Below are 84,540 nucleotides of genomic sequence, written 5' to 3' on the forward strand. Positions count from 1 at the left end.
GGATGTGAATGCAGCGATCAATATCCGTGAAGAAGGAAAAAGAATTTTATGCGCATAACTGCGCCTGAAATATGCCCGTAACCGGGCAGAAAAGAACCGCGGGGCACGCGGGGATAGCTTATTGATACTTAGCCCTATCGGGTTATTGAGTAAGAAGCCCCTACTTCAAAGCTTTAGGGCTTAAGTAGTGGGAGCATGTCACATTGCTATGCACTCGGCAGAAAAAGAATACAAAAATCAGAAGCTGTTTTGTAAAAAATGGTCAAAAATACTGGTCAGTATGTATAAAGTTTGTTACAATAGTAACAGAATGTGAGGCAAGGTGATGTAAATGACCGTTAAGAAGAAAGATCCGCTGAAGAAAAGCTTTGGATATGCATTTGAGGGAATCATGACTTGCATAAAGAAAGAGCGGAATATGAAAATCCACTGTGTTTTTACGGCGCTGGTAGTTCTGGCCGGAATCATTCTGGGAATTTCGGCGACAGAGTGGTGTATCTGCCTGACGCTGTTTGGTCTTGTGATGGCACTGGAACTGGTCAATACTTCGGTGGAAGCAGTGGTTGATCTGGTTACGGAAGAAAGAAAGCCACTGGCAAAGATTGCGAAGGATACGGCGGCGGGCGCTGTTCTGATTGCGGCGATCATGGCTGCGATTGCAGGAGGGATTATTTTTGTGCCGAAGGGACTTGCGTTTCTTGGCATCATTTAACATAGCCGGTGAGGACGGCGGGAAAGGAGAAAAAAGATGGGAAAATTAGGAGAAGGATTAAAGAAGGTTATGCTTGCAGGAGTAGGCGGAGCAGCGATCACTGCTGAGAAATCTGTTGAGATTCTGGATGAGCTGGCTAAAAAGGGCGAGGAAACCGTAGAGCGCGGCAAAGTGATGAATCAGGAGCTTAAGTATAATCTTAAGAAGACGGTGAAGGAAAATATGAATGTTTCGGTGAAGGCTTCGACACCGGAGGAGCTGGATGAGCTTCTTGAAAAGATGACACCGGAGCAGTTGGCACAGCTGAAGGAACGGATCCAGATTATGGAAGGAGACGAGAAGGAAGAAGCGTGTCAGGAGGAAGCATGTGAGTGCGAAAAAGATTCTCCGGAAGAGCCGCAGGAGACGAAAGAAGAGTGCGGAGAACTGAATGAATAGCGAAAGCCGGAATTCGGAGTCAGGCGGATACGGCTCCAGATTAAAAGAGATGACGGCGGTTCTGAAAAAACATGGAATCACCAGAGGAGTTACACCGGAGAAACTGCGGCTGATTCTGGAAGACCTGGGACCGACTTACATCAAACTGGGACAGATTATGTCACTGCATTCGGACATTCTTCCGAAAAAGTATTGTGAGGAACTGATCCATTTACACTCGGAAGTGACACCGATGCTTTTTGAACAGGTGAAAGAGGTCATTGAAGAAGCTTATGGCTTCGGATGGGACGAAGTATTTGCGGACATAGAAGAGGAGCCGCTTGGTTCGGCTTCCATTGCGCAGGTACACAGGGCGGTTTTAAAAAGCGGAGAGCAGGTGGTCGTGAAGGTCCAGCGTAAGGGAATCTACGAGATCATGGCAAGAGATATCGGCCTTCTGCACAAAGCAGTGAAGCTGGTGCCGTCGGCAACGTTGAAAGATATGGTGGATCTGGATATGGTGCTGGACGAGCTGTGGATGGTCGCGCAGGAAGAGATGAATTTCCTTGCGGAGGCGGCCAATATGGAGGAGTTCGCGAAAAAGAATCAGGAAATTGTATTCGTGGAGACGCCACGGCTCTATCGTGAGTACACGACGTCGCATGTTCTGGTAATGGAATATATTGATGGATTTGCCGTTGATGATAAGAAAAACCTGCTTGAAAATGGGTATGATCTGAATGAAATTGGGACGAAACTGGTGGATCATTACATCAAACAGGTCATGGAAGACGGATATTTTCATGCCGACCCGCATCCGGGCAACGTTCGGATCCGAAAGGGCAAGATCGTCTGGATCGATATGGGCATGATGGGACGACTCACGGAAAGGGACCGGGAACTGATCGGAAACGCAATTCAGGGCGTTGCTTTCAACGATATCGGAATGATCCAGGAAGCCGTGCTGGCACTCGGTGATTTTCGGGGAAAACCGGATCAGAGCCGGCTTTATGACGATATTACGAATCTGATGGCGAAGTACGGAACGGCTGAGATGGGCGAAATCGATGTGGCAGAATTGATGCAGGAGTTGATGGAGGTCATGAAGGAGAATCGGATTTCCATGCCTCATGGACTTACAATGCTTGCGAGAGGACTTACCAATATGGAAGGAGTCCTGGCAGAGATCTGCCCGGAGCTCAATATGGTAGAAATTGCGGCGGCGCGTATCAAGGGCAGTTTCTTCGAGAGCGACAGGTGGAAAAAAGAGTTAAAATCAGATGGAAAGCGACTGTATCGCTCACTGAATAAAGCATTTGATATTCCATCTCTGTTGGCGGATATCCTGCAGGGGCATATGAAGGGGCAGACCAAAGTCAATCTGGAACTCCATGTGTCGAAAGATCTGGCATGGCTGCTTCGGAGACTGATCAGAAATATTGTTATGGGACTTTGGGTGATGGCACTTTTGATCAGTTCCAGTATTATCTGTACGACGAATATGCGGCCGAAATTGTGGGGGATCCCGGCAGTCGGAGTTCTGGGATATCTGCTGGCATTTGTAATTGTGATGTATATATTTATTAAGCATTTTATTTCGAAGTGACCGGGTGACAAGTTCATAGTCAAGTAGCAGAAGAGGACGGGGCCATAGTCGCAACCAAAAAGCGGAGCTCAGGATTGAGTTCCTTTTTTGGTTGAGTAACTATGGCCACGTCCTCTCGGTTACCCTCCTCAAAAATGACCATTTTTCAATTTTTTATAAAATATTAATTGACTATTGGTCATTTTGTGCTATATTATATGTTGCATTTGAAAAAAGAGGAGATGAATTCAATGATTAAGGTGGGCAAATGGATTGCAAAGCATCGGGTTTTGATGCTTTTGATCGGTTTTCTGCTGGTTATCCCGTCGGTGATCGGGATAGCGAACACAAGAGTAAATTATGATCTGTTAAGTTACCTTCCGGAGCATCTGGAGACGGTGAAAGGCCAGGACATTATGGTGGATGAATACGGCATGGGTGCATTCTCCATGGTCGTGGTTGAGAATATGGAGATGAAGGATATACAGGCACTGGAAGATAAGTTCAGTGAAGTGCCGCATGTCAAAGATGTGCTCTGGTACGATGATGTGGCGGATATCAGTCTTCCTGTGGAAATGATTCCGAAGGATCTGCGAGAAGCCTTTTTTAAAGGGAATGCAACGATGATGCTGGTGCTTTTTGACGATACGACATCATCGGACAATTCAATGGAAGCGGTAGAGGAAATGCGTAAGATCGCAGATGAGCAATGCTTCATCAGTGGGATGACAGGTGTCGTCGCGGATATTAAAAATCTTGCACTGAAAGAACTTCCAATCTATGTGGTGATTGCAGCGCTCTTAAGCCTTCTGGTTCTGGAGCTGACGTCCGGATCTTTCGTGGTTCCGGTTCTATTTCTGATCAGTATCGGGCTCGCGATTCTCTACAATCTGGGAAGTAATATTTTCCTGGGAGAGACTTCTTATATTACGAAGGCGCTGACGGCTGTGCTGCAGCTTGGAGTTACGATGGACTATTCAATCTTCCTTCTGAATAGTTATGAAGAGAATAAGAGACGTTTCCCGGGAGAGAAAGAACGGGCCATGGGTCATGCGATCGCCAATACGTTCAAATCCGTAGCAGGAAGTTCGGTAACAACGATTGCCGGATTTATCGCTCTTTGCGTCATGACATTTGCACTCGGAAGAGATCTTGGAATCGTTATGGCGAAGGGCGTTCTGATTGGAGTGATCTGTTGTGTTACGATCCTTCCGTCGCTGGTTTTGGTATTTGATAAAGCGATCGAGAAGACACAGCACCGGCATTTGCTGAACAATATGGATCGGCCTTCCACATTTATCACAAAACATTATAAGGCGTGGATCCTCATTTTCCTGGTTCTTTTGTTCCCGGCAATTTACGGAAACAATCATACGGAGATTTATTATAATATTGCAGAGTCCCTTCCGGACACGCTGGACAGTAATGTTGCAAATGCAACGCTGAAAGAGGATTTTGACATGAGCAACATTCACATGGTGCTGATGGATAAGAATATGGACAGTTTGGATAAACAGAAGATGTTTGACCAGATCGATCAGGTGGAAGGGGTGAAATGGACGATCAGTAAGAATTCATTGATCGGGCCGTCTGTGCCGGATTCTATGATACCGAGTGATATTAAGAGTATGCTGCAGAGCGACGACTATGAGATCGCTTTTATCTGTTCTGAGTATGAGTCGGCGACGGATCAGGTAAATGAACAGATCGCGCAGATCGATCAAATTGTGAAATTGTATGATACAACCGGAATGGTTATCGGAGAGGCACCGCTTATGAAGGACCTTCAGGATGTCACCGATACCGATCTGATTCGGGTAAATGCGCTCTCGATCATTGCGATATTTATCATCATCATGATCGTGTTCAAATCCATTTCCCTTCCAATCATTCTGGTGGCCGTTATCGAATTTGCTATTATGGTAAATATGGCGATTCCTTATTATCAGGGAACGAGCCTTCCGTTTGTGGCGAGTATCGTGATCGGTGCGATCCAATTGGGAGCGACTGTGGATTATGCGATCCTGATGACGACCCGTTATCAGAAGGAGCGGCAGCGTGGCAAGGATAAAATGGAGGCAATCAGCATTGCACACAAAATCAGTATGCCGTCTATTATCAGCAGCGGACTGAGTTTCTTTGCGGCAACGTTCGGAGTGGCATGCTACTCTCAGGTAGAAATGATCGGTTCCATCTGTACGCTGCTCGCGCGGGGGGCCATTATCAGTATGATCGTAGTCATTCTGGTACTTCCGGCCATGTTTATGATATTTGACAAAGTAATATGCAAGACTTCCATCGGATTTCTTGGTAAAAATAAAGCAGAAAGGGCGTAGAAATCATGAATAGAAACAGTAAAATCAAACGGAAACTTACAGCTTCTCTCGCAGTGGGAATGTCGGTGATGATGAGTGCAGTTCCGGTTCTTGCGGCAGATCAGGAAGTAGTATATAAAGATGAGACAGTGTATGTAAATACGGATGCATTGGGGAATACGGATGCGATTACGGTATCCAACTGGCTGAAAAATTCCGGAAGCATTTCCGGAAATCTGACCGATCAAAGTACCCTGCAGAATATCAAAAACATTAAAGGAGAAGAGACGTTTCAGGAGGGAAATGGTAAGCTGGTATGGAATACGGACGGAAAAGATATTTACTATCAGGGAACGACCGATCAGGAGCTTCCGGTTTCTGTAAAGCTTACGTATTATCTGGACGGAAAAGAAATAAAGCCCGATGAGCTGAAGGGAAAGAGCGGACATCTGACGATTCAGGTGGATTATGAGAATCGTGAGAAAAAAACGGTGGATGTGGATGGAACGAAAGAAGAGGTCTATACACCGTTTGTTATGATGACAGGAATGATCCTTTCAAATGATACGTTTAACAACGTCACGATCGATAACGGGAAAATTATTTCCGATGGAAACAGGAGCATTGTTCTGGGGTTTGGAATGCCTGGCTTAAGGGAGAGTCTGGATCTGGATGAGAAGAAGGATGCAGGGGCGCAGCTTACCATACCGGAAAGCCTGAAGATTGAAGCAGATGTTACTGATTTTTCGATGTCTGCTACATTTACCATAGCACTTTCTGATCTTCTGGATGATATGGATCTGAACGATATCGCAGACTTCGATGAGCTGCAGGATTCTCTGGATGAGCTGGAAGATGCGGCGTTGGAACTGGTCAGCGGGTCCGGAGCGCTTTCGGATGGAGCCACATCGCTTGCGGATGGTGTAAATAGTTACACGGAAGGGGCTGATGAACTGAACGATGCGATTCAGATGTATCTTGGCAAAAACGGAACGTTAAGCGGAAGCGTGACTGAGTATGTGGATGGAGTCGATCAAGTGGTCAAAGGGGTACAGGATTACACAGCCGGAGCAACCGCGCTGGCGGACGGTGTGACTTCTTATGTGGCAGGAGAGCAGCAGCTTGCAGCCGGAGCAACCCAGCTTTCAGAGCTTGGAAACGGGCTGCAGATGGTACAGTCTGCGATTCAAAAATTGAGTCTTGCGACGGATGGAGAAGGGGACTCGGCAGAGGATATCAAAGCCGCGGCCAAAGAACTGGCGGCTGGAACGGCTGCACTGAAAGAAGCTCTTGGAACGAAAGAAGTTCAGATGCTTCTGGGAACGGTAGATTCTATGGTGAAGACCGGGAATGAAATGATTGATGCGACAGGACAAATGGAGTCGGAACTGAAGGAAGGTGTTGCGGCTCCGGTGCAGAACATCGCAGTCACGCTGCAGCAGATGCAGAGCCGGCTGGCAACGATCAATCAGCAGCTTGCCGGCCTTCAGAGAGAATGCCAGAAAGAGGCAGACAGCCTGAATCAAAAGATCAATGCCTATAATCAGACGGTCAATCAGGCAAAGAAGGCGGCAGCAGACAGTAAAAGTCAGATGAATGCTTCGATTCAGACACTACAAGAGCAGCTAAATCGTACAACAGATGAAACTGCGAGAGCAGAACTGGAAGCTTCGATTCAGGCGTTACAGAAAGCTCAGAATGTGGCAGATGGAATCAATCAGCTTTCCACAATGGAAAAAGCCAGCATAGAAATCCCGACCATTGATACAACTGCATTCCAGGGATGGCTTGTTTCCCTTTCAGAAAACATGAAGACGTTTTCTGATACGGCTGAAAATCTGAAGGTACAGCTTGCAGAAATGGGAGAGAGATTGAGCGAGATCCAGAAGGTAAAAGAAAGTCTTCCATCTGATTCTATCCAGGAACTGACGACAAAGATCGACATGCTGGATGGCGGAATGCAGAGACTGAATGCTGCGATCGGAGGAGAAGGCGGATTATCCGAAAGTCTTGCTTCGTTAAATGCGGCGACAGCAGAACAGTTCCCGAAAGCAATCAGCGGTATCCATGCATTGAATGATGGATTTGAAACACTTGGCGAGTACAATGCTTCTCTCCTCGAAGGGGCAGCGAAGCTGAAAGCCGGAAGTGAGTCACTGGTTACTGGCATCGGTACCTTACAGAGTGGAACCAATCAGCTTGCAAGCGGCCTGAATACACTTGGCACACAGATGTCAGCAGGATCAGCAAAACTCACATCAAACAGTGAGGCTCTTCGGAGCGGGGCATCTGAGCTTCAGTCAGGAGCAGCCGAGCTGGCAGAGGGAATGCGCAAGTTTGACAGAGAAGGTACCAGTAAGCTGAAGAATACCGTGGAAGAGGAACTTGGCGATATCCTTGACAGACTGGATGCGTTGATGTCGGATGACTGTGCATATCAGACATTCAGCGGAAAAGACAGCTCGATGGACGGAAATGTAAAATTCGTGATCGAGACGGAGGCAATAGAATAGGACAGTATATTCTGTTGTGAAGAAATACCGGGTACACAGCCCTGCTCTGGCGGTGGCTGTGTACCCGGTATTTTCGCTGTATTTTTAATCTGATGTGGATTACTTTTGTGATTTGGCCAATTCTGATTCTAAAAGTGCAATGGATTTTTTGAGGGAATCAATGGTATCAAAAGCTTCTTCCAGTTTTTGGGTTGCCGTATTGAACTCTTGTATTGTGGCATCGCGTTCCTGCTTTGCAACATCACGTTCCAGCTTCATTTTATTCAGCTCTCTTTTCGCACGTTCCCGCTCTTTCTTTTTCTTTTTTTGCTGTTTTCGTGTTACATTCGGGTTTTACATTGGAAGATTGCTCCATTTGTGAATACACCGATTATCCATAACAGATAAAGGAAATGGAAGTCTCAGAATGAAACTTCCGAAGTAGAAGGGTTATAGTATAGTGTTATGGAAAATGCGACAGTTGTGTTCCATGAAAAGAGTATATAGAAATATGTACACTGTTCTTTTTCCTGATTTTTTGGTACAATATTTTCAAATTCGAAAGGTAATAAGGTGTTATTATTATGAAAGCGACTGTGTTAGTTGATAATATTTCATGTAATGAACTGGCCGGTGAGTGGGGATTAAGTATCTACATTGAATACGGAGATAAGAAGATCTTGCTGGATACCGGCGCGTCAGAACTTTTTCTGGAAAATGCTGAGAAAATGGGAGTATCCATAAAAGAGGTTGACTATGCCGTACTTTCGCACGCGCACTATGATCACTCGAATGGGATGAAAGCATTTTTTGAAAATAATGATAAATCAAAATTTTATCTGCAAGAAGGGGTAGCCGAAAACTGTTATTTCAAAAAATGGATTTTCCACAAATATATTGGTCTGCCCAGGAATATCCTGACTGACTATAAAGACAGAATTGTATATGTGAAGGAAGATTATGAGCTTTGTAAAGGGGTATATCTGATTTCCCATAAGACAGAGGGACTGAGACAGCTTGGTAAAAGGGAAAAGATGTATCAGAAGAAGCCGGATGGATGGCAGCCGGATGATTTTTCACATGAACAGAGTCTTGTGTTTGACACGGATAAGGGGCTGGTGATCTTTAACAGCTGTTCTCATGGCGGGGCTGCAAATATCATCCGTGAGGTAGCGGATACATTTGCCGGAAAGAAGGTGTATGGCCTGATCGGAGGATTTCATTTGTACAATAAATCCGAAGAGGAAATACGGACCTTAGCTGGGAAAATAAAAGAAACCGGTATTGCCTATGTATGCACGGGTCACTGCACGAAAGATAAAGCTTACGGAATTCTCAAAGAGGAACTTGGCGGGATGCTGCATCAGCTGCATGTGAATCTAATCATGGAATTCTGAGTCCATTGATGAATGTACAGGAAGAACGAAAGGAAATAGATGGATAAGAATGAGTTGAGAAATAAAGTGGCAGGAGCTTTATATGGGATGGCTCTTGGTGATGCTATGGGAATGCCGGCAGAATTATGGGGACGAAAAAAGGCCCGGGATTTCTTTGGGAAAAAGATTGAAGGATTAATGGATGGTCCTGCAGAAAATGAAGTGGCGTGCAACTATAAAAGAGGTCAGTTCGGCGATTGTGAATGATGATTTTGAAAAGATAATCGGTGATATTCTGGCTATTGAAGAATTTGGATATAACAAAGGAAGCGAGACATTCAGCGCAAGGCTGAAAGAACGAACAAAAATTACGCTGGAAATTGCAAGACAGGAATACGAAGATGAGGAGCAGTTTGCAAAGCGGATCTATGATGTGATCGGAACCGGTGTGGGAATCATCGAATCCGTACCTGCGGCAATTGCAGCCGCATATTATGCGCAGGATCCGAACCGGTGCTCCCTGTTGTGTGCCAATATGGGTGGGGATACAGATACCATCGGCGCAATGGCGACTGCAATCTGCGGTGCATTTACCGGAGCAGATGCGATTAAGAAAGAATATATAAAAGTACTAAAGGAACAGAACGATGTAGATTTTGAATATTATATTGAAATTTTGTTGAAGGGAAGGGGATGTTTGTCTTGGGGACATTGATTTGTCCCCAGTAAAGGATAATGAATAGCAATGAAATAAAATGGGACAAACTTTTGCGGATTCATACTATGGGAAGAGATGATTCGAATGCGGATCAGTATCGCTACCCATATGAACCTACGCCTTATTCAGTATTGGAGCGGCTGGCAAATACCGGACTGATCCGAAAGGGAAATACGCTTTTGGATTAAGGATGTGGAAAGGGGCGTGTGGACTTTTTCCTTTCCTATCAGACACGATGCCGGTCTATAGGTATTGAATACGACGAACGAATTTATAGGAAGGCAATGGAGAACAAAGAAACGTCCCTATAGGAGGTATGATATGATAGAAATTGTATTCAGCGAAAGTGCGGAGGGTTCCCTCAAGGTGGCGCAAAGCTATGGGAGAGGGAAATATCCCGGTGGAGCTTTCAGCGGAAGAGTGGAATCGGTATCTTCCTCTGCAGCAGAAGGCCACGGACATCTTTGTAAAAATGTGTGCGGAAGAATGGAGAGAGCTGAAGGAAGAGAATGCTCCGCTGCGAGCTGTGATTAACGGAAGGTTAATGAGCGTTGCGGAAACGTTATATGACAGATATATTGAGCTGGAAATTACAAAAGCACCGCAGGAATTTTATGAGGCGAGAGTGATCGGGGATGTCATGGGTAAATACCGGCTTGCGATCAGTGATGTCTGGATACATGGGCGAATCGAGCAGATGATGGAAGCCGGAATACTGGAGGTGGCAGAAGAGGCCGGACCGGATATGCCGGTATACAGAAGGAAACTCAGGAAAAGAAAGCAAAATCAGGAGGAATAGAGATAGAGTAAAGAACAGAAATTTTGGAAGAGTATGGCGCTCGCCATCATTCCGATATGCATGTTTTTGTTAAGTGGGATTACGTTAAGACATGTGCTTCTGGTCGTGAGTGCCGTTGTATTTGGAATCGGGCATATCTACAATATTGACAGAAAAAGTATTGATGATATAACGATGGTAGATTGCTATTAAGGAGAAATAAAGTAATGGAAAAAAAGTATCAAATTGACACAGTGGAAAACAAAAAGTTTATGAACGAAATCCGAGATAATCTGTTTGATTTTGGATATCGTTTTCCGTCTCCTGAGGGGAGTGCATATTATTTAGGGGATGACGGAACTCCGTGGAAGGAGCGAAACAGGGAAACATGGATTACCTGCCGTATGGCACATGTTTACAGTTTGGGGACCTTACTTGGACATGCGGGGAGTGAAGCATTGGTCGATGAAGCACTTCGGGGAATTCGTGGTGAACTCCATGATGTGAAAAACGGGGGATGGTATGCAGGGGTTACTGCGGATGGAATAGCTCTGCCCAGTAAGCAGTGTTATGCACATGCATTTGTCATTCTCGCCGCGACATCTGGAATTCTTGCCGGGCGGGCCGGAGCAGAAGAATTGTTGGATGAGGCATTGAAACTCTACGATCTAAGGTTCTGGAATGAAGAGGAAGGGCTTTCCTGTGATACGTGGAATACAGAATTTACAGTTTTAGATAATTATCGGGGATTAAATGCCAATATGCATACGGTGGAAGCGTTCCTGGCGGTAGCGGATGCAGTGGGAAAAGAAGAATATCGAGCGAGAGCAGGACGTATTATTGATCATGTTATCAGCTGGGCGTCTGTAAATAACTGGAGGATACCGGAACATTTTACAAAAGAATGGGAAGCAGATCTGGAGTGCAATAAGGAACAGCCGGCAGATCAGTTTAAACCATATGGGGCGACACCGGGGCATGGAATTGAATGGGCAAGACTGATTACACAGTGGGCACTTTCTACATACAAAAATGACAGAGAGTCCGCATGGACATATATAGAGGCGGCAGAAAAGCTGTTTCACCGGGCTGTTCAGGATGCGTGGAATGCGGATGGGGCACTCGGAATCGTTTATACGACAGACTGGAATGGAGAACCGGTAGTACATGACAGAATGCACTGGACGCTGGCAGAAGCAATCAATACATCTGCAGTGCTTTATCATGTGACGAAAAAGCAGGAATATGCCAAGAAGTATGCAGAATTTATGCAGTATCTGGATGAGGACGTGTTGGATCATGTGAACGGATCGTGGTTCCATCAGATGGATCGGAACAATAAGGTGATTGGTACAGTATGGCCGGGAAAATCCGATCTTTATCATGCGGTACAGGCAACATTGATTCCATATTATGTACCGGATGTGTCTATTGCACAGGCGGTGAAAAAATCTTTAGAGTTAAGCGAACTATAGAAAAAATGGAAGTAATCAGGGAAAGCGAACTGATGATTACTTCCATTTTCCATTCTTAAGACGGCGTGAAAAGTTCAGGATTCATTTCCTGTACAAAAGCAATATATTTTTCCACACTGTCGTTCACATATTTCCCTTTTTTCCACACCAACCCAATCTCCTGGCGGATAGCCGGGGCAACAGGGATACCGATCAGTCCCGGCAGATTTTTCATCAAAGAAGAATAGAGGAATGCTCCGCCCAGATGGTTGCTGATAAAGTTCTGAATCGTATAGAGCTGGCTGGCGTGCATGATCACGTTCGGTTTAATTCCGGCACCTTCGAATCGGGAATATAAAGTCGTATTTAAAACGGAGTCCGTATTATACAGGATCAGGTTTTCGTCTTTCAGCATTTCCAGAGAGACTTCTTTCTCCTTTGCCAGAGAATGTTCCGAGGACACACAGAATACGATCCTGTCGGACAGGAGCTGGTAGGAATTCAGCTTATCGATCTCATAAAAATTCATATTTACAAGTGCAAGGTCCAGTGTCTCGTCAAATACCATGTTGGCAGCCCGGATTGAGCCATATTCGAACAGCTCAACAGGAATAGAAGGATATTCTTTTTGAAAAGAGATCAGCATGTCCGGATAGAAGACCGTACTGAGAAGAGGCGGGATTCCGATTCGGATCGGGCTCACCTGCCTGCCGAGGTCGTAGAGTTCCGAGGAGGTCTGATTGATGGTATCAAGCAGTTTGCTCGCTTTTTGATAGAAGATTTCGCCCTCTTTGGTTAGAGACATATGGTTCTTGGTTCGCGCAAACAGGCTGATAGAGAATTCCTTTTCCAATTCTTTGATTGCGTTTGAAATGGCGGGCTGGGTAACGTAAAGCTTCTGAGCAGCCTGCGTAATACTGTGATAGCGGCATACGGCGCAAAAGTATTCTAACTGGATGATCTTCATGTTTTTTCCCTTTTCTGAAATTTTTTCGGGAAGCATTTTTAAGCAGAATCGATAAAAACAGAGCTGCTTTTTCTTTGGATTATACCATATCACAAGTAAAAATGCACAAAAATCCGCTCCACATTAAGCTTTTTTTATGGAGTTATAAGTATTCGTAAATGTACAAGCCGAAAATAATTTCCTATAATGAAATCGTAACAAGAAGTAATAAGAACGGCCGTCATATTACTCGATAAATGAATAAGGATTGGGGGAAAGCAAATGAGTCCATCTACAATTACGTTACTTTTTCTCCTGTTTGCAGTCGTAATGTTCGTGCTGGAAAAGATTCCGCTGGGTGTTACTTCGATGATCGTCTGTATCGGACTGGTCGTGACAGGAGTGCTGGATGTCAAAACAGCTTTTGCGGGATTTATTGACAGCAATGTTATTTTATTTGTGGCAATGTTCATCGTCGGCGGTGCATTATTTGAGACCGGAATGGCAAATAAGATCGGTGGAATTGTAACAAAATTTGCAAAGACGGAGCGTATGCTGATCGTTGCGATCATGGTGATCGTGGGATTCCCGATTCTGATCGTAGGCATTCTTTTCTATGCGACGATTGGGTATAAGCTTCTGCCGAGTCATGAAGTGGCAGATGACGGCGCATTTGATACACAAAAGGATTTCGGCGATGTGCCGGTATGGAAACAGTGGTTGTCACTTATCATTCTGGTGCTCACGCTTCTGGCTATGATCTTTGAAGATAAGATCGGAATCAAGCTTTGTATATCCGGAGGAATCGGAGCGCTGCTTCTGATCCTTACCGGAGTAATTTCAGAAAAAGATGCGCTGAAATCGATCGACCTGAAGACGATCTTCCTGTTTGGAGGAACCCTTTCTCTGGCATCGGCTCTGAAAAGTACAGGCGCAGGAGAAATGATCGCAGGCAAAGTAATCGGAGCACTGGGCGAGAATCCGTCACCTTAAATTTTAACACTGGTCGTATTCCTGCTCTGCTGTATCATGACGAACTTTATGTCCAATACGGCGACGACGGCACTGATGGTTCCGATCTGCCTCTCCATTGCCCAGGGGATGGGAGCGGATCCGAGAGCCGTGCTGATGGCATGTGTGATCGGAGGATCCTGTGCATATGCGACACCGATCGGAATGCCGGCAAATACCATGGTGGTGGGAGCCGGAGGATATAAATTTATGGATTATGTGAAATCAGGTTTCCCGCTGATCATCATTGCAACGGTTGTAAGTATGATCATTCTTCCGATTGCATTTCCATTCTTCCCATAAGAGAAGAAAGACTGAATTCAAATTTATAAGGAGTGAAAAAACATGGATAAAAAACAACAGGTAGAGCAGCTTACTACTTATATGGCAAATTTTGTGTCCTACATCGGTAAAGTGCTGCCGGATGATATTATTGCAAAGCTGGATGAACTTGCCGAGAAGGAAGACAGTCCGCTTTCGAAGGTCATTTACCAGACTATGAAAAAGAATCAGGTATTGGCAAAAGAACTGAACAGGCCGAGCTGCCAGGATACAGGTGTCCTGCAGTTCTGGGTAAAATGCGGAACCGCATTTCCGCTGATTGGAGAACTGGAAGCATTATTAAAAGAAGCTGTTGTGAAAGCAACGTTTGAAGCACCGCTTCGTCATAACAGTGTAGAGACATTCGACGAATACAATACCGGCAAAAATGTGGGAAAAGGAACGCCGACAGTATTCTGGGATATTGTTCCGGACAGCGATCAGTGTGAAATCTATGCCTACATGGCAGGAGGCGGATGTACCCTTCCGGGAAAAGCCATGGTTCTGATGCCGGGTGCAGGTTATGAGGGAGTCACCAAATTTGTTATGGATGTCATGACATCCTACGGACTCAATGCATGTCCGCCGCTTCTGGTGGGCGTAGGTGTTGCGACTTCTGTGGAAACCGCGGCGCTTCTTTCCAAGAAAGCATTGATGCGTCCACTTGGAAGCCACAATGAAAACGAACGTGCGGCATCCATGGAAAAACTGTTGGAAGACGGTATCAATGCGATTGGTCTCGGACCACAGGGCATGGGCGGAAAATATTCTGTTATGGGCGTTCACATTGAAAATACTGCAAGACATCCGTCCGCAATCGGAGTTGCTGTCAATGCAGAGACGTTGCACACAGAAGACTGGTGGAAGCCGGAAGAGAACTTCCGGTTGATGTGAGAAACGCAGCCATTTTCCATGCAGGACCGATCATCCGTCCTCTGGAAAACGACAAATTCGAGATGGTATCCGTCGGGCCAACTACCAGTATGCGTATGGAAAAATTCGAGAAAGAATTCGTGGAAAAGACCGGTGTGAAGGTCATCATCGGAAAAGGCGGCATGGGACCGAATACCGAATACGCCTGCAAGAATTACAAAGCGATCCACTGTGTATTTCCTGCCGGAAATGCGGTAGTCGCGGCGACGGAAGTAGAAGAAATTGTGGATGCACAGTGGCGTGATCTGGGAATGCCGGAGACCTTATGGCACTGCCGCGTCAAAGAATTTGGGCCGCTCATCGTGTCTATCGACACAGAAGGACGCAACCTGTTTGAAGAGAATAAAGTTATCTTCAACGAAAGAAAAGATAAAGCAATTGAAGAAATCTGCAAACATGTCAGCTTTATCAAATAATTTATGAAATCATATTAATACCAAATTTTTGCCTCTAAAGACCATACAACGAGCAAACTGCCATGCTTGTTGTATGGTCTTTTTATACTATTGTTTGCATTAACAAGAAGCATGAAAGAATTTATATATTTGACACTTTGGTGGTCATTTTGTATAATATCATATTAGGACAGCGGTATATTTTGTGAGTATTAACGGAAGTTGGGGTGACGAAAGCAAAATAAACGTTGTAAAAAAACAAAAGAGAGGTTTGACTTTTGTCGGATAAGAAGAAAATCACGTGGTAGGCCCTGGCATTCATGGCCTTTTCCACAGTATGGGGATTTGGAAATGTAACGAATGGATTCGTGTATTTTAACGGAATCCAGGTAACTTTGAGCTGGATCCTGATGTTTGCGCTGTATTTTGTTCCATATGCGCTGATGGTAGGAGAACTGGGTTCAGCATTTAAAAATGAAGGCGGCGGTGTAAGTTCATGGCTGAATAAGACAATGGGGGCTAAGGTTGCTTATTATGCCGGATTTACATATTGGGCATGCCACATAACTTATATTGCAAGTAAAGGAAGCGGAAGTCTGAAGGCTCTGTCCTGGGCGATTTTCCGTAATGCGGAGACCTATGATTCTCTGCCGACACTGGGTGTACAGCTTGCGACACTTGCTGTATTCCTTCTGGGATGCTTTATTGCGAGCCGTGGACTTAATCCGCTGAAGAAGCTGCTTACGCTGGCGGGGACGACCATGTTTGTGATGTCACTGCTTTACATCGTGATGATGTTCGCAGCACCGGCGATCAATCCGGGAGCCACATTTGTATCCATGGATCTGAGCATGAAGAGCCTGATTCCGAACTTTAATGTGGCTTATTTCACATCCCTTTCCATTCTGGTATTTGCAGTAGGCGGATGTGAAAAAATTTCACCGTACGTTAATAAAGTGGAGAATCCGAGCAAAGGATTTCCGAAGGGAATGATTTCACTGGCGATTATGGTTGTTGTATGTGCGATTCTTGGTACCTTCGCAATGGGAATGATGTTTGACCCGGCTGTGATCAATGAGAGTACAGAATCCTTCAATTCATATGCGGCAAACGGTTCTTACTGGGCATTCCAGAAGCTGGGAGAGTACTGGCATGTGGGGGATTTCTTCCTGATCATTTATGCAATCTGTAATCTGATCAGCCAGTTCGCTATTCTGGTACTGAGCATTGACGCACCACTGCGTATGCTGCTTGATAATGAAGATACACGCCAGTTTATACCTTCCAAACTTCAGAAGAAGAATAAATATGGCGTATATAGCAATGGTATTCTCCTTGTTGCGATCCTGTCCGGAGCGATCATACTGATTCAGTCCGTTGTACCGGGAGCTGCTGCGGTACTTCAGCAGCTGACAAAACTGAATTCCGTATGTATGCCGCTGCGTTATTTATGGGTATTTGTTGCTTACCTTGCTCTGCGTAAGGCGTATGACAAGATTCCGGCGGAATACCGTTTCGTAAAGAATCAGGGCGTTGCCAAATTCTTCGGGGGATGGTGTTTCCTGATTACTGCAGCAAGCTGTATTCTGGGAATGTACTCCGATGATCTGTTTACATTTGCCTTAAATGTAATAACACCGGTCATTCTGACGGCACTCGGACTGATCATGCCGCAGATTGCAAAAAGAGAACAGAAAAAAGCATAAACAATAAGATAGAATATTGGAGGAAGTCGAATATGTATAAGAAAACAGCAGAAGATATGGTATCTTTTATCAAGAACAGTCCTACCGCATTCCATGCAGTGGATTCTATGAAGAAAATTCTGAATGAGGAAGGATATCAGGAGCTTCCTGAAGGAAAGCGCTGGGAGATCAGTCTGGGAGGAAAATATTATGTCACCCGGAACGATTCCAGTCTGATCGCGCTGAAAATCGGAACGGATCTGGAGAACTACAGCTTCAACATAGCGGCTTCCCACAGTGATTCGCCTACATTTAAAATCAAGGAAAACGAAGAACTGGAAGTCCGCGGAAAATATACCCAGCTGAATACAGAGGGGTATGGCGGGATGCTCTGTGCACCCTGGTTTGACCGTCCGCTTTCCGTTGCCGGAAGAGCAGTGGTAAAAGAAGGAGACAGCTTTGTGACCAGGCTCGTTAAAGTGGACCGGGATCTGGTGATGATTCCGAATGTGGCTATCCACATGAATCGAAAAATCAATGAGGGATTTGAATATAATAAACAGGTTGACATGCTGCCGCTTTTTGGCGGCGGCGAATGTCAAAAGGGCGATTTCAAAAAGCTGATCGCAGAAGAACTGAATGTAGGAGAGAATGATATTTACGGGATGGATCTTTATCTTTATAACCGTATGGAGCCGTCCATCTGGGGAGCGAAGGAAGAGTTCGTTTCCTGCCCGCAGCTCGATGATCTGCAATGCGCCTATACTTCTCTGCAGGGGTTCTTAAAAGGTGCAAATGAGAAATCAATCAATGTATTCGCCTGCTTCGATAACGAAGAAGTGGGTTCCGGAACCAAGCAGGGCGCCGGCTCGACATTTTTATTTGATGTTCTCCACCGGCTCAACCGTGGACTTGGCAAAGATGAGGATGCATTTTACTGCGCATTGGCTTCCAGCTTTATGCTGAGCTGTGATAATGCGCATGCCGTTCATCCGAACCATCCGGAGAAAACGGATACAGGTAATTGCGTTTATATGAATGAAGGAATCGTGGTCAAATCCCACGCCGGACAGAAATATACGAGTGATGCAGTCAGTATTGCGGTGTTTAAAGGAATCTGTGAAAAGGCCGGAGTTCCGGTACAGTTTTTTGCAAACCGCTCGGATATGGCGGGAGGAAGCACACTTGGCAATATTGCGATGGCTCAGGTATCCATGAACAGTGTGGATATCGGATTGCCGCAGCTTTCCATGCATTCTCCGTATGAGACAGCGGGAATCAAGGACAGTTATTATATGATTCAGGCAACGGAGGAATTCTTTAACAGTCATATCGAAGCACAGGAAAATGGTGTTTTGGTTGAATAGGGGACGTTTCTTTTGCCACGATGCTGGGGTCAAAAGCCCTGGCATCGAACGTCCCTTTTTTACTTTTTGTTGCTATTTATAAGTTTCTACCGTAGTTTTCGGTATATTTGGTGTCGATTGTAACTATACCCTTCCCATATTCTTATGCCAATAGAGGATTTTCTGCATAGTTCGAAGACCCTTTCACATAGTGAAAGAGTTTTCTAAAATTCAACGCTGCGATTTTACTTCCGAAGAAGAACCTTCCTCTTTGTTTTCCACGTGGAAGCTTTTCCAGATGATAGTTTCTTCGAAGAATTGAGGGAATCGTTTCTACTCCGTTTCGTATCCTGCGATACAGATTATATGTTTCACTAGACATTCTCTCCTCTAGTGCGAGGCGAATCAGGCTCTTTTTCTAGGTGTGTTTCCTGCCGGACACTTTATCACTTTTGTTTTTTCTTCGTCCATTTCAAATCCGGAAACGTCTCGCCGATTCTTTTTGGCTGTCAATGCAGTAGGAAGTAGTTCGATGTTCTTTTATAAACTGTGAGTCTGAATGGATATTGGATTCATACTCATAGCTGGTTACAACAGAACCATTTTTCCCAACAGTTTCCTCTACATTAGTCACATAGCCGCGATATTCTTTCCCTGCTTTCCTTCGGTATGTAGCCTCAGGATCAGTTGGATTTAACAGCATGGTTGAATTAATCATCAAGGAGTCCATTCGACGAATCTTGCCATCAAGCTCCATCATTTTGGCGATTTCTTTATTATAGTTTTGGATGGCAGCTTTGTATAAATCAACTCCGTGAGTTTGTTCATAATCATAACATCTACGGCGAAAACGGCTCAGTGTTTTATCACTCAGAGGCTGTTTAGGAAAGCTTGTAGTATGGAGTGCATACTGTAAACGTAAATCAAGCATAAGGCCTTCAACCAACTCATCGTCAGAGTAATCAAACAATTCTTTGATGATGCATGCTCCGATGATTACGTTAACAGGAGTGTTTGGCCGTGAAGCTTTATCACTATATAAAACAGCAAAAGGTTTTTCATCAATAGTAGTTATTTAATTAGTTGGAAATACCTTTTGACCCCAGCATCGTGGCAAAAGAAACGTCCCTAAAAAACACTTGACATATTCAAAAAGTAGGGATATAATTTAAAACATATTAAACATAGTTGATTAATAGGTTATGAAAGTGAGGGACGAGTTATGGCAAAGATTTATAAAGGAACACTTGGACTTATCGGGAACACTCCATTGGTGGAAGTAGCGAATGTAGAAAAAGAACTGGGGCTCGAAGCAACGCTTCTGGTGAAACTGGAATATTTTAACCCGGCAGGAAGCGTAAAGGACAGAATCGCAAAGGCAATGATTGAAGATGCCGAAGCGAAAGGCGAGTTAAAGGAAGGTTCTGTGATCATCGAACCTACATCAGGAAATACCGGAATCGGTCTTGCCTCTATTGCAGCGGCCAAAGGCTATCGTATTATTCTGACCATGCCGGAAACCATGAGTGTGGAGCGGAGAAATATTTTAAAGGCTTATGGAGCAGAATTGGTATTGACAGACGGTACAAAGGGAATGAAGGGTGCGATTGCAAAAGCAGAAGAACTGGCTAAGGAAATTCCGGGAAGCTTTATTCCTGGACAGTTTGTGAATCCTGCGAACCCAGCAATCCATAAAGCGACGACCGGACCGGAGGTATGGAATGATACAGACGGAAAAGTGGATTTCTTTGTGGCAGGGGTAGGAACTGGTGGAACATTGACCGGAACAGGTGAGTATCTGAAAGAACAGAATCCGGACGTAAAGATCGTGGCAGTTGAACCGGCAGGTTCTCCGGTACTATCAGAGGGTAAAGGCGGCCCGCATAAGATTCAGGGAATTGGCGCAGGCTTTGTTCCGGAAGTGTTGAATACAAAGATTTACGATGAGATTATTAAGGTGGAAAATGAGGATGCGTTTGCAGAGGCAAAACTGCTTGCGAAGAAGGAAGGCGTACTGGTCGGAATCTCATCCGGTGCGGCACTGCATGCGGCGATCGAACTGGCAAGACGTCCGGAGAATAAGGGTAAGACGATTGTGGCACTTCTGCCGGATACCGGTGACAGATATTATTCTACACCGTTATTTACGGAATAGTTGTGGAAAGCGGCGGATTTTTCCGCCACTTCTTTTGGGATTGATATTGTAAATAGAATCGACGGAACAGGCGTATTATCGCCAGATCCATCGATTTTATTTTGCTTTAGAAAACATGAAACCTATTTACACAGTAGGCAATTGATGATATGATGTCACAAAAAGGAGGCTGGGGAGCAAATGACACTGACACAGTTAAACTATCTCATCACAATAGCAGAAACAAAGTCGTTAAATAAAGCAGCGGAGCAGCTGTATGTATCTCAGCCGTCCCTGACCAATGCTATCAAAGAATTGGAAAAGGAACTGGGCATTACGTTATTCTATCGAAGCGGGAGAGGCGTTACCCTGACGAATGACGGGACGGAATTCCTGCTTTACGCAAAGCAGATATACGGACAGTATGAAAGCGTTTTGGAAAAATACGGGAAGGGCGGATCCTATAAAAAGAAGTTTGGCGTATCGACACAGCATTATTCTTTTGCAGTTAAAGCGTTTGTGGATATGGCGAAGGAATTCGATATGTCAAAATATGAATTTGCGCTTCGCGAAACGAAAACGATGGAAGTGATCAGTGATGTAAATACGATGAAGAGCGAGATCGGGATACTTTATCTCAGTGATTTCAACCGCAAAGCGATTGAAAAGTTATTGAAATCCTATGACCTTGAGTTTCACCATCTTGTAGACTGTCAGGCGTATGTGTATATCTGGAAGGATCATCCTCTGGCACAAGAAGCATCCATTAGTTTTGCACAATTGAATGGTTACCCCTGCCTGTCTTTTGAACAGGGGGATAACAGTTCCTTCTATTTCGCAGAGGAAATCCTTTCCACAAATGAGTACTCGCAGGTTATTAAAGCGAATGACCGGGCGACGATGCTGAATCTTATGGTGGGGCTGAATGGATATACGCTTTGTTCCGGCATCATATGCGAGGAATTGAACGGAAATGATTTTGTGGCAGTTCCATTCCGGGATGATGCGCAGAACCCGAACAGTGTGATGGAGATAGGCTATATTGTTAAAAAAAATACGGTGCGGAGTAAGATGGGTGAACTGTATATAGAAAAATTGAAAGAATACCTGGTTATAGCTTAAAACTATAACTTGGTATTTTTTTTATATATTAGACAAAGGTAGCCTACTGTGTTAGTATGTATTCAACAAGAAAAACAAAGCAAAATCGAAATAAATGAATTGGAGGAAATAGAGATGGCAAATATTAAAGATTCTAAAAACTGGGGATTTGAGACAAGACAATTACATATCGGACAGGAACAGGCAGATCCGGTAACGGATGCAAGAGCAGTTCCGATCTACGCTACAACTTCTTATGTATTCCATAATTCACAGCATGCGGCTGATCGTTTTGGGCTTCGCGATGCGGGAAATATTTACGGAAGGCTTACCAACCCGACAGAGGATGTGTTTGAACAGCGTATCGCATCTCTGGAAGGCGGTGTTGCAGCACTTGCAGTTGCATCCGGTGCAGCAGCAATCGCCTATACATTCCAGGCACTTGCAAAATCAGGAGAACACATCGTAGCTTCCAAGACTATTTATGGTGGAACCTACAACCTGCTTGCACATACATTGCCGCTTGCCAATGGTGTTACCACAACATTTGTTGATCCGGAAGTAGAGGGTTCTTTCGAAGCAGCGATCCAGGAAAACACAAAAGCAATTTTCGTAGAGACTCTTGGAAATCCGAACTCTAATCTCGTCGATTTGGAAGAAGTGGCAAAGATTGCTCATAAGCATAACATTCCGCTTGTAGTAGACTCTACATTTGCAACCCCGTATCTGATTCGACCGATCGAGTATGGTGCTGATATCGTTGTTCATTCTGCAACCAAATTCATCGGTGGACATGGGACAGCCATCGGTGGTGTAATCATTGACAGCGGAAACTTCGACTGGAAAGCAGCAGGAAAATATCCGTGGATCTCTGATCCGAACCCGAGTTACCATGGCGTATCCTTTGCAGATGCAGTAGGTCCGGCAGCATTTGTAACATACATCCGTGCGGTCATCCTGCGTGATACCGGTGCAACCCTTTCTCCGTTCCACGCTTTCCTCTTCCTGCAGGGGCTGGAAACGCTGTCACTCCGTGTAGAGCGCCATGTGAGCAATGCGCTGAAGATTGTAGAATATCTTTCAAATCATCCGCAGGTAGAAGCAGTACATCATCCGTCACTGCCGACGGAACCAAGTCATGAATTATACAAGAAATATCTGCCAAACGGAGGAGGATCTATCTTTACATTTGAAATTAAAGGTGATGCGGCAACTGCGCAGAAATTTATTGATAACCTTGCCATTTTCTCATTGCTGGCAAATGTAGCAGATGTAAAATCACTTGTGATTCACCCGGCAACTACCACGCACAGTCAGTGCACGGAAGAAGAACTTCTGGATCAGGGAATCAAACCGAATACGATTCGTCTTTCTATCGGTATTGAGAAAGTAGAAGACTTGATCGCAGCACTTGATGCAGCTTTTGAGGCGGTAAAATAACGGAAATAGAAGCATACATTACAAGATGGAGTCGGCACTCCCTGGATATGGGAGGATGCCGGCTCCATTGTTCATGTCATAGAATTTGAAAAAGTTCTTCAAATTTATTTTTTGTGTGGTTGGGGACTATTATTTTGGAGAAGACTAATCGTTTGCAGTGCCTGCTCTAATTGCTTCTGGACCTCGATAAGCTCTTGCTCTTTTTCGCGTATCTCCTGATTTTTACCATGTATCTCTTACTTTATTTTCTTGTTACATTCGGGTTTTACATTGGAAGATTGCTCCATTTGTGAATATACCGACTATCCATGACGGATAAGAGAAGTGGAAGTCTCAGAAGGAAACTTCCAGAATGAAAACATCATAGCGTAGCGGGGAATAAAAGGCAAGGAAATATTGATTTCTATTATAGAAAAAATCAATAAAACTCCATGATGTATAGAAAATGTGCAAAACATACAAATAAAACAACAAGTTTAGAGAATCTATCCGATGAAATATTTTTTTAAGACTTTATAATCTAAAGTGGTATAGTTTATGAAAAGTTCTTAGGAGGTAATTATGGATATTCAATATGTAGACAGAAGAGGAACAGATTGTAATAAATGGGACGGTCAGCAAAACATGTTTGGTGAAGAAGGACTTCATGCAATGTGGGTTGCTGATATGGATTTTAAAGTGGCAGATTGTGTACAGGAGGCTCTTCATAAATATGTGGATCTCGGAGTTTTTGGATATATGCGAGTCCCTGACAGTTATTATCAGGCATGTATAGATTGGGAATATGAGAATCATGGATATAAGATGGAGAAAGAATGGATTCGGTTTTCACCGGGGGTTGTATCGGCATTCAATTGGATCATACAGTTTATGACAGAAAAAGGAGACGCGGTCATTGTTACGACACCGGTGTATTATCCTTTCCTTCATGCGGTTACAAATAATGAAAGAAAATTGGTGACTTCAGATTTAATCAATGATCATGGAAACTACAGTATTGATTTTCTGGATTTTGAGAAGAAGATTATTGAAAATAATGTAAAACTATTTATTTTATGTTCACCGCATAACCCGGTTGGCCGTGTCTGGAAAAAGGAAGAATTAAGACAGCTCCTTGATATTTGCAAAAAGCATCATGTATTTGTTATATCAGATGAGATTCATCAGGATCTTGTTTATGGAAAAAATGAACATGTGCCATCATTGCTTGCAGGGGATTATGAGGATATGATGATTATGATTATTGCGCCTTCTAAAACATTTAATCTTGCAGGAGCACAGAATTCTGAGGTGATTATTCCGAATCAAACACTGCGCGATAAGTGGGATAAATATGTGAAGGGAATTCGAGTACTGGGAGGTAATGCATTTGGCTATATTGCGGCAGAAGCCGCATATCGTGGTGGAAAAGAATGGCTGGAACAGGTTAAAAAACAGATTCAGGATAATTATCAGTATTTGAAAGATACTTTTGCAGAAAGATTGCCGGATGCGGTTGTTTCACCGTTGGAGGGAACTTATCTTACCTGGATTGATCTAAGTGCTTATGTAGCTGGCAGTGATATGAGAGAATTTATGCAGAAAAAATGCCGGATGGCGGTAGATTATGGTGCTTGGTTTGGAGGAGACAGATTCTCCGGATTCATTCGGATCAATCTGGCGACATCTTTGGATAATGTTAAAACGGGTGTTGAGGCTATATGCAGTAATCTTGTGTAAAAAGACTTTAGCATTCATTATCATGTACAGCGGAAATATTGGAAAATTGAGATTTTGTTGTTGAAGTTTCGAAAGCATGATAAACTATGCATAGTGGATTACTATGTTTAGAATGATGAGCGATTAATAATGAGTTCTGGGAGTGATATTGTGGGGAAGATTGATGTAAATGTATGTTATAAAATTGCTTTTGATGCCTTGGCAAAAAATTTAAATTTGGATCAGGTTGTAGAGAAAATCAGAGATGATATACATGCATCGATTATGGTCGTAGAATACACTGGTAAAATCGTGTGCTATGCCAGCGGGGGATATCAAAGAAAGGCTGTCGGAATCAAGAAAAGCTGGATTACAACAGCGATGTATGATCATGCCATGCGTGGAAGAATTCCTGATACGGATTATTATGAGCTCCCGGGGTGCATGGCTGTAATTAAAAAAATAGAAAATAAAGAATGCCATTTGGGGTATTGCATTATTATCTTCAATGATAAATATGCAAAAGAGGATTATTCGGAAATAGCAGATATGCTTCGAAATGTAGTGGCAAACTATTGGATGAACCGTGAAGTATATCCGGATGAAAGTGTTTCTTTTCGCAAAAGGCTGGTGAACCACGATATATTTTGCGGAGCAAAATCAGAACTTTGTTATCTCGCACGTGAAATAAAGGGAAACTATATTATGGCTTGTTTCTCTGGGAAACAAAACAAGTATTCTCTTCCAATGACACAGGAAATATGGGAACGCTCTTATGGGAGAATGGACAATAAGTTGTTTTGGGTTCTGTTTTATGATATTAGAGACAAAAAGGACGAAGAGATTCTTTTAAATAAAATTAAGGAAACGAAGGAAGCATGCTGTGTAAGCTCCATATTTCGGGAAATAGAGCAGTGTGAAAAGAAAGTAAAATGGCTTCATAGAATGAATGAAATCAAAGAATATAACAAAGTAGAAGAAATCATGCTTGAAGGGGAATGGTATGCGCATACAATCTATACCTATGCATGGACGCTCTTAAAAAATAAGGGATTAAGAGATTATTCTGTAGAGATTCTTAAGAAAGAAGATGAAGAGAAAAATACAGATTTGTATGAAACTTTGAAAATGTATTATTTGTGCGGAAATAATATTGCTGAAACAGCTTCTAGGATGTATGTTCACCGTAATACGCTGGTCTACCGATTAAGAAAGATACGTGAATTGATCGGTTCAGACATAGATGATATGGAACAATCAGGGGAACTGCTGGCTTTGATGATGATGAATGATTTAGAACGGATTATGGATGGAGGAACGAGGGAATGAAGCTGGTTCAGGATTTGCCGGAAATATTTGAAGAATTTGGAGAGCAGAGAAGGCGTTCGTTTCTCGAAGTGAAGGAATATAAAGAAAAGGGAATCCCGGTGGTGGGAATGTACTGCGCATATTTTCCTACGGAACTTGCTTTAGCGATCGGTGCAATACCAGTAGGGCTATGTTCGTTTGCGAACGAAACAGTTCCGGCTGCAGAGCGTAAGCTTCCGAAGAGCATGTGCCCGCTTGTTAAATCAAGTTATGGATTTGCCGTGGAGGATAAATGCCCGTTTTTTCATTTTGCTGATCTTGTAATCGGGGAAACAACCTGTGACGGTAAGAAGAAGATGTACGAGATGATGGCGGAATTCAAGCCTGTTTTTGTTATGGAACTGCCTAATTCTCAATCACAGAAATCTATGGAATTCTGGAAGCAAGAGATTATACGTACGAAAGAATATCTTGAAGAATTCTTTCAGGTGATCATAACAGATGAGAAAATGAAAGCGGCGATCCATTTAGGAAATCGCATCCGGAAATCCTTGCTTAGGCTTTGTGAAGTTATGAAACTGGAACCGGCACCGGTATTGGGAGGTGATATCCAGAAAATTGTTTCCGGGTCCAAATACAGATTTGATTTTGAAACAACACCGGAAGTTGTAGATCAGATTACAGATCAGATATTAGAAGAATATTATCAGGGAACGATGCTCGAACCAAGACCAAGAATATTGATTACAGGTTGTCCGATTGGCGGGGACTCTCTAAAAGTAATCCGGGCAATTGAGGATCATGGCGGAGTCGTTGTTGCGTTGGAGAATTGCAGCGGAGTAAAAACGCTGGATCGAATGATCGATGAAGAAGATCCTGACATTTATGGGGCAATTGCGAGAAGATATTTATCGACAGGATGTTCAATCATGACTCCAAATGATAACCGCATAGAATTAATTGGGCGGATTATTGATGAATATCATGTGGACGGTGTGGTAGAGATGATTTTGACGGGCTGCCATGCTACGGGAGCTGAGTCGGCATATATCAATCAATTTGTGACTGAGGAAAAGAATATTCCATATATGGCCATTGATACGGATTATTCAAAAAGTGATGAAGGGCAGATTATTACAAGAATGTCTGCGTTTATGGAATTGATTGCAGATCAGAAAGCAGGGGATGCTCGAATAGATATTAATTATTGCTACAAATTGATATTCCCCGGATTTTCAGAAGATGGAGAAAACTGGGAAAAGGATCTTAACAGATTGTTCGAATATACGAGAATGCCTGTTAAGATTTTGGATCATAAAGGTCAGACGGTAGCAAGTATTGGACTGGAGGAAGGTAAGAAAAATCCGGAATATTGGACCGAGTATGAATTGCCGGAGAAGTCAGGCTCCTGTGTTGTGTTTTACCAGGAAAAATGTTTAAAGGAAAAAGCAGGGCAGGTTGCGAAAATTATCAGTGATTATTGCGCAATGAAAAAGCTGTTTTTGATTCCATCGAATAGAGAAGCCAGTGATTATATGATGGAAAAACCGGATTTCATGTGGGTGATTTTTTATGGAGAAGATGATCTGGATGTTTTGGAAAAAGAATTACAGGATCATTATTCAATTATAGAGAGTCATAGACAGGATAATAAAGCTGTGTATTTGCTATCGGAGATAGAAGGGAAGGGAGACAGAGATCGATTTATACAGGATTACAGGAATATTTTTGCACGGTTAAATACAGACACAAAGCTTATGGTTGGAAATGGGTTTGTATCATTATCCCAAAAAGAGGAAAACATGGAAATGATTCAGACTACATTGAAAATTGGGGAAGAATTTAGTCCGGAAAAAAATATTTACCTGATTGAAGAATACTATCAGGAATTGTCAGTATATTATATGGCACAAGAAATAGATGAAATGGATGACCGCATTGAAGAATTGGAAGTGATTAAGGAAGAAGATCGTAAAAAAAATTCGAATCTTTATGAAACATTATATTACTACCTTTTCTTTAAACAAAACTCTATGTATGCAGCAGCAAGGCTGAGAATCCATCGGAATACACTTCTTCACAGAGTAGCACAAATCAATGAGCTTATACATCTGGATGATATGGAGTGTTTGAAAAGACAGCGGATTCTTATGGTGATGCAGCTGGAACGTATAAAAGCAAAAAAACGCAAAAAATTATAAAAGGAAAACGTGACTGGTAGATGGATGATCAGTCACGTTTTTTGCTTTTCATGTATCAAAAACTCATAGATAAAATCAATAAATAGTCCTATAAATAGAAAATGTGCAGCTTTGTAAAAAATGATAAAGAGATTCGTTCTTTTTGTACGATGAAAACAAAAGCAAGGACTAGTAATATAAAACTGTTAAAAAATAGTATATGAAAAAAAAGAGATTAAGTAAGTGTGTAAGATGCAAAAAAGTTCATTTTGCATGCTTCGGGTAGGAGATATATGAGGGAGAAAATAAAGAAAATTGCAAAAGAAATAGAGGAGGAATTGATACATATCCGTCGGACTCTTCATCAGCATCCGGAACTCGCATTGCAGGAAGTCGAAACGTCAAAATTGATTGCAGAAAATCTGAGAAAGCTTCCCGGGGTTGCTGTGTATGAAAATATGGCAGAAGGTACCGGGGTAGTAGGGATCCTGGAAGGGAGAAAAGGACCGGGAAAATGTGTCATGTTACGTGCCGATATTGATGCGCTTCCGATTGAGGAACAGGTAGATACGGAGTTTAAGTCCAAAAATCCGGGAAAAATGCATGCTTGCGGACACGATGCACATGCCGCTTGGATTATAGGAGCAGCAATGATTTTGAGCCGGCTTCAGGATGAATTCTGCGGAACGGTTAAATTTGTATTTCAACCGGGAGAGGAATGCGGAAAAGGGGCAAAAGCTCTGATCGAAAAAGATAAAATACTGGAGAATCCGAAAGTGGATGCGGTGTTTGCCGCTCATGCCTGGCCGACAGTGCGGGCAGGGAAAATCGGGATAGCCGCAAAATATGCATTTGGATGCCCGGGTGGATTTACCATCAAAATAATTGGAAAGGGCGGACATGGTTCATGGCCGTATGAATGTATCAATCCAATCACAGTGGCAAATCAAATCTGCATGGCATTGCAGGCTGTAGTGGCGGAGAAGGTTGATTCGACCGAGCCGAGGGTGATTTCAATCTGCTCCATTCATGCAGGGGATGCCGGAAATATTATTCCGGATGAGTGTGTGATACGCGGTACATTCCGTGCGACAGAAATGTGTATCATGAAGCAGGTATCTTCCGAAATAGAAAATGTTGTTTCGGGAATTACTGCGATGCATGGAGCCAAATATGAGATGAATGTTTTTGTCGCCGGAGAGGCAGTGAAAAATCATCCGGATATGATTGTACTTTCGAAAAAGAGCGCAGAAGAAATTCTTGGAGAAGATAACTGCTACATCATTGATAAAAAGCATTTAGGCGGAGAAAATTTCGCCGAGTACAGTAGCCGGGTCCCGGGATGTTATATGTTTGTGGGAATCGCTACTGATCGGACAGAAGGAAAATTTGGATTACATAGTCCTGTTTTCGAAATAGCAGAAGAGGTTCTTGCACCTGCATCCGCAGTGTTTGCAAATATTGTACTTAATTATTTTGAACAAGAGACAGAGGTGGAAAAATGTTTAAGGTAAGTTATTTTATGGAAGTACTCCCAACCATTGCAAGAAAAGTGAATGTTACGTTCGAGCTCACAATTGTGGCGACGATATTTGCTTTACTGATAGGTGTAATCGTAGCGATTATCAGCTATTACAAAGTAAAAGGTCTTTACCCGCTTACCAGAGTTTATGTTTCTATTATGAGAGGAACACCAATCGTAGCACAGTTATATTTCTTCTATTATGGACTGGCACTCTATAGCGCGGTAATACGAGATATGACACCACTTGTGGCAGTGGCCGTTGTAATGAGTTTTAATATGGGTGCATTCATGTCAGAAAGTATCCGAGGTGCACTTCTTTCCGTGGACGAAGGTCAGAAAGAAGCTGCATATTCACTGGGAATGACAAATTTTCAGCTGATTACGAGAATTATTATCCCGCAGGCAGTCAGAGTTGCGTTGCCGCCGCTCTTTAACGATGTGATCAATTTGATAAAGATGACGTCCCTTGCATTTATGCTCGGTGTACCGGATATTATGGGAGCTGCAAAAATTGAGGGAGCAAAGACTTTTCGGTATTTCGAAATTTATGCGGCAGTTATGCTGATTTACTGGGTAATCATTTTTGTTTTAGGATTAGCACATAAATTCCTGGAGAAGAAGTGTGCAAATATGTATTAAACAGTGTTCTTAAATGGAAAACCATTAAGATAGAATTATTTATTAACAGGAGGAACTATTTATGAAAAAAAGAATTCTCGCAGCAATGCTTGCGACAGTTATGGTAGCAGCTATGGCAGTCGGATGTGGAAGCAGTTCAGCTACTAATTCAGAATCTACAGGAGATGCAAAAGCTGAAACAGAGACCGAAACAAATGATGAGACAAGAAAAGTAGTACTTGTAACAGCAGGAATAGGTGAACCGTACAGCCTTCTCGCCGATGATGGTACATGGACCGGTATCGATGCAGAAATGTGGGCAGAGATTGAAAAGCGTACAGGCTGGGAAGTTGAAGTAAAACAGGCATCATTTGATTCTATCTGGGGTGAACTTGATACCCAAAGAGCAGATGTGTCTGCAAACTGTTGGGCTGTAAAACCGGAAAGAACAGAAAAATACTATGCAACTATTCCGTACTATGGAGATGCTCAGTGTGTAATCGTACCGGAATCAAACACAGACATTAACACATTTGATGACTTAAAAGGCAAAAAAGTAGGATGTACAAATGGACAGGCTGCACAGACAATTATTGAAGAGATGTCACAGGAAATCGGATTCGAAGTAGTGCTTTACGAAGACAGTACTGTTGGTATGAATGACCTGAATCTTGGACGAATTGATGCATTTGCTAATACAACGACAAACGTTAATAATTTCATGCACTACAATGATACCATCAAATTCCGTTTTCTTGATGAAAATCTTACAGCAAATAACGTAGCATACTTTATTCAGAAAACAGATGAAGGTAAAGAACTCTGTGATGAGTTAAATAAAGTCCTTCAGGAAATGCTTGATGACGGAACAGTAGCAAAGATCACAGAAAAATGGATGTTTGCTGATATGACACAGTTGATTCAGAAATAATATAAAACAGGAAGATTGAGAAAAGTATGGGAACAGAAAAGCCAATGGTTAAGATTGAACATCTGTATAAAGAATTTGATTCGGATACGAAGGTTCTGAAGGATATCAATCTTACAATCAATAAAAATGAAGTAATTGCAATTCTGGGACCTTCGGGAACCGGAAAATCCACATTGCTGAGATGTCTTAATTATCTTACGGTTCCTACCAAAGGAATCATTGAGATTGGGGACATTCGGATCGATGCTGAAAATCACACGAAAAAAGATGTGATCGAACTCCGTAAACATTCTTCAATGGTATTTCAGGGATACAACTTATTTAAAAATAAGACAGCTATTGAAAATGTAATGGAAGCACTTGTTGTAGTTCAGAAAAAACCGAAAGAAGAAGCAGAAAAAATAGCACTTGAGCTGCTTGCAAAAGTAGGAATGCTTGAAAGAAAAGATTTTTATCCTTCCAAACTTTCCGGAGGACAGCAGCAGAGAGTCGGGATTGCAAGAGCGCTTGCAGTAAACCCGAATGTATTATTATTTGATGAACCAACCTCAGCACTGGATCCTGAATTGGTGGGTGAAGTTCTGAATACAATCAAATCACTTGCGGAAGAAGGAACGACTATGATTCTGGTTACGCATGAGATTGGGTTTGCACGGGAAGTTGCAACCAGAGTTTTATTCATGGATGGCGGGCAGATTGCAGCAGACGGAACTCCGGAAGAAATCATCGATCATCCTGACAATGAAAGAATCCAACAATTCTTGAAATTTATTTCAAATTAGTGACAGAAATTAAAAAAAGCGCCACACGTGAAAAGTGTGGTGCTTTTTAAAATTGACATTTTTTCCCGCATACTATAAAGTGATTATTAGAACATTTTATTGAAGAAGGGATCAGATATGAACATTCTTGTTATTGATGCACAAGGCGGTGGAATCGGGAAGCAGGTAGTAGCCGCGATTAAACAGAATATGCCTGAGATGGAGATCACTGCTGTTGGCACGAACAGCGCTGCTACAACAGCGATGCTGAAGGCAGGGGCGGATCATGCGGCCACCGGAGAGAATGCCGTAATCGTCGGATGCCGCAGAGCGGATGTGATCGTCGGCCCGGTTGGAATCGTAATTGCAGATTCATTATATGGCGAGATTACTCCGGCGATGGCACTGGCTGTTGGACAGAGTAATGCCAGACGGCTGCTGATCCCTGTCAATCATTGTGATAATTTCATCGTGGGTGTTTCCGATCTTGCGTTGGGAAAATTGATTGAGGGCGTGATAAGTGAGATCAGGAAAATGTAGAGACGACCGGGAGAAAATCGTTGCTGTTGTCGGCTTGACTTTGGGGTAAATTCTATTTAAAATGATAATGTCTGGACAGGAAGTCCGGCATAAGCGCTGAAGCGTTTTAATTTAATTTATAAATACAGACGATGACGATATACATAAGAAGGTATATGACCGCTCAGAAGAGTGATTGTATATCTTTTTTTGCTGAGTTCGGATGTGGCTGTAGACAAAATCATTTTTCAGGAGGTAAATATTATGGCATGTTTTATTGTCCCTGTTACAGAAGCGGTTATTACAACAATAGCAGGAAAAGCATTGGAATCTAAGGAGAAAGAGGTACAGGAGGCGGATGTACAGCAAAGCACAATAGAAGTAAAAATTCCATTTACAAGAAAACTAAAATGGCTTACAAATCTTCTTTGGGGAGGTTCTGTATTACTGGCGTTTGAGCATTTTTGGCACGGAGAGATCGTTCCGTTTTTCCCATTTCTGACAGCGATGAATAATCCGGCAGATACGGCAGAGATGCTGCATGAAATGGCGCTTGTAGGTGGTACCATGGCAGTGTGGATCACTGTGATCTGGGTTGGAATCGTGGTGGCTGCTGACCATATCGTAAAGCGGCCAGCTATTGAGGCTGCTGAACTCAAGGAGGTATAGGATGACACTGCTTACTTGTATTTTCGCTGCCATCATCAGTACGATTCTCTGGTATAGGGGAGCGCCGAAGAACGAAATGAAATTACATATTCTGTGTTACTTATATTGGGGAGCCTCTCTGATGTGGATGGTGGATGCTGTGTTTGAGTACCTGGAAGCAGGTGCAGAGTTTTTTGCACCGGCACCACTGGATATGCTCAATGATTTTTTCCTCGGCCTGGCGGTGGTTGCGCTTGGTCTGATTATTTGGCTGGTAATATTATTGATCAAAGACCCGAAAGGTGTTGTGAAGGCATCCTTGAATAAGAAAAAATAATATTTTGTGAGGGATAAGTATGAACCTTTTTTTATTTTTTGAACAGCATCCCAAGGCCGCTGTTGCTTTTTCGGGCGGCGTTGATTCTGCCTACCTGTTATATGCTGCAAGTCAATGCAAAGCGGAGGTAAAAGCATATTATGTAAAAACTGCATTTCAGCCGCAGTTTGAACTGGATGATGCGATTCGGCTTGTCAAAGAGTTGAATATTCCCATGCAGGTTTTAACGCCTGATGTACTGTCATCCGAGGCTGTTGTGTCAAATCCGGACGACCGGTGCTATCACTGCAAACGTATTATTTTTGAAGAGATACAAAAGGCAGCGGAAAAAGATGGATTTACGACGATTCTTGACGGAACGAATGCGTCCGATGACGCGGGGGATCGCCCCGGTATGCGGGCACTTCGGGAGTTATCTGTATTGTCTCCATTACGGGAGTGCGGTCTCACAAAAGATGAGATACGGCAGCTTTCTCGTGAGGCTGGCCTGTTTACCTGGGATAAACCCGCTTATGCCTGCCTCGCAACACGGATTCCGACAGGAGAAAGAATCTCAAAAGAAAAATTAGAAGCAACTGAAGAAGCAGAAAAATTTCTTTTCTCTCTTGGGTTTACAGATTTTCGGGTTCGCCGGATGGGAGATGTGGCAAAGATTCAGGTTCCTTCTCGGCAAATCCCAAAAGTGATCGAAAACCGTGAAACGATTACAAAGGAATTGAAAAAACATTATTCTTCCGTATTGCTGGACTTGGAGGTGAGGGCATGAGAAATGATACCAAAGCAATTCTGGAAGCGGTTCAAAAAGGTGAAATGACAGTAGAAGAAGCGCTGCTCTTTCTGAAAAAGGCACCTTTTGAGGATATCGGGTATGCGAAGGTCGATTCTCACCGCGCGATCCGGCAGGGAGTGGCAGAAGTCATTTTCGGTGCAGGAAAGACGGTCGGGCAGATGCTCGGAATTGTGGAACAAATGAAAAAGAACGGACAGCAAACGATTCTGATCACCCGGCTTTCCGAGGAATCGGCGGAACAGATTTCCGCTGTGTATGAAATGGACTATCATAAAGATGCCAGAATCGGGTTGATCGGAAGTATGCCCGCGCCAAATGGAATCGGGAAAATTGTTGTCGCAACGGGTGGGACAAGTGATATCCCAGTTGCAGAGGAAGCGGCCCTGACAGCGGAAGTTTATGGGAATGAGGTCACGCGTCTGTATGATGTGGGGGTTGCCGGTCTGCACCGACTGCTGGCACATCTGGATGATATTATGAGCGCCAGTGTCGTTATTGCTGTTGCCGGTATGGAAGGCGCACTTGCCAGCGTAATCGGAGGGTTGGTTGATTGTCCGGTGATTGCGGTGCCTACCAGTGTAGGATATGGAGCGTCATTCGGTGGATTATCCGCATTATTATCAATGCTGAATTCCTGTGCCAGCGGAGTGTCGGTGGTTAACATTGACAATGGATTTGGAGCAGGATATCTGGCAAGCAGGATCAATCATATGGAGGTAAAATAATATGAAGACTTTATATTTAGATTGCGGTATGGGAGCTGCCGGGGACATGCTGACAGCGGCGCTTTTGGAACTGCTGCCCGATAAGGAAGAGTTTCTCCGTGAATTGAACGGACTGGAAATTCCGGGAGTGACTGTTTCCGGTGAGAAGATTGCAAAGTGCGGAATCCAGGGGATGCAGGTTACCGTCAAGGTGAACGGAACAGAAGAATCTGAAGATATGCATGATCATGTGCATGAACACGCACATGACCATAACTGCGAACATACACATGACCATGACCATAATCATATCCATGAGCACGGCCATATTCATGATACTTCCCACGAACAGGCTCACGTTCATCACCATGTTCATTCTCACCATCACCACAGCGGAATGCATGAGATCGGGCATATTGTACAGGACCTTCCGCTATCAGAAAAGGTAAAGGCGGATATTCTTGAGGTATATTCTCTGATTGCAGAAGCGGAGAGCCACGTACATGGCGTCCCCGTGAAAGAAATCCATTTCCATGAAGTCGGCACGATGGACGCCATTGCGGATATTACCGCGGTCTGTCTGCTCATGGATAAGCTCGCCCCGGAGAAGGTCATTGTCTCCCCGGTTCACGTAGGAAGCGGTCATGTCAGGTGTGCCCACGGAATTCTTCCGGTTCCTGCGCCGGCAACGGCATATATTCTGAGGGATGTACCCATTTACGGCGGCAGTATAAGAGGAGAGCTTTGTACACCTACCGGCGCGGCACTTCTTAAGCATTTTGCTACCGGGTTCGGAGAGATGCCGGTTATGAAAACAGCTGCGATTGGTTACGGAATGGGTAAAAAGGACTTCGATACGGTCAATTGTGTGCGTGCTTTATTGGGAGAAACCGAAGAAACAGGGGATACGATCGTAGAGCTGCAGTGTAATCTGGATGATATCACAGCAGAGGCGATCGGCTTCGCGCAGGAGCAGTTTTTCGAAGCGGGGGCTCTGGAAGTATATACGATACCGGTTCAAATGAAAAAATCCCGTCCGGGTGTGCTTCTTACCGTTATGTGCCGTGAGGAAGATAAAGAAACCATGCTTCGATTATTCTTCCGGAATACGACGACACTCGGGGTTCGTGAAAATGTCAGTCGGCGATATAAGCTTTCCCGGACAATCCGGAAAGTAGATACAGAATTTGGAGAAGTGCGAAAAAAGGTGGCTTCGGGATATGGCGTGACGCGGGAAAAGTACGAGTACGAGGACATAGCCCGAATCGCGAAAGAACAGGAGATGAATCTAGAAGAAGTAGCAAGAAGAATCGATATGCAGGCAGGACGAAAAGCAGAAGATTAATAATGTGCTTTATGTAATATCTGTTTCGTGCTAAACTATAGTTCATTATGATTCGATGCTGGTTCTGTCTCACTTTAAGGGGCATCCGATGGGAGGCTATGGCGGCGCATTAAAGCAATTATCGATCGGAGTGGCTTCTTCCTATGGTAAGGCATATATCCATGGAGCCGGTGTGCCGGAGTATATCTGGACCTCAGATCATGATTCGTTTCTGGAGTCCATGGCAGAGGCGGAAGATCCGTGTCTAAATGATATCGGTATTCTGGTATCGACAGATCCGATCGCGGTGGATCAGGCCTGCATTGATCTGGTGTATGCCTGTGATGATCCCGGCAAAGCACATTTCCTGGAGCGGATTGAAAGCCGTAATGGGATCCATACAATTGAGGCTGCTGCGGCATTGGGATATGGCACGAGGGAGTATGAGCTGATCGAGGTTGAATAAGAGAATCCGGAAGCGTTGTCGCCTCGGATCAAAGGATAAAATTACGGCAGAATATTTGAGAAAAACTATGTAATCACTCGTAACCGCACGAAAAAGAAACACAATGTGGAATTTCGCCTTGATAGAGCTTTGCCGGAAATGTATAATTAAAATCAGACAAAGTATACCAATTCCCGGGGGTGTATCATGAACGAGCTTTCACAAAATCTGTTAAATCAGGAGCAGGCAATCAAGCATTTTCTGCATGATTACGCAAATAAAGAAAAGGGCGGACAAACGATTCAGAATATTCTTGCTGACGCAGGAAGATATTATGATGCGGACCGTGCCTATATTCTGGAATGAAACGCACAGCGAACTATGGTCAATAATACATATGAATGGTGCCGTGAGGGGATTCCGACTAAAAGTAATGGACTTCAGGGTATTCCTGCAGATATGGTTGAAAGCTGGTTCAGGCTGGTTAAAGAAAGAGGAGAATTCTTTATCTCGTCTCGGGATGAGGATTATGTTCCCGAATCAGAGACCTATCAGATTCTGGAGCTGAGAGGGATCGACAGTGCAGGGGGTTCGCCGCTTGTGGTGGATGGCGAGATCATAGGCTTTTTCGGAGTAGATAATCCCAAACGGAATACCGGACATCTTCTGCTTCTATCTGTTATTTCATCGACTTGCTGTATTGAGATTGCGAACAAACGACTGGAAGATTCTAATAAAGCATTAGAAGAACGGATGAAGATCATCCAGTCATTGAGTGAAATTTATACATCGGTATATTATATTGATCTTACAAAGAATTATTTTACAGAGCTCTCATCGGTATCTGATGTACGTACGCACATCGGAGCATCCGGTGATGCACAGGAACGGCTGAATTATTTTTCCCATCATATGGTGACTCCTGACTGCACGGATGAGTTACAGGTATTTGCGGTCTTTATCCGGATCTATTCTGGGCACACATCGGAAAGTCGGATTATTCTGGGATTCCGAAATGTCGATTCGATCGTGGAAGAAGAAAGAAAACATATCAAAACTTTGGAGACACAAAGTGAGATTATAGAGGGAATTGGCTCAGAGTACTATTCTGTTCTTCTTGTTGATCCGGAAACGGATACCGTGACCACTTACCGCGCACAGGATGAAGACGGCCGTGCTATTGCGGAGCATTTTTGTAAGCATAATGGCTGTTGGTCAAAAGGATTGCGCAGTTACGCAGAGGAACTTGTTTCGGAAGAAAGCCGCGGTGAATTTATCGAAAAACTGTCGTTGGATCATATTCGTGCAGACGGCGAAGACTACTCTTTGACTTATGAAAAACATACAGATGACGGAACCATATATCTGCAGGCAAGGGTTGCGTTTGTAGAGAAAAAAGACGGTGGTTTCGTCGCTGTAGTCGGTACCAGAAATGTAGATGATCTGATCAAGAAGGAGCGCCAGCAGGAAATGGCACTGCAGGCAGCATTTGATGCGGCAGAAGCGGCAAATAAGGCTAAGACGGATTTTCTGTCCAATATGTCCCATGATATCCGCACACCTATGAACGGCATTATCGGAATGACGGCAATTGCCGCGTCGCATATTGATGATAAAGAGCGGGTTCAGGATAGCCTTCAGAAAATTACTCAGGCGAGCAAACATCTGCTCAGCCTGATCAACGAAGTTCTGGATATGAGTAAAATCGAGTCAGGAAAAGTGGATCTGATCGAGGAAGAGTTTAAACTTTCCGACCTGGTGGATAATCTGCTCTCTATGACCAGTTCACAAATCGCAGAGCACCATCATGAGCTTTCTGTCAACATTTCCGGTGTGATCCATGAAGAGGTAATCGGTGACAGCCTCCGCATCCAGAAGGTGTTCACCAATCTGATGGGAAATGCGGTAAAATTCACACCGGATGGCGGAAAGATCCGGCTCTCTATTTCTGAAAAACCTTCGAACCAGGCGGAAATCGGCTGCTATGAATTCGTTTTTGAAGATAACGGAATGGGGATGAGTGAAGAATTCATGGAGAAGATTTTTGAACCGTTCACCCGAGCAGAAGATGGACGCGTAAATAAAATACAGGGGACCGGTCTTGGTATGCCGATCAGCCGGAATATTGTCCGCATGATGGGAGGAGATATCAAGGTTGAAAGTAAGCCGGGAGTCGGTTCGCGCTTTACGGTGACGATGTACCTCAGGCTTCAGGAAGGCTCGGATGTACAGTATGACAAATTTGTTGATCTGGATGTACTTGTGGCGGATGATGATGAATTAAGTCTCGAGTCCTGCTGCGGCATGCTGAATGATATGGGGATGAAAGCCGAGGGTGTGTCTACAGGGGCCGAGGCTGTTGATCATATTGTGCTTCACCATAACCAGAAGCGGGATTATTTTGCTTGCATTATTGACTGGAAGATGCCGGATATGGACGGGATTGCAACGACAAGAGCAATACGGAAAGCCGTGGGAAATGACGTGCCGATCATAATCATCTCTGCCTATGACTGGTCGGATATTGAGCAGGAGGCCAGAGCGGCCGGTGCAAATGCATTTATCAGTAAGCCGCTGTTCCGCTCCAGACTGACAAAAACGTTCAATACTCTTGCAGGAGACGAGAAAGCACAAGAACCGAATATACCGTTTGTTGATCTGAAAAATATGGATCTGACAGGCCGCCGCGCGTTGCTGGTAGAAGATAATGAACTGAACGCAGAAATTGCAACAGTCATCCTGGGAACAACGGGGCTCGCAATCGAGCATGTGGCTGACGGTACGGAGGCCGTTGACAGAATGGCATCATGTAAGGACGGTTATTACGATATCATCTTTATGGATATCCAGATGCCGCGGATGAACGGGTATGATGCTACCAGAGCGATCCGCTCCATGGATCGGAATTACTGCAGACAGGTACCAATCGTTGCCATGACGGCAAATGCATTTGCGGAGGACGTACAGGCGGCCAAAACGGTTGGTATGAATGAGCATATTGCCAAACCGCTTGATCTCAAATCGCTTGCCAGAACACTGGACAGATGGTTGAACTAATGTAAGAAGGATGACAGAATATGTAACAATTTGAATCTATTTTGCTGAGAGTCTGGCTGTTTGCCAGGCTCTTGCGTTATGAGCAAAATTATTTTCTGTGAATGATTTCTTCCAGTACTTGTTTGTCAATCTTCCCGGAAGCAATGGTGTGATCCAGCCACAGATTCAGGGAATCGATGGCAAGAGCCATTTTCGACAATTCATCTTTGATTCTAAGAAAATCAGGCAGTTCATCTTCCGTAAGTTCGCCGTCTACTGTTATTTCAATAAGACGTTCCTTCGCGTGTGACAGCCGATTCAATGTGGCTAGCATCTCCAGGGTAATCTGGGAGAGTTCTTTTGCATGAATCTCAGGTACATACTCGATTCCAATCGGGCATTCATGAGAGCAGAAATAGTTGCATAAAGAAGGATTTTTGTAGCAGTCTGCCATCGCAAGTACCTCTTCCGGATGCGGCAGTGTCCGTTCATTTTCGATTTTTTCAATACGGTCAGAAGAAATGAAGCCAAGTTTCTCGGCTGCTGCTTCCCGGGAATATTCCATATTTTCCCGGCTGATCTGATAAATATTTTTAATTTCTTTTGTTGATTTTCTTCCCATAATAAAATCCCCCTAATTAATCTGATCCTGAAAATATTATATATGATATTGACAACGAAGCGAATTTATTTATTCTTAAGATTTACTTTATATCACCTCAAAAAAGGAGAAATAGATGATACTAATTCGCAAATGATTTTGTTTATTTGAAGGAAGGATTCAAGTATAATATTGGCATAATCTGGCGGAAAGGAGAATAGGAAGATGAGTATAGAACAGAGAGTCAGGATGTGCCTTATGATTGAGAGAATACACGAACAGAAAGATTACAGTAAGATACTTGGACTGGAAGAAAATTCAAAATTCCATGGGAAAAGAATCGCAGAAGAGGAGGATGAAGAACGATGTTAACATTCATATTTACAATTTTCATGTTTTTGATATTTGGAAAAATACTTGTTTTTGCGGTGAAAGCAGCATGGGGAATTTCAAAAATCATAGCCAGTGTTGTGCTGCTTCCGTTATTTTTAATCGGCCTTGTGGCAGTCGGCCTGATTAAAATTGCATTTCCGGTGTTGCTGATCGTGGGTGTGATTTCACTGTTTGCGCCGAAGCGTTTATAGGAAAAACGTACTGCTAAAAGTTATTTTTAAGTCTAAAAACTAATAAAAGGAGAATGAAAAATGTATCAGATTAAAAATTTTATGGAAAACGATGATGTGAAGGTAATTGATTCTTTGGGAGCATTTTCAGTGGTTGAGTACCAGCGCGACTTAAGTGTTATGCCGGAAACGGCAATGGAAGCATTTTATGCGAGCCAGATGAATGTTCGAAAAAGGCAGGTTGTCTGTGATGTCTCCAAATCGAATGTGACGGTTCAGGCAGGCACGATGCAGTGGATGGTCGGGAATGTAAAGGCCACAACGGGAATCAAAGGCGTCGGCGATCTGTTCGGAAAAGCAGTGCGCGGTTCCGTGACAGGAGAATCGGCAATCAAACCGGAATATACCGGAGACGGAACATTGGTGCTTGAACCGACGTATCAACATATTTTGCTGTTGGATTTAAGCGAATGGAATGGTTCGGTTGTGCTGGATGACGGACTCTTTCTTGCATGTGAATCCTCATTAAAACACAAAGCAGTGATGAGGTCGAATCTGTCTTCCGCAGTTGCCGGAAATGAAGGATTATTCAATCTGGGTATTCAGGGAAACGGAATCGTCTGTCTCGAATCACCCTGCCCGAAAGAAGAGTTGGTGGAAGTTACGCTGGATAAGGATGTTTTGAAAGTAGACGGGAACTTTGCTATTGCATGGAGTGGCAGTCTGGAATTTACCGTGGAGCGCTCCGGGAAAAGTTTACTCGGATCGGCAGCATCGGGAGAAGGGTTGGTAAATGTGTACCGCGGAACCGGAAAGGTGCTGCTTGCACCGGTCAGATAGTAACAAAGTTGCAGGTCTTGCATTGAACTTGTTTGTGGAGAATGATAATATGATATCAGACATTACAAATATCTGGTCTTGATGCGAGGAGAAAAGATTGATATGCCAAAGGGAACGAATCAGAAATTTAAATTATACCGGGTTGCACAGATCATGCTGGAGAGGACGGATGAAAATCACTATATCACAATGCCGGAACTTCTGGAGGCGTTAAGAGAGTATGATATCACCGCAGACAGAAAGAGCGTTTATTCGGATTTGAAAGATCTGGAAAAGTTCGGGGTTGAGGTTGCGGGAGAGCCGGTGGGTAACCGGTACCATTATCACGTGATCGACCGTCCTTTCGAACTTCCGGAACTGAAGCTTCTGGTGGATGCGATCCAGTCTTCCAGGTTCATCACAGAACGAAAATCGAATGCATTGATCAAGAAGCTGGAAAAACTGGTCAGCAGATATGATGCAATGAAGCTGCAGCGCCAAGTATATGTATCCGGGCGAATCAAGACCATGAACGAGAGCATTTATTATACGGTCGACGCGATCCACAATGCGATTTCGGAGAATAAGAAAATCCGTTTCCAATATTTTCAGTGGAATGTAAAGAAACAGATGGAACTGCGCCATGATGGAGCTTATTATCAGATTAGCCCATGGGGACTTTCATGGCATGATGATAATTATTATCTGGTTGGATATGATTCGGAGGCCGGGAAGATCAAGCATTACCGTGTAGATAAGATGCTGCATATCCAAATGTGTGATGAAGCCAGAGAAGGGAAAGAACATTTTAAGAAACTGGACATGGCTGAATATGCTAAGAAGAGTTTTGGAATGTTTGGAGGAAAAGAATGTCAGGTCAAACTTCTGGTAGATAATGCGCTGGCGGGAGTTATCATTGACAGGTTCGGGAAAGATGTGATGCTTGTCCCGGTGGATGAGGAGCGTTTTACAGTGAATGTGAAAGTCTATGTCAGCGGGCAATTCCTCGGGTGGATTATTTCGCTTGGAGAAGGAGTGAAAGTGGTTGGACCGGATGATGTTGTGGAAATGATGAAAGAAGAGATTAAAAGGTTGACGCGACAGTATGTATAGGGGGGAATGTGGGAAGGGGACATAGCCACCCCTTTAAAGCAGATCAAGGAGCTTCTTGAGTTGCTTTTTATTGTACCGGGAAAAGTTTCGTGATAGAATTAAGGTATAAATTTTGCCGGTTGATTGGAGATGCCTGGAGCAACCGGGTAACACGGACAGGGATTTGCCTAAGGAGGATGATAGAAAATGAAAGATGTCATCATTATCGGAGCCGGTGTATCGGGATGTGCAGTGGCAAGAGAGCTCTCCAGATATGAACTGGATATTTGTGTACTGGAGAAGGAAAGTGATGTATGTGAAGGCACCAGCAAAGCCAACAGTGGTATCGTGCATGGGGGATTTGATGCGAAACCGGGAACACTGAAGGCGAAGCTGAATGTGCTGGGAAATCAGATGATGGATGAGATGGCGGAGAAACTGGATTTTCCTTTCCGGCGCAACGGGGCTATGGTCGTGTGTCAGAGCAAGGAAGAGATGGCGGTACTCGAGGAGCTGATGGAGCGCGGTAAAAAGAATGGAGTTGAGGGAATGGAGATGCTGAGCCGCAGTCAGGCGCTTCTTCTGGAGCCGAATTTGGCCGATACCGTATATGCAGCGATTCATATCCCCTCCAGTGGAATCGTATGTCCATTTGAAATGAATCTCGCCTATGCAGAAAATGCAGTGCAAAATGGAGTTCAGTTTCATCTGGAGACAGAGGTGAAGCAAATCGAGAAAATGGAGAATGGATTTCGTGTTCTGACCGATAAAGGAATGTTCGAAACACGATTCCTGATCAATGCGGCTGGAGTGTATGCGGACATATTTCACAACATGGTCAGCAGGGAAAAAATCCATATTACTCCACGCAGAGGGGAGTATTGTCTGCTGGATAAAAACGCGGGCAATTTGGTTGAACGTACGATTTTCCAGATCCCGACTCCAAAAGGAAAAGGAGTGCTCGTGACGCCGACTGTGCATGGGAATCTGTTGATCGGGCCTACAGCCGCCGATATTACGGATAAAGAAGGAACCGAAACAACATCCGATGGACTTGAAGAAGTTATGAAAAAGTGTACAAAATCCGTTAAAAATATCCCGAAACGGCAAATTATCACTTCGTTTGCAGGACTTAGGGCACATGAAGACGACGGTGATTTTATCATTCAGGAAGTGAAAGACGCAAAAGGATTTATCGATGTGGCAGGCATAGAATCGCCGGGACTTTCCAGTGTACCTGCGATAGGTGTTTATGTTCGCGATATTATGACAGGGCTCACAGAATTGTGCGAAAAGAAAAAATATTGTGAACATAGAAAGAGAATTACTCGCATTTCGGAGCTTTCAAGAGAAGAACAGAATGGTCTGATTCAAGAAAATCCGGCATATGGCCAGATCGTTTGCAGATGTGAGGGTGTTACAATGGGAGAAATCCTTGACGCGATCCACCGCCCTCTGGGAGCGACGACGTTGGATGGCATCAAGCGGAGAACGCGTGCAGGTATGGGACGGTGTCAGGCTGGATTCTGCACGCCTAAGAATATGGAGCTTCTTGCGGAAGAACTTCATCTGGAACTGAAGGATATACGGAAAACCGGAAGGAGGGATGCAAGATGAGAAGCTGTGATCTGGTTATTATCGGAGGCGGACCGGCAGGACTGGCGGCGGCTGTGGCGGCAAAGAAAAAAGGAATCAATGATATCCTTGTGATTGAACGGGACGAACGTCTGGGTGGTATTTTGAATCAGTGCATTCATAATGGGTTTGGCCTGCATACCTTTAAGGAAGAGCTTACAGGCCCGGAATATGCAGATCGTTTTATCCGTCAGGTGCAGGAGTTGGGGATTGTGTGTCAGACGAATTCCATGGTGCTGAACATCACGTCGGAGAAAAAAGTGACGGTTTTAAGTCGCACGGAAGGGATGCAGGATATCCAGGCTAAATCGATTATTCTTGCCATGGGATGCCGGGAGCGGCCGCGAGGGGCTCTGAACATTCCTGGGTACCGACCGCAGGGAATCTATACAGCCGGAACAGCGCAGAGGCTGGTTAATATGGAAGGATATCTTCCCGGAAAAGAAGTTGTGATTTTAGGTTCCGGGGATATAGGGCTTATTATGGCGCGCAGAATGACACTGGAGGGAGCCCATGTTCAGGTAGTGGCAGAGCTGATGCCATATTCCGGCGGCCTAAAGCGGAATATCGTTCAGTGCCTGGAGGATTATGGAATTCCTCTGAAGCTTTGCCATACGGTGATCGACATCAAGGGGAAACAAAGACTGGAAGGTGTTACGCTTGCGGAAGTGGACGAAAACGGAAGACCGATACCGGGAACGGAGGAAGAATACTGCTGTGATACACTGCTTTTGTCCTGTGGTCTGATTCCGGAAAATGAACTGTCGCAGGGAATGGGTGTCCGGATGAATCCGGTTACGAACGGTCCCGTTGTTGACGAAAGTCTTGAGACCAGCATTCCAGGGGTGCTTGCCTGTGGGAATGTACTGCATGTGCACGATCTGGTGGATTTTGTGTCAGAAGAAGCAAAATGTGCGGGAGAATGTGCAGCAGATTATATCCTGGGCCAGCTTGACAAAGCAGGAAAACGTGGAATTGCGATCGAGGTGGAAGGCGGAATTCGTTATACGGTTCCGGCAGAAATCTTGCCGGAACGCATGCGGGGGAATCTGAAAGTACGTTTCCGGGTGGGAAATGTATACCGCAATTGCTACATCAGTGTGTATTTGGATGAGAAACGGATTGCGCATAAAAGAAAACAAATTGTGACTCCTGGAGAGATGGAAGAGGTTATTTTAGAGAAGGAACAATTAGAAGGGGCCAGCCGGCCTGAGAGGATCAGGATTGTTTTGGAGTGCGGTGAAAAGCAGGATTGAGGTGAGCGGAAATATGGAGAAGAAGGTATTGACTTGTATCGGATGTCCCATGGGCTGTGAGCTTCAGGTAGAGATGGAAGACGGCAGCGTGATCAGTGTTTCCGGAAATACCTGTAAACGTGGGGATATTTATGCAAGGAAAGAAGTGACGAATCCGACCAGAATTGTGACGACGACAGTGCGTTTAAGCGGAGGCGGTGTAGTTCCGGTAAAGACGAAGGAGGATATTCCGAAGGAGAAGATCATGGACTGTGTCCGGGAATTGAAACAGCTTGTAATCGCAAGACCGGTTCAGATTGGCCAGGTGATTCTCGAAAATGCAGCCGGAACGGGAGTACCTGTGGTTGCAACTGCAAACAAAAAATAAGCGGTGGAAGGGGAGAAAAAACGGATGAAAAGGAATTTATACTATACTTCGGCGGATGGCGAGACGAGAATCCATGCGATTCTGTGGATACCGGAAGGAGAAGTCAGAGCGGTTCTTCAGATCAGTCACGGGATGGTGGAATACATCGGCCGCTATGAGCGATTCGCAGAGTATCTGAATGAATACGGAATCTGCGTAGTCGGAAATGACCATCTGGGACACGGAGAATCGGTAATTTCTGATGAGAAGCATGGTTTCTTTAAACAGCCGGATGGAAATGAATGCGTAATAAAAGATATTCATAAATTGCGTTTATACATGGGAAAGCAATATCCGAATACTCCCTATTTTATGTTGGGACACAGCATGGGATCATTTTTGATCCGACAGTATATGATGCTGCATGGGGAAGGTCTTTCCGGAGTGATCGTAATGGGAACCGGGGCACAGCCGGAACCGGTTCTGGTTCTGGCGAAACTTCTTTGCAGAGCGATGGCAGCATGCAAAGGATGGGAGTACCGGAGTAAGCTTGTTGACCAGCTTGCATTTTCTGGAAATAACAAAAAGTTTGAACCTGCCCGGACGCCGCAGGACTGGCTGACAAAGGATGAAAAAATCGTTGATGCTTATCGGAAAAATCCGTGGTGTACGTTCACATTTACACTGAACGGATTCTATCAGTTGTTCCGGACGATTCAGTTTGTTCAGCGCAAAAAGAACATTCAGAAAATCCCGAAAGATCTGCCGCTTTTCTTTGTCGCGGGAAGCGATGACCCGGTGGGGAATTTCGGAAAAGGTGTCCGGAAGGTGTACGAGTCCTGTCTAAAGGCCGGGGCTCAGAATGTAGAATTAAAATTATATGAGAACGATCGTCATGAAATCCTGAATGAAACGGATTATATGGATGTATTTGAAGATTTGCGAAAATGGCTGGAAGAAAATTTTGAAAAATAATGCTTGAATTTTCAAAAGTTATGTGATATTGTAAATGCAATCTCAGAAAACATTCTCAGATTCGTTTCGTGTAACTGGCTGCACGATTTCTGAACAGATTCAGTATTATTGTTTTATCAATTGATTCCATTTATTTAAAATTATATTTATACAAAATTATACAAAATCTTTCATGGCGCACTTTTTTGTGCGCCATCTAAGGACAGAATCTTTTCTGTCTCAAATATCATATCGTTCATTCTGTATCGAATGAATACCACTTTAATATTTTAACAGGATATTGCTTTAAAGTGCATATCAAAACAAAGGAGAGTGCGAATGATTCGTAAAAGAAAAAGACAGATTTTGTCGAAAGGTCTGGCTTTCTTCTTCCTACTGACTCTGCTGTTGCAGACGGTTACGGTACGCGCCGGAGAACAGGATAGCTATCATTCAGATGCCCGGTGCAGCCTGACAATCGAATTGAAGGATCTGGGAACAAGGCCGGAACATACTGTCTTCGACATTTATCAAGTCGGAACGGTTGAGGCAGAGACATCCCTTCATTTTCGATTGCTGGACAGGTACCGGAAAACGGGGATCAATCTGAAGCGGATCCGTCTGGCGGAGGAACAGGAAGAGGCAGCCGCGAAGCTGACCGGTGTGCTGAATGAGGACACACTGGTTGCAGAGATGGAATCCGGAGAAAATGGGGTGCTTGCCATCGTCGATCTGGAACAGGGGGCTTATCTTGTCAGGCAGAAAGACCCTGCCGATTATGGAAATGTCGCGCCGTTTCTGGTGTTCCTGCCGTATGGAACGAGTGAGAAATGGGAATATGACCTGAAGGTTTCGCCCAAAGCGGAACGCCTGGAACAGGATAAAACGCCGCTGCCGGAAATGCAGATTCAGACACATGTCCTTCCGATCGAAACAGGGGATTCATCTGAAGAGGTGATCTATGTGGCGTTATCCGTGGGTATGCTGTGTATTTTAATTATTTTAGTAGAAAGGAAACAAAAAAGTTGAAAAGAAAAGTATCTTTGATGGTATTTGTTTTCTTCTATCTTAGCTGTATTGCTATTATGGATTACCCTTATCTGGCGCGTATATATAACGGCCGTGTTCAGGGAAAGGCTGTGACAGAGTATGAAGAGACCATTGAAAAAATGGACCGGAACATGTGGCAGGAACAATTGGAGAGAGCTGAGAGGTACAACTGTTTCCTTGGCTCGGGAACGGAAGAGAGGCTGGAAGATCCTTTTGGAAATACATCTCAGAACCATCGAGAATATGAGGAACTTTTAAACGCGGGAAAAGAAGGGATTATGGGGTGGATCGAGATACCTCAAATACAGGTCACACTGCCCATTTATCATGGCACTTCTGAAAATGCACTCCAGAAAGGAGCAGGTCACCTGGAGGGGAGTTCTCTTCCGGTAGGCGGAACGGACACACATACGGTGATATCCGCACACCGGGGACTACCCAGCAAAAAGATGTTTACGGACCTGGATCAACTGGAAACAGGCGATCTCTTTTACATTCATGTGTTTCAAAAGATCCTGGCTTATCAGATTACGGAAATAGAAACGGTAAGACCGGATGAAACAGGGCCTCTGGCAATCCGTAAAGGGGAGGATCTGGCAACACTGGTCACTTGCACACCGTATGGAATGAATACGCATCGGATGTATGTTCATGGGAAGAGAGTTCCTTTTGAGAAAATCACAGGAGAAAGCACCGGGACAATCGAGATGGAGAGGTGGATCCGGGAATACGGGTGGCTTTGCCTGTCCATTGTACTGATTGTATGGCTTTTGATTCTAATAATACGTTTTTGCGGAAAAAAGGAAGATGCAGTCAGAGCAAGAAAGAGAAGGAGGAGAAAGGTAAAAAAATGCGGGAAACAAAATCAATCTGGAAAAAAGTGACGGTAGCTCTTTTTGCGGTGTTTATTCTTGCGCAGGCTGTTCCAAGAATACTGTCCGCAGAAGATAATACGGCAAATTGGACACTGGATGTGTATTATGTGAATGAAACGTCCCTCTATGATACGAAGAAGACGCAGGATTTTACGTTGAAATATCAGATGGAGTTCCATACAAATCAGGATCTGGGGGAAGGAAGCGTAGAGATCCGGATTCCAAAAGTGTTGCTCACCTATCGGGACGGCACGGAAATTCTTCCGGCAGATATTGCCGTGCCGGCGGGAACACCGGAGAATCCGACAGATGGGAAGAATACGCCGTTTAATTACTATGAAGAAGAGGATGAACTGGTATTTTTCAATTATAAGGAGATGCGTTCCGGGTCAAATGCGGCATTTCAAGTATTGTATAAGAACCTGGCTGTCATGAACATTGTTGACATGACAGAATGGTCGCTGACACCCAGGATTCAGGTGACTACAGAAAATGACACAGAGACGGCTGAACTGAAGCCGCTTACGGGGCGTGTGGACACCTATGCATCACTTGGCAGTGTGACGAAAACAACGTATGTAAGCGGTCAGAGCTATACGCCCGGACTTTATACAAAAAAGCAGGCAGAAGCATTTCTTTCGGGAAAGCTTCCGGAAGAATACGAGGAACATTTTGAAAATTACAAATATGTAGTCTGGGAAGTAAAAGCAAATGGAAATGGTACACAGCCATTTACACTCAAAATGGAAGAAACACCGAAGACTGCGGACCAGACGGCAGGGAGTATTGTCGGTATTAAAGTAAAGCGGGGATTTACCGTGGTAAGTCCGATTGATTATTCGGCCGGCACGGTAGAAATACGGGCGTCGGGCAGGCAGGATTCCTGGTCCGGAAGTCTCTATGTAGTGACGGCATATCCGGCAGAGGCAGTCACGGATGGGACGGTGCTGAACAACGAGGCGGCGATGATACTGATGCCGATAGACGGAAAAGATCCAGAACAGAAAAAGACAGGATCGGCCTCATGGACTTACAAAGAATATGAGTGGATCTATCCGGGCGATATTCTGAATGTGAATAAAGAGCAGGATCAGACATGGGAGAGCTGGCTGGAAGTATTCCGGTATGCAAAGGCGAATCAGGAAGATAAAGGAGCATTTCCATTTTCGACAAAAAGTATATGCCGCGGGTATGGTTACACACATGAGCTTTCCGGAAGCGAGATGGGAACATATCGGGAGGGAAGCAGCTATACGGTCAGCACCTTTGACGATACCGTCTGCGCTTATCTGTCTTCCGAAAAAAATGCCAGAGCAATGACGGGAGAAGATTATTACTTCTCGGAAGTTAAGATCATACAGAAAGACCGGGGATATGATGTGTGGGAAAATGATTTTGAACAGCCGGAACAGAATGAGGATGTGGACCAGAAGCTGGCTGTTTATGCGGTCTTTGCAGACACGGATCCGCGGGGAAACGGGGAATGGGAGCATATCGCAGATGTCGGTTGGAATGAAGAAGGAGAGATGACTTATTCTTTTACAGAGGCGCAGCTTGCGAGAAAACCATGGAAAGTCAAGGCGGTACATCAAAGCATCAATTATCAGACGACATGCGAAATATATGTGCAACTTCGGCTACGCTATGATTCCCCGGTGATGGAGGAACTTCTTGCAGCAGATCCGGACCAGATTATTCTGAAAAACAGTTCCGGCGCCGAGGTGCTGCACGATGGCGGACAGTTGACGATGCAGGACGATGCGGCAATTAAGCTTTCCAAAATGCAGATGCATGCGGCAGCTTATAAGACGGCAAAGACGACAAACGATGTGGTAAACGGCAGGGCGCAGGTGGAATATTGCCTGACCGCACATGATGGCTACCTGGTAGAATCCAATGAGGATGCAGTATATTTGAAACAAAATGGCGTGAAGAGTCCCGGAAGAAAGCATCTGGTATTTTATGATCTTCTTCCATATGGGATGAGATTTGATCCTTCCGGAGAAGTGATCGCTGGGCGTCTCAAGAATCTGAGTTATTCCGGTGTGTACAATACACCACAAAGCTGGGATACCACACAGGTGGAAGTGGAAATGGATTCCGAGAGAGATGTGATTGAAAATTATAAGGGAACCGGGAGAACGATGGAATCTTTCATTTGACATATCAAGGAACGGATTCCTCTGTGATGACAAGAAATTCTAATCAGTATACTTACTGGATGGAAGGCTGGGGCGTCAGCTTTCAGGCGTATTATGACTGGAAAGATGAGCAGGTCAGTCAGTCGGAAGCAAATATCTGCGCTTTTATGCCGGGGCAGGAGGATACAAAGCCGCTTCTGGGAACGCAAAGCGAAGTGGCCTGCGATGACGGAATCATCGTGCCGGAAGGATTTGAGGAGGATTATAAAAGTCTGGGAAGCGACATCAATCAGGACGGGATCACCAATATCCGCAATGTGCTTTACGCAAGAACACTTGCAACGGAAGACATCGCTCTGGCATCCCAGTCGGCTATCCAGAAGCTGGTCCGCGCGGATGAGGACCGTTTCGGGGTGTACCTGAAAAGCGCGAGAGTATCACCTTCGGGCGGCTATACCTATGACATAACGGTTACCAATACCTCTGCACAGCCGATGAGAAATATTGTGATTTTCGACAGACTGGAACATGCTGCATCCGACAGACGAGGAGTGCCGGAAGAGATCGATTTTGAAGATTCCTGGTGGTACGGGAGCTTTCGGGAAGTCGTTTTGGAGGGATTACAAAATCAGGATATTGCACCGGTCGTTTATTACAATGAAGATCGGGAAGCGGTGCTGCCCGAAGAGAAACAGTCTCCCGGGGAAGTTCTGACGACGGCGAATGGATGGTACTCAGAGGAAGAGTGGCAGTCACTTGGAAAGACAGCGGATGAGGTACGTGCGGTTGCGGTGGATATCAGCGATAAAAGAAATGGCGACGCGTTCATACTCGATTCGATGGAATCGGCGACATTTCAGATCAAGATGAAAGCACCTGAAAATACAGAAAACGGGGCTATTTATGCATATAATAATCCGGTTTTCTACTCTGTGACGGGGATGAATGGAGCAGAGAGTGTATATACCGTTAGCGGAAATTCCGTGAAAGTGTCTCTGGGAGGCAGCGGAATTCTGGAAATTGAAAAGCAGTTCGTGAAGGAGGTACCGGATGCCGTCAAAGCAGAGGAGTTTGAATTTTATTTAACAAGAATCGAGGATGATGCACCCAAATATGCCAATCAGGAATATCAGCTCTGGCGTACCAAAGACGATGGCACCTGGGAACAGGTGAATGGGATCTATGCTACGGACGCAAACGGAAAGCTTGTACTTCGGGCAGGAGAAAAGGCGGTATTTCTCCGGGTGAAAGATGTGGCACAGATTCGGGTGGAAGAGGAGGAAAATCCATTTTGGGAAGCTGAACAGACGGATGCGACCACCTCAGAAGATGGAATAGAAAAACGGGTAGTCCAGGTGAGAAATACCTATCGCCCGGTAGTGTACGTGCAGAAGAAATTGCTGGCAGTTCCGGAGGGAGATGCGGCAGCGGAAGATATTTTCACATTCCAGCTCCTGGCAGATGGGGAGCCGTATGCCCATCGGGAATTCTGGTATGTGGACAGCGTGCGGACGGATGGCGGGATTCCGCAAAAGGTTACAGCGTCCGGGCAGAACGGAATCGGGAAAACGGACAGCGATGGAAGATTTCAGATCAAAGCAGGGGAGATTCTTGCGCTCTTTCCCGGAGATTGCGGGACCAAGTATACAGTAAAAGAATGTGTGGAGAAAGACGCGGATTGGATCTGCAAAACGGATACTGTTGAAGGGATTCTGCCGGTTCAGGGAGCTTCGGCGAGTATTACCAATATTTATCGGTGGAAAAATCTGTATCTGACAAAGCAGATCACCCATCAGGATGTAAATGCATGCACGCAGGCATTTACATTTCGTATCACCGATTCAGAAGGAAATCCTGTTGCCGGAAAGCACTGGGTATTACTGGAAGAAGGAGAGGAGACCAAAGCAGAGGGTATCTTGAACCCGGATGGAAGCTTCACCTGCGTATGCGGCGGAAAAACGGTGAAAATAGAAGGATTGGAGGCGGAACAGACCTATCTGGTGGAAGAAACAGTAAGCGGGGAGCTTTACGAGAAAGTCAATCCGGGGACGGACGAGATTACTATGCCGCTTTACAGCAGTAAGAAAGAGATGGTGATTACCAATGATTATCAGAAACGATCCTTCTCGGTGTCCAAACAAGTGATCTATGATGCGACGGATTCGCAGCAGGCTGCAGAATTGGAAGAACGGTTATTCACGATGACGGTGACGGTAAGAGGAGAACTCCTGAGTGAGTATCCATATACTCTTACGGAGCAGGGCGAGACGGTGGATGGAGATCACAGGACGGATGCAAATGGACAGTTCCGACTGAAGGACGGTCAGACGGCCATTTTTGAGGAAGCGGGCCTCCGGGGTGATGAAATCACCGTTATAGAGACGAAAGATGTGGATTATCCGCAGATCTATCCTCCTTCCCAAAAACCATGGGAGGGTGAGCTGGGAGATGATACAGAAATTATCATCATGAACGGAAAAAGCGGAGGGCTTCTGATCGGGAAAACATATGTCGGCAAGGATGATGATTCCAAAACATATGTGGAAGAAGTGAAGGCAAAGGCATCATCTGTAAAAAAGCACGCGGTGAAGATGGTGCTTCGCGTGACGGATAAAGGCGGAAATACATATCAGTGGCCGACCTCCAGCCAGTATGTGAAGTCCATTCATCCGGATGGCACCAGCGGGAGTATATTCTGGTCGAAGGCAAGTGATTCTTCGGATGGTGCTTTGACGATAGAACCGTGGGATCTGGTTTACCTGACCAGTAAACAGATGAAGGATATTGTGTCATATTCGCTGGAAGAGGTGGAAGAATCTCGGCACCAGATCCGTTACTGGAAGGACAATAAATGGATGATCATCAGTCAGGATACACCCAGGGGAAATCAGCCTGTTAAGGGAAAACTGAATGAGATGGCGTTTGCTTCGATTATCAATAAAGTAGAAACCATGGAAATGACCGGCAGTATGGCGCAGAAGCGTATGCAGATCGGAAGTGAAGAGGTACCTGAGGGAGCAAGGCTGGTATGGCGTGTGGAACAGTATGACGGAGCCGGATGGAGCCCGGCGGAAGGGACCGCGTATCTGTCCTTTGACGCGGCAGGCATAACCTGTAGCGAAATCCTAAAGACAGGAAAGGAAGGAAAGATTATACTGACTAAAACAGCGAATGAATTTCCTTATATTCAATTTTGTGAAGATCGGGTCTACCTGAACCAATATGGAAATGCATCAGAAGGAGATCTGAGAATTGTTGAATTGACAGAAGAATCGGATGAGAGCTGGGGATTTCTGGTGGGATACGGAACAGAGGAGAATCTTGTGGAGTACAGCTGGGATCTGGAGCCGGAACGGGCGATCGCTTTCGTGAACGGAAACTGTGATGCCGCTATGGATATAGAGAAGAAAATGGATGGAGCTTCCGATGAGATTTTTGTTATGAATCTGAAACAGGTAATCTCGATTCGGAAGAATCCGGTGACAAAACCGGAAGACATAGCCGCAGAGCGGGCAGCAGCCGGCATTCCATATCGGATATATGACAGGAAAAGCGGAAAAGTGGAGGGTGAAGGAATAACCGGTGCAGAAGGAGAGATACAGATGAAGGCGGGCCAGTATGCCCGGCTGGAAGTCCCGGGCGATACCTTGTGGACCGTGTCCGAACAGGGGGAAGCGTCCTATGTACTTAGAAAACTGAGCGGGACTTCCGAGAAAAATACGGTCAAGCTCGGGAGGAACCGAATGCTGATCCGCCGTGAGATCCCGGAAGGGCAGATCGAGGAAATCATCCTTACACAGGCTATGGTGAATCAAGGCGTGGTTGACGCATCCACCCGTCAGAAGGTGAAGCTGAACAGCGGGGATGTTGTGATACCGAAAATGATCTTAAAGGATGGAAAAGTGTATGTTGTGGCAGGAATCGGAGAGAAAGCATTTTACAGAAATAAGAGTATTACCGGAATTACGTTCCCGGATACGATTAAGACTATAGGAGATGACGCATTCTACCTTTGCAGAGGGCTGGAAAGCGATCTGGTTTTGCCGAAGGCACTTAAGTCGGTTGGAAACCGGGCTTTTATGGAATGCAATTATATGACCGGAGAACTGGAGATTCCGGAAAGTGTCGTGACCATAGGCGAATCCGCATTTTCGGGCTGCAGATCTCTTACGGGAGAACTGAAAATACCGGAAACAGTAAAAGAGATAGGAAGCGATGCCTTCGGAGCCTGCATGGGATTTACCGGAACGCTTGTTATGCCGGGGAGCGGTACAGTTATGGGAGAACGGGTGTTTAACAATTGCCATGGAATTACAGAGGTTGTTATTCCGGAGGATATCACACGTATTGAAACGCGGACTTTCTTTGCTTGTAAAGGATTGAAAAAGGTATGGCTGACCGATCAGATTACCAGTATCGGAGATTACGCGTTCGCTTCCTGTGAAGTCCTGGAGGATCTGAAAATAGGAAATCATCTGGAGACGATAGGGGGAAGGGCTTTTCACAGCTGCTATGGGTTGAAAGGCCAGCTGAATCTGCCTTCCAGTATTCAGACCATTGGGGAAAGTGCATTTTATGATTGTACCGGACTTACCACGATCTATATTGACAGGCCGAAGGATTCTGTTGAAGGTTCTCCGTGGAATTTTCCGAAAGGAAAGGTAGGGATACTATGGAAAGAATAAGAATTCTTACTGTAAAAATAATGATGTTCTGTATCTTGATCGGTTCCTGCCTGGGGATGATGGCTGTGTTTGTACAGGCCGAAGAAGATATACCGGGAGTGATATTTGAAAACAGCAGGAATGAGGCACCGGATCTGTACATTAAAAAACAGGTGAAAACCGCCATGGAAGGATATGATCCGCCGGAAGATCAGGAATTTTCCTTTGTATTGAAGCTGGATGGAGAACTGGCGAAAAGGTTGGAATATAGAGTGTTTGATAAAGAGGATGAGGAAATCTTTGATCGGGATATCCTGGGGAACCGAAAACGATTTCAGACGGACCGTTCCGGAACGTTTGCACTGAAGGCGGGCCAGACGGCATTGTTTGAATATGTGGGTTCGGGAGTCAGGTATGAAGTGACAGAGCAGCCGGCCGAAGATTACGTTCAGATCCAGCCGCAGGGAGAAAGCGCTGCGGTCGGAACGGTGCCGCCTTCCGGAGCATATGTGAATTTTGTGAATCTTTATATTCCCAAAAGTGATCGGGATACGGCAAATCTGATGATTCAAAAGAGTATTTCCTTTCCGGAGGGGTATGAAATGCCGGAAACGCCCTGGTTTTCCTTTCAATTACAGCTGGATGGCCGGAAATTCTCTTTGGAACAATATGAAATACATGATTCAAGAACGGATGAACTGTTGGATAAAGGAGTAACGGATTCGGAGGGCATATTTAAGATAAAAGGCGGATGCACGGCTGTATTTCGGGAGATACCGACGGATATAGATTATCTGGTTACCGAGAAGCCGGAAGACGGATGGTACAGCACCAAAGAGACCTCTTTAGAAGGAACGGTCACTGCGCCCGGAACGATTGTAAATTTTAATAACAAAAATGTTTCTTTTGCAGTCAGTAAAGAAGTAGAAGGCGGTGAGTCGACCGAAGAATTCCGGTTTCTGCTTACGAAAGCCGACCGGACTGTCTGGGCGGACGCGGCATATTATCTGTATCGGACCGTGGATGGAAAACTTGTTGATGACCTGGTTCATCAGACCGAAAAGGATGGAAGCTTCCTGATGTGTCACGGACAGACGGCTGTTTTTATCGGCGGAGAGCCGGGAACAATTTACAATGTTTCGGAAATTGCGAATCCGGACTATGTTCAGGTGCTGCCTGCAGATTCCAGAGGATATACAGATAAAATGGTTTTTGATGGTGTGGAAGTGCTTCCCTTTATAAATAGGAAGGAATCGAATGCGGGGACCTTAAGTGTGACGAAAGTAGTTGAAAATGTGAAAGGAACAGCGGCATTCGCACAGGATGAATTCGGTTTCCTTTTATATAGGAAGAAACTCAGTGAAAATGAGCAGGAATCTGTCTATGAACCTGTGAAAAATGCGGATTTTGTAATCAGCTCGGGCGATACGGAATTGACCGGGCAGACCGATGCAGAAGGAAAGTTTACCATCAAGGCTAACGAGACGGTGAGATTTACCGGACTTGATTATGGAGAATATAAAGTAGAAGAATCGCAGCTTTCCATTGAATATGTGGCGAAAGATGGCCAGAAAGTTCAGGAAGGGATTTTGACGGAAGAGGGCTTGCAGTTTACATTTGTAAATCTGTATTTGTGTAAAGAACTCGATCTGTATCTGACTAAAAAAACTACAGATGGACAGCCACTGGAAGGTGCATCCTTTATGCTCTATCGGGATGCGGCGCTTACCAATGCGGTAAGGGAGGAGCCTTTTGTGAGCGGAGCGGATGGCATGGCAATTATTTCTGATTTAAAGGCAGGAACCTATTATTTGAAGGAAATCCGGTCACCGGAAGGATATCGGCTGTGGGAAAACCCAATCAAAATCGATGTTATGCGTGTAGGGGCAAATATGGAAGTGACGGTTGATGACAGCCTTTTGGGAACGGATGAAGCGGGGCAGATTTATACGAAGCTGTATCCGGATCGAGATGATGAAGCCTATATTACCGTTTATAACAGCAGAAATTTTATGCTCCCGATGACAGGCGGAACAGGTGTATTCCTGTTCACGTCACTTGGTATGCTGGGTCTTACGATTGGCACATTACTCTATAAAAAGCAATGTTCTCATCGTGCAAATCAGTGAGGATGTTGTTTGAAAATAAAAGAAAAGGAGAAGAAACAATGATGAAACAAATGACAAGAAACAAAGCGGCAGGAAGGAAAAACAAGAAAAAAAGCATGCAGTGGGCGGCTGCGGTAATGGCACTTGCTCTGACCGGAATGAATGCGTCCGAAATGGCGGCGATGATACCGATGCAGGTAAAGGCTGCCGAGACAGCCAATTCCATCATCGACGGAACGCAGACGACGGGGAGCCTGGTCATCAAGAGAATGAGTAAGGAGACAGGGCAGGCGGTTCCGATTGGCGGTGCCAGATACTCCATTTATAAAATCATGAGCTTGGTTCCGGGAAGTACAGTGGGAGAATTTGCATCATTTGAGAAAGTAGCAGCGTATCAGGACGTACTTAAAACGGTTCAGCCTGATGAATTGTTCGGCAGTTATTCGGCTGCAGAACTGGATGCACTTGCGATACGACTGGAGCAGGCTGCCGCAGAGCAAACGCCGACTGCCTCCGGGATTACTGCAGAAACAGACGGAACCTATACCTTTGAGAATCTGGCACTTGGTTATTATCTGATAGTAGAGACGAAAGCGCCGGACGGTTATGTGGCAGGAAAGCCATTCCTGGTGTCAATTCCCTCAACCGATAATTACCAGAGCAATGCGGCAGGAACAAAATGGGTCTATGATGTGGCAGTTGCTCCGAAAAGCGCAGAAATATCCATTGATAAGAAGCTGGCGGACTCTGAAGACGGAAGTGTGAAAGAAGGAGACTACGTACAATATGTCATCGAAACTTCGATTCCGGAATATACAGAAGATTACACCAACCCGAAATTCATAATCAAAGATACGATGAGCGACGGACTGGAAATTCTGAATGATACCACACACCCTGTTACGATCAAGATAGACGGGATCCCGATCAGCGCATCATTAGATACCTATGCATTCACGGCAGAAAACAAGACCGGCACAGCGGAAGATCTAAGCATACAGTTCCAGCCGGATTATATTAAGCAGAACCTTGGGAAAGCTGTGGAAGTGACTTATTTTGCCAAAGTGAATGACAAGGCAGTGATGGGAATCACAGGAAATTCAAACCAGGCTGTCCTTGAGTATCACAACAAACCGGGAACAGATGCCCAGGCCGAATCGGCTGAAATCAAAGTCTACAGCTTTGGCATCGAGGTGGAGAAATTTGCAAAACCATCTGCTGCCCTGGAAGGAGCCGTGTTTGAGCTTTACTCGAACGAGAATCTGTCCGCAGAAAACAAAATCGGGACAGCAACTTCGGACGAAGACGGAAAACTGCAATTCTCCCGTCTTGATGAAGGAATCTATTATCTGAAAGAAACACAGTCACCTGCAGGCTATACTCTGCTTGCAAATCCAGTCAAAATTGAAATTACAGCATCCGAAATGAATCAAGTTGCAACAGGCACATTTACACTCAAAGTGAATGATAAAGAAATAACAGCGACAGATGGATCATTCGTGACAAAACTTAATACGGATTCCGGTATTTCCACGGTTGCGGTGGAGAATCAGAAGGGCTTTTCGCTGCCGGAAACAGGCGGGATTGGCATCATGATCTTTCTGGGAATAGGAATTGTGGGAATCTTGATCCTTTCCGGAATTATGGTTAAAAAGATGAAACTTTGATGAAATGATATCAATAATTTACATTTCCCTCAAATAATGGTATAGTAATGAGAAGTAAGGTATGTATTTTTAATGAATTTGGTGAAAGTTCATATTATATAACTTCGGATGCAGGTAACAAATCAGCCGGGCTCTGAATATATATCATGTGAAAATGAGGGACAGGAAAGCATGGAAGAAAAAAATCGATTCAGCAAATTGTTAAACAACCTGATGACGGAAGCAGAACTGAAGAATAATACACTGGCTCAGGAACTGCAGTACGATGTATCTTATATCAGTAAATGGGTGAGCGGGCGCATGATCCCGGCGGAGAAGTCATCCAGGAAAATATTGAATGGAATTAGTCAGTGTATTGTTAATAATGCCAGCGAAGCAGGAAGAAGAAGTCTCATGGAGAATTATCAGGTGGATAATATCGGGGATCTGAAGAGCGCGATTCTGGATAATATGGTGGCAGAATATAATTACGTAAATGAAATGAAGAGGAATACCGGCAATGATGTGGCACCCAAGACATTATTTTTCCCGGAACTGAATCTGTCGCAATACATCGGGAAAATGCATCACCCGGTTCTGCGAAGGGTTAATTCGCTGGATGTTGTGGCGGTCATGGATCTGATGGCGGTGGATCATGAATACCGGATTCAGTTTACGATGATCGAGAATGAGCATATCCCGGATCACAGAGGATATCCTGACGTGCATTATTCCATGATTCTGAATATACAGCCGGAAAAATGGGATTATCTTTATGACACGTTATTCCTGATCCATCTTCTCACGGATAACACGTTTGTTGATTTCCAACTCTACGGCGACGAACAAGCGGCAGGTCGGCTTATCTTTGCGGTGAAGGATGATTTCGTAATTAGCGGACTTCTTATTAACACTGACAGATGCATCTCAGTTGCTTTGAGTGAAGAAGTGGATAATTGTAATACAATTTATAAAAATATGAAGGCATTCTGCAGTAAAGAGCGTCTCCTTTTCCGAAGAGTTCAGATGAGTGATCTCTTGCTTCAGCACGATTATGTACATAATCTCCTGTCACCGAATCTGAGATGGGTCATTGGGCATTTGACGGAGCATTTCCTTCCGGATGAGCTTTTTGAAGAAATTCTGGAAGAATTAAGTCTTACCGGAAAATTGACGACGAGCGTTGAGGTGGTTCGAAACACGCATCGGCTTGCGAAAAAGGTGATGGAAGAATCACATATCCGGATGATGATTTATGAAACGGCGTTTTCGAATCTGGTTACAGCACACAGTGTGGATTTCTATAATCATAAAGTTTATCTGAGTGCGGAACAGAGAATGAAATATATGAAGCACATGCTGGCTTTGTGTGAAAATTATGAAAATCTGGAAATCCGTCTGGTTTATGGTAAATTCATTTCTGATTTTGAATTCGCAGATGATCAATGTATATTTCTGTCGGATACGATTTCCTGTATACGGCTGAAAAATGTGGGAAGTCCGAATAATATGATGTTAGTGAACCGGTTTGACATGCAGAAAATACTGGAACAGTCATTTGAAACGTGCTGGGAATATGAAGATAATGTTGTGATTTACGAAAAAGAAGCCATTGTTGATTATGTAAAGCACATGATGCACGGAATGGAAATGGTCATGAACATGGAATAATCAGAAATAATATGGCACGATGTGAATAAATGGAAGCGTGTAATTCGAAATGAATCACACGCTTCCATTTTTTGTCAAAATGACTCCCGTGTGTTCCTGTTTGCACTGTGCTACACTGGTAACAGTTTTTGCAGCAAATACAGAAAATACGAGAAGGAGTTAGTTATGATGAATGTGAATGAGAAAATGACTGGGAAACCAAGTGTAGATCGTCCGTGGATGAGATATTATCCGAAAGCGTTAATCAGTGGATTAGAGGTACCGAAGTGTACAGTCAATGAATATTTGAAAATGAATTGCCCGGGAGATGAGGTCGCGGCGATGCATTATTACGGAGCGGATATTCTCTGGCGGGAAGTATTTGAGAATGCAGAAGCGGTAGCTCGCTCTCTGCGTGCATTGGGATTTGGAGAGAATGATCAGATTCCGGTATTCCTGCGTTCGGTTCCGGAATTCGTGTATCTGCTTCTGGGGGCAGAGAAGATTGGCGCCTCCCTGCTTTGCAGAGATAATACGTTGGAAGAAAATGTGGAAGCCGTTGCCAAATCCGGTGCGAAGGCGATCGTAGCACATGATTTTCTCCAACAGAATGAGCTGGAAGCATATCTGGCTGGAAGTGAGACGAAGAAAGTGGTTCTTGTGAATCCCTGCAATTCCTGCAGCCGGAGCGATATGCCGGATTATATTCAGAAATGTCTGGACAACAATTATGCCGGGCAGGAAGCACATGGACCGGCCTCTATGAGCTGGGATGAATTTATGGAACTTGGAAATGAATATACCGGAACGGTAGAAGCACCGGTGGATGTGAATCGTCCCCTGCTTCGTGCATACACAAGTGGTTCCACCGGCCCGTCAAAACAGGTGATCCATTCTTCCTATACCATGATCGGAACCATTCATCAGATGAATTTCTATGCGGGTTCCGATGCGTTCCGCCCGACCTGGCTGGTGACCGCGCTGCCGCCTGCTCTCGTAGCGGTGGTTGTGTCCATGATATTAATGCCAATGGCATCCAATAAATTGTTGATTCTGGATCCGTTCTGTGATCCGATCGATGTGGATCTGGAAGTGATGCGTTATCGCCCAAATGCATGGCCGACCATTCCGATGTTCATGGAGATTCTCATGTATAACGGCCGTGTCCCGGAGGATTACGATATGTCACATCTGCTTGCTTCGGGAGTGGGATGCGAATCCTATAATAACAAGCAGATCCGGAATGCGCAGAAATTCCTGAATGCCCATAACTGTAATGTTCGATTTACCGTTGCATACGGATGCAGTGAAGGCGGTTCCAATATGACTCTTCCTATGTCAGATAAGGAAATGGCAAATGGTAATGTCGGTATTCCGCTTCCGCTGAGCATGATCAGCATCTTCAAACCGGGAACACAGGAAGAACTGGGATATAATCAGCTTGGAGAAATTTGTGAATGCGGCCCGGGTGTTATGCTCGGCTACGATACGGAGGAAGCCACAGCGGATGTACTTCAGAAGCATGCGGATGGCAGAATCTGGCTTCACACCGGAGACATCGGATACATGGAAGAAGATGGCAGCGTGCATGCATTCACCCGCGGGGCCGCACCACGCTATGGCGGCGGTGATCTGGCAACTCTTCAGATGGAAAATCTGGTTGCGGATGCAAATATCGCAGGAATCCATGATGAGTTCTTTGTGGTGGCACCGGACAACAAGCATAGTGGATATTATCTTCCGTATCTGTACGTTATGCTGGAGGAAGGATATTCGGTTGAAGATGTGGAAGATGAGATCCGGGCATGCCTTGAGAAGCATATGCAGCCGGTTCGGATCACGGAATTGCCGGAGCGTCCGTTCTTCCACTTCAAAACCAATCGTCTTGGACTTAAGAGTGAGATTCTGGCAAGCGGATTCGGAGAAGAAAGCCAGAAAAAGGAAAAGAAAGAAAAATATGCATAGTATGTCAGTGGGCAAATTCGTGTACAGTTTTGTTGAAAAATGTGACAACATTTCGTGGAATAAATTGGGTATATTTCTGCTTGAAAACAAGTAGAATTCATGCTAATCTTAAAGTAGCATTTCTGCGCCGTTTACTGCATCCAGAGGGGGTAACAATATGAAATATCAAGTCAGCGAGGTTTGCAGTAAAGTGAAATGTGAACAGCTTTTTGACCGTAATATTCGGGGGAAAAGTTGTTCGTGCAGTCAGTGCATTAGCACGGATTGTAGTAACTTTTCAACAAATAATTAATAAAGGAAGGAAAATTATGAAAAAAAGGATGAAGAAACTCGCGAGTCTTCTTCTCTCCGTATCAATGACCTTCGGTATGATTTCGTTTCCTGTATATGCGACCCCAGCTGACGGTACAGAAAATGAAACTGCTGTTGTGACAGAGAGTCCGGAGACAGAAGAACCCGCAGACGCTGCTGGCGATACGACTGAGCCGGAAGCGGAAGAACAAGAATCAACGCAGCCGGAAACGACGAATCCGGATACAGCACAGACGGAATCACAGCCAAAAGTGACGACCGTTAAGGAAAGTTTCACTACGTATCAGGTGAAATCAGAGGACATCGATGTGTCAGGTGTAACACCGTACAGTATGTCTGTTGATGAAGAGGATGCAGTTGAAGTAGATGAAGACGATCCGATCATGACAACTGTTGAAGAAGAACTGAAGGGTATGACCGTACTGAATGAGGATGGCGAAGCAGTTCCTTTGACAGAAGAACAGATCCAGCAGGTATTATATGTATGGAATCAGTACCAGACACAGTGGGAAGAGAATGCGAATCTGCTTGGTGTACAGCTGCCGTTCTTCCTTTCATTTAACGATGACAAAGATAGGCTGGGTGTTCTGGGAGAAATGCTAGTTCTGGCGGATGTGCCTGTTGAGAAAGTTAGAAACGGAGAGTATAGTTTTGACGATCTTATGGGTATGATCCAGAATTTCCTGTACGCAGATAAATTTGGTATTAAATTTTATGGCAGTGATATTGCCTCAAAACGTGATGAGGCATTAAAGAAAGTGGATAATTCTGGGGCGAAGACACTTGTTCAGAAAATGTTAGTGCTGAATGACTGGCTGGCTCATGAGACTACCTTTGATATGTCATATATCATGCAGGATGAAGATGGAAATCCGATCATGGTTGCAGAGAACCCACAGAAGCATGAGCATTATGATGAAATCTATAATGAAATGTACGATCTGTATGAGGACCAGATTAGACAGCAGTTCCGCAGCCAGATTAAAGCAGGGGTAGAAGCGCAGCTCCGCCAACAGTATTATGAAGGGGCTATTAAAAATGCTGTTTATACTCAGGCTTTAGGAAAGAACGAATCTGAAGCTACAGATGAGGAAAAAGAAACAGCAAATGCTGCAGCAGAATCATATATGAAAGAGAATGCGAAGGCTATCTCTGAAGATGCAGCAGGATTTATTAAGACTAACTTCGGTGAAGATGCTGAAGCACAAATTACCGCAGGAGCAGACCAGTTTATAGAAGAAGCTAATTCAGAGAATGGCGCTGAAGTTGATGGCCAGGTAATACGTATTAATGATATTGTAGATCAGCAAATGGGGCAGTCACTTGACGATCTTGGTGGTATGTCGCCGAACGAGGCAATCCCTGTTTACGCTAAGCAGGCTGCAACCGGTCTTACAGAAGGTATCATCGGTGCATGGGAAGGCAATCATATCGGTGTTCTTGCAGAAGGAACCGGTGTATGTGCAGGTTATGCGAAAGCATTTGCGTATCTGTTACAGTACATGAGCCCGGAACAGTACGGTGTGAATGGCTCCGGAACAGACATGAGCAAGGCTGAAAACTGGAAGAAAGCAAAAGACCTCTATTACGATGCAGAGGGAAATCTTGATGTTGATCAGGATTACGTCGTAGATATGGTTCGTATTACGTTTGATGCAGATGTACAGATGTTTGGCGAGGACAGCAACTTTGGTGAGGTTCACTTCTGGAATGCCGTTAAAGTTGATGGAAAATGGTATTACGTTGATCCATGCTATACAGACATTTATGTAGAATGTATGGATCGTGACCGTGTAGAAATCGATGGTACAATGAATCATATGTATTTCATGTTCAGTCATACAACAGCGGCGGAAATGTATGATGGAAATATGAAAGAAATCACAAGTTTGTATAGTGATGTCGCAACGGATAAGTCTTATGAGGAGTCCTGGTATTCACGTATTGCAAGTAATACATATATGAATGACGGAACCGCATATTACATGTATGATTCTACAGACCTGATCTCCATGATGACAGAATTTAACAGTGGTAACCAGAATGACATGGATTGGGATACCATGATGGAAATGCAGGATCCGGATTATAAACTGGTAGCGCATACTCTTACAAATAATGATGTTGTAGATGGCGGAGCGGATTCTGATTTTACTACATTGATTTATTTCAATCCGAAGAATGATGATGATGAAGTTACAACGGCTCAGGTTTATAATCCTTCAACAAAGGAAATGGAAGACAATGAGCTTATCACAGAATTATTTGCACAGTACAAAGAGGAATGTGGTATCTATCCGTCAATTAAGATGACAGCCGCTTTATATGACGGCAAGCTTTATTTCAACCTCAGCAACTGCATCTTGAGCTACAAGATCAGCGATGGTACTGTTGAAAAAGTGAAAGAATATAACAAAATTTCAGCTACACGTGATGATACAATCGCATTAGGCGGAAGAGCATTTAACGTGGTTAGCAGTGAAGATGGAGCAGATTTCACATTCTATAATCGTCCGATTGCAGCACTTACGATCAAAGATGATGGAAAAATGTATGTATCTATCGCAACGAACCTTGGATTTATTTCAGGTAAAGATGCTGTAAATGATACAGAGCATTATGGATATGCATACGAAGAAAGCAACTACAACGAAGATTATAGTAGCTATTCAAGCTCTAACGACAGTGGAATGTCTATGGGCTCTCTGGGATACGATGAAGAAACAAACGATAATGATGAGTTCATGTGGAGTGCTGTATTTGTCGATACAATTAATATGAAGAGCGCTTGTTCACATTCCAAGTATGAGACAGTAACTGTTGAACCGACCTGTGGACGTGAAGGATATACCGAAGAACGTTGTACTTCATGTGGTGCGCCAAAAGCAGATTCCCGTGTAGTAAATGAAGGAACCGCATTGGATCATCATTATGTACACTTCGATGAGACCTATTATACAAAGGATGATAACGGCAACAGGAATACCGGTGAATGTTATGTCTGCACTGTATGTGGATTTGCAATCGAAGAACCGGATGAACCGAAAAAGAATGCTCAGGAATCCGATGAAGATTTTGAGAAGAGACAAAAAGAGTACGAAAAAGAAAAAGCAATCTGGGATGATGCAGTAGCAAATCACGGACATACTTATGAACCAGCAGATGCAACTTGGAGTAATGATTCTGCATCCGTTTCATTCACTAAACTGGAATGCTCATCTGTTTGTCCGGATAAAAAATCTCTCGTAGATTGCTTGTTAGATGATAATACAATCAGCGTAACACTGAAGGACAAAGCAACCGGAACTGCAGAGCTTGATGGATATGAAGGGGAATGTACGACTGGTGCTACCGCAATTTACAAAGCTTCTGGCGAAGCTGAAGGATATAAGTGGACTGCAACCAATAAAGTTGCACTGGATCCTGGACAGCATGCATACGAAGGCAAAATTGAATGGACAGAAGTAAAAGATGACAATGGTAAAGTTACTGATTATACAGTGGCAGAGACGACGACATTAACTTGTGGTATCTGTGGTGACGTTCAGAAAGATGTTCCTGTAGAATTGAAGAAAGAAACGACAGATCCTACCTGCGGAGATGATGGTAAAACAGTTTATACGGCAACTGCAACAGCAAAAGACAGTGCTGGAAAAACAATTGGTTCTATTACTGATTCGAAAGAGATTGTGATTCCTGCAACAGGTAAACATACTTATGGTGACTGGACCGTAACTGCTGAGGCAACCTATGCTAAGGAAGGCAGCAGAGAAAGAACATGTTCCGTATGCGGACACGTTGACACGGAAAAAATTCCTACAGTTGAAGCAGAAAGTGTTACAATCAGTCAAGATAAGCTGGAACTTGAAGTTGGAGAATATGCTGAATTATCAATTACCTGTGTACCGGCAATGGTAGAAGGCGATGAAGATGCAATTTTATGGTCAAGTACAGATGAGAAAGTTGCTACTGTAAGCGACAGTGGAAAAGTAACTGCAAGAGGTTCAGGTACTGCAACGATCAAAGCTGCCATTGGCGGAAAGACAGCAACTTGTGAAGTGACAGTCAGAAAATCCGGAGTACGGTATATGACCCATATTCAGAGCTACGGATGGGAAAAAGAGTGGAAAGAAAACGGTGAAATGAGTGGAACATCCGGCGAATCCAAGAGATTGGAAGGAATTAAGATTGAGCTGTTTGATACAAAATACAGCGGCGGTATCGAGTATTCTACTCATGTTCAGAGCTATGGATGGCAGGATCCGGTTGCTGACGGAAAGATGAGCGGAACATCCGGCGAATCTAAGAGACTGGAAGCAATTAAGATCAACCTGACTGGTGAGATTGCAGAAAAATATGATGTTTACTATCGTGTTCATGCACAGACTTATGGATGGCTTGACTGGGCTAAGAATGGTGAAGAAGCCGGAACAGCAGGACTTTCTAAGAGACTGGAAGGAATTGAAATTGTTCTTGTAGCTAAAGGAGGAGATGCTCCTGGTGATACAGACAGACCGTATGTTACAAAAGAGGTTGGATACAGCACTCATGTACAGACTTACGGATGGCAGACAACCAAATACAATGGCGAAGTGAGCGGAACATCCGGCGAATCTAAGAGATTGGAAGCAATTAAGATTAATCTTGTAGATCCGAAGTATGAAGGAAGCATTGAATATCAGACTCATGTACAGACTTATGGCTGGATGGATTATGTTGCAGATGGTGAAGCGAGTGGAACATCTGGCGAGTCTAAGAGACTGGAAGCAATCAGAATCAAGCTTACAGGTGAAATGGCCGAAAAATATGATGTATACTACCGTGTGCATGCACAGCAGTTTGGATGGATGGGATGGGCTAAGAACGGCCAGTCAGCCGGAACATCCGGATACTCTTACAGGTTGGAAGCTATTCAGATCCTGTTGGTTAAGAAAGGTGCTGATGCTCCTGGAAATACTACAAACCATTTCGTGCAGAAAACAAAATAGACATGATTTCGAAATGATGTGATAATCAAAAAAGGACTGCTGTGAAACGGCAGTCCTTTTTTGCCGAGAAAAGTTTCAGAAGCATTTGTTATATCTGACATGAGATGTATAATAGAAATATCTTAATTAATGAGGAGCGTGAATAAATGAAAACGAGAACAAAACGATTTTCTGCATGGGTTTTAGTGGTTGCGTTGCTTTTTTCACAGGGAATCAGTGCATTGGCAAAAGGGAATACTTATGAGTCTGAATCTATAACAGAGGATACCTACAGTACTTCTTTATATGTGGGAAAACTAAAAGAAACAAAGCGGAAATGTTCTGACCAGACGCGAGGAGTCTCAGCGTATTCGAACGTCCATTTTTCTGAGTCTGAGGAAGAGTGTGTAAATGCAATTCGTACACATATGAAAAATCGTGAGGGAACATTTGAAATCTATTACAGAGTCCCTGAATTTAAAGATGGGCTTGCAATCGGGCTTGCAAAACAAGCGTTGGAACATACGGGTGTCCCAAATGAAGGGGATTATTTATTGTGGCAATTTGAAGGGATTGAAGCAAGTGTTGCCTATTATATAGATGATGATGATATGTGCTGTATGGAGATTACATACACATGTACGTATTTTACAAATGCCGAACAAGAAAAAGCGGTTGATAACAAACTGGAAGAAGTATTTGATGAATTGGACGTGGATGATCAAAACGATTATCAGAAGATTAAAGCTGTATACAATTACATCTGCACACATACCAAATATGATAAAGAGAATCTTAATAATGATGAGTATATGCTGAAATATACAGCTTACGCAGCATTGATCGATGGGAAGGCAGTATGTCAGGGATACGCGGCATTATTCTATCGAATGATGTTGGAGCTGGGTGTGGATACTCGACTGATACCCGGTACAGGCAAATCAGAACCACATGGTTGGAATATTGTAGAGCTAGACAATATTTACTATAATGTAGATGCTACATGGGATGCCGGAAAAGAGAAATATGAGTATTTCCTTAAAGGAGATGCCGATTTTGCAGATCACACTCGTGACGAAGATTATACATCGGCTGATTTTTACAAAGCGTATCCGATGGCGGAGGAGGACTTTCAACTGCCTGAAGTATGCAGGACCGGCGAACATGACTATGTCCCTATTTTTGGGTGGAAAGAAATCCTGGACGAAGAAGGAAATGTAACTGGTTTTTCAGAGGTGACAGGTGAAGTGTCATGTAAACTTTGTGGAGAAAGACACAAAAATCTGGAAACGACTTTTGAAAAGGATACAACAAACAGTGTTGAACCGACTTGTACGGAGGCTGGTGAGGCTGTTTATATTGCAACAATTACTTATAATGGAAAGGAGTATGCTGGAAAGAATAGTGTACTCCTTAAAGCAACCGGACATGATTTCGGTGACTGGGAAACAGTAAAAAATGCGACGAAAGAGGAAGAAGGCCTCCAAAAGAGAACGTGCAGTAAGTGTCAATCGGAAGAAGAAAAGGTTATTCCTAAAGAGCCTACAGTACAATATCAGACTCATGTGCAGACTTATGGCTGGCAGGATTGGGTTTGTGATGGTGATATGAGCGGAACGTCCGGAGAATCCAAGCGCTTGGAGGGGATTCGGATTCAGCTGTATAAGCCGGAATATGATGGAAGCATTAAGTATAGAACTCATGTGCAGACTTATGGCTGGATGGCATGGACAAGTGACGGGGAAATAAATGGAACATCTGGAGAATCCAAGCGCTTGGAAGCAATTCAGATTAAGCTTACCGGTGAAATGGCGGAACATTATGATATCTATTATCGTGTCCATGCACAGAAATATGGATGGCTTGACTGGGCTAAAAATGGTGAATATGGCGGAACCGCAGGCCTTTCCAAGCGCTTGGAAGGAATCGAGATCGTGATGGTAAAAAAAGACGGTGAAGCGCCTGGGGCGACTGATAAAGCATATATCACGTCTACCGGACTCGGTAATAAGAATTATGTTACTTACAGAACTCATGTGCAGACTTATGGCTGGCAGGATTGGGTGTATGACGGTGTCGCCAGCGGAACATCCGGAGAATCTAAACGTTTGGAAGGAATTCAGGTGAATCTTGTAGATCCGGAAGCCGCAGGAAGTATTCGGTACAGAACCCATGTGCAGACTTATGGTTGGCAAGATTGGGTAGCAGATAGTGAAATAAGCGGAACTTCCGGGGAATCAAGAAGACTCGAAGCTATTCAGATTGAATTGACTGGAGAAATGGCTGAAAAATACGATGTTTATTATCGCGTTCATGCCCAGACATTTGGGTGGCTGGATTGGGCTTCCAATGGTGAAAAAGCGGGAACGGCTGGATATTCTAAACGTTTGGAAGCTATTGAAATTGTATTGGTGGAAAAAAATGGAGAAGCACCAGGCAATACTGATAATCCATTCAAACAAAAATAGAAAGTAACAAATAATATAGTTTCTTTTATGGCTTACAAACTGTGATTGTTTACAAAAATTTACAAAAGAGGAAAAAGAAGTTGAAAAAGCGATTGTATTGTGTTACGATATAGTAAAACTTGAATATTAAAGGCATCATTGCGTCCGATTAGGGGAGAAAGAAGGAGGATTTTATATGAGAAAAAAATTGGTCAGCCTTTTGCTGACAAGTTGTCTCGCAATCGGTCTGATTTCAACGACTGCACTTGCAAAGGATGAGACGCTTTCAAAAACAGTAACTACATACCGGGCAAATCTGTATGGCGGAAGCTATGAAACAACTGTGAATGTTAATGTAACGGATATTCCGGAAGATGGCACATTAGAAGGAAAAACAGTAGATGATTTATTATATGCTACTGAGTCTGTACAGTATACAGATGCTATTACCGGAAGATACAGCATTTCATTAGTTCCGAAGTGCCCATGCCAGACAATTACATCTGTTACTTCAAGCATTGGAGATCTTGCACTTGCAGGAGAGCGTTATTATTTTATCAATACTTGCCAGCAGGAAGTACTCAAAAAAGTTGATACGGTCACAGTTACAATGAAACACACATGTATCTACGGAGACCCAATCATTACTGAACCGACTGAAACAGAGCCGGGATCTATTGTAAAGATTTGCATTTGCTGCGGCCACAAAGAAGTTGAAGTGCTTGACCCGACCGGCCCGACCGATCCGGTCGACCCGGTAGATCCAGTTGATCCGGTCGACCCAGTAGATCCGGTCGACCCAGTTGATCCGGTTGATCCGGTTGATCCGGTTGATCCGGTTGATCCGGTAGATCCAGTTACACCGGTAGATCCTGCTAAACCGGCAGATAACAATAATCAGAACAAACCGGCAACTACAGATAAAACAAACGTAAAGACTAAAGTAGATAATACAGCTAAAAAAGCACCGAAGACTGGTGATGAAAGCAACGTAGCTCTTTGGGTTACTACAATTGCTCTTGCAGGAGTATTGGGTACAGGCGTTGTTATTTATGATAAAAAGAGAAAACATAATTAATCATTGAGATGATGAAACCCCACAGTGGATAGCACTGTGGGGGATTTTTTTGGCAAAAATGATATTGTTTTTAATCAGAAATATGTTTTTAACTGCATCCGTGTCTGGGACTCTGGTGTGGGAATAATGAGATCGAATCTGCGTGGGATCACTGGGCAGAGTTCCAGAGGGAAACAAAGCAACTGAAAGCCGACTATGTTAAGCTGTTTGAATATGTAGTTCCCCGGATTATGAAACAATATGCCGGAGATACCTTTTACTGGCCGGTTGCCTCCTGGTCTTCCATCGATTATTTTGGAAGGTGGAAGGCACTTCAATACATGGCACGCCGCTTCTTCGCGCCGATGATGGCAAGTTTTGTAAAAGAAGAAAAAATTCTAAGCCTGTTTGTGGAAAATGAGACGGCATTTCCGGTTTGAGGACGGAAATGTAGTAAAACAGGTGGAGACACTTTTGCCATATAAATATCTGGATTTGAAAAAGCCGGAGATTGAGGTGCAGGTGCAGGAAAAAGAGGATGCGTATATTTTGCAGGTGACAAGTGATGTATTTGCACCGTTTGTAGAGCTGGACTTTGAGGATGCGGATGCGATATTCAGTGACAATTATTTTCATTTGACAGGTGAGATGCGTGAGGTGGTGCTTCGGAAGAAGGATGTTCGAAATGGGAATTTCACGGATGCTATGGAACTGCAAGAAAGGTTGAGGGTGCGGAGTCTTATATAGGTTCGGAAATATAATGATTGTGTATTTTCCTATCTGCATCTACGTTTTGAGGAGATCCATCCCTTTGCCGATGGCAACGGGCGTGTGGGAAGAACGCTTCTGAATTATTATCTTATGACTCATGATTATCCGCCACTGATTCTTCACAGTGAAGATAAGAGGACATATTACATGGCGTTGGCTGTTTACGATAAAACGAGGAAGATATCCGGTTTTATTGAGTTCCTAAAAGAGCAGATGGTGAAGACGTGGGAGAAAAAGAAGAGGATGCCGGTAAAGTTGAATATGTTTTTGTGATGAGGTATGAAATTTGACCGATCTTGTTCTGCCTGATTTTGCAAAAAACGCGCCGTGACAGGAAATACAATCTTGTCACGGCACGTTTTGAATTCTTATTTCTTAATCTGATTCAACTGTTCATTTAAAGCCAGAAGCTGTTCTTTCGTCACGGTCAGGCCGGTCATTCCTGCCATGCTGATCATTCGAAGAAGGGTAAAGCTTCCGAGCATCTGCATAGTAGCTTCATTAAGCATGGAAGCTGCCTGCTGCCCGCCTGCCATCTGTTCCATCATAGCGGCAAAGAGCGCTTTTCCGCCTTCGGTTTTCAGAATATCCTCCAGTTTATCATTCAGTGAGAGATATCCCTCCGGTGCAGTAATATCGAACCAGTTCAGGATGGCCCCCTTTTCTTTCAGACGGTAGTCTTCATTGAATACTTCCACCTTGCGAAGGAAACTTTCATCTTTACATTCCCCTGCAATCGCCGTCAGCGTTGTTTCGCCGTTATTCGGAACTTCAAAATAGAAGAAATGTTCCGGTGAAGTCTGCTTTCCAAGGCTGACTCCGTTTGCAAACAGTTCGACTTCCGGCTGGTTGGAGTAGACGGTTACCTTTGTCACATCTTCTACACGGTCCACATATCTCTTGCCGCAGATGTGAACGAAAGGATCCTCGGATAACCATGCCTTGTAAGCGTAGAAGGAATCCTTTTTATATTTGCGGTCAAAAGTGATAAGGCCTTTGTGGTTCTGTCCGTTTTCACCGCCTTCGTTGCGGGAATCTGCTCCGAAGTCAAACATATTCCATACGTGGGTTGCCCACAGATATTTTCTGGTGTAAAGCTGTTTGATCAGTTCTTCATGGTAATATGCCTGATATTCTTCTGTGTAATCCCCCTGATCCGGATTGGAAGTATGCCAGTTCAGTGCTTCGCAGCCGTACTCGCTGCAGCCGATCGGAATGTTCGGATGTCTTTCGTGGAAGTTATCGAACCACGGCCCGTTCATGGAAGTATTTCCGCCGTACCATCCGAAATAGTGGTTGTAGGATACTACGTCCGGGATCTGGATGTACGGATCGTCTATGCTGCAGGTGGAAAGACATGCGATGGTAGTCAGGCGTGTCTTGTCCATTTCGTGAACCAGCTCGTTCAGGATCCGGTGATTTTCCAGAAGATCCTCATCGGACTCGCCGCCCATAGTGATCTCATTGGACAGTCCCCACACAAAGATGGACGGATGATTGTAATTCTGTACGATCAGTTCCTTCATCTGGGAAATGGTGTTCTCGCGTCCTTTCGGCATGTGGGTGGAGATGTACGGAATCTCTGCCCATACGACCATTCCCCTCTCGTCACAGAGATCGTAGAAATACTGGTCATGCTGGTAGTGAGCTAGACGGATGGTGGTCGCTCCGAGTTCGCAGATCAGATCCATATCCTCTTCGTGATGCTCCGGAAGCAGGGCGTTTCCGATTCCCCATCGGTCCTGATGGCGGGATACGCCGCGCAGTGGATATTCCTTGCCATTTAAAATGAATCCGTTTTCCGGATCGATCCGGAAGGTTCTGCATCCAAAACGTGCGGAAACATTGTCAAGATCCGTTCCGTTTTCTTCCAGCACAGCTTCTGCCGTATAGAGATACGGGTCTTTTCTTCCGTTCCACAAATGTACGTTTTCCAGCGTAAATGAAACGGCAGTATCGGCGCATGTTGTCTCGGCAACGACATTTCCCTCTGCGTCTTTTATCGTATAGCGGATCTGCTGGGCATCTGTTTTATTTGTCACGAATACTTCTACATTTACATTTGCAGATGTTCCTGTAACCTCCGGTGTTACCTGGATGCCGGGGCCGCCGAAGTAATCCAGATCAAAATGGGAACTGCTTACGGCAAGGATATTGACATTCCGATACAGGCCGCCGTAGAATGTGAAGTCCGCGTGCTGTGGATAGACGGTGTCATTTACACTGTTATCGACTTCGATTACGATCAGGTTTTTGGCTTTCAGAGCGTCCGTGATGTTGACTCTCCAGGTGGAGTATCCGCCGTCGTGACTTGCCAGCTTCCTGCCGTTCACATAGACGGAAGCAGAAGAGTTGGCTCCGCAGAGTTCCAGATAATACAGGTCTGCTTCCGGAAGTTCTGATTTTTCAAGTTCTTTTGCGTAAAATGCGGTTCCGCGATACAGGTCATTTCCGCCGTCCTGGCCGTCGATCGCGTTCCAGGTGTGCGGGAGATTGACCCAGTACCAGCGCTCGGGCATCCGTTCCGGTACGCTGTCTGCCTCTTTGGAAAATGCCCATTTGGTATTAAAATTCAGAATCTGTCTCATGTTATATTCCTCCTAATTGGCGCTTTGTTTCGCCTTTAGAATCTCGATGTTTTCCAGTACTTTTTTCTTGCCCAGCGGATAGATGAAGATCAGGCTGAGTCCTACAATTAAGTATAATACAGCAGGAATCAAGGTTGCAATATTGTAAATACCCTGTACAACAGCTTCGGTCTGCACTTGGGCCGCAGAATCGAATCCGATCCATCCGAGAGCCCATCCTCCAAGCCCTCCGGCAACGGCCTGTCCCAGCTTACGCGCAAAGGAATATACCGCATAAACGGTTCCGTCCTCGCGGCTTCCGGTGCGGATTTCCTGGTCGTCGATGATGTCGGTGATGAAGGCCCACATGATCAGGTTGAACACACCGAATCCAAGGAAACCGATGACATTGATGATAATGTAAGTCCACATGGACTTGGTTCGCATAATAAACAGCAGGAAACAGGCAATCGCGCCGCTGAGACTTCCGAAGATTCCAAGTTCTTTCTTCCCGAACTTACGGCTGAGCGGGACAGCGACCGGTGCCAGAATGATACCGGGCAGCATGCTGACTGCATTCATGACCATCACGCCGCTCTTGTCCTTGAAGTAATCGATGAACAGGTACTGGTTGATGGACTGATTCAGGATCTGGGCAGCAAGGATACAGATGGAAGCGACGACGATGCCGATCAGTGCCCGATTGGTGACAAGAGTTCTTACTGTTTCAAGAAATCCGACTTGTTTCACATTCTCTGCTGGAGCAGCTTTTACACGCTCGGTTGTCATAAAATAACAGACGAGGTAGCTGGCAATAGAAAGGATAGAAAATACAAGGGCAACGATCGGGAAAAGTTCGCCTTTCACAATCTGATTGCCGGCAGTGTCAGAAGCGTACAAAATGGCCGGAGCGCCGATACCCACCGCAATATTTGCGACAACAGAACCAAGGCTTCGGAATGTAGAAAGCGCTGCACGGTCATCTGCTTCCGGACTGATCAGAGAAGCCATGGAACCGTAAGGAATATTGATCGCGGTGTAAAAAATGCTGCCCCAGAGAAGGTAGGTGGCAAACATATAGACGATGCGCAGCGTCATCGGCGCGTTGGCCATGGAAGTCTGATACATCAGGAAACTGGCAAGTGCCACCGGTCCGCACATACGGCGCAGCCATGGTTTGAATTTCCCGTCTTTTGCAGGCTTTGCCTTGTCGGCAATACGTCCCATCGTTACGTCGGTAAATGCATCAACGACCCTTGCTACAACAAACAGGGTTCCTACAAGCCCCGGGCTGATTCCAAGTACTTTTGTGTAGAACACCATCAAAAATACACTGGCAAATGTGAATGTGAAGTCGTTACCGAGGTTACCGATCAGGTAGCCGACCTTGTCCCGCCAGCCAAAGGGACGAATCTGTTTTTCTTTGCTCATTCGTTTTCTCTCCTTTGTTTAAAGATTTATTTGTAATGCTTATCCTAAAGGATATCCGAAATTCCAGTGAGTAATATTTTTGCTGAATTTGTAATATTTTTATATTATGTTGAAAAATAATAAAATATATACAATAATTGGAATGTAAGACAAAATATGGAAGGAAGAATGAGAATGAAATACGATGCTACTCTAAAATTTTTTACAGATATCATGGAAAATATGCAGCTTGAAGTCAGGATTTTCAAAAAGCCGTATGGGGAAGTGGAAGAAATGGCAGGCGGAATACGCAAAATTGTGTTTCAGCTGATCGATTATGAAAAATATGTGTATCGTTTTTTCTCTTCCTGCAAGCCAAACACGATTTACAAAGTGTTTGATGAATTTCTGTTTAATTTTATCATCATGCTGCTTCCGGACACCGAAGTGCCGTCTTATATGGTCATCGGACCTTATACGATGAACCCGTGGACCGAAGATGCAATCTTAAATAAAGCGCAGGAATTTCATGTTTCATCCAGTCTCTATCCGGCATTTAAGGACTGTTATGAATCTGTTCCGATCGTGGTGGATTCCAGCACGCTTTTTATGTTGGTAAATGTGTTTGCGGAAAATATCTGGGGATCCAGGGATGCATTTACAATGCAGGAGTTAATCGGAGGAGCGGAGATCCTTCCTGATGCCGGGAAGAGGGAGAAGGTTTTCATAGCTCCGGATGAACTGCAGATGAAAATGAAGAATCTGGAAGAAAAATATCTGTCAGAAAATGAAATGCTTCAGGCAGTTGCAAAAGGACAGCTCCATAAGATCGAGATGTATCTTGGCCGGATCAACCTGCAGACGGTAGAACAGCGGGTGGCGGACCGGACACGAAATGCCAAGAATTATGCGATCATCACAAACACGCTCTTGAGAAAAACGGTGGAAAATTGCGCGGTACATCCATTCCATATCGACAAAGTCTCAGCGGAGTTCGCAAAGAAAATCGAACTTCAGACTTCCGAAAAAGGGGTGACTTTGCTGATGAAAGAGATGGTGAGAAAATATACACTTCTTGTAAAGAATCATTCTCTTCGGGGATATTCTCCTGTTATAAGAAGGGTGATGATCAATATTGATTCCGATCTGGCCGCGGACTTAAGCCTCAGCAGGCAGGCACGGCTTCTGGAAGTGAATCCCAGTTATCTGTCAACCCTGTTTAAGAAAGAGACCGGTCTCACCCTGACAGAATACGTGACAAGAAAGAGGATTGACCAGGCAATCTTTCTGCTTAACTCTACCAATATGCAGATTCAGACGGTGGCGGCGTATTGCGGAATTCCGGATCTTTGTTACTTTACGAAAACATTCAAAAAGCTTGTCGGAATGACTCCTACGGAGTACAGAGGGTATGTGATGCGATAGGAAAATGATTCTGGATATGATTGCTTGATCTGATTACTTGATTTGAAAAGAAAGGTTTGTTATCATGAATTTAGAGTTGCATATTCAGTGTGGAAACAGGAAGGAGGAACGTATATGCCAATCGGAATTATTGCCAATTCACTTTCTGTGATCGTTGGCGGTATTGTGGGGATGATAGCGGGAAACAGACTCTCAGCTGATTTCAAAGAAAAGTTAAATATGATCTTCGGCATTTGCGCTATGGGGATGGGCATCAGCTCAATTGCACTGATGGAGAACATGCCCGCAGTTATTTTTGCAGTGATTTTTGGAACATCGTTCGGATTGCTCATACATCTTGGAGAGAAGATTAACAAAGCGTCAAAAGGAATGGAAACGATCATCGGAAAGTTTATGAAATCCGGAAATCATGGGTTATCGGAAAAGGAATTTGAAGATACGCTTGTCACGGTAATCGTTTTGTTCTGCGCCAGCGGAACCGGTATATATGGTTCCATTATTTCAGGTATGAACGGCGATCACAGCATTTTGATAGCAAAATCGATTTTGGATTTTTTCACGGCTTTGATTTTTGCCTGCATTCTGGGAGGCGTGGTGGCCGTTATTGCAATTCCGCAGTTTCTCATTTTCTTTTTGATATTTTTGTTGGCAGGGATCATCTATCCACTGACGACGCCTGCAATGATCAATGATTTCAAGGCCTGCGGCGGATTCCTTCTTCTTGCTACAGGTTTTCGTATGATTAAAGTGAAAATGTTTCCGACAGCGGATATGATACCTGCGATGATACTTGTTATGCCCTGCAGTTGGATATGGGTTACATATATTATGCCGTTTGTCAGTTGATGGCATGGAAAGTGAGGATATGGTATGGCGTTAGCGAGTGAAAAGATCTATACGATTGAAGATATTTACAATTTACCGGAAGGGCAGAGGGCGGAATTGATTGATGGGCAGATTTATATGATGGCGCCTCCGAATAGACAACATCAGGAAATAGTCGGGGAACTATACAGAGAAATTTCAAATTATATACGTTCCAATCATGGATCATGTAAGCCATATATTGCGCCGTTTGCCGTATTTTTGAATGAAAATGATAAAAATTATGTTGAGCCGGATATTGCTGTTATCTGTGATAGAAATAAATTGAACGAAAAAGGCTGCCTGGGAGCACCGGACTGGATTATCGAAGTTGTTTCGCAAGGGAGCCAGCGTATGGATTATATGATAAAATTGTTCAAGTATCGAACGGCTGGGGTCAGGGAATATTGGATCGTTGATAGACAGAGAAACAGAATTACGGTGTACAATTTCCAGAACGATGACGTAAAAGAATTTTCTTTCTCGGATATGGTGAAGGCTGGAATATTTGAAGATTTTGAAATGGATTTTTCGAATGTTATTTGAAATTATCAAATAGGTAAGAAAAAGGGATGCTGCTTTGGGTGAAATGCATCCCTTTTTGATTGTGGTTTTTATTGAAGTTGCTATAAGTTTTTGCTTTTTAAGCCGTTCCCGTAATATGCCTTGCCACATGCACCCCGCTTGCGGATGCGTGGGACAGGGAATGGGTCACACCGCTTCCGTCACCGATCACATACAGTCCTTTGTATGGCGTTTCCAGGTTTTCGTCAATATCCACTTCCATGTTATAAAACTTAACTTCTACGCCGTAGAGAAGGGTATCATCATTCGCGGTACCCGGTGCAATCTTATCCAGAGCATAGATCATCTCGATGATTCCGTCAAGGATTCGTTTCGGCAGTACCAGACTCAAATCTCCCGGAGTTGCGGCGAGTGTCGGGCGCACCAGTCCTTCTTCGATTCGTTTCTCATTGCTTCGTCTTCCTCGGATCAGATCCCCGAAACGCTGTACGATCACGCCGCCGCCCAACATATTTGACAGACGGGCAATACTTTCTCCGTATCCGTTGCTGTCTTTAAATGGCTCAGAGAAATGCTTGGAAACAAGCAGGGCGAAGTTTGTGTTCTCTGTCTGCTTTGCGGGATCTTCATAACTGTGTCCGTTTACGGTCACGATTCCTTTTGTATTTTCATTTACGACGATTCCGTTCGGATTCATGCAGAAGGTACGGACATTGTCCTCGAATTTCTCAGTGCGGTATACGATCTTGCTTTCGTAGAGTTCGTCGGTCAGGTGAGAGAAGATTTCAGCCGGAATTTCCACACGCACACCGATATCAACGCGGTTGGAGCTGGTCGGTATTTTCATTTCGCGACAGACTTTTTCCATCCATTTGCTACCGCTTCTACCTACGGATACAATACATTTTTCGCAGTCGTCAAACTGTTCGCCGCAGTATACGCGATAACCTCCGTCTGCCATCTCAAGGCGGTCAACCTGATAATTGAAGCGGAATTCAACCTTATCTTTCAGTTCAGCGTAAAGGTTTTCCAGAACCACATAATTGATGTCGGTTCCCAGATGACGGACAGAAGCATTCAGAAGATTCAGTTTGTTCTGCATGCAGAGCTTTTTGAATCGGGTTCCGGCTGTGGAGTACATACGCGTTCCCTCTCCGCCGTGTGTTACGTTGATTTCATCTACATATTCCATCAACTCGATTGCCTTTTTGCGCCCGATATGTTCGTAGAGTGTACCGCCAAAATCATTGGTAATATTGTATTTTCCATCAGAAAATGCACCTGCACCGCCAAAACCGCTCATGATTGCACACGTTTTGCAGTTTATGCAGGATTTTACTTTTTCGCCGTCGATTGGGCAGCGCCGTTTTTCGAGCGGGTTGCCCAGCTCAAATACGGCAATCTTTAAATCGGCATTCTGCTTTACTAATTCATATGCAGAAAAAATTCCCCCCGGTCCTGCGCCGATAATAATAATGTCATATTTCATAATGATCTCCTTTCGTCATGTGGTCTGTACAACATTTACAGAAGACACTTTTTTATAGGATATGCAGTTTCCCTAATAACATAAGGAACTCGCAGTCTTATTTTGGGGACAAGAATACGAGTTCCGATGTAGTCACTTCTTAACATTTCCTATTTGTCGTATATGTTTTTCTGCTCTTATCATAGCACAATTTATAGAGCGATTCCAGAGAGAAGTTTACACCATCGAAACGATATTGTAAATTGACAATTTGGAAATAAGAAAATAAAATTAAAGGAGAGAATTGCTGCAAACTATCTTAAAATAGCAAGATTAGAAGATAAGAAGAGAGGTAGAAGACGATGGAATTACTGGAACTTATGAGAACAAGACGCAGTGTCAGAAGCTACAAAGACGATGCAGTGTCAGAGGAAGATATCACAAAAATCTTACAGGCAGGTATGCTTTCCGCATCCGGTAAAGCGATCCGTCCATGGGATTTTATCGTAGTTGAAGATAAAGTAGTTCTTCAGAAAATGGCCGGATGCCGTGCAGGCTCTGTTAAAATGCTGAAAGAAGCAGCTTGCGCGATCGTTGTTGTCGGGAACGGTGATGCTTCTGATGTATGGATTGAGGACTGTTCAGCAGTCATGAGCAACATGCACTTGATGGCACATGCCCTCGGACTTGGAAGCTGTTGGGTACAGGGAAGACTCCGTAAAGCAGATGACGGAAGAGATACAGAAGAGTATGTAAGAGATATTCTCGGCTATCCGGAGAATTATAAACTCCTTGCAATCCTGACGGTAGGAGTACCGAACGAAGAAAAAGCAGCATATGAGCTGGATAAACTTCCGGTGGAGAAGATCCACAGAGAAAAATTCTAGAGAGAATATTTGGTAGATGACTTTTCAGAAGATGAGAAGAGTTTCATGAAAGTGAAGGTCTTCTCATCTTTTTTGCCATGCATACGCTAAAATGTGGTGGTAGACTGTTTTAAACGTCGAATTTTATCGAAATATCACTTTATTTATCGATTGGCAAAAGGCTATTGACATCGGTCGTTCTATTTTTTATATTGAATGTAATCAAAAAATCAGGAAAGCATTATTTTAGAGAGTGACATTGCGGAGAAACCAGTATAAAACACAAGAAAGTTTGCAATGAAAGTAACTAATTGTTTTTATTGCGCACGAAAAAAATAGTGTAATATACTGAAAGGAGAAATGGATGCAGGAAGTAAAACTGCAATGGCATTCAGCGTTTACCTCTGCGCTAAGAATTGAACTTGAGGAAAATGTGGATAATCTGCTAATAGAAGAGGAACACCTCCTGGGAAAGAAACCGATGCAGATAGATGTTCTGATTGTCAAAAAGGATGTCGGAATTCGTATTCGTAAGAATATTGGACGAATATTCAGGAAGCACAATATAATTGAATATAAATCGCCGGAAGACTATCTCAGTATTAACGATTTCTATAATGTATTTGGGTATGCCTGTCGTTATCAGGCAGATACGGATAAAGTAATGGAAATAGATCCGGAAGAAATTACAATTACATTTGTTGCCCATTCCTATCCAGGGAAGATGTTAGAACATCTGAAGAAAGTATGGCATATGCACATAGTAAAAAAGGAGGGCGGAATATATTATCTGACAGGAGCAGCGTTCCCGATTCAATTAGTGGTGACAAAGGAATTGTCCGATACAAATAATTTCTGGTTGAAAAGTATAAGGAACGATTATAAAGAAAAAGAAGAATTCATGGAGCTGCTTGACCGGTATGAGATGAAGAAGGAATCGGTTTATTATCAGGCTGTGATGGATATTATTCTTCGGGCAAACAGAAAAGTGATCGAGGAGGAACGGAAAGTTATGTGTGATGCGTTAAGAGAATTGTATGAAGAATGGTTTGCGGATGAATTGGAAATGAAGAGAAAAGCAGCAGTGGCTGAGGGACTTAAACAGGGACTTAAACAGGGAATTGAGCAGGGAATTGAGCAGGGAATTGAGCAGGGAATTGAGCAGGGAATCGAGCAGGGAATCGAGCAGGGAATCGAGCAAGGAATCGAGCAAGGTGCAGAACTAAGCTTACTTGAATTGATAGCTAAAAAGCTTAAAAAACATAAATCTCCGGAACAGATCGCAGAGGATTTGGAGGAAGATGTATCGGTCATTGAAAGAATTTGTAATGTAATGAAGGACTTCGCGCCGGAATATGATACGATTTCAATTTACAAACATATGCAGAAGATGTGAAATATAACAAGGGAATGCCGCTATATGCGGTGTTCCCTTTGTTATATCGTGAGGATGTACTCTCTGAGGCATGGAAACGAGTAAAAGCTAACAAAGGTTCCAGTGGTGTGGATGGTATCGAAATCGAGGATATTGAAACGATGGGAATCGAGAAATATCTAACAGAACCTCACTAACCAAAGAAATTCCATAAAGTAAAAATGAAGAAAGTATCAGCCAAAACTTCCACGGTCCTGCATGGGACAAGTGGAATCTTGGGCGTCCCTTCCCCATCTGTCTAAATCGCTTCTAAAACATTCTCATATTTTTCCATAATATGTTCTTTCAAGGATATAAATGCAGGTATATAACTTTCTATAATAATCTGGACCAGGTTTCTGGCGGCTTCGCCATTATAAATATGTGTCATATCGTTACGTGACTTCAGCATAGAAAGCCATATGTCTTCATCAAGAAAATCATATATGGAATAAGCCGCCTTGATAATTTCCCTGGGTGAACCAGTGAGTGCAATGCTTTTCCCTTCATATCTCAACAGTTCTTTCAGAACTTTCCAACCCAGTTCAAATTGAATAAAGAATTTATCAATGATACCACTGATGATAAATTCATTTGTCAGGTCTTCATTCTGAGCTTTGGAAAGAATATTAAGGTTGGAAATAAAATTATCAAATTTTTTCATAAATAATCCTCCCTTCCTTTTCAATAGAATTTAGTAGTTTTTTGTCGACAGATTTATCTAGATCGACTACATCAAAATCCAACAGTGTCGAAGTCTCCTCCCTTGCTGCAAGTGTAAAACCTATAACATTTCCGCCGTGCACTGCAAGGTCAATGTCACTTGCGCGGTAAAAATCTCCACGTGCTCTGGAACCAAATAAGATGACTTGTTTTATTTGGTATTTTTGTGCAAAATTTATGATTTCTTCTAAAACAACCGGCTTTATACCTGTCTTGCCTATTTCTTTTAGATATTCCATAAAGGCTCCTCTTAATCATCATTTTTGGTAACTATTCAGAACCACCCTTATTCAAAGATGAAATCAGGGTGGCCTGAGATCGCATTTTTGATTGCTTCGTAAGCATTGTATCCCTGCTTATGTGCCGTACCAACGTA

69 protein-coding genes and 4 pseudogenes are annotated in these 84,540 nt (G+C 44.1%); 63 read left to right on the top strand and 10 right to left on the bottom strand.

Annotation, left to right across the window (positions count from 1 at the left end):
* Window positions 1-331 precede the first annotated feature (331 nt).
* The 5 genes from ACTNBR_RS07105 to ACTNBR_RS07125 all read left to right on the top strand — a co-directional run bounded on the left by ACTNBR_RS07105 (window position 332) and on the right by ACTNBR_RS07125 (window position 7,542).
* Window positions 332-712 carry a diacylglycerol kinase family protein gene (locus ACTNBR_RS07105; RefSeq protein WP_427808738.1) on the top strand — a complete coding sequence of 127 codons (381 nt, stop codon included), beginning with the start codon at window positions 332-334 and terminating at the stop codon, window positions 710-712.
* A gap of 36 nt (window positions 713-748) precedes the next feature.
* On the top strand, window positions 749-1,150 hold the full coding sequence (locus ACTNBR_RS07110; RefSeq protein WP_441017389.1) for a phasin family protein: 402 nt from the start codon (window positions 749-751) through the stop codon (window positions 1,148-1,150).
* Entirely contained in the window at window positions 1,143-2,735 is a 1,593-nt protein-coding gene (locus tag ACTNBR_RS07115; protein ID WP_427820799.1) for an ABC1 kinase family protein, read from the top strand. The genes ACTNBR_RS07110 and ACTNBR_RS07115 overlap by 8 nt, the downstream gene beginning before the upstream one ends.
* A 230-nt stretch (window positions 2,736-2,965) precedes the next feature.
* Window positions 2,966-5,050 (top strand): efflux RND transporter permease subunit, encoded by a 2,085-nt coding sequence (locus tag ACTNBR_RS07120; RefSeq protein ID WP_441017387.1) that lies wholly within the window; start codon window positions 2,966-2,968, stop codon window positions 5,048-5,050.
* A gap of 5 nt (window positions 5,051-5,055) precedes the next feature.
* Window positions 5,056-7,542: a hypothetical protein gene (locus ACTNBR_RS07125; RefSeq protein ID WP_441017384.1), complete on the top strand. Its 2,487-nt coding sequence runs from the start codon at window positions 5,056-5,058 to the stop codon at window positions 7,540-7,542.
* 99 nt (window positions 7,543-7,641) lie between these two features.
* On the opposite strand, the gene ACTNBR_RS07130 is transcribed toward ACTNBR_RS07125, so the two are convergent.
* Window positions 7,642-7,800, bottom strand: coding sequence for a hypothetical protein (locus ACTNBR_RS07130; RefSeq protein ID WP_441017381.1), 159 nt, complete (start codon window positions 7,798-7,800; stop codon window positions 7,642-7,644).
* A gap of 305 nt (window positions 7,801-8,105) precedes the next feature.
* Between ACTNBR_RS07130 and ACTNBR_RS07135 the strand changes: the two genes are divergently transcribed.
* The 6 genes and pseudogenes from ACTNBR_RS07135 (at window position 8,106) to ACTNBR_RS07160 (ending at window position 11,868) form a co-directional block, all read left to right on the top strand.
* Window positions 8,106-8,918 (top strand): MBL fold metallo-hydrolase, encoded by an 813-nt coding sequence (locus tag ACTNBR_RS07135; protein WP_441017378.1) that lies wholly within the window; start codon window positions 8,106-8,108, stop codon window positions 8,916-8,918.
* Between the two features lie 54 nt (window positions 8,919-8,972).
* Window positions 8,973-9,612 (top strand): annotated as a pseudogene (locus ACTNBR_RS07140) (ADP-ribosylglycohydrolase family protein).
* A 68-nt stretch (window positions 9,613-9,680) separates the two neighbouring features.
* Complete coding sequence (locus ACTNBR_RS07145) at window positions 9,681-9,803, top strand: hypothetical protein (RefSeq protein ID WP_427820795.1); 123 nt, start codon at window positions 9,681-9,683, stop codon at window positions 9,801-9,803.
* Window positions 9,804-9,994: 191 nt separating this feature from the next.
* Window positions 9,995-10,414, top strand: coding sequence for a DUF3658 domain-containing protein (locus ACTNBR_RS07150; protein ID WP_441017375.1), 420 nt, complete (start codon window positions 9,995-9,997; stop codon window positions 10,412-10,414).
* Between the two features lie 33 nt (window positions 10,415-10,447).
* Entirely contained in the window at window positions 10,448-10,606 is a 159-nt protein-coding gene (locus ACTNBR_RS07155; protein ID WP_427808729.1) for a hypothetical protein, read from the top strand.
* A gap of 14 nt (window positions 10,607-10,620) precedes the next feature.
* The gene (locus ACTNBR_RS07160) at window positions 10,621-11,868 is read left to right on the top strand and encodes an AGE family epimerase/isomerase (RefSeq protein ID WP_427808728.1); all 1,248 of its coding nucleotides are present in this window, start codon (window positions 10,621-10,623) and stop codon (window positions 11,866-11,868) included.
* A 55-nt stretch (window positions 11,869-11,923) separates the two neighbouring features.
* Here the strand turns inward: ACTNBR_RS07160 and ACTNBR_RS07165 are convergent, their stop codons facing one another.
* On the bottom strand, window positions 11,924-12,814 hold the full coding sequence (locus ACTNBR_RS07165) for a LysR family transcriptional regulator (RefSeq protein WP_441017370.1): 891 nt from the start codon (window positions 12,812-12,814) through the stop codon (window positions 11,924-11,926).
* Window positions 12,815-13,075: 261 nt separating this feature from the next.
* Here ACTNBR_RS07165 and ACTNBR_RS07170 point away from each other — a divergent pair.
* The 5 genes and pseudogenes from ACTNBR_RS07170 (at window position 13,076) to ACTNBR_RS07190 (ending at window position 18,505) form a co-directional block, all read left to right on the top strand.
* Window positions 13,076-14,107 (top strand): annotated as a pseudogene (locus ACTNBR_RS07170) (SLC13 family permease).
* 42 nt (window positions 14,108-14,149) lie between these two features.
* A complete protein-coding gene (gene ttdA, locus ACTNBR_RS07175; RefSeq protein ID WP_441017367.1) occupies window positions 14,150-15,019 on the top strand; it encodes a L(+)-tartrate dehydratase subunit alpha in 870 nt (289 codons plus the stop codon).
* Window positions 14,941-15,474 (top strand): annotated as a pseudogene (ttdB, locus tag ACTNBR_RS07180) (L(+)-tartrate dehydratase subunit beta); the annotation flags it as partial. The gene ttdA and the pseudogene ttdB, both read left to right, overlap by 79 nt.
* Before the next feature lie 299 nt (window positions 15,475-15,773).
* Window positions 15,774-17,159, top strand: a complete 1,386-nt coding sequence (locus ACTNBR_RS07185; RefSeq protein ID WP_441017364.1) for an amino acid permease — start codon at window positions 15,774-15,776, stop codon at window positions 17,157-17,159.
* A gap of 32 nt (window positions 17,160-17,191) precedes the next feature.
* Window positions 17,192-18,505: a M18 family aminopeptidase gene (locus ACTNBR_RS07190; protein WP_441017361.1), complete on the top strand. Its 1,314-nt coding sequence runs from the start codon at window positions 17,192-17,194 to the stop codon at window positions 18,503-18,505.
* 142 nt (window positions 18,506-18,647) lie between these two features.
* Here the strand turns inward: ACTNBR_RS07190 and ACTNBR_RS07195 are convergent, their stop codons facing one another.
* Both ACTNBR_RS07195 and ACTNBR_RS07200 read right to left on the bottom strand, forming a co-directional pair.
* Window positions 18,648-18,866 (bottom strand): hypothetical protein, encoded by a 219-nt coding sequence (locus ACTNBR_RS07195; protein WP_427819254.1) that lies wholly within the window; start codon window positions 18,864-18,866, stop codon window positions 18,648-18,650.
* Between the two features lie 90 nt (window positions 18,867-18,956).
* Entirely contained in the window at window positions 18,957-19,559 is a 603-nt protein-coding gene (locus tag ACTNBR_RS07200) for a transposase (protein ID WP_441042690.1), read from the bottom strand.
* 147 nt (window positions 19,560-19,706) lie between these two features.
* Between ACTNBR_RS07200 and cysK the strand changes: the two genes are divergently transcribed.
* The 19 genes and pseudogenes from cysK to ACTNBR_RS07295 all read left to right on the top strand — a co-directional run bounded on the left by cysK (window position 19,707) and on the right by ACTNBR_RS07295 (window position 40,004).
* The gene (cysK, locus tag ACTNBR_RS07205; protein WP_427820818.1) at window positions 19,707-20,639 is read left to right on the top strand and encodes a cysteine synthase A; all 933 of its coding nucleotides are present in this window, start codon (window positions 19,707-19,709) and stop codon (window positions 20,637-20,639) included.
* 180 nt (window positions 20,640-20,819) lie between these two features.
* Entirely contained in the window at window positions 20,820-21,740 is a 921-nt protein-coding gene (locus tag ACTNBR_RS07210; RefSeq protein ID WP_427806032.1) for a LysR family transcriptional regulator, read from the top strand.
* A 114-nt stretch (window positions 21,741-21,854) separates the two neighbouring features.
* A complete protein-coding gene (locus tag ACTNBR_RS07215; protein ID WP_441017999.1) occupies window positions 21,855-23,159 on the top strand; it encodes an O-acetylhomoserine aminocarboxypropyltransferase/cysteine synthase family protein in 1,305 nt (434 codons plus the stop codon).
* Between the two features lie 561 nt (window positions 23,160-23,720).
* Entirely contained in the window at window positions 23,721-24,878 is a 1,158-nt protein-coding gene (locus ACTNBR_RS07220; protein WP_427806030.1) for a MalY/PatB family protein, read from the top strand.
* Window positions 24,879-25,028: 150 nt separating this feature from the next.
* Window positions 25,029-26,186, top strand: coding sequence for a helix-turn-helix domain-containing protein (locus ACTNBR_RS07225; RefSeq protein ID WP_441017997.1), 1,158 nt, complete (start codon window positions 25,029-25,031; stop codon window positions 26,184-26,186).
* The gene (locus tag ACTNBR_RS07230) at window positions 26,183-28,366 is read left to right on the top strand and encodes a double-cubane-cluster-containing anaerobic reductase (RefSeq protein WP_427806028.1); all 2,184 of its coding nucleotides are present in this window, start codon (window positions 26,183-26,185) and stop codon (window positions 28,364-28,366) included. The genes ACTNBR_RS07225 and ACTNBR_RS07230 overlap by 4 nt, the downstream gene beginning before the upstream one ends.
* A 272-nt stretch (window positions 28,367-28,638) precedes the next feature.
* The gene (locus ACTNBR_RS07235; RefSeq protein WP_441017995.1) at window positions 28,639-29,859 is read left to right on the top strand and encodes a M20 metallopeptidase family protein; all 1,221 of its coding nucleotides are present in this window, start codon (window positions 28,639-28,641) and stop codon (window positions 29,857-29,859) included.
* On the top strand, window positions 29,847-30,509 hold the full coding sequence (locus ACTNBR_RS07240; protein WP_441017993.1) for an amino acid ABC transporter permease: 663 nt from the start codon (window positions 29,847-29,849) through the stop codon (window positions 30,507-30,509). Before ACTNBR_RS07235 ends, ACTNBR_RS07240 begins: the two co-directional genes overlap by 13 nt.
* Before the next feature lie 61 nt (window positions 30,510-30,570).
* A complete protein-coding gene (locus ACTNBR_RS07245; RefSeq protein ID WP_441017991.1) occupies window positions 30,571-31,419 on the top strand; it encodes a transporter substrate-binding domain-containing protein in 849 nt (282 codons plus the stop codon).
* Window positions 31,420-31,463: 44 nt separating this feature from the next.
* The gene (locus ACTNBR_RS07250) at window positions 31,464-32,201 is read left to right on the top strand and encodes an amino acid ABC transporter ATP-binding protein (RefSeq protein WP_441018003.1); all 738 of its coding nucleotides are present in this window, start codon (window positions 31,464-31,466) and stop codon (window positions 32,199-32,201) included.
* Between the two features lie 117 nt (window positions 32,202-32,318).
* Window positions 32,319-32,720, top strand: a complete 402-nt coding sequence (locus ACTNBR_RS07255) for a DUF3842 family protein (RefSeq protein ID WP_427820492.1) — start codon at window positions 32,319-32,321, stop codon at window positions 32,718-32,720.
* 243 nt (window positions 32,721-32,963) lie between these two features.
* The gene (locus tag ACTNBR_RS07260) at window positions 32,964-33,368 is read left to right on the top strand and encodes a hypothetical protein (RefSeq protein WP_441017989.1); all 405 of its coding nucleotides are present in this window, start codon (window positions 32,964-32,966) and stop codon (window positions 33,366-33,368) included.
* 1 nt (window position 33,369) lies between these two features.
* The gene (locus ACTNBR_RS07265; protein WP_427820490.1) at window positions 33,370-33,684 is read left to right on the top strand and encodes a hypothetical protein; all 315 of its coding nucleotides are present in this window, start codon (window positions 33,370-33,372) and stop codon (window positions 33,682-33,684) included.
* Window positions 33,685-33,703: 19 nt separating this feature from the next.
* On the top strand, window positions 33,704-34,450 hold the full coding sequence (larE, locus tag ACTNBR_RS07270) for an ATP-dependent sacrificial sulfur transferase LarE (RefSeq protein ID WP_427820489.1): 747 nt from the start codon (window positions 33,704-33,706) through the stop codon (window positions 34,448-34,450).
* On the top strand, window positions 34,447-35,199 hold the full coding sequence (gene larB, locus ACTNBR_RS07275) for a nickel pincer cofactor biosynthesis protein LarB (protein WP_441017987.1): 753 nt from the start codon (window positions 34,447-34,449) through the stop codon (window positions 35,197-35,199). The genes larE and larB overlap by 4 nt, the downstream gene beginning before the upstream one ends.
* A 1-nt stretch (window position 35,200) precedes the next feature.
* On the top strand, window positions 35,201-36,523 hold the full coding sequence (larC, locus tag ACTNBR_RS07280) for a nickel pincer cofactor biosynthesis protein LarC (protein WP_441017985.1): 1,323 nt from the start codon (window positions 35,201-35,203) through the stop codon (window positions 36,521-36,523).
* A 43-nt stretch (window positions 36,524-36,566) separates the two neighbouring features.
* Window positions 36,567-36,968, top strand: a pseudogene (locus ACTNBR_RS07285) (DUF362 domain-containing protein); the annotation flags it as partial.
* Between the two features lie 186 nt (window positions 36,969-37,154).
* Complete coding sequence (locus tag ACTNBR_RS07290) at window positions 37,155-37,313, top strand: hypothetical protein (RefSeq protein WP_441017983.1); 159 nt, start codon at window positions 37,155-37,157, stop codon at window positions 37,311-37,313.
* Window positions 37,314-37,328: 15 nt separating this feature from the next.
* Window positions 37,329-40,004, top strand: coding sequence for a response regulator (locus ACTNBR_RS07295; RefSeq protein WP_441017981.1), 2,676 nt, complete (start codon window positions 37,329-37,331; stop codon window positions 40,002-40,004).
* A gap of 88 nt (window positions 40,005-40,092) precedes the next feature.
* Here ACTNBR_RS07295 and ACTNBR_RS07300 read toward each other — a convergent pair whose 3' ends face one another.
* On the bottom strand, window positions 40,093-40,605 hold the full coding sequence (locus ACTNBR_RS07300; protein WP_441017979.1) for a helix-turn-helix domain-containing protein: 513 nt from the start codon (window positions 40,603-40,605) through the stop codon (window positions 40,093-40,095).
* 204 nt (window positions 40,606-40,809) lie between these two features.
* Here ACTNBR_RS07300 and ACTNBR_RS07305 point away from each other — a divergent pair, with 204 nt between their 5' ends.
* The 22 genes from ACTNBR_RS07305 to ACTNBR_RS07410 all read left to right on the top strand — a co-directional run bounded on the left by ACTNBR_RS07305 (window position 40,810) and on the right by ACTNBR_RS07410 (window position 73,175).
* A complete protein-coding gene (locus ACTNBR_RS07305) occupies window positions 40,810-40,956 on the top strand; it encodes a hypothetical protein (protein ID WP_427806013.1) in 147 nt (48 codons plus the stop codon).
* Window positions 40,950-41,168 (top strand): hypothetical protein, encoded by a 219-nt coding sequence (locus ACTNBR_RS07310; protein ID WP_441017977.1) that lies wholly within the window; start codon window positions 40,950-40,952, stop codon window positions 41,166-41,168. Before ACTNBR_RS07305 ends, ACTNBR_RS07310 begins: the two co-directional genes overlap by 7 nt.
* Window positions 41,169-41,228: 60 nt before the next feature.
* Window positions 41,229-41,987 (top strand): AIM24 family protein, encoded by a 759-nt coding sequence (locus ACTNBR_RS07315; RefSeq protein WP_441017975.1) that lies wholly within the window; start codon window positions 41,229-41,231, stop codon window positions 41,985-41,987.
* 102 nt (window positions 41,988-42,089) lie between these two features.
* A complete protein-coding gene (locus ACTNBR_RS07320; RefSeq protein ID WP_441017973.1) occupies window positions 42,090-43,079 on the top strand; it encodes a helix-turn-helix transcriptional regulator in 990 nt (329 codons plus the stop codon).
* A gap of 186 nt (window positions 43,080-43,265) precedes the next feature.
* Window positions 43,266-44,675 (top strand): NAD(P)/FAD-dependent oxidoreductase, encoded by a 1,410-nt coding sequence (locus ACTNBR_RS07325; protein ID WP_441017971.1) that lies wholly within the window; start codon window positions 43,266-43,268, stop codon window positions 44,673-44,675.
* Window positions 44,672-45,949, top strand: coding sequence for an NAD(P)/FAD-dependent oxidoreductase (locus ACTNBR_RS07330; RefSeq protein ID WP_441017969.1), 1,278 nt, complete (start codon window positions 44,672-44,674; stop codon window positions 45,947-45,949). The genes ACTNBR_RS07325 and ACTNBR_RS07330 overlap by 4 nt, the downstream gene beginning before the upstream one ends.
* 13 nt (window positions 45,950-45,962) lie before the next feature.
* Complete coding sequence (locus tag ACTNBR_RS07335; RefSeq protein WP_427806007.1) at window positions 45,963-46,316, top strand: DUF1667 domain-containing protein; 354 nt, start codon at window positions 45,963-45,965, stop codon at window positions 46,314-46,316.
* Between the two features lie 24 nt (window positions 46,317-46,340).
* Complete coding sequence (locus ACTNBR_RS07340) at window positions 46,341-47,270, top strand: alpha/beta fold hydrolase (protein WP_441017967.1); 930 nt, start codon at window positions 46,341-46,343, stop codon at window positions 47,268-47,270.
* A gap of 318 nt (window positions 47,271-47,588) precedes the next feature.
* Window positions 47,589-48,278 (top strand): hypothetical protein, encoded by a 690-nt coding sequence (locus tag ACTNBR_RS07345; RefSeq protein ID WP_441017965.1) that lies wholly within the window; start codon window positions 47,589-47,591, stop codon window positions 48,276-48,278.
* A complete protein-coding gene (locus ACTNBR_RS07350; protein WP_427806004.1) occupies window positions 48,275-49,183 on the top strand; it encodes a class C sortase in 909 nt (302 codons plus the stop codon). Before ACTNBR_RS07345 ends, ACTNBR_RS07350 begins: the two co-directional genes overlap by 4 nt.
* The gene (locus ACTNBR_RS07355; protein WP_441017963.1) at window positions 49,150-51,336 is read left to right on the top strand and encodes a hypothetical protein; all 2,187 of its coding nucleotides are present in this window, start codon (window positions 49,150-49,152) and stop codon (window positions 51,334-51,336) included. The genes ACTNBR_RS07350 and ACTNBR_RS07355 overlap by 34 nt, the downstream gene beginning before the upstream one ends.
* A 26-nt stretch (window positions 51,337-51,362) precedes the next feature.
* Window positions 51,363-56,000 carry a leucine-rich repeat domain-containing protein gene (locus tag ACTNBR_RS07360; protein WP_441042691.1) on the top strand — a complete coding sequence of 1,546 codons (4,638 nt, stop codon included), beginning with the start codon at window positions 51,363-51,365 and terminating at the stop codon, window positions 55,998-56,000.
* Window positions 55,988-58,108 carry a DUF7601 domain-containing protein gene (locus ACTNBR_RS07365; RefSeq protein ID WP_441017959.1) on the top strand — a complete coding sequence of 707 codons (2,121 nt, stop codon included), beginning with the start codon at window positions 55,988-55,990 and terminating at the stop codon, window positions 58,106-58,108. Before ACTNBR_RS07360 ends, ACTNBR_RS07365 begins: the two co-directional genes overlap by 13 nt.
* A 38-nt stretch (window positions 58,109-58,146) precedes the next feature.
* Entirely contained in the window at window positions 58,147-59,754 is a 1,608-nt protein-coding gene (locus ACTNBR_RS07370) for a SpaH/EbpB family LPXTG-anchored major pilin (protein ID WP_441017957.1), read from the top strand.
* 171 nt (window positions 59,755-59,925) lie between these two features.
* A complete protein-coding gene (locus ACTNBR_RS07375; protein WP_441017955.1) occupies window positions 59,926-61,404 on the top strand; it encodes a hypothetical protein in 1,479 nt (492 codons plus the stop codon).
* 165 nt (window positions 61,405-61,569) lie between these two features.
* Window positions 61,570-63,348 (top strand): AMP-binding protein, encoded by a 1,779-nt coding sequence (locus ACTNBR_RS07380; RefSeq protein WP_441017953.1) that lies wholly within the window; start codon window positions 61,570-61,572, stop codon window positions 63,346-63,348.
* 308 nt (window positions 63,349-63,656) lie between these two features.
* Complete coding sequence (locus tag ACTNBR_RS07385; RefSeq protein WP_441017951.1) at window positions 63,657-68,648, top strand: Ig-like domain-containing protein; 4,992 nt, start codon at window positions 63,657-63,659, stop codon at window positions 68,646-68,648.
* A 146-nt stretch (window positions 68,649-68,794) separates the two neighbouring features.
* Window positions 68,795-71,095, top strand: a complete 2,301-nt coding sequence (locus tag ACTNBR_RS07390; protein WP_441017949.1) for a transglutaminase domain-containing protein — start codon at window positions 68,795-68,797, stop codon at window positions 71,093-71,095.
* Window positions 71,096-71,270: 175 nt separating this feature from the next.
* Window positions 71,271-72,152 (top strand): LPXTG cell wall anchor domain-containing protein, encoded by an 882-nt coding sequence (locus ACTNBR_RS07395; protein WP_441017947.1) that lies wholly within the window; start codon window positions 71,271-71,273, stop codon window positions 72,150-72,152.
* A gap of 230 nt (window positions 72,153-72,382) precedes the next feature.
* Complete coding sequence (locus tag ACTNBR_RS07400; protein ID WP_441017945.1) at window positions 72,383-72,571, top strand: hypothetical protein; 189 nt, start codon at window positions 72,383-72,385, stop codon at window positions 72,569-72,571.
* A 34-nt stretch (window positions 72,572-72,605) separates the two neighbouring features.
* Complete coding sequence (locus tag ACTNBR_RS07405) at window positions 72,606-72,878, top strand: glycoside hydrolase family 2 protein (protein ID WP_441042689.1); 273 nt, start codon at window positions 72,606-72,608, stop codon at window positions 72,876-72,878.
* Window positions 72,879-72,911: 33 nt separating this feature from the next.
* Window positions 72,912-73,175 (top strand): Fic family protein, encoded by a 264-nt coding sequence (locus ACTNBR_RS07410; RefSeq protein WP_441018001.1) that lies wholly within the window; start codon window positions 72,912-72,914, stop codon window positions 73,173-73,175.
* A 95-nt stretch (window positions 73,176-73,270) separates the two neighbouring features.
* On the opposite strand, the gene ACTNBR_RS07415 is transcribed toward ACTNBR_RS07410, so the two are convergent.
* Entirely contained in the window at window positions 73,271-75,490 is a 2,220-nt protein-coding gene (locus tag ACTNBR_RS07415; RefSeq protein ID WP_441017941.1) for a glycoside hydrolase family 2 protein, read from the bottom strand.
* A 12-nt stretch (window positions 75,491-75,502) separates the two neighbouring features.
* The gene (locus ACTNBR_RS07420; RefSeq protein WP_441017939.1) at window positions 75,503-76,900 is read right to left on the bottom strand and encodes an MFS transporter; all 1,398 of its coding nucleotides are present in this window, start codon (window positions 76,898-76,900) and stop codon (window positions 75,503-75,505) included.
* A gap of 174 nt (window positions 76,901-77,074) precedes the next feature.
* On the opposite strand from ACTNBR_RS07420, the gene ACTNBR_RS07425 reads away from it, so the two are divergent.
* The 3 genes from ACTNBR_RS07425 to ACTNBR_RS07435 all read left to right on the top strand — a co-directional run bounded on the left by ACTNBR_RS07425 (window position 77,075) and on the right by ACTNBR_RS07435 (window position 79,714).
* Window positions 77,075-78,304: a helix-turn-helix domain-containing protein gene (locus ACTNBR_RS07425; protein ID WP_441017937.1), complete on the top strand. Its 1,230-nt coding sequence runs from the start codon at window positions 77,075-77,077 to the stop codon at window positions 78,302-78,304.
* Window positions 78,305-78,418: 114 nt separating this feature from the next.
* The gene (locus ACTNBR_RS07430) at window positions 78,419-79,150 is read left to right on the top strand and encodes a DUF554 domain-containing protein (RefSeq protein ID WP_427820560.1); all 732 of its coding nucleotides are present in this window, start codon (window positions 78,419-78,421) and stop codon (window positions 79,148-79,150) included.
* Window positions 79,151-79,174: 24 nt separating this feature from the next.
* Window positions 79,175-79,714: a Uma2 family endonuclease gene (locus ACTNBR_RS07435; protein WP_427805989.1), complete on the top strand. Its 540-nt coding sequence runs from the start codon at window positions 79,175-79,177 to the stop codon at window positions 79,712-79,714.
* Window positions 79,715-79,811: 97 nt separating this feature from the next.
* On the opposite strand, the gene ACTNBR_RS07440 is transcribed toward ACTNBR_RS07435, so the two are convergent.
* Window positions 79,812-81,182, bottom strand: coding sequence for an NAD(P)/FAD-dependent oxidoreductase (locus tag ACTNBR_RS07440; protein WP_427805988.1), 1,371 nt, complete (start codon window positions 81,180-81,182; stop codon window positions 79,812-79,814).
* A 341-nt stretch (window positions 81,183-81,523) separates the two neighbouring features.
* On the opposite strand from ACTNBR_RS07440, the gene ACTNBR_RS07445 reads away from it, so the two are divergent.
* The 3 genes from ACTNBR_RS07445 (at window position 81,524) to ACTNBR_RS07455 (ending at window position 83,599) form a co-directional block, all read left to right on the top strand.
* Window positions 81,524-82,048 carry a nitroreductase family protein gene (locus ACTNBR_RS07445; protein WP_427805987.1) on the top strand — a complete coding sequence of 175 codons (525 nt, stop codon included), beginning with the start codon at window positions 81,524-81,526 and terminating at the stop codon, window positions 82,046-82,048.
* Window positions 82,049-82,391: 343 nt separating this feature from the next.
* Complete coding sequence (locus tag ACTNBR_RS07450) at window positions 82,392-83,423, top strand: 3-isopropylmalate dehydrogenase (protein WP_441017935.1); 1,032 nt, start codon at window positions 82,392-82,394, stop codon at window positions 83,421-83,423.
* On the top strand, window positions 83,420-83,599 hold the full coding sequence (locus ACTNBR_RS07455; protein WP_427820565.1) for a hypothetical protein: 180 nt from the start codon (window positions 83,420-83,422) through the stop codon (window positions 83,597-83,599). The genes ACTNBR_RS07450 and ACTNBR_RS07455 overlap by 4 nt, the downstream gene beginning before the upstream one ends.
* Before the next feature lie 101 nt (window positions 83,600-83,700).
* Here ACTNBR_RS07455 and ACTNBR_RS07460 read toward each other — a convergent pair whose 3' ends face one another.
* Window positions 83,701-84,105, bottom strand: a complete 405-nt coding sequence (locus ACTNBR_RS07460; RefSeq protein WP_427820566.1) for an HI0074 family nucleotidyltransferase substrate-binding subunit — start codon at window positions 84,103-84,105, stop codon at window positions 83,701-83,703.
* Window positions 84,092-84,403, bottom strand: a complete 312-nt coding sequence (locus ACTNBR_RS07465) for a nucleotidyltransferase family protein (protein WP_427805984.1) — start codon at window positions 84,401-84,403, stop codon at window positions 84,092-84,094. Before ACTNBR_RS07465 ends, ACTNBR_RS07460 begins: the two co-directional genes overlap by 14 nt.
* Between the last annotated feature and the right edge of the window lie 137 nt (window positions 84,404-84,540).

The sequence above is a fragment of the Bariatricus sp. HCP28S3_F11 genome (assembly GCF_052065395.1).
Taxonomy (GTDB): Bacteria; Bacillota; Clostridia; order Lachnospirales; family Lachnospiraceae; genus Allocoprococcus.

Coding starts and splice junctions, on each gene's coding strand:
- ACTNBR_RS07105 (WP_427808738.1), top strand. CDS start 332: ATGACCGTTAAGAAGAAAGATCCGCTGAAGAAAAGCTTTGGATATGCA.
- ACTNBR_RS07110 (WP_441017389.1), top strand. CDS start 749: ATGGGAAAATTAGGAGAAGGATTAAAGAAGGTTATGCTTGCAGGAGTA.
- ACTNBR_RS07115 (WP_427820799.1), top strand. CDS start 1,143: ATGAATAGCGAAAGCCGGAATTCGGAGTCAGGCGGATACGGCTCCAGA.
- ACTNBR_RS07120 (WP_441017387.1), top strand. CDS start 2,966: ATGATTAAGGTGGGCAAATGGATTGCAAAGCATCGGGTTTTGATGCTT.
- ACTNBR_RS07125 (WP_441017384.1), top strand. CDS start 5,056: ATGAATAGAAACAGTAAAATCAAACGGAAACTTACAGCTTCTCTCGCA.
- ACTNBR_RS07130 (WP_441017381.1), bottom strand. CDS start 7,800: ATGAAGCTGGAACGTGATGTTGCAAAGCAGGAACGCGATGCCACAATA.
- ACTNBR_RS07135 (WP_441017378.1), top strand. CDS start 8,106: ATGAAAGCGACTGTGTTAGTTGATAATATTTCATGTAATGAACTGGCC.
- ACTNBR_RS07145 (WP_427820795.1), top strand. CDS start 9,681: ATGGGAAGAGATGATTCGAATGCGGATCAGTATCGCTACCCATATGAA.
- ACTNBR_RS07150 (WP_441017375.1), top strand. CDS start 9,995: ATGGGAGAGGGAAATATCCCGGTGGAGCTTTCAGCGGAAGAGTGGAAT.
- ACTNBR_RS07155 (WP_427808729.1), top strand. CDS start 10,448: ATGGCGCTCGCCATCATTCCGATATGCATGTTTTTGTTAAGTGGGATT.
- ACTNBR_RS07160 (WP_427808728.1), top strand. CDS start 10,621: ATGGAAAAAAAGTATCAAATTGACACAGTGGAAAACAAAAAGTTTATG.
- ACTNBR_RS07165 (WP_441017370.1), bottom strand. CDS start 12,814: ATGAAGATCATCCAGTTAGAATACTTTTGCGCCGTATGCCGCTATCAC.
- ttdA (WP_441017367.1), top strand. CDS start 14,150: ATGGATAAAAAACAACAGGTAGAGCAGCTTACTACTTATATGGCAAAT.
- ACTNBR_RS07185 (WP_441017364.1), top strand. CDS start 15,774: ATGGCCTTTTCCACAGTATGGGGATTTGGAAATGTAACGAATGGATTC.
- ACTNBR_RS07190 (WP_441017361.1), top strand. CDS start 17,192: ATGTATAAGAAAACAGCAGAAGATATGGTATCTTTTATCAAGAACAGT.
- ACTNBR_RS07195 (WP_427819254.1), bottom strand. CDS start 18,866: ATGTCTAGTGAAACATATAATCTGTATCGCAGGATACGAAACGGAGTA.
- cysK (WP_427820818.1), top strand. CDS start 19,707: ATGGCAAAGATTTATAAAGGAACACTTGGACTTATCGGGAACACTCCA.
- ACTNBR_RS07210 (WP_427806032.1), top strand. CDS start 20,820: ATGACACTGACACAGTTAAACTATCTCATCACAATAGCAGAAACAAAG.
- ACTNBR_RS07215 (WP_441017999.1), top strand. CDS start 21,855: ATGGCAAATATTAAAGATTCTAAAAACTGGGGATTTGAGACAAGACAA.
- ACTNBR_RS07220 (WP_427806030.1), top strand. CDS start 23,721: ATGGATATTCAATATGTAGACAGAAGAGGAACAGATTGTAATAAATGG.
- ACTNBR_RS07230 (WP_427806028.1), top strand. CDS start 26,183: ATGAAGCTGGTTCAGGATTTGCCGGAAATATTTGAAGAATTTGGAGAG.
- ACTNBR_RS07235 (WP_441017995.1), top strand. CDS start 28,639: ATGAGGGAGAAAATAAAGAAAATTGCAAAAGAAATAGAGGAGGAATTG.
- ACTNBR_RS07240 (WP_441017993.1), top strand. CDS start 29,847: ATGTTTAAGGTAAGTTATTTTATGGAAGTACTCCCAACCATTGCAAGA.
- ACTNBR_RS07245 (WP_441017991.1), top strand. CDS start 30,571: ATGAAAAAAAGAATTCTCGCAGCAATGCTTGCGACAGTTATGGTAGCA.
- ACTNBR_RS07250 (WP_441018003.1), top strand. CDS start 31,464: ATGGTTAAGATTGAACATCTGTATAAAGAATTTGATTCGGATACGAAG.
- ACTNBR_RS07255 (WP_427820492.1), top strand. CDS start 32,319: ATGAACATTCTTGTTATTGATGCACAAGGCGGTGGAATCGGGAAGCAG.
- ACTNBR_RS07260 (WP_441017989.1), top strand. CDS start 32,964: ATGGCATGTTTTATTGTCCCTGTTACAGAAGCGGTTATTACAACAATA.
- ACTNBR_RS07265 (WP_427820490.1), top strand. CDS start 33,370: ATGACACTGCTTACTTGTATTTTCGCTGCCATCATCAGTACGATTCTC.
- larE (WP_427820489.1), top strand. CDS start 33,704: ATGAACCTTTTTTTATTTTTTGAACAGCATCCCAAGGCCGCTGTTGCT.
- larB (WP_441017987.1), top strand. CDS start 34,447: ATGAGAAATGATACCAAAGCAATTCTGGAAGCGGTTCAAAAAGGTGAA.
- larC (WP_441017985.1), top strand. CDS start 35,201: ATGAAGACTTTATATTTAGATTGCGGTATGGGAGCTGCCGGGGACATG.
- ACTNBR_RS07290 (WP_441017983.1), top strand. CDS start 37,155: ATGAACGAGCTTTCACAAAATCTGTTAAATCAGGAGCAGGCAATCAAG.
- ACTNBR_RS07295 (WP_441017981.1), top strand. CDS start 37,329: ATGGTCAATAATACATATGAATGGTGCCGTGAGGGGATTCCGACTAAA.
- ACTNBR_RS07300 (WP_441017979.1), bottom strand. CDS start 40,605: ATGGGAAGAAAATCAACAAAAGAAATTAAAAATATTTATCAGATCAGC.
- ACTNBR_RS07305 (WP_427806013.1), top strand. CDS start 40,810: ATGAGTATAGAACAGAGAGTCAGGATGTGCCTTATGATTGAGAGAATA.
- ACTNBR_RS07310 (WP_441017977.1), top strand. CDS start 40,950: ATGTTAACATTCATATTTACAATTTTCATGTTTTTGATATTTGGAAAA.
- ACTNBR_RS07315 (WP_441017975.1), top strand. CDS start 41,229: ATGTATCAGATTAAAAATTTTATGGAAAACGATGATGTGAAGGTAATT.
- ACTNBR_RS07320 (WP_441017973.1), top strand. CDS start 42,090: ATGCCAAAGGGAACGAATCAGAAATTTAAATTATACCGGGTTGCACAG.
- ACTNBR_RS07325 (WP_441017971.1), top strand. CDS start 43,266: ATGAAAGATGTCATCATTATCGGAGCCGGTGTATCGGGATGTGCAGTG.
- ACTNBR_RS07330 (WP_441017969.1), top strand. CDS start 44,672: ATGAGAAGCTGTGATCTGGTTATTATCGGAGGCGGACCGGCAGGACTG.
- ACTNBR_RS07335 (WP_427806007.1), top strand. CDS start 45,963: ATGGAGAAGAAGGTATTGACTTGTATCGGATGTCCCATGGGCTGTGAG.
- ACTNBR_RS07340 (WP_441017967.1), top strand. CDS start 46,341: ATGAAAAGGAATTTATACTATACTTCGGCGGATGGCGAGACGAGAATC.
- ACTNBR_RS07345 (WP_441017965.1), top strand. CDS start 47,589: ATGATTCGTAAAAGAAAAAGACAGATTTTGTCGAAAGGTCTGGCTTTC.
- ACTNBR_RS07355 (WP_441017963.1), top strand. CDS start 49,150: ATGCGGGAAACAAAATCAATCTGGAAAAAAGTGACGGTAGCTCTTTTT.
- ACTNBR_RS07360 (WP_441042691.1), top strand. CDS start 51,363: ATGACAAGAAATTCTAATCAGTATACTTACTGGATGGAAGGCTGGGGC.
- ACTNBR_RS07365 (WP_441017959.1), top strand. CDS start 55,988: ATGGAAAGAATAAGAATTCTTACTGTAAAAATAATGATGTTCTGTATC.
- ACTNBR_RS07370 (WP_441017957.1), top strand. CDS start 58,147: ATGATGAAACAAATGACAAGAAACAAAGCGGCAGGAAGGAAAAACAAG.
- ACTNBR_RS07375 (WP_441017955.1), top strand. CDS start 59,926: ATGGAAGAAAAAAATCGATTCAGCAAATTGTTAAACAACCTGATGACG.
- ACTNBR_RS07380 (WP_441017953.1), top strand. CDS start 61,570: ATGATGAATGTGAATGAGAAAATGACTGGGAAACCAAGTGTAGATCGT.
- ACTNBR_RS07385 (WP_441017951.1), top strand. CDS start 63,657: ATGAAAAAAAGGATGAAGAAACTCGCGAGTCTTCTTCTCTCCGTATCA.
- ACTNBR_RS07390 (WP_441017949.1), top strand. CDS start 68,795: ATGAAAACGAGAACAAAACGATTTTCTGCATGGGTTTTAGTGGTTGCG.
- ACTNBR_RS07395 (WP_441017947.1), top strand. CDS start 71,271: ATGAGAAAAAAATTGGTCAGCCTTTTGCTGACAAGTTGTCTCGCAATC.
- ACTNBR_RS07400 (WP_441017945.1), top strand. CDS start 72,383: ATGAAACAATATGCCGGAGATACCTTTTACTGGCCGGTTGCCTCCTGG.
- ACTNBR_RS07415 (WP_441017941.1), bottom strand. CDS start 75,490: ATGAGACAGATTCTGAATTTTAATACCAAATGGGCATTTTCCAAAGAG.
- ACTNBR_RS07420 (WP_441017939.1), bottom strand. CDS start 76,900: ATGAGCAAAGAAAAACAGATTCGTCCCTTTGGCTGGCGGGACAAGGTC.
- ACTNBR_RS07425 (WP_441017937.1), top strand. CDS start 77,075: ATGAAATACGATGCTACTCTAAAATTTTTTACAGATATCATGGAAAAT.
- ACTNBR_RS07430 (WP_427820560.1), top strand. CDS start 78,419: ATGCCAATCGGAATTATTGCCAATTCACTTTCTGTGATCGTTGGCGGT.
- ACTNBR_RS07435 (WP_427805989.1), top strand. CDS start 79,175: ATGGCGTTAGCGAGTGAAAAGATCTATACGATTGAAGATATTTACAAT.
- ACTNBR_RS07440 (WP_427805988.1), bottom strand. CDS start 81,182: ATGAAATATGACATTATTATTATCGGCGCAGGACCGGGGGGAATTTTT.
- ACTNBR_RS07445 (WP_427805987.1), top strand. CDS start 81,524: ATGGAATTACTGGAACTTATGAGAACAAGACGCAGTGTCAGAAGCTAC.
- ACTNBR_RS07450 (WP_441017935.1), top strand. CDS start 82,392: ATGCAGGAAGTAAAACTGCAATGGCATTCAGCGTTTACCTCTGCGCTA.
- ACTNBR_RS07460 (WP_427820566.1), bottom strand. CDS start 84,105: ATGAAAAAATTTGATAATTTTATTTCCAACCTTAATATTCTTTCCAAA.
- ACTNBR_RS07465 (WP_427805984.1), bottom strand. CDS start 84,403: ATGGAATATCTAAAAGAAATAGGCAAGACAGGTATAAAGCCGGTTGTT.